Origin of the sequence: Filimonas lacunae (genome assembly GCF_002355595.1) — a bacterium.
In the GTDB taxonomy this organism is placed as follows: Bacteria; Bacteroidota; Bacteroidia; order Chitinophagales; family Chitinophagaceae; genus Filimonas; species Filimonas lacunae.
This window is the reverse complement of record NZ_AP017422.1, coordinates 3,863,986-3,979,328: the sequence shown is the minus strand read 5'-3', so window position 1 is coordinate 3,979,328 and position 115,343 is coordinate 3,863,986. Positions and strand designations below refer to the sequence as shown.

The following is a 115,343-nucleotide window of genomic DNA, read 5'->3' as shown; positions in this document are numbered from 1 at the left end:
GCTAGACTCATCGCCATAGTAGTGGGGATGAGCCCCACAGTAGCCAGACTCATCGCCATAGTAGTGGGGATGAGCCCCACAGTAGCCAGACTCATCGCCATAGTAGTGGGGGTGATCCCCACAGTAGCCAGATTCATCGCCATAGTAGTGGGGATGATCCCCACAGTAGCCAGACTCATCACCATAGTAGTGGGGATGAGACACACGGTAGCCAGGCTCATCCCCATAGCAGTGGGGATGAATCCCACGGTAGCTAAACTCATCGCCATAGTAGTAGGTAAGCGTTTTGCGGCTGTAAAACTTACCCCTATAGTAGTAGGAAACTCCTCACTACAGTAAAGTTCCTCACCATAGTAGTAGGGATGAGTTTTACTGCTGTAAAACTTGCTGCTATAGTAGTGGGGACGCTTCTTACTACTGTAAAACTCTTCACTATAGTAGCAGGGGTGAGTTTAGCTACTGCCAGTGCATCGCTATAGCTGTGGTGACAACTTCCATAGCTGTAAAACTGTTCACTATAGCTTTAAGGATGATGTCTAGAGCTGTAAAAGTTGCCGCTACAGTTAGTGAATGGCTCTGTTTAGTAAACTGTGTCAGAAAAATTATACATATGATTGTTCAATGGTAATACTTGCTGAATGCCGCGTGTGCTATATTGTAGATAAGATAATGTTTATATAACGCTATTGGTAGAAGCTGTGTGAAAGGATGATTTTAATTGGGTGTATAGGAACGGGATATTATTTTCGTAGTCATTGATAAGGGTTTTTGGATAGATGAAATATCGGCAGAGACATATTGGGTTCTTACATCGATAATCATTTTTATCCATGAAACAAACAAAACAAAATGTAGAGAAGCAGGCAGCAGAAAATACTGCCAACGGAGTGCAATGTGTGCCAGTTTATAACTGGTATGGATCGTTTAAGTGTTTTGACACAGTGTATCCCTGTTTGTGTGAGTTAGATTTAGTGCACCAGCATCTAAGAAGTTTGAACAAGATAACCGCGGTTTGGTGCCGGAAGCATACCATAGACCTGGCTATATTGCATGCCAAATGGGAATATGCCTGCCTGCTGTACTGGCATCAGCAAACGCGCAGACGTACAAGATTTTTAAGGGAAAAGTAGCTACTGCTAAATAGCTTTTTTACAGCGCATGTTGTTGCGCGAACGTTGCCTGAATAGAAGCTTATTTATTCTCATTTTAACCAGTTATACTTATATATTATCCGGGCGTATATTTCCTCTGAATACACTCTTACATTGCGGTGTATTGACTAGTGTACACTTTCATTCATCCCAAAACAGTATTCATGTATCGGTTTATTTCAGTAGCGCGTTTATCGTTGTTTCTGATTCCTTTGATCTCCTTTCAGGCTGTTGCACAAACTGAGGTGGCTGCATTTAACAGTCATTCTTACGTTGGTAAAAAGCTGGTATATATACCCGCTACGGTATGGCTAGTACCAGATAGTAATGACTATGCCAATAACGAAAGCGCATTCAGTTATACCAGAATGGCTGAGTCGGATAATATAGTACTATTCTGGGCAAAGGAGTTTGGTAATGATCCGATGCAAAACCCAGACACTGTTAAACGTTTTAACCCAGCAGATGCATTAAAAGAGTGTGAACGATTTTATCGCTTTTATGTAAATAATTTACATTTTTTGGTAAAGGGTAAATCGGTGAGCGACAAATACAAAATACTGATTTATATTATCGATAGCAAAGATGCTACCGCATTTGGCGGCGGGGCAGAGGATAAGGTGGGTATATTGTGGACACCTCCTGCCAGAATTAATAAAGCCCCTTATGGTGCACTGGCGCATGAGATGGGACATTGTTTTCAATATTTAACGCATGCAGATGGCGCATGGGGCTTTACCAGTTCGCCGGAAGGTAGCAGGGGACAGTCTATTTTTGAAATGACTTCTCAATACATGTTGTGGCAGGTATATCCTGGATGGATGACTTTTGAAAACTATCACCTGAAAAGTTTTCTCAAACAAACACACTATGCCTTTTTGCATGAGGAAAATCAATATCATTCTCCTTATGTGTTAGAATACTGGTCGCAGAAGCATGGGGTTGATTTTATGGGAAAGCTGTGGCGGGAAGCAAAAGCAGGAGAAGATGCGGTGATGGCTTACAAAAGAATAACAGGAATTAGTCAGCAGGCTTTTAATGAGGAAATATTTGATGCGGCACGGCGGTTTATTACCTGGGATATGAAGCGTATTAAAAAAGTAGCAGCTCGCTATGCCAATGAACATGTGAGCAAACTGGATTCCATAGGAAACGGCTGGTACCGGATAGCTGACAATAATTGTCCGCAAAACTATGGGTACAATGGTATTGCTTTACAAGTGCCTGCGGCAGGAACTAACGTGACACTTCAATTTAAAGGCATTGCGGGAGGGGAAGGGTTCAGGGCCATACATGTTGATAAAGCTGGCTGGCGGTATGGTTTTTTAGCCGTGCAGGAAAGTGGTAACTGTGTATATGGTAAAGTGTATTCAGATGCTGATAGCACTGTTACGTTTACATTACCAGCGCATACACGCCATTTGTGGTTAGTGGTAAGTGGTGCGCCAACAGAGCATTGGGAGCATATTGCAGATGGGAAGAAAGAGAATGATGAACAATGGCCTTATCAGATTAAGTTGTCTGGAACAACTTTACTCCGTTAGCGTTTAGACAAAGCTGTCATTCCTCTCCAATTCGTGACCGTTGTTACCTGGATTTAGGCCTGTTACATGTGGCGATGAAATTTTTTTTTTACGGCTTGTGTTGTTGTGTGAACGTTGCATAAATAAAGGGTTATATAAAATAATTTATACATGATATCGCCTTACGTGTTGCGTAAGGCGTTAATTTTAATTGGAAGGAGATAGGCTGTTTGCTATTTTCGTAAGGATTGGTTTCAAGTGACTATTTTAATTGTAAAGGGCATATTGGGTTCTTATAACGATTTAAAATATTTACTATGAAACAAGCAAGCCAAAAAGAAAACAAGCGATTTGCTAAAATGACTGTTGTAGAAGAGCCGCCAGTGCCCAAACACAAATGGGCTGTTGACGATTACGCCCCCACGCCTACCAGACTTTTTTTAATTCCCTGGCCGTTTTTGTATGTATGCAAGCTGGCGGGTGTAACACCTCATAGCGTACTGCACCGGTTTATGATAGATGTAAGCGGCGATACCATCGACAGAAGCATTAACCCGGCTGTTAGAGAAAAGGCAATCGCCTACTTTATGGAACGTGGCTATGGCCAGCAATTTTACAAAGAAGAAGATATGCGCCAGATATTGGCAGAGCTGGACACGCTGGGTGGCTTATGGCCACAAACCAACAGCGATAAACTGATTGATATGCACGCCACCTGGCGCACCAAATACCTAAAGCACTGGTTTAAAAAGTGGTACAACAAAGTGCGGCGAAAAGACCTCTAACTGCATAAAAGGCCGTTTCGTTGCCCTAAAAACGGCCTTTTATCCTCAAAACTCACCGGTTTTTTCCATTTTGAACCATTTAATCTAGCAAACAAATGATAGATTTACCTACTAAACAGGCATTGATGAACACCTCTTTAGCCCATTTACCGGCCTATAAACAGGAACAGTTACAAAAGATTGCGAGCATAATTGTTGAAACCGTACAACCCGAAATGGTAATACTGTTTGGCAGCCACGCCACCGGCCGCTGGGTAGAACATAAATATGTAGAAGACGGTATCATTTACGAATACATCAGCGATTACGACATACTGGTAATAACCAAAAGCGGCGAAAACCGTAAAGACTACGAAATACAAGACGTAATAGAAAACCGCTGCCGCTACCATACACCGGTAACCACCATTGTACATGATATAGATTTTGTGAACAGGATGCTAAGCGAAGGGCAATACTTTTTTGCGGATATAGAGAAGGAGGGTATTCTGCTGTATGATAGCGGGAATGTAGCGCTTGCCGAACGGAAGCCGTTAAGCCCGGCGGAAGCGAAGGAGATTGCGCAGGATTATTATGATCAGTGGTTTTTGAGTGGGGTGGAATTTTTAGCGTTTGCACGGTTTGGTTTGCAAAGAGGTGCTTTGAAAGAAGGTGTGTTTAGTTTGCATCAAGCTGTAGAAAGGACTTATAATGCTGTTGTGCTGGTGTTTACTGGTTACAAGCCTAAAACGCATAATCTGGATAAGTTGAAACGATACACTAAGGCATATTCTGAGGAGTTGGCTGGTGTTTTTCCTGAGAATACAAAGGCGGAGGAGCATTTGTTTGATTTATTGAAGCGGGCTTACATAGATGCGAGGTATAAGAAGGATTATCGTATTAGTGCAGAGGAGCTTGGTGTGTTGATTGAGCGGGTGCAGAAGTTGCAGGATATTGCGGGGCCTTTGTGTGTGGAAAAGATTGCTTCTATTTTAATTTTATAGGTGTGTTTTCGTGTTGTTATGTTTGGGACAGGTGATAAGGAAACTTAACCTAATAAGATGGATTGATTTTTTATTTTATTGCTTTCATGGGATTAGACATTATAAACGTATGCTATTGCCATAGATGATACAAGTATTTTAGCTGTATATGTGGTTGGCGGGATAGTAAGTTTACTTCACAATATTAAAAAAAGAGCGGGAGGACTTATGGAGCTGAAATCTACTATGAGTGATTCTTTTTTAGAACTTTTCTACAAAGAGATTGAATGTGGTATTTCTGAAACGTATTCAAAACTAAATCTTCATATTTTAAAGATCGAAAACAATCAGTTTTGTTATCCAGAGTTAATTCGACATCTACAAAATCATTTCATATCATTTGCTTTATCACGAAAAGAAAAACAAGAGTTCTTGAAAGATGAAAGATATGGTGAAATGTTCGCAGCAGCAGCGAGTAAATTTCGTGATTATAATGTAAATGAAGGTGAAGCGGGGGAATTGCTACTGTTCTGTTTTCTAGAGGCTCATTTGAAAGCTCCTAAAATTCTAACAAAGTTAGAAATAAAACTGTCTTCAAATGATTATGCGAAAGGTTCTGATGGAATCCATTTACTAAAGGTTGCGGAAAAAGAGTATCAGCTAGTTTTTGGAGAATCAAAACTTGATCAAAAGCTTACGACTTCAATTACAAATGCTTTTAAATCAATTCATGAGTTTATAAGCAGAGACAGAAATAGTATTAGTGATGAAATAGGTCTTCTGAATTCACAACTTTGCAAAGAGGTGTTTGATGAAGACTCATATCAGTTTGTAAAGTCTATAGTAATGCCTAAAGCAAATGTAGATAACCCCATTGTAAAAAATAACGCATTTGCGATTTTTGCAGGTTTTGAAGTCGCTCCAACTATTGATGAGAAAAAAATGACTAATTCTGATTTTTTAAAAGAGATAAAGACGAAGATTAAAAAAGAAGTTGAAGCTAAGATGAGCCATATTAAAAGTAAAATAGAGGAATATGATTTGCATGGTTATACTTTTTATGTGTATACCTTCCCTTTTATGAAATTAGATGAAACTAGAAAGAATATTATAAAGAAATTAATTCGAGCTGAATGATTGAAAGATTAGCGGCAGATGTTTTACAGGATACATATTTTAATGATTTGTATAATAAGGCGGCGAAAATGTTTGCCAAAAAAATGTTTATATCTGTTAATAATGAGTTTTTTTGGGTTGAGAAAGAAGTAAGAGATCTTCTTCGTTTTGCTGATATTTTATCAAACTCTTCAAAAGTAGAATCTAGAAATAAGGCTTATCAAATAATAACTTTGTTAAATAAAGATTTTAATAAAGATCCTTATTATCGAACCTTTGCTCATTCTGTTTTAGCCAAATTGGGGAATTTTCCTGGAATTGAATATCTGCGAAATGAAGATGGCAACAACTCAGAGTTGCCGCTTGAAAGAGATATCGAGAAAAAAACAAAGGAGTTTAGGCAGGCTGTTCCTGGAAGCAGAGATCTGATTTTTACAGATTCTCAATTTGAGCTTTACACAAAAATTACTAGTTCAAAGCACTTTAGTTTTTCTGGCCCAACTTCAATGGGGAAGTCTTTTATCATTAAGTCTTTTATCAGGCGAGTTGTTGCAAATGTACCGGCAGAAAATATTGTAATAATGGTTCCTACAAGGGCTTTAATTAATCAGTTTTCAATTGACTTAAATAGAGAATTGAAAGAAGTTTTAGACTCTTATAATTATTCGGTTGTAACTAATAGTAATGTGTCTGAAATGGACATTGAAAGTATACAACGTTATGTTTTTGTGTTGACGCCAGAACGTCTATTGAGTTATTTGTCTCAAAAAGGTAATCCATCCTTTGGGTATTTATTTATTGATGAAGCACATAAGTTAGCCGCAGAAAATGATGCCAGGTCGATTACTGCTTATTCTGCAATATCAAAGTCATTAAAACAGAATAGAAACGTAAGCCTTTATTTTGCATCACCCAATGTTTCAAATCCTGAGGTTTTTTTAAGACTATTTAAAAAGGATGAAAAATTAAATTATAAAACTCAAGAAGCTCCCGTATCTCAAAATCTTTTTTTTATAGATCTTACTAGTAGAAAAGTCGTTCATTATTTGGAGTCTGAGAGTTATGAATTTGAGCCTGATATTTTGAACGGTGAAAGTTCTACTTATGATGTTTTGTCTGTTTTGGGTAAGAATACTAGTAATCTAGTGTATTGTAGTTCGAAGAATGAAGCTATTGATAAGGCTGAGAAAATGGCTGGTTGCTTAAAAGATATAAAAGTTTCAAACAATGTGAGAAAAGTTATTCGTCAAATTAAGGGGTATATTCATAATGATTATTATTTGGCGGAATTTCTTAATAAGAGTGTTGCTTATCATTTCGGGAATTTGCCACAGATTATAAGAAATAAGATTGAAGCTTTGTTTAAAGAGAGAGAGATTAGCTATATCTTTTGTACTTCAACTCTTTTAGAAGGGGTTAATATGCCAGCCAAAAATGTGTTCATACTTAATAATATGAATGGGAGAACTCCTTTTCAGCCAATAGATTTTTGGAATCTTGCTGGTAGAGCAGGCAGGCTGAGGTATGAATTATCTGGTAATATAATTTGTTTAAAGGAAAGTGATAGGGTTTGGAAGAAGTCTGAAGAGTTATTAATGAAAAAAGCCGATATACTATTAAATCCATCTATCGACAGCCATATTGATAGTAAACTTAAATTAATCGAACAGATATTGAATGAAGATCCTAAAGTGAAGTACAAGAATGAGACTTTGAAGGAGATTCTTAAATATATATCTAATATAATTAGTATTGATACCTTAGAAATTGAAAGGTCAAATTATAGAAGTGAGATAATTACAAAGCTGATTCAAGATAATAAAGAGCTCATTATTGAATTGGCTAAGAAGAAAAATGGGAAAATAGAAGTGCCTTCTTCGGTTCTTAGTACAAATAATTCGATAAAGCTAAAAATTCAAAATGAAATTTATATTTGGTTGCAAAATCGAAAAGATAATCCTGCATCTATTAGACTTCCTAGTAGAGTTGATTATGAAACGTGTAAGGAGTGGCTTAATAGGCTTTTTGTTTTGTTTAAATGGCAAAATGAGGAAAAGAGTTTTAAATCGAAGAGTCAGCTTGATTATTATGCTCTATTAATGAATCAATGGATAAATGGTCTTCCTTTAAATCAAATTATAAATCAGTCTATAGCATACTATAGTAATACCAATAGACAGATATCTACTGGGTATGATAAAAGCGGATTGAAATTTGAATATTTTGATGGGAGTAAACAGCATGTTAATATTCTAATCGGAAATATTATTGAAGATGTTGAACATGTTCTTCGTTTTCTCTTAGAAAAGTATTTCAATAGTTATTATGTAATGCTAGTTGAAATTTTGGGGGAGGATAACGCAGGTGCCAATTGGGCTACTTTTCTTGAGTATGGCACTCAAAAGCCTATCGTTATAGCTTTACAGAATTATGGTCTATCAAGACACTCTGCTGATTTTATTTTTAAAAACTTTAAGAGTTGTTTGAAAATAGAAGGGGATAAGTTGGTTGAAATCGATAGGACGCGGCTTCGAATTTTATTAGATAAAGATGCTATTGAGTATGATGAAATTAATTCGATTTTATTTTAAATTGAATATGTTGGAGAAGTAGTAGATTCATTGTTTCTTTTCGTAAATGTCCTGTAGTGTTTAAAATGACATATGCATTAAAAAACTGTTTCTTGCTTTTAATATAAGGAATGTCTGTTATGTACCGAAAGATTTTAACTTCTTACTATAATTGAGTATAATTTTTAGACTTTGTTTTATGTCAAATGGAAGAAATAGACGCAGGCCTGTACCTCATGCTGGTGATGATATCCAAATTGAAATCCAAAGAAGGTTGGAAGACGATTACTTTATTGACGACAATTTGACACTTACATCAGTAACTGGTGTAATTCCTTTGGGAGATAATCCCTTTTTTGTATGGGAAGGACGGCATAATAATGAATTGATTAGGGTTAGTCTTCGTAGGGGAGATTCTACTTTTCAGGCTGAGATTACAGGGACGTTGCCTGGAGGTTATCATCCTGATTGGGGAGGAGTAAGGGAGCAGTTGGATAAAGAGTTAATTAGAATTCTTCGTCCACTTAACTAATATTAGAGTTACTCTTTGATAATTTACCCATGCAATAAAAACCTCCCCATCATAAACAAACCCATACATAACACAAACCATCCAAAGGACTGCTTCAACGCCTTATCCTGTATAAACTTACTGGCATAAGCCCCAGCTAATATCCCAGTAATAGTGCAAGCCGAAAAGCTCACCAGGAAGCTCATATTCATATCCACATGTCTGCTTACATCTCCCAGTACACCCAGTAGAGAGCTCATGGTCATAATCAACAAGGATGTGCCTATTGCCTTTTTTACAGGTATGCGGGCGAACATGACTAGTGAGGGGATGATTAAAAAACCACCGCCTACGCCTATGAAGCCGGTAACGCCGCCTACCAGAATGCTCTGGCCTACCAGTAAGGGCTTGTTAGGGGCAATATTTTCATTGATGGGGTCTTCTGTTTTCTTTTTGCGTATCATGGCCAGGGCGGTAAATATCATTAAACAGGCAAAGGTGGCCATCAGCATGTCGGGTTTAATGAGTTCGTGGTGGCCGATGTTGCAAATGTGGCGGGGGATGGAGGGCATTATCCATTTGCGCATTACGAATACGGTAATAAGGGAGGGGATGCCGAACAGCAGGGCTATGGGAAGGATAACGTTGCCGTTGCGGTAGTGGCGAAAGGCGCCTACAGCACTGGTAAGACCCACGATGCAGAGGGAGTAGGTGGTGGCCAATACAGGATCGATACGAAAGCAGAACACGAGGATGGGTACCGTTAAAATAGAACCTCCGCCGCCAATTAATCCTAAAGACAACCCTACAAGAATAGCCGACAGGTATCCTGCAATAATAGTGAGCATGCTGTTGTTTATTTCCTTTCCGCCCAAAAATAGGCCGTTCGGGGTAGCTGGTTAGTGACTTTTGTTACATAGCGCCGGTGAGTATTACCCGGTTGCGACCCAGCAATATTTTGCCCCTTTTTTCCAGTTGCTTCAGCAGGCGGCTTATTACCTCGCGGGTAGTGCCCAGCTCTTCGGCAATTTGCTGGTGGGTGATGGTGAAGTCGTTGCTCTGGTACACCTCCTTTTTCTTGTTCAGCAGGGCCATAATGCGGTCGTCCAGTTGCTCAAAGGCAATGGCGTTGATTACCGTAAGCAGTTCTTCAAAACGTATGTGGTATAGATGGAATATGAAATTGGCCCATTCGGGGTACTTGGTAATCCACTCCTTGGCTTTGTTAATGGGGATGAAGAGTATTTCGGCGTCTTCTTCCACCATGGCGCGCACCTTACAGGTGTCCTCGTGCAGGCCGCTGAGGAAGGAGGTAATGCAGCTTTGACCTGGTTTCAGGTAGTATAATAGAATTTCCCGGCCCTCTTCTTCGGTACGCATAATGCGCACGCTGCCGTTTACCAGTATGAAAATAGACTGTATGTAACTGTTTTCTCTGAGTACCAGCGATCCTGCCGTCATCGTTTTACGGATGCCCACTTCTTCCATTTCCTGTTGCAACGCAGGAGAAAAATTATTCATGGTAACAAATGTAACAATTTCAGAATTACACCCTATCCCTTGAGTAACCGGAAGTAGAAGTTGCTGCCGGCGCCAATTTCGGTTTCTACCCCTATGGTGCCACCCTGGGCTTCAATGAATTCCTTGCAAATAGCCAGTCCCAGCCCGGTTCCGGCGCGGTTGCTGCCGGGTACCTGGAAGTAGCGGTCGAAGATTTTGTCCCTATATTTAGGGTCTATGCCGCGGCCGCTGTCTTTTACCGAAAATTGCACTTTCGTGTCCTGGTTTTTGATTTCAATCACTACCTGGGTGTTTTCGGGGGCGTAGCGGATGGCGTTGGTGAGAAAATTGATGAGTACCCAGGCCGTTTTTTCTTCATCGGCTTTTACGGGGTGTATCGCAGGCTCGTCTTTAACCTGCAGGGTAATTTGTTTCAGTTCGGCCTGCACTTTTACGGCGTCGAGGGCGTATTTGAGAATTTTATGCGGATCGCTTTGCTGTATGCTCAGTTGTATGTTGCCGGTTTCTACCTGGCTCAGGTTCAGCAGCTCGCCGGTGATGGTGAGCAGGCGGTTGCTATCGTCTTTTATCCCTTCCAGTAATTGTTTCTGTGCTTCGTTAATACTGCCGGTTTCTATTTTTTCCAGTAGCTGCACGCCCAGCTTAATGGAAGAGATGGGCGTTTTTAGCTCGTGCGATACGGTGGCGATGAAATTGGTTTTGGCAAAATCCAGCTCTTTAAATGGTGTAATGTTGCGCAGCACTATCACATGGCCCAGGTGTTTTTTCTGGGTTTCGCCGGTGGGGGTAATGCTGATGGTGATAATGTCTTTTTCAAAATAGCTTTCCTTGCCATCGGCATATATTTTAATAGGCGCGGCTTTTGGGCTGTTGGCTTCGGGTTGCATCATATCGCGTATCAGCAGGCGTATGAGATCGTTATGCACGGCTACGTCCTGGCTCAGGTGGCCTATCAGTTTATTGGCGGGCAGGCCGCTGATGCGAATGGCTTCTTCGTTGGCAAACAGCACGCGTTTGTTTTCGTCCAGCCCTATTACGGGGTCGTGCATGTTGTTGATGAGGGTTTCAATGCGTTTCTTTTCTACCAGTAGCTTGCTCAGGTTGCTGTTGTCGTATTCCTGCAGCTTTTCGGCCATGGTGTTAAAGCTGGATGCCAGCTCGCCAAATTCATCGCTTTGGGTGTAGTGTATGCGTTGTGCGTAGTTTTTGTTGGCGATTTGTTTTATGCTGCTGGTGAGTTCTTTTACGGGGTTGGCTATGTTGCCTGGCAGGTTTACCCACATGGTAAAGGCAATAATAAAGCAAAGGGTGCCGGCTACGGCTATCCACATATTGGCGTTGTGGGAGGTGTTTACGGCTTTATTGCTTTTGCGCTGGATGGCCTGCATGTTCAGCATCATAATGGTGGAAAGATCCTGACGCATGAGGGCGGCTACCGTTTTGTTGGTAGTGTCTTTACAATACTGGGTAAAATGGCCTTCCAGTTGCAGGGTGGCTTCTTTTTCGCCCGGCTCGGTAACGTTGGCCTTTTGCTGTTGCAGGTTGGTGGTAAACTGTTGCAGGGCCTGTGGTTGCTGGTTCACCTGGTCCAGCGCCAGTATCATTTTGCGCGCATATTCCAGGGTGTTGTAGTTAGAAACCAGTATGTTTTCGGTATCGTTTTTTAACGCGTTCACGTACACGCTGCTTACGATGGTTAACACCAACAGTAAGGTAAACAGCAATCCTATACCCAGCGTTAATTTGGTTTTGATGCGCATTATGAAAGTATTACAAGATCAATATCGTTTGAAGATAGCTTTTTCAGTATTTGGTTGAATACATTGGTGGATAATATTACTTTCAGCAGGCTGAGATGGGGCTTGCCCATGCAAATGGTGGTGATCTCTTTTTTCTCTGCTATTTCAATAATACCCTTGCCTATTTTGCTGTGCTGAATACGTATGACCTCGGCCCCCAGCTCGGTAGCCAGTTTAAAGTTGTTGATGAGATGGCGTTGCGAGGCCAGGCCTATTTTATCCATTTCTTCGCCGGGTGTTTGCACATACAGCACAAACCATTTGCTGCGGTAGTAAGCGGCCAGCCGCGCGGTTTTGCGGATGACCTTTTTGGCTACTTCGTGGTTGCTGCTGATGCAGGCCATAAAGCGCTCGTTGCGCATTTGCACGGCGCGGGGCAGTTCGGTTTCTATTTTACGTTCTACCTGCGTTACTACTTCTTTCAAAGCCAGCTCGCGCAGTTGCAGTATTTTTTCGGGCTGGAAAAAGTTTTGCAGCGATACGGCTACTTTATCCAGCGAGTATATTTTTCCTTCTTTTAAACGGGTTACCAGTTCATCGGCGGTGAGGTCGATGTTCACTACTTCATCGGCCTGTTGCAGCACGCTGTCGGGCACGCGTTCGTTAATGGCAATGCCGGTGATGTTTTTAATTTCTTCCTGCAGGCTTTCGAGGTGCTGGATGTTTACGGCGCTGATCACGTTAATGCCTTCGTTGAGTATTTGCATTACATCCTGCCAGCGTTTTTCGTTGCGGCTGCCTTCAATGTTGGTGTGGGCCAGTTCATCTATCACCACTACTTCGGGGTGCAGGTTAATAACGGCGTTCACATCCAGCTCGTCCAGTTCTTTGCCTTTGTAAAACAGTTTGCGGCGGGGGATGATGGGCAGGCCTTCGAGCAGGGCATGTGTTTCGGCGCGGTTATGGGTTTCGATATAGCCTATTTTTATGTCCACACCATTGCGCAGCAGGGCTTTGGCTTCCTGCAGCATGCGGTAGGTTTTGCCTACGCCGGGGCTCATGCCTATATATATCTTAAACTTACCGCGACGGCTTTGGCGGATGAGTTTTAAAAAGTGTTCTGCGTTTTTATCTTTTTCCATCTGAATAGCTTTATAGGTGGCGGGTTTGCGGGAGTGGGGCGTTTATCCGCGGCTATAATATCAGCTGTTTCACGTGTATAGTGAAGTTAGTGGATATCTCTGGCTTTTGCGAGGTATCAGCTATGTGTGCAGGGGTATACAGCAACGCGGTGCACAAACAGTTTTTAAAGCCTTTGCTGGTAAGGGTGTTGTAGTTAACGCAGCTTTTGCAGCCTTGCCAGAAAGCGGGATCGGTGGTGATTTCGTTAAAGGTAACGGGCTCGAAGCCGAAACGCATATTCATTTTCATGACAGATAAACCGGTGGTGATGCTGAAAATGCGGGCGTGGGGATATAGTTTGCGCGACAGGCGGAATATTTTGGTTTTGATGGCCCGGGCTACGCCGTTGCCACGGAAGGCGGGTGATACAATAAGGCCGGAGTTAGATACGAACTCGCCATTGCTCCATACATCTATATACGCAAAGCCTACCCATTGGTGGTTGCTGGTGAGGGCTATTACAGCTTTGCCTTCGGTCATTTTCTGGATAATAGATTCGGGACTGCGTTTGGCTATGCCGGTGCCGCGTGCTATGGCGGAGCTTTCCATTTCGGCAGTTATTTCCGGTGCGTAGGGGGCGTCGTTTGCGGTGGCTATGCGTACTATTATCGGGTCTTCTGTGTTCATTCTTGCTTTTTTAAAATCGTGCCAGTGTATTGGTTGTTAGCCGGGATAGGTTGTGCAAAGGCTGGCGTTGAGTTTTTTGAGTTCCAGTAATATATCTTTCAAATCATTATTAAAGTCCTGCATATACCTGTTCATGATCATGCCACCGGAATGGGTGTGTTGCTGGTGATGGCTGCTTAATGCCGCGTGCAGGCTGCCGTTAGCTACCGGTGGCGGAGTAGTAGTGGGTAATGCAGGTGTGGTGGTGGTTTCGGCAGGTTGGCGAAATACGAGGGAGGTATCGTTGCTATCGCTGAATATCCAGTTAAGGTCAATGCCTTTTTCGTACAGGAAATGGATGTATTCCGTAGGGATGAATTTTTTCTCGCCCCGTTCCATTACACTTATCGCTGCTGCATTGATGCCAGCTTGTTCTGCGGCTTCTTTCTGACTGAGGGAGAGAAAGGTGCGTGCTATAAAAAGTCTGTCAAAAGCATTCATACAAAGTGTTTTAAAGGATGTGTGTAAAAAAAAGGTGGTGGGGCCAGCTGAAGGCCCCACCGGGTTGCATTTACAACCGGAATAATATGGCTAATACAAACCGGGATTCCTGTTTCACCAGGTCGGGTCGCCAGTTAGGATCTAACACGGAGGTGGAGTAACCTGTTTGGGAGGTAACGCCGCCCTGTCCGGCAAAGTAGGGCACATCAGCATGTCTGTTCACAAACTCAGCACGGAAGGTGATACTTTGGTTGGGCATATAGTCGAAATTGGTTGACCAATCCCAGCCAAAGAACTGATCGCCAGGGTTGGCACTGAAAGGAAAAGCGCCTTCGGTTTTTGTGGGATCAAGTGGGTTGGGCAGCGGGCTGGCCTGGCCGGTAGGGTACAGTACCAGGTAGCGGCCGGGGTTTTTCATTACGCCGCCGCCTACTGTCCATGCAAACCTGTTTTTGTTAAACCATATTCTGTTGTAGAACATAGAGCTTAAAAAGTATTGTGCGGGGCCTTTTACTGCATCGTCTTTAAAACCGTTTACGCCACCGCCTTTTTCAAAGCCGATATCTCCTGTCCACGAGAAAGCCATACGACTGATGCCTTTTGATTTAGGTTTGTTCAGATAGCGCACCAGGATGCTGTTATCGGAATGGAAACGTTTTCTGTCCGGTATGCAAGCAGCATCGCTACCGTAGTAGTTGTTGGTTAACATTTTAAGGTTGCTGGTGGGCATCCAGGTAAGGTTAAATCCGAAGCCGGGCATGCTGTTGAACTTGCCATAGCTTTGCCAGCCGTTAATTAACCAGGGTTCAAATTTCAGATGTTTGGTAGGGAATATCTGTATACGCACCCCATTAAAAAACCAGGGGGTATTGTCGGAGGTAAAGGATGCCTGATATTCCCAGTTTTCGGGTTGGTAGTAAGAGTTAAGCCCGATATAACTCATAAACATACCTGCATCGATGTTGATGCCATACCATTTATCGATATGATAGCCTGCATAAGCCTCACTTAAGTAACGGTAAACGTTGGCCAGCTGATATTGTCCGCGGTAAGGGCTATAGTCGTTGCGGGGCACTACAATAGAGCGGGTGCCAAATTGAGTCATCACACGTGCCCTTGCATTCTTATATACAAAGTCGCCACCGAAATGTAAGGCAGATAACTGTATTTCATTATTGCGGGCCAGAGCGGTAGAACCTACTACTGTGTTATCGTTCGGGTTGTTGAACGAGTGGGTGTAGTTAATGTCCATCAAAATGCTGGGCGTAAAGTAGGGTACGTTTTTAAATACAGAAGAGTCTCTTCTGTCGTTACCGTTTTGCCATGTCTGGTCAATGTCTTCAAAGGGGATTTTGGTGACGGTGGTTGTGTCTGTCTGAGCTTTTACGTTCAGGGCCACAGCGCCCAGCGCCACGCCCAATAAAACCTGTTTCATCTTTTGTTTTTTTAGTTAATCACCGGTTTTGTTTCGGTTTATTTGATTTGGTCCAATGCAATGTTGAGTTGCAGTACGTTTATTTTTTGTGGTCCGAATAATGGTTTTACGGTATGCTCTGCGATTAGTGTGTTCAGCTTTTGCTGCGGAATATGACGCAATATGCTGATGCGGTTTACCTGTATAGCAGCGCTGGCAGGTGAAATATCCGGGTCAAGGCCGCTACCGCTGGCGGTAACCAGTTCGGCAGGTATCTGTCGTTTGTAAATGCCGGGGTTGTGTACCAGGAAGGTGTCAATTCTATCCTGTACTGTTTTCAGGTAATCGGGGTTAGACGGGCCTTTGTTGCTGCCGGCGCTGCCTGCGGCGTTATAACCTACAGCAGAGGGGCGGCCCTGGAAATATTCATCTTTGGTAAAGCTTTGTCCTATTTTGGCATAGCCCACTACCTTACCATTTACTTCTACGGTTTCGCCCTTGCCCTGGCCGGGTGCCAGGCGGCCTACTGCGGCAATGAACAGCGGGTAGAGTACAGCACATAGTACAATCATCACTATGGTGAGTTTAACGGAAGACATCATATACTTCAACATAAAAAATGCGTTTATTGATTACATAAAAAAGGCCAGTAGCATGTCAATGAGCTTAATACCTATAAAGGGTATCAGCACACCACCCAGGCCATATATCAACAGGTTTCTTCTTAATAAGGCACTGGCACCAATGGGTTTGTAAGCCACACCTTTTAATGCCAGCGGAATCAATGCAGGTATGATGATGGCGTTGAAAATAACCGCGGAAAGTATAGCGCTTTCAGGGCTTTTCAGGTGCATGATGTTTAACCCCTGCAGGGCTGGTAAAGAAGAGATGAACAGGGCCGGAACAATAGCAAAGTATTTGGCTACGTCGTTGGCTATGGAGAAGGTGGTAAGGGTACCGCGTGTCATTAACAGTTGTTTGCCTATTTCCACTATCTCAATCAGCTTGGTAGGGTCGTTGTCTAAGTCCACCATGTTACCGGCTTCTTTAGCGGCCTGTGTTCCGCTGTTCATAGCTACACCTACATCGGCCTGTGCCAGTGCGGGCGCATCGTTGGTGCCATCGCCCATCATTGCTACCAGTTTACCGCTTTCCTGTTCCTGGCGGATATAGCGCATTTTGTCTTCGGGTTTCGCTTCGGCAATGAAGTCGTCCACACCGGCTTTTTCGGCAATGAACTTAGCGGTAAGCGGGTTGTCGCCGGTAACCATTACGGTTTTTACACCCATGCGGCGCAGGCGCTCGAAACGTTCACGAATGCCGGGTTTGATAATGTCCTGTAATTCTATTACACCGTGTACCTTGTCGTTATAGCTTACTACCAGCGGGGTTCCGCCGTTAGAAGAGATGGCTTTTACTCTTTCCTCAGTTTCGGTAGGGAAAGGATTACCGGCGCGGGTTACCAGGTTTCTGATGGCATCGAATGCGCCTTTGCGTATTTTATTGCCATCAATATCAATGCCACTGCTGCGGGTTTCGGCGGTGAAGGCAATAAAGCGGGCCTGTTCTTTTTTTACATAACGGCTGTTAATGCCCAGCGTATGTGCCAGTTCTATAATAGACTTGCCTTCCGGTGTTTCATCGGCCAGGGAAGCCATTACACAGGCGCTGATAAAGTCTTTATCTTCTACACCATTGCTGGGCCAGAAATGGGTGGCTTTACGGTTACCGATGGTGATGGTGCCAGTTTTATCCAGCAGCAGGGTATCCAGGTCGCCAGCTGTTTCTACGGCTTTACCACTTTTAGTGATCACATTGGCACGTAAGGCACGGTCCATACCGGCAATACCGATGGCGCTTAACAAACCGCCGATGGTGGTAGGTATCAGGCACACAAACAGCGATACAAAAGCAGCAATGGTAATAGGGGTGCTGGCATAGTCGCCAAAAGGTTTTAAGGTAACACACACGATCACAAACACCAGGGTAAAGCTGGCCAGCAGAATGGTTAAGGCTATTTCGTTCGGTGTTTTCTGACGGCTGGCGCCTTCTACCAGTGCAATCATCTTATCGAGGAAGCTTTCGCCGGGCTCGGTAGTAACACGTACTTTAATGCGATCGCTTAACACTTTGGTACCACCCGTTACGGATGATTTATCGCCACCGGATTCGCGGATAACAGGGGCGCTTTCGCCGGTGATAGCACTTTCATCTATCGTGGCCAGGCCTTCTATAATTTCACCGTCCATAGGGATGGTATCGCCTGCTTCGCAAACGAACACATCGCCTTTTACCAGTTGGGAAGAAGGAACTACTCTTATTTCGTCGGTAACAATTTCGCCAACAGGGAATACTTTTTTAGCCGGTGTGTCTTCCCGTGTTTTGCGCAGGCTTTGTGCCTGTGCCTTACCTCTTGCTTCGGCTATGGCTTCGGCAAAGTTGGCAAACAGCAGGGTTAAGAATAATACAATGAACACCGCCAGGTTATAGCCAAATGAACCTTGTGTTGTATCGCCGGTAACAACGGTAAGCACTGTTACTGCCAGCATAATGGCGGTGCCTATTTCTACGGTAAACATTACCGGGTTGCGAAACAGGATGCGCGGGTTTAATTTAATAAAGGATTGTTGCAGTGCTTCTTTTACCAAAGCGCCTTCGAACAACCTTGTTTTATTTCTGGTAGACATAATACGTTATTAATGATGTGTGAAAACGATTAAAACAGGTGGAAATGTTCGGCAATGGGTCCCAGTGTTAATGCGGGGAAGAAGGCCAGTGCCGCCAGTATCATAATAACAGCATAGGTCATAATGCCAAAGGTGGCGGTATCGGTTTGTAAAGTACCGGCGGTTTGCGGCGTGTACTTTTTCTGTGCCAGTAAACCTGCTATGGCTATAGGGCCAATGATGGGTATAAACCTGCCCAGTATCATTACAAAGCCTGTGGTTACGTTCCAGAAGATGTTGTTATCACCTAAGCCTTCAAAGCCCGAACCGTTGTTGGCAGAAGCCGAAGTGTATTCATACAACATTTCGGAGAAGCCGTGGCTGCCAGGGTTGTTTAGCCAGGCAGATGGTTTAACGGCCCAGTTGATTTCGGGGTGATGCACCGCGAAGAAGGCCGACAGGGCTGTACCTGCTAATACTAATAAGGGGTGTAATAAGGCGATGATAGCGGCTATTTTCATTTCACGCGCTTCTACTTTACGGCCCATGAATTCGGGTGTGCGGCCTACCATTAAGCCGGAGATAAACACGGCAATGATGAGGAAGATAAAGTAGTTGAGTAAGCCTACGCCTTTACCTCCATAGAAACAGTTGGTCATCATACCCAGCATTTGCATAGCACCTGATAATGGCATGGAGCTGTCGTGCATGGAGTTGACAGAACCGGTGGAAATAACAGTGGTCATAATTTGCCAGTAGGCAGAGGCAGCTACGCCAAAGCGAACTTCTTTGCCTTCCATTGCGGTGGCATCGGCTAAGCCCAGTTTATGAAAAGCAGGGTTGCCGTTTAACTCTGATACCATGTTAGGTATCATGAAGGTGAGCATACCCAGTGTCATTACACCGAATATGACATAACCCAGCCTGCGGCGCATGATAAAGAAACCGAAGGCAAACACCAGGGCCATAGGCAGTATCACCTGTGCGATAATTTCTACCATGTTGGTAATGTAGTTGGGGTTTTCCAGCGGGTGAGCACTGTTGGCGCCAAACCAGCCACCACCGTTGGTGCCCAGGTGTTTAATGGCTATCATACCGGCTGCGGGGCCGCGTGATACCTGTACGCTATCGCCTTGCAGGGTTACAATACTGTCTTTACCGTCAAAGCTGGTAGGGGTGCCGTTGAAGGCCAGTATTACGGCCATAATAATTGCTAAAGGCAGCAGTATGCGGGTGATAGACTGGGTGAAGAACACGAAAAAGTTGCCCAGTTTGGTAGTGGTTTTTTCGGCAAAGGCCCTAAACAGTACGGCTACAGCGGCTACGCCGGTGGCTGCTGACACAAACTGTAAAAATGTAACCACTATTAACTGGGTTAAGTAGGTTAACCCGGTTTCGCCGGAGTAGTGCTGCAGGTTACAGTTGACCAAAAAGCTGATGGCAGTGTTAAACGACAAGTCAGGTGTCATGCCGGGGTTGCCATCGGGATTTAAAGGAAGCTTGTTTTGGTACAGTAACACAAAAAAAGCATACAACAGCCAAACCAGGTTAATACAGAGCAAAGCAGCCATATGCTGCTTCCAATTCATTTCTTTTGCGGGATCGATACCGCATATTTTATAGATAAACCTTTCAAAAGGTTTCAGGAAGTCGGTAATTGTTTTTTCTCCCTTAAATACTTTGGCTATGTATTTTCCTAACGGAAAGGCTATCAGTACGGTGAGGAGGAACGACACTACAACGCCTGTTATTTCTGTATTCATCAGATAATAGATTTACGGGGGTTAAAATTTTTCCGGTTTCAGCAGTACATATACCAGGTACACAAAAACCAGGAGAGACAGTATAAAAATGACATTCATCATATTGGTATGTTTTTGTTGTGTAACGGATATTTATATGTTTTCGAAAAAGCCGATGCACTTGTAAAAAATGTAGAAGCAAAACAGACAGGCGGCAACGAGTGTGATAGTGAGCATATATAGTAATTTATATGTGAGAATTTCTATTGATTAAATGCCTGATTTCAATACCTGCTGCACGTAAGCGGAATAGAGGTTTATGGGCATTTTAGCCTGTAATAAGCGCCATTCTACTTTGTTGCAGGTTAAACGGAAGGCGGAGAAGGAGTACACAAACACGTTGACCACCGCGTTTTGTACGGCTGCATTACCACGGGTGTAAATGCGATCGGCCAGCTTCATACATTTCTGAATAGATAACAGGTCGTGGGCGTTACACATTTTTTGTGTGTAGTTGGCCAGAATGTGTACAGCGTTGTTTACGTTGCAGGGTTGAGGTTGTTCAATAATCTCGTCTCTCAGCTCTGGTATTCTTTCAGCTATTAAGGCTGGTACTTCATATTGATTCATACTGTGTGATTATATACCACAGTAGAAGCGAAAGATGTGCCCGTGCCGGTTTTTAGTGGGGAGTTGCTAGTTGGAAGTGTTTGCTGGTAATGGTTTGGGTTATTTTTTGATTTTGTGCCAGATTTTCAGGGAAATAAAAAACCTTCTCATTTTGAGAAGGTTTTATCAATATGATAGGGTGATTTGAGAAACGGCTACTGGGTTTGGTGCGTGGTTGGAGGAGGGATGTTTACCTGTAAAACCTCTCTTTTGCCCAATGTAGAACGTTTTGTTTACAGACCGTATTCATCAATTTTTCGGTATAAAGTGGCGGTGCCAATGTTGAGCAGGCGGGCAGCTTCGGCTTTATTATTACGGGTGTGGTTGAGCACGCGTTGTATGTGCAGCTTTTCTACGCTGGCCAGGTCGAAAGCGGAGAGGGACTGTTGTTTAGACGGGGCTGCGTTTACATCGGCTGGCAGCTGGTCGGTAGTCAATTCGCTGCCACTGCTTAATATAACGGCGCGCTCAATAATGTTTTTGAGTTCGCGGATATTGCCGGGCCAGTGGTAAGCTTGTAATCGCTCTAAAAACGCTTCACTCATGTGTGGCGGCTGTTTGTTGGTTTTGTCGGCGAATTGCTGGATGAATAATTCTGCCAGCACACGTATGTCTTTTACCCTTTCGCGCAGGGCGGGCAGGTATATTTCAAATATGTTCAGCCGAAAATACAAATCGCTGCGGAAGCGGTGTTCTTCGCTTTCTTTTTTTAAATCGCGGTTGGTGGCGGCAATAAGGCGGAAATTGCTTTTACTGGCCTTGGTGTCGCCCACTTTAATAAATTCGCTGGTTTCCAGCACGCGCAACAGTTTGGCCTGTAATTCTAAGGGCATTTCGCCTATTTCATCCAGGAACAGGGTACCGCCGTTGGCTTCTTCAATTAATCCTTTCTGGTCTTTAGTGGCGCCGGTGAACGAACCTTGTTTGTGGCCGAACAATTCGCTTTCCATCATTTCTTTGCTAAAAGTGCTACAGTTGAGGGCTACAAAGCTTTTACCGCAGCGGCTGCTGGCCTGGTGTATGGCCTGGGCAAATACCTCTTTACCCGTGCCGGTTTCGCCGGTGAGCAATACTGATGTGTCTACCGGGGCTACTTTCTGGGCCAGCTCAATGGCATCCTGTATGGCTTTAGACTTGCTGCTGATGGTTTTGAAGGAGTATTTTTCGCCTACCCGTTTTTCCAGTTCCTGCACCCGCTTTTGCAACTGGGCTTTTTCGAGGGCACGGTGGAGGAGGGGGACTATTTTATCGTTATCATCGCCTTTGGTAATATAATCGAACGCCCCGTTTTTAATAGCCTGCACGCCGTCGGCAATGTTACCATAGGCGGTGAGGAGTATAATTTCTACCTGTGGGTAAGTGGTTTTTATTTGCTGCACCAGTTGCACGCCGTTGGCGTCGGGCAGTTTAACATCGCACAATACCACATCAATGTTTTCGAGCGCCAGTTTCTTTAATCCTGATTTGCCGTCGCCAGCTTCTGTAACCTCAAATCCTTCGCTGCGTAATATCCGGGAGAGTAATCCTCTGAGTTTTTCTTCGTCGTCAATAACCAATATGCTTTTCAATGCATCAGTATTTATGGTGTAAAAGTAGTTATTGCCGGGAAGCGACGTTGCTTTTCTATTGGCAAATACATGGTTATGTATTGTTTTTATGGATTGACTGGTTATTAAAATGGCCGCAGGCTGTTTATTGCCAATGTATGCTGAACAAAATGAACAGCTATAAGCCAGTTGGCTGTTTTATTTTAGAGCATATGAGTGTTAACCAATTGCTGCCTGCTACAGAACCCACCCAGCAAAGAAGGGATATATTATGGAAAGGAATAATGGAGGATTTGTTTGCTGATTTTTTGCGTTTCTTTTTTATAGATGCGGATGAGCATTTTGATATAGACCGTGGTTTTGAATTTCTGGAAAAGGAATTGCATGAGATAAGTCCGGGTGAATCTGTTACACATCCCAGGTATGTAGATAAGCTGGTAAAGGCCTGGTACAAAGATGGAACAGAAAAGTGGTTGTTGATACATGTAGAGATACAAGGATATCCTGATACCTTATTTGCTGCGCGCATGTACACTTATTTTTACCGGATATGTGATAAGTTTCAGCGGGAAGTAACCACTTTAGCTATTTATACAGATAATGATGAACATTATCATCCCGATAGGTATGTATACGAATGTCATGGAACCAGTTTTGTGTTTCGGTTCAATACTTATAAGGTGAAAGGGCAGGATATAGAGCTACTGGAGCAGTGTAATAACCCTTTTGCTACGGTGATTTTGGCGGTGTTGACATCATTACAGCAAAAGGAATATTCACAGGGGAGATTGTTTGAATTGTATGTTGTGCTGGTACGCAAGTTGTTTCAGAAGAGTTATTCAAAGGAAAAAATTGATAAACTGGTACAGTTTATTAAGCGACATGCCAATTTTGGAGATTCGGAACTAATTCATAAATTTGAAGAGGAGATTGAAGTTTTTAATCAAAAACTTGAGCATATGGGTATCTACGAGGAAATATTGCAATACGAGACGGGAATCGCTGAGGCACGTGGAGAACTGAACAGCAAAAAGAAGGTTGTTAAGAATTTACTGTCTGGAACAGATTTTTCGATTCAAACCATTGCAGAGTTGGCAGACGTTTCGATAGATTTTGTAATTGAAATCAAAAACACCCTTCAAGGGTAAACTTTATAAAAAACTTTTAGCATGGCTTTTACCACCCGGTAAGAGCCATTTTTATTGTATGCCTGTGGGGATGTGTTGTATTTATTACCGTTGTAGGCGCTGCTTTACTACATTACTGAACTTCTTACGGCTAAATAGTGTTATATTAGTGTACCGTTTTGAAAATGAATGCGATGAAAACACGTCTGTTACCCTTTATGATCGGGTGCCTGTTAATGGCATTGCCTGGTGCGCGCATTATTGCCCAGGATAGTGGGAAGACGAGTAAAAAAACGGCTTCACAAACGGAATTAGCTGCAAACATCCATTCCCGCACTTACCTTTTTCAGGCACAGAGCGCCACACCCATGAGTGGCAGGGTAATACAACTGACCGGTGGTTATGAAGTAAAAGTGAAAAATGACACGGTGGTGGTATACTTACCTTATTATGGTCGTGCCTTTCAGGCTCCGCTGGACCCTACCAAAGGGCCGCTTGATTTTACCTCTACACAATTTAAGTACACCCTTACCGAACGCAAAAAGGGGGGATGGAATATTCTGATCACTCCCTCTGACGGGGGAGATGTAAGACAATTATCATTTACCGTGTCGGAAAATGGATATACCTCTTTGCAGGTAACCAGTAATAACCGGCAACCTATTTCTTTTTATGGTACCCTTGGTGCTATAAAAAAGAGAAAATAGCGGGAGAAACCACGTTTTTTCGGTGAGGGGACAAAAAAATTAATCAAACGTTTAATTTGATTTAGGCAATCCTTATATCTTTGCAACAATTTTTAGTATAACCCAACCAACTGCAGGAGTACACGCTAACCCTGAGAATGAATGATTTGTGTGTAAGGACGACGACATTTTAGTAAACAGGATTTATTTATAGACATAGAAGTATGAAACGACTCATTTTTACATTGAGCTGGCTGATAACAGGTGGCATTAGTATGCCCATGTTAGCCCAGCAGCGGACGGGAGATTCTCTGTTACAGGAGGCTACCCTGCAAAGCGTTATTCAGTACGCCATTGTGCATCAACCACTGGTGCAGCAGGCGATCATTGATGAAAACATCACCAACGAAACCATCAAAACCAAACTGGCCGACTGGTATCCTCAGTTGAATTTCAACTACTCTTACCAGAACAACTTCCAGTTAACAAGAAGTTTGTTTCCAGGCAACCCTCAACCGGTGGCCATTGGTGCTTACAACACCTCGGCAGGTCAGTTTGTGGCTTCACAAACCTTGTTTAACAGGGATGTGTTGCTGGCTGCCAAAACAAAAGGAGAGGTAAGAACACAGTCGAAACAAAACACCGTTAAAAACAAGATTGATGTAACCGTAAGTGTTAGCAAGGCGTTTTATGATGTGTTGGCGACTATTGAGCAAATTAAGGTGAGCCAGCAGGATATTGTAAGGCTGGAAAGCAGCCTGAAAAATGCAGAAGCGCAATATAAAGCGGGTGTAACTGATAAAACGGATTACAAGCGTGCTACTATTTCGCTGAACAATGCCAAAGCGGCTTTATCTACCAATATTGCGGTACTGAAATCGAAGAAAGAATATTTGAAGTACGTGATGGGGTATCCTTCCGGTAACGATTTAAATATCGTATACGACAGCCTTCAAATGGAGAAGGAAGTGGATATGGATACTTTACAGGCTCCTAACTTCAACAACCGTATAGAATACCAACAGTTGTTAACGCAACGCAAATTAATGGAAGCGAATGTGCGGTATGAAAAAACAAGTTTTATACCAACTGCTTCTCTGAGCTCTGCCTACAACCTGAACTATCTGAATGATAAGTTAAGCAAGTTGTATAATAATAACTATCCCAACTCTTATATCAACCTGACTATTGGTGTACCTATTTTCCAGGGTGGTAAAAGAACTTCAAAGATCCGTTCAGCTGAATGGTCGCTCAAGAGAACTGACTGGGATATCAAAAACCTGCAAAGTTCAGTTAACAGCGAATACAGCCAGGCGCAGGCTAACTATAAAAGCTACTTAGCCAACTACATTGCTTTAAAAGAAAATATGGAACTGGCGCAGGAGGTGTATGATGTTATTCAGCTGCAGTATAAGAATGGTATTAAAACCTACTTAGAAGTTATTACTTCTGAATCTGACTTACGTACTGCACGTATTAATTACTATAATGCTTTGTATACGGTGCTGGCAAGCAAGGTAGATGTTCAAAAATCTTTAGGACAGATTACTTATTAAGAAGCACACTTTTAAATTCATAAGACTAATGCAAAATCAATATACAATGTTGTTCAGAACGATCAGAAATTATGCAGGTGTGGCTTGCTTGTTAACAATGGCCTCCTGTGGTAATAAACAACAACAGCAGCAAATGCCAAACCCCAATGCTCCGGTTTGGGTTACTGTAGCAGACGTAGCAACTTCGGATGTACCTTATTATGATGAGTTTCCAGGTACTGTTACTGCCTTAAATCAAACGGAATTAAGAGCACAGGTTACCGGTTATGTTACAGGCATCTATTTTAAAGATGGCGATAAAGTAAAGCAAGGACAACAATTATATAGCATAGACCAGCAGGTGTATAACGCAAACTATCAGCAATCTTTGGCAAATGTTGCCGTTCAGGAAGCTGCTTTGGTAAAAGCACAAAAAGATGCGGATCGTTATCACGAGCTGGACAAGCAGGATGCAATTGCCAAACAACAGGTAGATTATGCGGATGCGGCGCTGGAAACTGCTAAAAAGCAACTGGCGGCAGCTAAAGCAACTGCTGAAAGCGTAAAGGCAAACGTTCGTTTTGCTGGCATAGTAGCCCCTTTCAGCGGTACCATTGGTATTTCGCAGGTGAAAATGGGTACCTCTGTAGTTGCGGGTCAAACTGTAATGAACACTATCTCTTCTGATAACCCTATGGCAGTTGACTTTACTATCGACCAAAGCAATATCTATCGTTTTACTCAATTACAGCAAAAGGCCAGCGCGAAGGATTCAACCTTCACCATTGCTTTTGGTGATGACGTATATCCTGGTGTGGGCAGAATCAGCGTGATTGACCGTGCTGTAGATCCACAAACTTCTACTATTAAAGTGCGTCTGGTGTTTGATAATGATAAAGGTGCGCTGAAAGCGGGTATGACCACAAACGTGCGTGTGAAAGGTAATACGGGTGGAGCTTCTCCTATTGTGCCGTTTAAAGCGGTTACCGAGCAGCTGGGTGAGTTTTTTGTATATGTAGTAGGTGATAGCAGCAAAGTAAGTCAGCGTAAAGTAAAACTGGGTCGCCAGCTTGGAACACAAGTGCTTGTAAAAGATGGTGTGAAGGCAGGGGAGAAGATTGTAGTTCAGGGTACACAAAACCTGCATGAAGGTTCTGTTATTACCCTGGAGCCGCCTACACAACCTGGCGCACCAGCAGGCAAGAAATAAGAAGGTTGAAGAGATGATTTAGGTTTCACGACAAAGTAAACGAACATGATAGCAGATACTTTTATAAAGCGCCCGGTAACGGCAATTGTAATATCCATCGTAATTGTACTGGTGGGTTTGATTGCAATTACTACTTTACCGGTTGCGCAATATCCAGATATTACACCACCTACGGTATCTATTACCGGTAACTATACGGGTGCGGATGCCGAAACGGTAGAACAAACGACTTCTACGGCTATTGAAACGCAGGTGAACGGTACACCGGGCATGACTTACATGAGCAGTAACAGTACTGCTTCGGGTCAGAGCAGCATTACCGTAAACTTTGAAATTGGTACGGACATTAACATTGCTACCCTGGACGTACAGAACAGGGTGAGTGTGGCTGAACCAACTTTGCCGGATGCGGTAAAACGTTTGGGGTTGACTACCAAAAAGCGTAACCCATCTATTATGATGGCGATTGCGTTTTACTCGCCTAACGGTACACACGATGCCACTTTCCTGGGTAACTATACTAACATTTACCTGAAAGATGCCTTATTGCGTGTAAAGGGGGTGGGTGATATTGTAACCAGGGCAGATGACTTTGGTATGCGTGTATGGTTAAACCCTGCTAAACTGGCTGCCCTTGGAATGACGAGCAGTGATGTAACAGCGGCCCTGAATGAGCAGAACCTGCAGGTGGCTGCTGGTTCGGTGGGTGGTAACCCTCAGCCTGGTACACAAAGTTTTGAATACAACATTTTAACCAACAGCCGTTTAAAAACACAGCAGGACTTTGAAGAGATCATTGTGCGTACAAACCCTGCTGACGGAAGCCTGGTGCGTTTAAAAGATGTAGCCCGTGTAGAACTGGGAAAATTTGATTACAGCATTAACGCCTTTGTAAACAGTAAGCCAGCAGCGTTTTTGCTGATTTACCAGGCTCCCGGTGCTAATGCGCTGGATACCTATAAAGGAGTGTTGAAGGCTTTGGATGAAATGAAGGCGCGTTTTCCTAAAGACATGGATTATGCTATTCCTTTAGAAACTGCCACCGTGGTATCTACTTCTATTGAAGAAGTATTGCACACTTTTGTGGAAGCGTTGATTCTGGTAATTATTGTGGTGTTCCTGTTCTTACAGAGCTGGCGCGCTACACTGATTCCTGTGCTGGCTATCCCGGTTTCGTTGATTGGTACGTTTATCCTGTTTATACCTTTTGGCTTTACCATTAACACGCTTACGTTGTTTGCGTTTGTGCTGGCTATTGGTATTGTGGTGGATGACGCCATTGTGGTGGTGGAAGCGGTACAGCATTATATTGATCATGAAAAGCTGTCGCCAAAAGAAGCTACTGAAAAGGCGATGAAAGATATCTCAGGTCCGGTAATTGCCATTGCGTTGATTCTTGCTGCGGTGTTTGTGCCGGTAAGCTTTGCGCCAGGTATTGTAGGCCGCCTGTATCAGCAGTTTGCTATTACCATTGCGGTGTCTGTAATTATCTCGGCTTTTGTGGCGTTATCACTTACTCCGGCTTTATGTAGCCTGATGCTGAAACCTTCCAAAACAGCCAACGATAAGAAAAACTTCCTGGATAAATTCTTTGACCGCTTTAACGTATGGTTTGATAAAGTGAGTCACTCTTATACCAGAGGTGTAGCCAAATGGATTAAGGGTGCCAAGTATGTAGTGATAATGATGATTGTGTTGTTTGTGGGTTTAGGCTTATTGCTGAAATCGAAACCAACCGGCTTTATCCCTACAGAAGATGAAGGTCGTTTTTATGTGACCTATGAAATGCCGGAAGGTACTTCTACTACCCGCAACATTGCCATGGCTAAGGATATCATGAACCGTGTGAAGAGCATTCCTGCGGTAAACGTGGTAGGTGCGCTGGCTGGTTTGAACATTATCAGTTTCTCTAACAAGAGTAACGTGGGCACCATGTTCGTGAGTTTGAAAAAGTGGGATGACAGGAAAAGCAAGGAAGAGCAGTTACAAGGTGTATTAACAGAGGTGTACAAGCGTACCGGTGATATCAAGGAAGCCCGGATTCTGGCTATTGCGCCACCGGCGATTCCTGGTTTGGGACAAACATCGGGTTTCACTATTGAATTGCAGCAAACTACCAGCAGTGATAGTATCCAGGTATTTGAAGGCATTGCCAAGAAATTCCTGGGTGCCCTGTATCAAAGACCTGAAATAGGAATGGCATATACCTTCTTCAACACCAAAACTCCCACCTACCGTATAGATGTAGACAGGGAGAAAGCGAAGAAGCTGGGTATTGCTATCAGTGATGTATACAGCACGATGGGTACTATGATGGGTAGTACTTATATCAACGATTTTAACCTGTATGGCCGTAACTTCCGCGTAATGGCGATGGCCGACAGTGCTTACCGTTCTTCGCTTTCTGCGTTGAACCAGATATATGTACGTAACAGCCAGGGCAACATGACGCCGCTGAGTGCATTGGTAAGCATTAAGCTGGTTGAATCTCCGGCGTTGGTATCGCACTACAACGTGTACAGATCTATTGAGATAAACGGTTCGCCTAAGCCAGGCTTCAGCTCTGGTCAGGCTATTGAAGCGTTGAAAGAAGTGGCAGCACAAACTTTGCCTGCTGGTTACAGCTACGAATTTTCGGGTATGACCCGTGAGGAGATAGCAGCGGGTAACAGTACGCTGATGTTGTTTGCGGTGTCTATCATATTCGTGTTCCTGTTCCTGGCAGCACTGTATGAGAGCTGGTCGGTTCCGTTTGCGGTAATCTTTGCCGTACCTATCGGTTTATTCGGCTCTATCTTAACGCTGGTGCTGATACCAAGACTGAACAACAACATTTATGCGCAGATTGGTATGATTACCCTGATTGGTCTGGCGGCTAAGAACGCCATCCTGATTGTGGAGTTTGCCAAAGAAAGGGTAGACCGCGGGGTGGATATTACACACGCTACCTTACAAGCGGTACAATTGCGTTTACGTCCGATTATCATGACCTCCCTGGCGTTTATCCTGGGTGTGTTACCGCTGGCAGTGGCTACGGGTGCTGCATCACAGGCTCGTAACACCATTGGTTGGACGGTGTTTGGCGGTATGATTGCGGCAACAACACTGGCTATCTTTGTGGTGCCAGTACTGTTTGTAATTATCATGAATATCTCGTACAGACGAAAAATGCGCAAGCTGGAAGAGCAGCGTAGAAATGAAGAAGCTATTGATCAAAACATTATACAGAACAGGACAAGTTAACTGACAGGATTTGTTTCATTAGTACGGCCTTAGAAAACAGAGCGGCGCCATCCGGCGCCGCTTTTTGTTTTTATAATGTGATTGTTAAACAGGCAATTTAAAGTCTGAACAAAATGAACAGATTTATATCAGCCTGCTTTTTTATTTTGAGCTTATATGAAAATAAACCAATTGCTTGCTGCTACCGAACCGACTTTACAAAAAAGAGATATACTTTGGAAAGGGATTATAGAAGATTTGTTTGTTGACTTTCTGCGATTTTTCTTTGCTAATGCAGACAGTGTATTTGATATGGAAAGGGGCTTTGAGTTTTTGGATAAAGAACTGCATGAAATAACTCCTGATAGTCACATACGTCATCCACGCTTTGTTGACAAACTAGTAAAAACCTGGTATAAGGATGGTACTGAAAAATGGTTGTTGGTACACATAGAAGTGCAGGGATATATTGATACCAGCTTTCCGGCACGAATGTTCACTTATTTTTACCGCATATGTGACAAGTTTCACCACGAGATCACTTCTCTGGCCATCTTTACAGACAACGATGATAAGTATCAACCCGATAGATATGAGTATGATTGCTTTGGTACCAGCCTGATTTTCCGGTTCAATACCTATAAGGTGAAAGCGCAGGATGTTACTTTGCTTGAGCAAAGCGAGAATCCGTTTGCCATTGTGATTCTTACTGTATTGACTCTTTTACAACAGAAAGGAGGGAGACGTGAGCAGTTGTTTGATTCGGCTATTTCGCTTGTGCGTAGGTTGCTTGAAAAAAAGTTTTCTAAAGATAAAATAGGCAGGTTGCTTCAATTTATTAAACGATATGCTGATTTTGGGGATTCCGCGGATTTTCATAAATTTGAGAAAGAGGTGGAGAGCCTTACCATAAAACGTGAAAGAATGGGTATTTACGAAGAAATATTGCAGTATGAAACTTCTATTGCAGAAACGCGGGGGAAAATTAAAGGGATTGAGATTTTGCTTCGGGAAACTGATTTTGATATACCCAAAATAGCCCGCCTAATGGAGGTAGATATTGATTTTGTAGTTGAGATTAAAAACAATTTATCTGCCGATAGCAATGCTTCGTTGTAGGATATAAATATATTACTCCAGGCCTCTTACCCAATGCGTAAGAGGCTTTTTTTATGCTTTCTATTGAAATACAGTTAACAATTTCCCCCCTAACTTTGCATGGATGCATGATATAGAACCATTTTTTAACTGGAGACACCTGTATACTGCGGAAGAAGACAGCCGTTCGCCTTTCTTTGGGCGTACGTATAGTGAGTTTGAATTTTCGCAAACAGTATACAACTATTATATTCATCCTCAGTGGGATGAATTTGGCAGCCGCACATTATACCTGAAGATTTTATATGTGGATTATGATCTGCATTTTGCTATCATTGAATTACTGGGGGAGTGGAATGATGCCATTGAAAATGATATCATGACGCTAAAACGGGATGTGATTGATAAACTTTTTGAGCAGGGTATTACCAAGTATATTCTGATAGGCGAGAATGTGTTGAATTTTCACAGCGGCGATAAGGATTATTACCAGGAGTGGTTTGAGGAAGTTACCGATGAAAATGGCTGGATGGTACTATTAAATTTATCGGAAGCTGCGCAGTATGATTTCAAAAAACGCAAGCTGAATTACTACATAGAATTGATGGAAATTCTTAACTGGCGCACCTATAAGCCAGAACATTTATTCAAGCGAATTGACGACGAAATAAGCAAACGGCTGGATTAAATGAGGTTGTATTAGTTTTTTTGGCAATGTTTTTGGAAGAATGGAGCGACGATTTTTTATTCATTGTTCCATTCTAACCTACCGTATGCCTGGAAAAACTTTACACTTAGCCTCTCTTGTTTTGGCATGTTTGTTATTAACTGCTACCGCCAAAGCCCAGCAAACGTCTAAAACCATCATCGGCAAACTGCTGGCATTAGATGGTTCTCCGCAGAAAGAATATGTATTACAGTCTAAAGCACTGAAAGGTAAAGCTGTAACCGCTGAAGACGGGCGGTTTACCCTGCAGGTAAATGCTGATGACTCTGTGTGGGTACTGTATCAGGATGCACAACTGGGTGCATTTAAAGTGCCGGAAGCCACCAGCTTTCAGGTACAGTTTGCTGAAAAAAATACATTTAAAATAACGCCAATGGCAGCGCCGGCAGCCGATAGCACGGCAAAGCCCGCTACTACGGTGCCGCCGGTGGACAGTGCTGCTAAAGCGCCCCCGAAAGATACGTTGCCATTAAAGAAAAATGATCCTGTGGCGGCTGCAAAGCCTGATTCGGCCAGTGCTACAGATACGGTATATGTTACCGGTACGGTGCAGGACATCAATGGCAAAGCCATCTCGTTCGCTACCATCACATTTGAAAGTGGTAAAACCTATAGCGGTAAGGAAAACGGTAGTTTTTCTATTCCTTTTAAAGCAGGCACTTCCGTCGTGTTTTCGGCGGTGGGTTATTCTAATAAAGATGTGGTGTTACTGAGCAGTACGGCCCCGTTAACCGTGCAGCTGAGCAGCAAAAGCGGACAGCAATTGCAGGAAGTGAAAGTAACTGCCATGGGCATTTCCAAAAAAGGAAAGGCAGTGGGGTATTCTATACAGGAGATAAAAGGCGATGCCGTGCAGGTGGCTAAGGAACCCAATTTTGTTACTGCTTTACAGGGCAAGCTGGCCGGTGTGCAAATCAACGGCAACACCGGTTCTATGAGTGGGTCATCTAAAGTTACTATCCGTGGTAACAAGTCTATTACCGGCGATAACAATGCCTTGTTTGTGGTAGATGGTATATTTATGGGGAATAATAACCCGGCTGCAAATGTAAGCCAGGCGGCGGGTGGTGGAGGCTATGATTACGGTAGCCCCATACAGGATATTAACCCCGATGATATTGAGCAGATATCTGTGCTGAAAGGTGCTGCGGCATCTGCTTTATATGGTAGCCGTGGTTCCAATGGGGTTGTATTGATTACCACCAAACGTGGTTCGTCCAGTAAAAAGCTGGGTATCACTTATAGCCTTAACGCACAGATGGATAAGGTGTATATGCGCACTAAATACCAGAACAGGTATGGTGCAGGTGGAGCATCGGATGATCCTTCTTTTGTGGCCTCTGGCTTTGATACCCTTTGGTATAGCCAGCACCCTGATCAGTTTTTGAGCGGTACCTCAGCTACTTATAATGATCCTATTAAAGGCGGGTACGATCTGATGCCGCAGTATTCTATTGATGAATCATGGGGGCCTGAATTAAAAGGGCAGGTGGTGCGTCCTTACTACTCCTTTGATAAGGATAAGAATAACCCCTACTTTGGTAAAACCACGCAATGGTTGCCACAGCCTGATAACGTAAAAGATTTCTACCGTACAGGCCACACTCTCACTAATAGCATTAGTGTAAGCGGTGGTTCAGATAAAGGTACTTTCCGTTTGTCGTACAGCAACTTAACGCAGCAATTCATATTGCCTAACTCCGATTTAAACCGCAACAATATCGGCTTTAATGGTACTTATAAATTAAATGATGCCATTACCGCTGTGGCCAGCGCCAACTATTCTAACAACCGCGCCAAGGGCAGGTCGGGAACCGGTTTTGCCGGAACCAATCCTACGCAGTTATTCACCATGTTTGGCCAGCGTCAGCTGGAAAATGATATGTTGAAATATTACGCGTTTCCGGATGGCTCGCAGGTGAGCTGGAACCGTAAATCGTTCTCCGATCCAACACCAACTTCGGCTACCAGTCCGTACTGGACTGCTTACAACGGTTATGAGAGTGATAGCAGGGATCGTTTGTTTGGTCTGGCGGGATTGGAAATAAAACCTACCAGTTGGTTAAACCTGTCGGGCAAAGTGTTTATGGATCAGTTTACTACGTTAATTGAAGAGCGTTCGCCTAAAGATTACCAGGCGGGTGGTTATACACGTACGGACAGAACGTTCCGTGAAATGAACTACCTGTTCCTGGCAACGGTGAAAAAGGATCTTACCAAAAAGCTGGATATCAATGCTACAGTAGGTGGCAATATCATGACGCGTGAGGATGATATTAATAGTGGTGTGGTAACGGGCCTGATTGTTCCTGGATTATACACGTTTACGAATACTACCAGCCGGGTAGCTTTTACAGAGTATCGTTTGAACAAACGTATTAACTCGTTATTCGGGGATGTTACGTTTGGCTATAATAACAGCCTGTTCCTGAATATTACCGGGCGTAACGATTGGTCCAGCACACTGGCAAAAGGCCATAACTCTTATTTCTATCCTTCAGCTTCACTGTCGGCCATGTTCTCTGACTGGTTGAAATGGAACTGGCTTTCGTTTGGTAAAGCCAGGGTGAGTGTGGCTGAAATAGGCAGCGATACTGACCCTTACCGCACGGGTAATGCGTATGCGCAGCCCGGATTGTTTGGAACGAATCCTATCATTTCTAAAGATGCCAACCTGGGCAACAGCAACCTGCTGCCGGAGAAAAGTACGGAGGTGGAAGCAGGTCTGGAGCTGAAGTTTTTAAATAACAGGGTAGGTGTAGATGCGACTGTATATACGCGCACCACCCGTAACCTGATTGTGCCTCTAACGGTTTCTGCTGCCAGCGGATATAATAGCTTTTATGCCAACATTGGTAAATCAAGAACACGTGGTTTTGAACTGGAATTAACGGGCCGGCCTATTGAACTGAAAAACAGTTTTGCCTGGGATATTGCTTTCAACTTCTCTTTCAACCGCAGCAAGCTGTTGAAGCTGGATGTGCCTAATAACCCCGATGTTACCACGTATACGCTGGCTACGGAAAGGCGCTTAGGTTCTGTTTCGGTAACCGCTATTGAAGGGCAGCCGTTGTTTGCTATTACCGGTACGGATTATACTTATGATAGCAGGGGTAATAAGATGGTGGATTCATCAGGCCATTATATTAAATCGGCTCCGGGACAAATTATCGGTACTACACAGCCAGACTTTATAGGAGGCATCAGCAACACTTTCAGTTATAAAAACATTTCGCTAAGTGCGTTGATCGATTTTCAGAAAGGTGGTAACTTCTTCTCTTATACCAACCTGTATGGTTTATACTCCGGTACCTTACAGGAAACGGTGGAGAATAATATCCGCGAAACAGGTATCATAGTACCAGGTGTGGGGCCGGATGGTAATGCGAATACGGTAAAGATCAATGCTGCCAATCACTTCAAAACCAATTACGGCCGATCTATTAATAAAGCCAACCTGTATGATGCGGGTTTTGTGTACCTGCGCGAAGTGCGTTTAGGGTATAGTCTGCCTGAGAAATGGGTATCGAAAATAAAAGCTGCCAATGCACGCCTGAGTTTGTATGGCCGCAACCTGTGGCTGATACATGCCAATGCGCCCAACGTAGATCCTTCCAATATTCTTAACTCCGATTTAAACATACAGGGGCTGGAAGGTGGGGCCTTGCCTTCGGTGCGTAGTTATGGCATTAACCTGAGCATTGGATTTTAACCTGAAAAACTATTGAAATGAAATCACTTCTGAAAATACAATGGATAGCTGTTATTGCTGCAATGGGAATAATGGCCTGTAAAAAGGGGCTGGATATTAATAATGATCCTACCAAACCTACTACTGCCACACTGGAATCGTTAATTACCGGGGCGGAGAAAAAGTCGCTGGACATTATCTATGGCAATGCGGTGAATGGGAAGATAGGGATGTTGTATGCGCAATACTGGTCGCAGGGACAAAAAGAAACCGATAGCCGATATCAACTGGACGAGACCTCTAACAGCACCATATGGAGTTTATATCAAAGCGCTTTAGGTAACCTGAATGAAATATTACGCATCAATGCGGAGAATCCCGAATCTGGTTCGCCCAACCAGGTGGCTATTGCCAATATATTAAGTGTATGGATTTACCAGGTGCTGGCTGATTGTTATGGCAACGTACCTTATAGCCAGGCGCTGGCGGGGCTGGATGATTTTACACCGGTGTATGATGATGCGGCTACCATTTATGATAGCCTGGTGAAAAAACTGGATGCACAGGTGGCATTGCTGGATACGGCAGCAGGGGGCTTTAGAAGTGGGGAGTTGATTTATAATAGCGATGTGGCTCAGTGGAAAAAGCTGGCCAACAGCCTGAAACTGCGTATAGGGCTGCGCATGCTGGGTGGTACGGAAGTAAATGCCGCCAAGGCAAAAACTATTATTGAAGCAGCGGCTACTGCCGGGGTGCTGAATGGAACGGATGATGATGCTTTGTTTCCTTACCTGGCATCTGTTGGCGACCAGTTTCCTTTTAACGAACAGTCCGGCACAGGAATCTCTAACGAGTTTGTGGCCAGTGAAACACTGGTAAAATATATGCAATCGGTAAACGACCCGCGTTTGCCTGTTTATGTGCGACCTTCTTCAGATGATAAGGCTTATGTGGGCAAGCCTTATGGCATTAATGCTTCTGATAACCAGTATAATTTGAGCAAGCTATCATTTCCGGGCGCACGTGCTTACGACCCTACTTTGCCGGGCATTATTATGACCAGTGCTGAGGTGGAGTTTGCACTGGCGGAAGCGGCTGCCCGCAACTATGCGGTGAGTGGCACGGCGGCAGAGCATTACGAAAAGGGGATCCGCTACAGTTTTGCATTTTGGGGGTTGTCTGATGACAGTGCCACCAGCTACCTGGCAAGAATGCCTTATGTTGCTAACGACTGGCGTAATGTGATTGGTGTGCAAAAATGGCTGGCTTTATACATGCAAGGGCTGCAGGCCTGGTTTGAAAGAAACCGGCTGGATTTTTCAATGCCAGGCGGGGAGGATTTGTTTGTAGCACCCGTAGCGGGCTCACTGGATGCTACTGCTCCTTTTTTACCCACCCGGCTTACCTATCCGGTATCTGAGGCTAACATTAACCGGGTAAACTATACCGATGCGGGTAAGGCCATTGGGGGAGATACTAAGGGTACCAAGTTGTGGTGGATGCAGTAAAATGTTACCTTTGCGGCCTTCATTATGAAATACGAAAAGGAAATTAACCGTCGCAAAACGTTTGCTATTATATCTCACCCGGATGCAGGTAAGACAACATTAACAGAAAAATTCCTGTTATTTGGTGGTGCTATTCAAACCGCCGGTGCCGTTAAAAGCAATAAAATAAAGAAACACGCTACCAGTGACTTCATGGAAATTGAAAGACAAAGAGGTATCTCGGTAGCGACTTCGGTAATGACCTTTGAGTATAACGATACGTTGATAAACCTGCTGGATACCCCGGGTCACAAAGACTTTGCGGAGGATACTTACCGTACCCTTACCGCTGTGGACAGTGTGGTACTGGTAGTGGATAGTGTAAATGGTGTGGAAGACCAGACCCGCCGCCTGATGGAAGTGTGTCGCATGCGTGATACTCCGGTGATTGTGTTTATCAATAAAATGGACCGTGACGGTAAAAACCGTTTTGATTTGCTGGAAGAAATTGAAAACGAACTACATATCTCTTTACACCCGATGACCTGGCCTATTAACAGCGGTAAGGATTTTAAAGGGGTGTATAACCTGTACGATAAAACCCTGCAGTTGTTTACTGCTAACACCAAGGCGGAAGACGACGAGGACAAAGTGGTGATAGAAGATTTGAGTACGTCTATACTGGATGAAAAGATAGGCGATAAAGATGCTGCCCAGCTAAGGGAAGATGTGGAGTTGGTAGAAGGCGTGTACGGCGATTTAAAAGTGCAGGATTACCTGGATGGTAAAATTGCCCCGGTGTTTTTTGGTAGCGCCATCAATAACTTTGGTGTGAAAGAAATGCTCGACACGTTTATCCAGATTGCCCCAGTGCCCCGCAGTCGCGAAACCACCAAGCGTACGGTGGATGTAGGGGAGGAAAAGTTCAGTGGGTTTATTTTTAAAATTCACGCCAACCTCGATCCTAAACACCGCGACCGTATTGCGTTTTTACGGGTGTGTACCGGCAGGTTTGAGCGCAACAAGTATTACCACCATGTAAGGTTGGATAAAGATATCCGTTTCAGCAACCCTTATTCATTTCTGGCGCGTAGCAAAGATGTAATTGAAGATGCTTATCCAGGGGATGTGGTAGGTTTGTTTGACACCGGAAACTTTAAAATAGGGGATACTTTAACGGAAGGAGAAGACTATTACTTTACAGGTATTCCATCTTTCTCACCTGAAATATTTAAAGAGCTGGTGAATAAAGACCCAATGAAAACCAAACAGTTAGAAAAGGGTATTAGTCAGCTTACGGATGAAGGTGTTGCGCAGCTGTTTACGCAGTTTGGTGGTAACAAAAAGATTATTGGTTGTGTGGGTGAACTACAATTTGAGGTAATTCAGTACCGTTTGTTGCAGGAATATGGCGCTGCGTGTGAGTTTAGACCATTACCTTTTTACAAAGCGTGTTGGTTAACCAGTAATGATACCAAAAAGCTGGAAGAATTTTTACGCTTTAAGCAGGCCAACTCGGCAGAAGACAAAGACGGTAATCCCGTTTATCTGGCGCAGAGTGAATGGTTCTTAAACACTGAAATTCAGAACAATCCGGAGATTACTTTCCATTTTACCAGTGAAATACATAAATAAGCTTCGGTAACATTACCATACAAAGCCGTTAGAAATAGTATTCTAACGGCTTTTTTATGCTCAATCCGGGGATTATTGTTAAAATTTATTCGTATGTTATAATTATAAATGTATTAGGTATTTTTGATTTACAACCACTCTAAAACCTTATGCCTGATCAAATGAATGCACGGGGCATTCGTAAATGGATATGCTGCTTAGTTATTTATGGTACCTGTGCATTGTTATTCTTTCCCCGTTTATCTGCCCAATCCATCGACCTTAATAATGGGTTAGTGGGTTATTATCCTTTTAATGGTAATGCCAATGACGCTTCCGGAAATGGTAATAACGGAACGGTAAGCGGCGCTGTGCTTACTACCGACCGTTTTGGCGTTGCCAATGGTGCTTATAGCTTTAACGGTTACAGTTCGTACATTGCCTTACCCTTTACACAGCTTTTTCAGTTTAAACCAACAGATGCTTATAGTTTATCGGTATGGGTGCAGGTGGCCTCCAGCAGTGGCGTTCGCTCTGTGTTGGTGAAAAGTGACAATACAACACCTTATCAAAACTCGCGTTGGAATTATGGTATTTGTATTACGGATAATTACCAGGTTTCTGTAGGATATCACGATAACCTGGTATTAAGGAGTGATGGCTCTTTAACTACAAATGCTGCGTGTTGGGATTTAATTACGTATACCTACGATAATGGAAAGTGGCAGCTGTATGTTAACGGTACGCTGGTAAAGCAGGATAACTCGCAAACCAAATTTTCTTTAATAGATAACAACTCTGTCATTGTATTTGGGAAAAAAGGCTTGTCGAATGGTGATTATTTTTCGGGTAAAATAGATGAAGCGCGTATTTATAACCGGGTATTAACGGCAGATGAAGCGAAGTATTTATACACGCAAGGCACGCCATGTGCGGTTCAAAACACCGCAGCTAGCTTCACGTTAACCGATACGGTGTGTAAAAACACAGCGGTAACTGCGGTAAACACCTCGCAAAATGCATCTTCTTACTATTGGAATTTCAATACAGCTTCTATTCAAACACAACCATTAGCCAACAACCTTGGTAATATTGATAATACGTTTCGTATGCCTGTTTTTTCAGATCTGGCAGAAGACAATGGAAACTATTATGTATTTGTAAACGGCCATGTACCGGGCGAACTGGTAAGACTGGATTTTGGCAATAGTTTGCTGAATACGCCTACTGCTACTTTGCTGGGTACATTGAATAATGTGCTTAAAAAGGAAATGGAGGGCATACAAATTATCAAAAATGAAGGGAAGTGGTATGGCTTTATTGTAGGGGGCAATACTGACAGTGGGCCTTCTTATTTGATTAAGATAGAGTTTGGGGCTAATCTGAATAATCCTAGCCCGGTAGCTACCAATTTAGGCAATGGTGGTGGACTTAATTTCCCTATTGACCTGCATATTTTTAAAGAGGGCAATGTATGGTATGGCTTAACGGTGAATGCTAAGGATAACTCTGTAACCCGTTTTAACTTTACCAATAGCTTTGATAACCTTCCTGGCGCTACCAACCTGGGAGTTTTCAATGGCAACCTGAATGTGCCCACCGGTATTTTTTGTATTAAACAGAATAACCAGTGGTATGCCTTTGTAACCAACGATGCCACCAGCAACGGTGTAACCCGGTTAAGCTTTGGCAACTCCATTACAAATACGCCTACTGCTACCACTTTTACTAACCAGCCTTTATTCACCCATATGCGTGACATTACCATGATGGTATATTGCGATGGGATAGTGGGTTTTGCGCTGAATGGTGATAAAGATGAACTGTTACGGTTGGATTTTGGCAATGATATTACCAGCACGCCACAGGTAACCAGTTACGGGAATACCGGCAATCTGAATTTTCCACATTCCTTATCACGAATATTTCGGGTAGGGGGCGATTTGTATTCTTTTATCACCAATGTAGATAACAATACTATCACACGGGTACGATTCGCCGCTTCCAATACGGTAAGCGGCGCTACTTCTACACTGGCCAGCCCGGCGGCGGTTTCTTATACAAGTGCGGGCAACTATAATGTAAACCTGGTAATAGACGAAGGGCTGCCTACACAAAGTTCTTATTGTAAAAACATTACTGTGTTGGATGTACCGGATAAAGTACCATTGCTGGATACCGCAGTTTGTTTGGATAGTGTGGTGCTACGGTCGCGTTTTGTCAGCAATAACACCTGGAGTGATGGCAGTAAACTGGATAGCCTGGTGATAAAAGCTTCGGGCACTTACTGGGTAAATATGAATGTATATGGTTGTGCCGCCCGGGACAGCTTTGTGTACAGGATGGAAAATGCAGCAGATATAGATATGGGGAGCGATACTGCTTTTTGCCGGGGCGGTCAGCTGGAATATCATTTTCAATTACCCAATACTACCTATCAATGGCAGGATGGCAGCACTTCGGGAGATTATATAATTAACCAGCCGGGTGTATATAAACTGGTGGTCACCAATGATGGGGGATGCACTAAAAGCGACTCGGTTACTGTTTCGGTGATTGAATTACCAGTGGTGCAGTTAATGGCCGATACCACCATTTGTAATAAAGATCAGGTGCAGCTAAGGGCAGATGTGTTGCAATATACGGATAGTGTACGGTGGCGGATGGATGCTGGTTTGGTGCAGATATCGTCGGTCAATCCTATCGTTACTCCTTCCGGTACCACACGATATAAACTAACTGCTTATAATCGTTTTTGTGCGGCAGCAGATTCGTTGTTAATTACCGTGCTGGATATTCCGGTGTTGACCGTTAGCAAGGACACTGAAATTTGTAAAGGAATGGTTGTGCCTTTGCAGGCGTCGGGTGCTGTATCTTATAATTGGTGGCCCGATGAGGCTTTGACCAATGCCACAGCTGCCAGCCAGCAGATACAACCGGATACTACTATTACCATGTATGTAAAAGGAAAAGGCCCTAATGGATGTGCGGCATTGGACTCAATACGGGTGGAAGTGGTGAATTTGCCAATAGTGAAACTGATGGCTGATACTGCGATATGTGAAGATGCTGGCTTTTACATTTGGGCGCTGCAGCTACAGTTTACAGATAGCATACGCTGGAGCCCAGCTACCAATTTATCCAGTACCGTGGTGAAGATGCCGGCAGCGAAGCCCGCTAGCGATATGGTATATACGGCTGTGGTATATAATCGTTTCTGCGCTGCTTCTGATGAGGTTACCGTCAACGTCAATAGAAAACCCTTATTGCAGGTAACCAATGATACGGCTATTTGCATAGGAGATGTATTGCCACTGTCGGCTTCCGGGGCAGCGGTGTATAACTGGTGGCCGAAAACTTATCTCTCTGATGCAACCATCAGCAATCCTGTAGCGTCGCCTTCTAATACGATACGTTATTATGTAACAGGTACAGGGGGCAATGGCTGTTCCCGTATGGATTCAGTACAGGTGGTAGTGCAGGAGCCGGCTGTTTTTTCCATCACCCCAACATCTGCCATCATTTGTGAAGGAGATAGTATTACGCTGAGCGTTTCGGGTGGAGATGCTTATCAGTGGTTGTTTACTCAAAGTGGAGTGGATGCAACGCAGGCCAGTATATATTTTGCACCTGCCTTATCCGGCACTTATGCTGTTATTGGATATGATAATGTTTGCCACAGGGAGGATACATTGACTGTACCCGTTACCATATATGCTTTACCTGTGCTAGCCATTTCCAAATCGAACGATATAGATTGTGTGAAGGGGGATGCCCGCTTGCAGGTAACCGGTGCTTCTTATTACCACTGGTATCCTGCAGCAACGTTAAGTGATTCTACCAGCTACCAGCCATTAGCACGTACAGATAGCAGCATCATGTATCATGTGCAGGCAACCAGTAACCAGGGGTGTATGGCAGAGGATAGCATTATGGTATATGTGCTGAAAAATAATTTTAATGCTTATCCTATTGCCACTGGTTTTACGCCCAACGGCGATGGTTTAAATGATTGTTTTCGCGTAAACCAGTGGGGCTTTATTCATAAGTTGGAGCTGGTTATTTATAACAGGCTGGGAGAACGTGTATTTGCCTCTAACGATCCTTATGCCTGTTGGGATGGTACCTATAAGGGGGAGAAACAATTACCCGGCACTTATATATATACTATTAAGGCAGAAACTTTGTGTGGGCCAGTGGTAAGAAACGGAACGGTGGTGCTGTTACGATAACAGATCCAGCATATTAGGGCTGATCAATTATTTTTTTGCGTGTATCAGTTATAGAGCAATGATGCATAAAAAAGCCGTCACTACCTGGTAATGACGGCTTTGTATGAATTGATTGCTATTGTTTCTAGTAAGCTGCAACCACACCGGTGTAGTTATGCGGCGTAATGGCTTTCAGCTCTTTTTTCACATCGGCGCTTACTTTCAAAGTGCCGATGAAAGCGTGAATATCTGCTTTGGTAATAGCTGATTTACCGCGGGTTAACTCTTTCAGCGCTTCGTAAGGCTTCGGAAAGTTTTCGCGACGCAGCACGGTTTGAATGGCTTCTGCTACTACTGCCCAGTTATTTTCCAGGTCAGCTTTCAGCTTCGCTTCGTTCAGTACCAGTTTGCCAAGGCCCTTGGTTAAGGAGGTAAGCGCAATAATAGTGTGTGCTACCGGTGTGCCAAGGTTCCTTAACACGGTAGAATCGGTTAAGTCTCTTTGCAGGCGGCTGATAGGCAGTTTGGCCGATAAATGCTCTAACAGTGCGTTAGCCATACCAAGGTTGCCTTCTGCGTTTTCAAAATCGATAGGGTTTACCTTGTGGGGCATGGCAGATGAACCTACTTCGCCTTTCTTTACTTTTTGTTTAAAGTAATCCATGCTGATGTATGTCCAGATGTCGCGGCAAAGGTCAATTAAGATATTGTTGATCCTTTTAATAGCGTCCAGGTGGGCAGCCAGGTTATCGTAATGCTCAATCTGGGTGGTAAACTGCATGCGTTGCAGGCCCAGTATTTCCTCTACAAATTCGTTACCCAATGCAATCCAGTCCTTTTTAGGGAAAGCGATGTGGTGGGCGTTGAAGTTGCCGGTTGCGCCGCCAAACTTGGCAGCGTAAGGGATGTAAGAGAACAGCTCTACCTGGTTGGTCAGGCGCTCCACAAACACCATAAATTCTTTACCCAGGCGGGTAGGAGAAGCAGGTTGTCCGTGTGTGCGGGCCAGCATCGGAATTTCTTTCCAATCGGTAGCCAGCTGTTGCAGGCTCTGACGCAGGTTAATGATGGCTGGCAGGTATTCCTGCTCCATGCAATGTTTCCAGCTCAGCGGGATAGAAGTATTGTTGATATCCTGTGAGGTAAGGCCAAAGTGTATCCACTCGGTAGCTTCTGCTGCACCTACTTTTTCCAGTTGCTCCTTCAAAAAGTATTCTACTGCTTTTACGTCGTGGTTGGTTACAGATTCAATTTCCTTAATCTGTTGCGCGTTTTCCAGGCTAAAATTCTCTGCAACTTCGCGTAATTGTTGTTTAGCTTTGGCAGTAAGCTTGAAAAAGCGTTTGTCGGACAGAAACAGAAAATATTCAATTTCAGTAATTACCCTGTATTTGATTAAAGCAAATTCAGAAAAGTAGTTGTCTAAAAAGGCAACTTGCCTGCGATAGCGTCCGTCCACAGGGGAAATAGCTGTAAGATTGTTTAACTCCATGTTAATGTTTTGAGTTTTCTTATTCTGTCCGGTTAATTTTGCACGCAAAAGTAAAAGATTTGGAGAAGATTAAAGTGGGGAGTGTAAGCTATTTGAATGCGAGGCCCCTTTTGTACGGATTACAACGGTCGGAAGAGCTGATGCTGCAGATGGAGCTGATAGAGGAATTTCCATCGAAAATAGGCGGAATGCTGATAGATGGCAGTATTGATGTGGGTTTGGTGCCGGTGGCCGTCATTCCTAAAATGAAGGAATGGCACATTATTACCGATTTCTGCATTGGTGCAACGGGGGATGTGGCTTCTGTTTGCCTGTTCAGCGAGGTGCCTATAGAGCAGATTGACACTGTTTTGCTCGATTACCAGAGCCGCACTTCAGTAAACCTGTGCAAGGTGTTACTGAAACATCACTGGAAAATACAGCCACGTATTGTAGAAACCACGGGGGAAGACTACCGCAGCCAGATCACCGGCACAACAGCAGGGGTGGTTATTGGCGACAGAGCCCTGGAGCAACGACTGGTAAGCTCTTATATATATGATCTGGCTACGGAATGGCGCATAATGACCGGCCTGCCATTTATGTTTGCTGCCTGGATTGCCAATAAACCATTGCCGCCGGCTTTTGTAGACGCTTTTAACCAGGCCAATTCCATCGGATTTGAACATTTACAGGAAATAATAGCTGCTAACCCCTTCAAAGCGTACGACTTACATACATATTATACCGAGAATATCAGTTACGATTTAACGGAGGAAAAACGTAAAGGGTTGCTTTTATTTGTGGAATACCTGCAAAAAATGGAAGTGCTGAAGCCGGTTATGTAATATTGTTTTTATTCTATATATTAATTAGAAAATATTTGATTTTTTATTATTTACTTTAGGCCGCGGTAGCATTCACCGCGGCTATTTTATGTTTAAGACAACCCTAACCTTTTGTGTAATCTTATTATGCATTACCTGTGCGAAAGCCCAGTATGCCGATTTAGGCACCGGCGGGCAAAAAGATAAGATATGGTGGTTTGACTGGGCAGGTTTTACGATGATGGAAAACGCTACCAGGAATTTTGTAACCACCGACGGGCTTAACGTGTCTATTACTTTTACTAATGTCTCTTCTGAAAGATTATATCCTTCCATAATGAATACCTGGCGGGGGGCCGTGTTTTATAATCTGTACAATTTTTCCAACACGGCTATCAGGCCGGCTTTGTACGGCATAGAAAACAGTAATACCGTTGCTTTTAAAATGCAGGTTAGGGTTACCCGCAACGGTACAGCGGTGCCTTTTACGTTGGTAACTGCCGATGCAGAGGCCAGTGCTCCCAGTGAGATAACTAACTTTACTACCGATGGCAGTAACTGGGGGGTGATTGATTTTTACCGGAATACTTCTTTCTCTACCAATCCCATTACAGGATGCGGCACCAACACAGTTACCATGACCAACACTTATGGCGGTTCTATAGGCCTGGGGCAAATTCCTTTACTGGCAACTGCGGCTACATCCGGAACGTTGAACCTGAATATAGCATTGAATAAAAGCGGGTTGCCAGGTGCGATGGGATTGACGTTTGGTATTTTTTCACCTGTAGACCGGGGGGATTTACCGGCTGCGTATGGCTATGCACAGCATCGTTTAAGTTATGACCAGCTGAACAGCTGTAATTACACAGCACCTATGCCTACACTGCAGCAAAATAGCAATCTGTACCTGGGGCGCGTGGTGGGAGATGCGGATGGCCTGCAAACCACCAATGATAATACGGTGGGGGGAGATGAAGAGGCTATCAGTTCTTTTCCTGTTTATGACAGAAGCGGCTCTTATAGCATAACTGTGCCTGTACATAATACTACCGGCGCGGCAGCCTGTTTAATGGGTTGGTTTGATAGTAATAACGACCAGGTGTTTAGCGGCATCAATGAATCAGTAACCGTGAGCGTGCCTGTAAACGCTACTTCTGTAACACTTACCTGGACCGGGCTACCTGCTGCTTTTACCGCAGGCGTGAATTATGCCTTCCGGTTACGTTTATCTTCTGACAAAACAGCTGTTGCCAGTTCCACAGGGTTTGCGCCGGATGGGGAAGTGGAAGATTATGTAACTACGTTGACCAATGGGCTTGCAGCTTCCGCTGCTTTTTCGGCACCGGATACTGTTTGTGTAAACACGCCGGTTGCAGTAACCAACATGTCGCAAAACGCCACCAGCTACTACTGGAATTTCAATAGCGCCAACCTGGATACTCAGCCTGCTACTGTAAACCTGGGTAATATCGGGGGCGTGCTGGACATGCCTGTGTATTCGGATATAGCAGAAGAGAATGGTAATTATTATGTTTTTGTGCTGGATCACTGGGTAGGTAAAATGATTCGTCTGGATTTTGGTAACAGTTTACTCAATACACCAACTGCGCGCGACCTGGGAACGTTAAATGGCGTGTTGAAGCAGCAGCTGGAGGGAATACAGGTGGTAAAAAATGAAGGAAAGTGGTATGCCATTATTGTGGGAGGGCATCCTACCAGCGTAGGGTCGTATATAATTAAGGTGGAGTTTGGGGCAGCTATTACTAATAATACCCCGGTGGCCACAAATTGGGGAAATATAGGCAACCTGAATTATCCTATCGATCTGCATTTGTTTAAGGAAGGTAACGACTGGTATGGTTTGTCGCTGAACCAGATCAATAACACGCTTACCCGCTTTGATTTTACCAGCAGTTTTGATAACACGCCCACCGGTACTAACCTGGGTGGCTTTGGAGGTGTATTTAATAATCCGGCTGGTATCTGTTGTGTTAAATTTAATGGAGAATGGTATGCCTTTATGACCAATGATGCTGCCAGCAATGGATTAGTACGGCTTTACTTCGGCTCATCCTTATTGAATACGCCAAGTGCTACTGTATTAGTGGACCAGCCATCGCTAAACCATCTCAGGGATATATATGTAATGCCTTATTGCGATGGGCTGTATGGTTTTGCTGTTAATGGCACTACTAATGAGCTGTTGCAGTTGAACTTTGGCAATGACATTACTAATAATACGCCAGCACTTATCAATTATGGGAATGTGGGCAATTTCAGTTTCCCACACTCCATCTCTAAAATGTTTCGTGTAGGAGGCGATCTGTATTCTTTTATTCCCAATGTAAATAATAATACCATTAGCCGCGTAAGGTATTCCTCGTCTGTGGTAGTGAATGGTGCTATTTCAACCGTGGCTAATCCTGCCCCGGTAACTTATACTACCCCTGGTAATTATAATATCAACCTGGTGGTGGACGAAGGTTTAGGCACACAGGTTACCTATTGCAAAACAGTTACCGTGGTGGATGTACCGGCTAAGGTGCCTATTGCAGATTCGATGTTTTGTGCAGATAGTATAGTGCTGAAATCGCGTTTTACAAACAGCAACATCTGGAGTGATGGCAGCAGTCTGGATACATTGGTTATTAAAAGCAATGGCACTTACTGGGTTGAAACATCCAGATATGGATGTGTTGTAAGAGATACTTTTGTGTTAAAGCTGGATACGTTGTTGGGTGTGTTTATTGGGAACGATACCACATTTTGCCGTGGAGGAGTAAGGAGCTATCAACTGACCTACCCGGGGGCTGTTTATCAATGGCAGGATGGCAGTAGCGCTAATGCTTACACTGCTGCTAATTCCGGCACTTATCATGTGCGGGTAACTAATACACAGGGATGTACAGGGCGCGACACGGCAATGGTAAGCGTGATTGAATATCCATTGGTAACATTGATGAAGGATACGGCTATTTGTGAAAACGATCTGCTGCGCCTGGGAACAGATGTGTTGCAATATACTGACAGTATCCGGTGGTCGCCCGGTACCGGCATGTCTGATACAAAAGTAGCCAATCCATCTGTACAACCAACAGCTACCATCACCTACACCTTAACGGCTTATAATGCTTTTTGTGCCAGTTCTGACTATATAGTAGTGCAGGTAAATGCCCGGCCGCAGCTTACCATTACCGGCGATGAGATTATTTGCAGGGGCGATGCCCTGGGGGTGCAGGCTTCTGGTGCTGCCAGTTATAGCTGGTTGCCCAATACTGCTATTTCTAATGCGACTGTAAGTAACCCGGTGGTTACCCCCATTGTTACCACCCGGTATGTGGTAACAGGGGCAGCCGCTAATGGTTGCACGCAAACTGCTTCTGTGCTGATAACAGTAAACGAGCCGGCTGTTTTTGGATTGAGTCCCGAACAGGCTACTATTTGTGAGGGAGACACAGTTACATTGGTGGCCAGCGGGGGAGATGCTTACCAGTGGCTATTTGCCGGCACTACCTCCGGTAACAATAATTCTGTTGCCCGGTTTGTACCTGTTATTCCTGGATCGTATCGTGTAATCGCATTTGACAATATCTGTAACAAAGCCGATACCTTAACTGCGCTGGTTACCATTCATCCATTGCCACAGCTTACTGTTGCCAAATCCAATGATATAGATTGTGTGAAAGGCGAGGCCCGGTTAACGGCTTCTGGCGCCTCCTATTACCAATGGTATCCCGCAGGTACTTTAACGGGTGCTAATACGTATAATCCGCTGGCACGCAACGATACAGCTACCGTGTATCATGTAAGGGCCAGCAGCATACAAGGATGTGTAAAGGAAGACAGCATTACTGTGCTGGTGCTGAAAAATAACTTCAATGCTTATCCTATTGCCAGTGCTTTTACACCCAATGGAGATGGACTGAATGATTGCTTTGGTATTAATAAATGGGGTATGATCAAACAAATGGAGCTGGCCGTATTTAACCGCTGGGGCGAGCGCGTGTTTGTTACTAATAACCCTAATGACTGCTGGGATGGTAAGTATAAGGGGCAGTTTCAACCTCCGGGAACCTTTGTGTTTACGGTAAAAGCAGAAACGCTTTGTGGCACCGTAATCAGGAATGGAAGCCTGGTGCTGATACGTTAGCGAGACAGGAAATACGTTTAAATACTTCTAAAATAGACGCAGGAAACCTGAAAACGTCTATTTTAGCTTTTTTATCAGATCCCAATAATATTTCTGTGAGCAAATTACTGTCCGTATTTAAAAGCAAATACAGTAAAGTAGGTTATAGTAAGTTCAGAGTGAAGCGATTACGTAGCCTGCCCAACAATAAAATTCATGCAGTTCCTTTCCTGGACGGTACTTTTTACCTAAAAAATTCCATTGAATTTCTGCATGGGGTAAGAGAGATTTTCATCAATGATATTTACAAACAGAAATTGCCCGATAATGCCGTGGTGTTAGATTGCGGTTCGCATATTGGATTGAGCGTGTTGTATATTAAAAAGCTTTGTCCCGGTGCCCGTGTAACGGCGTTTGAACCTGATAGTGTGAATTTTAGCCTGTTGCAGAAGAATGTAGAGTCATATGGTTTAAGCCATGTGAACCTACAGAACAAAGCCGTATGGATAGAGAATACCACGCTGCAATTTACCGCCAGTAATGATATGGGAAGCCATATTGAGGCCAATGCTACAGCGGGCAATACGGTTGCAGTAGAAGCTGTTCGCCTGCGCGATATGATCACTGACCGGGTACATTTTCTGAAAATTGATATTGAAGGGGCGGAGTATGCTGTAATAAAAGATATTGCCGATAAGCTGCCGCTGGTAGATAACCTGTTTTTAGAGTTTCATGGTAGTTTTGCTGATGCCGGAAAACTGGCAGAGATGCTTACGCTGCTGGCGCAATACCAGTTTACGTTTTATATAGAAGAAGCTACCAAAACCATTGCTACACCGTTTTTTCGCGAAGCCAAACACAAACGTCACTACGATATACAATTAGATATCCACTGTTTTAAATTGTAAGCTCACAGGCTTTTACATACGCATTCAGGTAAGTAGCATGCGCTGCTTACCTGTTTCTTCCCAATAATCTTTTCACATTGCCCCATTGCTTGTTGGCCATTTGGTTTATTTCGCCGGACAGGCGGGTGGTGAGTATGAATGGAAAGAATACCAGGCTAAAGGATGCTGTACGTATAATGCCATCCACGATAAAGGAAGAGTGGCGAGGTAAGTAAAAGTGGATGACAGCAGTAATACCAGCCGTTACCAACACTACCCACAGGTGCTTCCAGGTGTAAGGCTGTAGTTTATATTTATACCACAGGAAGAAATAGCGCATAAGATTGAAGAAACACAGGGATATGGTAGCCGCGTAGGCTGCGCCCATTAAACCGTAGTGGGTAATCAATATATAGCCCAGCGGAATAGCCAGGAAAGTATAAATAACATTTGTAATGAATTCTGCCCGCCAGAAACTGGAAGTGCTTATGATCTGTGCATTGGCTCCTGTGCATAAATCGGCCAATTTACCCAATCCCAATACTAAAATCACAAACTCAATACCAGAATAATCTTTACCCAGGTAAGCCATAATGTTATGCGAGTTCAGCAATAACAGCGCAAACATAGCCAGGCCTATTGCCATAAGGTTAGACACGCTTTTGTGATATACATGCTTGATGTTATCCATGTCTTTATTGCGCCACGATTCAGCCAGCACCGGCATACTGATAGCCGTAATGCTGCGCTGGGGCACTTCCATTAAAGTAATGATATAGGTTGCAATGGCAAACACGGCCGTATCGGTAAGCCCGCGTGGTGCATTGGCGGTAATGATAATATCATCACTGTTTTTAGACAGCATATTTAAAAACTGTGCACCAAACAGGAATAAGCCATAAGTGGCCATTTTGCCTTTTAAGCGGAAGGTAACCTTGCTAAGACTACCGTTAAAGTAGAACTCGCGTGTTTTGCGCAGTGTATAAAATAATATTATTACAGCCGGCAGGTAAGAGAAGGCATACATGCCAATAAATACAGGCAGGGAAAGCCAGTGCATACCCATCAATATTAACAGCACGGTAAACGCAAGCCTGGGTAATAGTTCCTTCATTGCATTGGAAATCACCGTCTTTTTAAATGTCCAGCTGAAGGCTTCCAGCCAAAGCAGCAGCAGCATAAAAAAGGTAAAGGGAAATATCCAGTTACTGTATTTTACAAACAAAGGTGAGCGGGCGCTGTATTTTCTTACAATCAATTCCTGGCCCAGGTAGCCGCCTATACATAATATTACAAAACCCAGCAGGCAAAGCATTAGCGTTACAAAAGGCAGGTCGCTTTTTTCCGGCGTCAGGTGCTTACGGTAAATGGGGGAGAATTTATAAATAACCGGTAAAGAGCCTAATGTACAAAAGGTGGAAAGGGTAACAGCCAGGTTGAGAAAAATACGGGTAAGGCCCAATTCCTGGGTAGTGAGCATTTTAGGAGCAATGAACAGGATGTTGATGCCGCCGATGGCGAATCCCACCATGATAAGAATACTAGATCTGATACTTTGCTTTTGTATAATGCCCATATACCTGTAAAACGTGTAATTGAAGGGGGCAATTTAGGCATTAAACTTAGAATAGCGGGTGTTTTCGTGTCCGAAAAGCAGCCACTGGTAAATTTGGTAGTCCTTGCTCATTCCTTATCTTTGGAACCTTTAAAAAATACGAACTAAAAGGTAGCATGCGCACACTCATCAGGTCCTTTTTACAAAAATTTGGTTACGATATTACTAAATATGTACCTCCCTATGTTCCCGGCGTTTTAGACCAAAAGGCCCTGGAAGGTGAATTTAAATGGCTGCAGGATCAGCAATTTAAATCCATTGTTGATATCGGTTCTAACGAAGGACAGTTTTTGGAAAAAGCGCGTATCCTGTTTCCCGAGGCTACTATCCATGCTTTTGAACCATTGCCGGGTGCATTCCAGAAATTACAGTCCAATTTCTCCACTGATAAAAACATCCGGTTCTATAACCTGGGTTTAGGAGATACCAAAGGACAACTGGAATTTCACCAGAATGAGTACACGCCGTCTTCTTCCTTTTTAAGCATGGAAGCTACGCACCATGCCAATTTTGACTATGCGGTAGATACCCAAAAGATAACGGTTGATATTGATTTGCTGGATAACGTATTGGGTAATGGCCAGTTGTCACAGCCTTTGCTGGTGAAGATAGATGTGCAGGGTTTTGAAGATAAAGTGATCAATGGTGCTACGCGTGTGCTTGCACAGGCGTCCATGGTGATATGTGAACTGTCGTTTACCCGTTTGTATCAGAATCAGCCTTTGTTTGATGATGTATATAAGAAGCTGACGTCGATGGGGTTTTTGTATGCCGGTAACATGGAACAATTGCACAGCACTCAAAACAATGGAGTGTTACAGGCAGATGGCATTTTTATTAAAAAGTAAACTATGGCTGCTGCTCCTCTCATTTCTGTAATTACCGTAGTATATAATGGAGCACGCCATATAAAAAACTGCATTGATAACGTACAGCAACAGGGATTCCGCAATTTTGAACATCTGATTGTGGATGGCTGTTCCACCGATGCTACTGTTGCTATTGCAAAAGAGCAGGAGGGGCTGTATTCCAACCTTCGTGTAATAAGTGAGCCTGATAAAGGTGTGTACGATGCCATGAACAAGGGCATTGCTTACAGCAAAGGACAATGGCTCTTTTTTCTGGGGTGCGATGATTATTTCTATTCCAATAATGCACTGGAAGGCATAGCGGGCCAGCTATTGGTTCAACCTGTGCTGCAGCCTGTGATTGTATATGGTAATGTATGGCACGAAAAACTGGCCCGGATATACAACGGGGAAACATCTGTAGAAACCTTGCTGAAATCGAATATATGCCACCAGGCTATGTTTTTTAACAGGGCTGTATACGATACTATGGGACTGCATCAACTGCGCTTTAAGCAACAGGCGGATTATGATTTTAATTTGCGTTGCTGGCTAAGCGGTAAAGTGAAAACTGTATTTGTGCCGGTAACGGTAGCTTTTTTTGCGGATGGTGGTATTAGTGCTGCCGGGGAAGACCCCGCATTGTATAATGAAATGCCGGAGCTGTGTATTCAATACCTGTTAAGTGGTGAGCATACTGCTGGTGATAAAATGAATATCCTGGCTAAAATATACCGCAAAACCATGCTGCGATATGGCGCAGGCAGGGTAATTAAAAATTTGCTGGTGTTTCGTTATTCAGGATACCGGTTACTGGCGTTGGCTGTCTTTGTGCTGTCCATCCCTTATTACTGGATTCTCAAACAAAGTCAAAAGAAGTAACGGTGAACAGGAAATACAGCATCATTATACCAACTTATAACAGTTTGCGTTTTATTAAACCTTGTGTGGAAAGTGTGCTTGCACAAGAGCTGGATTCCTTTGATTTACATATTGTGGATAGTGGTAGTACGGATGCTACCCTGCAATGGATTGAAGGGCTGAACGATAGCAGAATTCATATTTACACCACCGCTTCCCGCCTGGGTATTGAAGCCAACTGGGGCAGGATAAAAGATATACAACGCAATGAATTCATGACCATACTGGGGCATGATGATGTGCTGGATGCTAATTATTTGTCGGTAATGGATGCACTGATTCAAAAACATCCCCAGGCCAGTTTGTACCAGGCGCATTTTCGCTTTATTAATGAAAATAGTGAGGTTACAGGTTCTTGTAAGCCTATGGATGAAGTGCAATATGCGCCGGAATATATGGGCGTTAACATGGCCGGCACCTTTGATTCTATGGCTACCGGCTATATGATGCGCTCAGCCGATTATGATAGACTGGGGGGGATTCCTTTTTTCCCCGATCTTATTTTCTCCGATCTCGTACTCTGGTATCAGTTAACCGCAATCAGTTATAAAGCCACAGCATTAGCAGAATGTTTCTCGTACCGGAACCATCAAAGTGTATCCCGGGTTTCTATTAAGAGTATAGACGCACTGGAACAGTTTGTACAATATATAGCCACTGCTATACAGCAGGATGCAGCTTTGCGGGCAGAAGTAAACAGGCATGGCCTGCGTTACCTTCACTGGCTTTGTAAAGGTTTGTCTCACCGGTTACTAAGGGTGCCTTATGCGGAAAGAAACCGGTTGAATGTAAAAACGTTTGTGGAAAAGTGCCGGAATTATGCCCGTTTGTGGCAGCCGGATATTGATTACAATCCTTATAAAGACAAAAGTGTTCGCCTGGCTGCCATTATAGATAGTAATGTAGTACTGCGGAAATTGTTTTACAACATCAGAAAGATGTATAATAAACCATTTAATTAAATGAAAATTTTATTCGATAGCCAGGCTTTTGATATGCAGCGTTACGGCGGAGTTTCGCGCTTGTATGCTTCTCTTTTTGAGGGATTGAACAATACGAAAGAAAATCTTGAATATACTATACCTATTGGCCAAACAAATAATGCTTATTTATTAAGCATGCCGCAGTTTGCGGATGAAAAGTACCGGGTAACCGGGCTGGCGGCCGTAAAAGATTTCAAGGGTAAGAAGGCTTTGGTAAAATTACTGGGCAAGGTAGATCCTAACAGTAGTTATAGCAAAGTAGTACGTGAGCTGAAAAAGCAGGAGTTTGATATTTTTCATCCCACTTACTATAACCCCTACTTCTTAAAATACCTGGGCAAAAAGCCGTATGTGTTAACCGTATACGATATGATACATGAACTGTATCCGCAGTACTTTAAGGTAGACAGGGCGGCTGCTTTTAAGAAAAAGGTAATCCCTCCGGCTACACGCATTATTGCCATATCAGAACATACCAAGCAGGATCTGATGCGGTTGTATCATATTCCGGAAGACAGGGTGGATGTAGTACATCTGGGTAACTCGCTGCAGCCGGTAACGGAAATGCCTTCGGGCATGCCTGCTTTGCCCGAACGATATGTGTTATATGTTGGCTCCCGGGCTAAATATAAAAACTTTGAAGGCTTTATGAAGGCGGTTATTCCATTGCTGAAAGCTGATAAAAGCCTGCATGTGATTGCTGCCGGTGGTTATTCTGTCAACAATAATTTTTCGGGTGATGAGCTGGCCTGGTTTGCCAAAGAAGGCATCAGCGAGCAGCTGACGCAGATGAGCATTAACGATCAGAAGCTGGCTTACCTGTACCAGAATGCTTTGTGCTTTGTATTCCCCTCTTTATATGAAGGTTTTGGCATTCCGGCACTGGAATCATTTGCCTGTTGTTGCCCGGCTGTATTGTCTACCGCTTCTTCCTTACCCGAAGTGGGAGGGGAGGCGGCTTTATATGCTGATCCGCATAATGAAGAAGAGTTGCGCCACCAGATAGCATCGCTTATTAATGACCAGGCACTTAGGGAAACCATGGTTGCCAAAGGTAAAGAGCGTTTAAAGCTATTCTCGTGGGAGCAGGCAGCGGCTAAAACCATTGAAATTTATAAACGCATACAATAGCGGGAATGAGCAAGCCAATAATATCAGTGATCACAGTAGTGTATAATGGCGCAGCAACGCTGGAGCAAACTATTGCCAGCGTAAAAGCACAAACTTACAGTGCTATAGAATATATAGTGGTGGATGGTGGTTCAAAAGACAATACTGTTGCTATTATCGAAAGCCATACAGATATAGTAAGCCACTGGATCAGTGAAAAAGATAAGGGACTGTACGATGCTATGAACAAAGGCATGGCAATGGCCACAGGGGAGTATGTTTTCTTTTTAAACGCTGATGATGCTTTTTTCGCACCCGATGTATTGGAGAAGATGATGCAGGCAGGTGGTAATGCAGATGTGATATATGGTGATGTAATGGTGATGGATGGCGAAGGGAAAGACATTGGATTGCGTTCAGAAGTAACCCCGCATCAATTACCGGCTGTGCTTACCTGGAAGAGTTTACAATATGGAATGGTGGTGTCGCACCAGGCATTCCTGGTGAAGCGTGCCGTTGCAGCTACTTACGATTTACAATATAAAATAGCTTCTGATATTGACTGGATGATTACTACTTTAAAGCAGGCTGCTACAACGGTGAATGCTGGTGTGATTGTAGCTAAATTCAGAACAGGCGGTACTTCCAAAGAGCGGCAGCAACAAGCCTGGAAAGAGCGGTATGCTATCCTAAGCAAACATTATGGCGCTGTGGCTAACTTTATCAGGCACCTGTTTATAGCGATACGTTATATCATTAAAAAACCCTTTTCAAAGCCTATTTAACAACAGGTATTGAAAAGGGTTTTTGTTATATAGAAGCTACTGCCTTATGCAGTAGCTTTTCTTTTTTTAACGATAGCGCTTCCTACTATTCCCAGGAACACCAATACAATGATGATGTTAGAGAATTTAGCAACAGCGTAAGAGTATTTGTGCGACAGTGGCTCAAACTTAAACTCTACTGTATGCTTGCCTTGTGGCACCACCATACCGCGTAACACGTAGTTGGTTTTGAAATAGTCTGTTTTCTTACCATCAATATACATGTTCCAGCCTGCTTCGTAGTAGATTTCACTTAACACAGCCACCTGTGGTGTTGTTGCATTGGTTTCGTAGCTTAACGAGTCGTTATCAAACTTCACCAGTTTAATGGTAGCGGTTGAATCGTAAGTGAGATTTTGAGGAATCAGCGATTTGTAAGTATCCTGTACAATTGCTGTGTCTTTGGCATCAAAATGATCTAACGCCCTCATTTCATTGGCTGGTCCATCTACAAATTTCACTGCCTTTACAATCCAGGCATTGCCTAAACGGCCCGGGTTTAATTGAGCTACCGGCTTGTTGGTTTGTGGATTGTTCTGAATAACGTATTTAGTATTCAGCATGTTAATTACCTGTACATTGGGTTGACCTGCCAGCTGGTAAGTGATCAGGTCATCATAAGCACCAATTTTAGCAGGGCTATAACCGCCAATAGAGTTGTGGTAGTAAGATGTAAGTGATTCCTGGTAAGGATCTTTACCAGAAGCCAGGTTTAACACCCGGAAGTCTGGTTCTTTATCTTCCAGGATGGTAGCATCTGCTTCTGATTTACTGAAGTTTTGATTCGACAGCTGGTCGGCATCTACATAGCTGTCCTCACCCAGGTAACGCTGGTCTATAGAAAACAGGTCGGTGATGATACAGATACCTATAGCAGCCAGTAAGATATTGGCAGATATTCTTTGCTGGATAAACAGGCCCATTAGTAAAGCCACAGGCAGGATAAACAGAAGTGAACGCATGATGTCTTTTCCAAAAGTGGCGGCCCTGTCCTGGTGTAAAGCCTTTACAATAGCCTGCGCCATTTCCGTATTACCTTTGCTTTGATATACCAGGTTTTCATACATCCTGTTGTCTGTTTGCGCAGGATATTTTTCGTTCAGCGCCTGTAATTGCTGTTGAGCAGTAGGGCTGTTAGAGGAAATGATCTTGTTAAACTCAGCTGTTCTTTGTGTGTTCTCGTTTTTAAAGTCGAGCGACATATACATGAACAACGCCAGTGCAAACACGGCACCGGTAGCTATACAGGTAACTTTCCATTGCTTGAATAATTCCGCTTTACTTTCCGTAGAGTCCAGTAGTTGCTGCACAGCCATTACACCCAGAACCGGGAATAGTAACTGCGGAATTACCAATATCATGGTAGGTGCCCTGAACTTATTATAGAATGGGAAGTAGTCAAACGCAAAATTGTTGAAGGCCGGGAAGTTGTGTCCCCACGATAAGATGATGGCTAGTATAGAAGCGCCCAGTATCCACCATTTGTGAATGCTTTTTACGTATACCAATCCAAATATGAACAGGAAACATACTACTGCACCCAGGTAAACGGTGCCATCGGTAAAAGGCTGATCGCCCCAGTATAAAGCACCGGAGAAAGACTTCGCAAAGTCCCCCGCCTGGTCTGAAGGGTAATTGGCTTTTTCTTCTAAAACTTTAGCTATATGTGAATTTTCATTCAGTTCGCCGCCTCGTGCGCCGTAGCCCATTACGCCGGGAAACATTAAGGTAAAGGTTTCCAGTTTGCCGTAGCTCCACTGGTAAGCGTACTCGCGCGATAAACCTTTGGTAAAACCTTCTTTGGTAGTTTTTGAATCAGCAGTTTCTTTATTCCTTTCCGGTAAAATCAGCTGACCACCACGTTTAGAATGTTTGGCATAATCGTAAGTAGTGAACAGGTTTACTGCGTTGGTTAATACACCCAGTGTACCGGCTATTGCTACTAATGCTATTGCTTTAAAAGCATGTTTCAGGTCTTTTTCTTTTACCCACTTCACTATATAAGCAATTGTAGCAATGCCCATTATCAGGAAGGTATAGTAGCTTATCTGCTGGTGGTTACGGCCAATTTCCTGCATGGTAAACAGGGCAGTTAATAAAAAGCCCCACAGGTATTTTTTGTTATACACCATCAGTGCGCCACCGAGCAGGGCAGGGCTGTAAGCTAATGCCCATACTTTGGTGATGTGACCTGCAGAAATGATAATAGGCACATAGGATGCAAAGGCAAATGCCAGTGCGCCGCCAATGGCCAGGTAAGGCCTTACGCCTATGCACATACAAAATATATAGAAACAGATACAGCAAAGAAAAAAGTACTGGAAGGGCTCAGGCAGGTTCAATGTCATTATTTTATGTACCCACTCTGTAAGATGCGTAGGAGCAGGAACGCCTAACACAAAAGCCGGCATGCCACCAAACATGCTGCTCAACCACAGGGGAGATGTGCCGTCTTTTTCTACGTGATTGGTTAAGTTTTGCTGCATCCCCTTCACCAGCTGCATATCATACATGTTCAGGGTTTTGCCTGGCTCTAATGCCGGCCTGCAAAAAATAAAGGTAACCAGCAGGAAAACGCCTATAGCAATGAGGTGAGGCACCACCCGCTTCCATGGAAAATTCTTCATATAAATTTTAATGAGATGGGCAAACCTAGCTAAAATACTTGATTCACCTGTTGAAATAATGGTGCTAAAAATAAGGCAGGCGAGCAAATTAATTGGTATTTTGGGCCCTTATTATGCGTATTTTAGTTTTTTTGTCGCGGGTAGCGCTTTTATGTAACCTGTTTTTTGTTTTGTGTGTTCTTATCAGGTTTAAAGACCTGTTGCCGGGTAATGACACAAAAGGGTTTGTGATTATTATGGGCTGGGTGCTGGCGCCCTTTATGAACCTGGTGGTGAATGTATGGACGGGCGGGCTACTCATCGGTAAAAAAGCAGTTCCCATACCTAAATGGTTACGGCTGGTTAACTTCATTTTTCTTTTATTACAAATCATATTCCTCCCATTGAAATGATCCATCAGATTTTAAAAGATAAGCCCACCAAATTGTTTTTAGGCTTTACAGCCTTCTTTGTGGCCAATGCGTTAATAGCGGAGTGTATAGGCGGTAAAATTTTTTCGCTGGAAAAGCTGTTACATATTGCCCCTGCTAATTTCACCTTGTTTGGTCAAAGTAACCTGTCGTTCAATCTTACCTGTGGCGTGTTATTATGGCCGCTGGAGTTTATTATGACGGATATTGTTAATGAATACTACGGCCCCAGGGCGGTGAAGCGTATTTCGTGGACAGCCGTTCTGTTAATTTCCTATGCGTTTTTGATGTTCTTTACTGCTATTCATGTTCCACCGGCCGATTTTTGGCTGGGCGCCAATGTGAAAAATGGCATACCCAATATGCAGGATGCTTTTGGAGGTATTTACGGGCAGGGTATGCGTATTATTATAGGCAGCCTGGTTGCCTTTCTGATAAGCCAGTTGGTAGATGTGGCCGTGTTTCATAAGATAAAGAAAGCCACCGGCGAAAAACACATGTGGCTGCGTGCTACAGGTTCTACATTGGTGTCTCAACTCATAGACAGCTATATCGTATTGTTTATTGCGTTTTCCGGAGTCTTCACCTGGCAGCAGATACTGGCCATAGGTATGGTAAATTATACTTACAAGTTTATCATGGCTATTGTGTTAACACCTGTTATTTACCTGGCAGAAAAGCGGATAGAGAAGTACCTGGGCCATGGTACTGCCAAACAAATGAAGCTGGCCGCAATGGGCCAACAAGAGAATGCAGGGGATATTCCCGCAGCAGGATAGTTGTGAGCTTTTAGTTGGGAGTGCTGAATTCAATTTATATGAGAACTGATCACTCCCAGCTCTAACTTACATTAACGTGGTGGTAATTGCTTCAAAATATCCGCTACCACTTTATCTATAGGAAGTGTTACTGTTTCGTTTTGTAAATCGGCCCAGTTAATCCAGCGGAAGACTTCGCACTCGGTGGTTTTATCGGCTGTTTGTTCCGGGGTGAAAGCAAACGGAGTGGTATGGGTAACTATATTAATAGGCTCGTTCGATTTCACGAAGTAGTAAATACAGATGATCTGATCTACATTATTAAAGGCAGATATCTGGTAAAAGTCGGTGGTATAAATGTGATCACCAATGGTAACATCTAAGCCGGTTTCTTCCTGAAATTCGCGTTTCAGACAGTCGCGGGTGCCTTCTCCAAACTCCAGTCCACCACCGGGAAATTTAGTGATATAAGCACCTCTTATAAATTCATCAGCCAGTAATATGCGGTGGTTGTCGTCTGTTAAAATGCCGTAAACTCTAATGTTGAACTTCATCTGTTAAAACCATTTTTTCTTCATAAAATACCCGCTGATAATTACCGACAAGGCTATGGATATAATTACCGGTGTGTAAAAGGCATGGGGCGAGTGTTGGTAGGGGATGTCTACGTTCATACCGTAGATACTGGTTACCAGCGCGGGTAATGACAATATAATGGTAATGCTCGTGAGCCTTTTCATGATATTGTTGAGGTTGTTGTTGATAATGCTGGCAAAGGCATCCATAGTGCTGCTAAGGATGTTGGTGTAAGTGTTTGCCATCTCAAGCGCCTGGCTGGTATCCACTATCAGATCCTGCAAAAACTCTCTTTCTTCCTCGTTCAGCCCCAGAAAATTGGTTCTTTCCATTTTCATCATCAACAGCTCATTACTACGCAGAGCTGTTACAAAGTACACAAGGCTTTTTTGAATACGCATCAGGTTCAGCAACTCCTCGTTACGGTTGCTTACATATAAGCGTTGTTCAAACTGATTGCGCTTCTGGTTCATCTCTTTCAGATACTCCATGAAGTTTTGCACAATCTTCTCAAATATCTTCAGCACCATCATATTGCGCTTGTCGGGGTGGCGCTTTTGAAAAGTGTTCAGGAACTTTTTAATGGCTCCGTTATCAAAAGAGTTTACTGTAACAATATGGTTGTGGGTAAGGATAATACAAATAGGGATAGTAATGTAATAAGCATCACTATCATTAAAGGAATTATTCTCGGTTGGCGTTTTGATAACAATGAAGCGTACATTGTCTGCCACCTCATACCGCGACTTTTCATCTATATCCAGCGAATCCCGCAAAAACTCAATCGGAATATCCATAGACTCACCTAAACCAATAAACTCCTCTTCTTTGAAAGGAGGTACCAGGTTTACCCAGGAGCCGTCTTCTGGTTTGTCTATCTCAACCGTTTGGCTGTTAATATTCTTAAAGTATTGAATCATGGGAAGGTGAAGGGGATATAATAAGCCGGATAAATTTTATATGTTGATAGTACCTTTAAATACAAATTCAGCAGGGCCGCATAACCAGATGTTACGGAATGTATCCTCGCCGGTTTTGTCAAACTCAACAGCCAGGTGACCGCCCAGTGTTTTCACTTCTACACGGTTAAAGCCATTGTCGTTATGCGCAAATACCAGTGCCGAAGCAGTGACACCAGTGCCGCAGCTTAAGGTTTCATCTTCTACGCCCCGTTCGTAGGTGCGCACGAAAATTCCTTTAGGCAGTTCTTCTACAAAGTTTACGTTAATGCCTTCTTTGGCGTAAGTGTCGTTGTAGCGAATGGCTTTACCTTCTGCAAATACATTAAAGTGATCCAGTTTATGACCTCCTACAGGTTTTACATAATGGGGCGAACCGGTATTTAATATAGAATCGGAAAAATGCTGTTTAATGCCGTCCACATCTTTCATTTTCAGATGTACCCATTGGTTGTCTTCAATAGTGGCATCGTGAGGGCCATCTGTAGCAATAAAATGGTATTTACCCTTGTGAATGCCCATATGGTAAGCAAATTTTACCAGGCAGCGGCCACCATTGCCACACATGCTGCTTTCGCGGCCATCAGCATTATAATATACCATTTCAAAATCATACCCTTCTTTGCTGCCCAGCAGCATCAGGCCATCCGCTCCAATACCAAAACGGCGGTCGCACAGTTTATGCACCTGCTCGGTGGTAAGGCTGATAGCGTTATCGCGGTTATCTATAATTACAAAATCGTTTCCGGTACCCTGGTATTTGTAAAATTGAAGTTCCATTCTAATCCTTTTCCTGTTCTTATTCAGTTATTGAGCAATGATTTCCAGTGTATTGGTTATCAGGTTTTGTACTGCAAGAGCACCGTCTTTGGTGAACTTTTTGGTAACCCTGTTGGCTACAATCACGTTTAAACTTAAACACTGGTGTCCCAGCAATTTACCCAGTCCGTAAATAGCGCTGGTTTCCATCTCAAAGTTACTGATTCGGTGGTTGCCATACTCAAATTCCGTCAGGCGGTTAATCAGCTCCGGATTAGCCAGTCCTAAACGCAAAATACGTCCCTGAGGACCATAGAATCCGGGACAGGTAACCGTAATTCCATTGTGGTAGCCTGTTACAAATTTTTTCAGTAAGCTGGTAGCTGCGCTGGCAATATAGGGCGACAGGCGGCCTTCCAGCTGGGTATGTGCGTTAAATTCTCTTAATAAGAGCTTTTCTTCATCATTATTCTCGTGGCGGTAGTAGTGCAACAGGTTGTCAATACCTATGCCATGTGTCCCCGCTACAAAACTGTCTACTTCAATATGCGCCTGCAGCGAGCCGCTGGTGCCTATGCGAAATATTTGCAGGGAGGTAAGCTCGGGTTTGATGGTACGGCTGGCAAAATCAATATTGGCCAGGGCGTCCAGCTCGTTCAGTACAATATCAATGTTATCCGGGCCAATGCCGGTTGATACTACCGAAATACGTTTTTTACCTATAAAACCGGTATGTGTAATAAACTCACGGTGTTGTCTTTTCACTTCTACGGAATCAAAGTGCTTGCTAATTTGCTCCACCCTGTCCGGATCACCTACTGTAATAACGGTAGGAGCCAGTTCCTCCGGCTTTACATCCAGGTGGTAAACAGCTCCGCGACTATTGATAATCAGTTCACTTTCAGGTATTACACTCATAAAACTGGTTTTGAGGATACAAAAGTCGGGGTTTACGTGTTAAAAAGAACAGGTATTTACCGTTCAGGTAGGATTAATAGAGTGGGATACAGGAATATAAGGCAGGCCTGGTAACATTTTATTAATGTCCACCATGCTTCCGGGCAATTAGATATGTGTTACTTATATATATCTAAACACTAATTTAGCGGCTGTAAAACAACTGTTAACCGACAAATAAACCCTTAATGAAGCAATTATTCGTGGCATTTTTACTGGTAGCTGGTTTGGGAGCTACTGCCCAGGTAAAAGTTAAAAAAACAGCTAAAGCTGCTAAGAGTGATACTGCCAGCCAAAAGCAGGTGCTGCAGGAAGAAGAAGCGCCTGCAGTTGTTGAAATGTTGGAAACCGCCGTTGTAGAAGCGCCCGCGCAGGCCAATAGAGTGTACGGTGGTGGAAGTGGTTCGCGGTACTATAACGATGAAGATGGCGCTTATTACCTTTCTGAAAATTATGCCGATAAAGGAATCAGTATTGTATACAAGGGAGAAAGTTACAATAATAAGCGATATGCTATTATAGAAACAGCTAGCCGCAAAAAATTGACGCCTTTTATTTTTGAAAGCTTTAGCGCTGCCTTTTACGGCGCAGGTAATACGGCTACAGTTACCATCAATGGTAAATATGGAATTGTAAATGCCAGGGGCGAAATGGTATTACCTTGTAAATATGATCTCTTAAGTAGTTTTACTATTGACGAGCAAACCTATTATATCGCTACTATTAAAAACAAGGCAGGCATTATTTCTGAGAACGGGGAAGCGATACTGCCGTTTGACTATTCCTACCTGGAAAGCACTTCCAGTGGCAAGCATTTATTTGTGGCTCAGCAGGGCGATATGTACGGGCTTATTAATGTGGTAAGCAAAGAAGTGGTGTTGCCTTTTGAATATTCTAAAATCGCTGTCAGCAGGGAGTATATCAAGGTAACCAAAGATGATAAGTATACGTTTGTGGGGCTTAATGGTAAACCTGTAACTAAAGATTGGTATAGCTATTTATATGTTTATGACGATTTTGCTGTTGCAGAGACGAATGGTCGCTTTGGTGTAATAGACCTGACGGGTAAAATCCTGTTCCCGTTTGAATATGATAAACTGGAAAGGATAAGCAACAACACAGACAATAGCAGCTATTTTATTGCTCGTAAAAATGGAAAATATGGAGTGCTAAACCGGGAAGGAAACGTTGTTGCTCCATTTGAATATGACGATTTAACCAGGATATATTATCATCCATTACTTGTTGCCACACAAAAAGGCAGGAAAGGGTTAATTAACATGAATGGTAAAGTGGTATTGCCTTTGGAATACAATGCCATTACTGTTACTGAAAAATCTTTTTTATTGAAAAAAGAAGATAAGTACGGTCTGTTGGGGCGCGAATTGAATGTGATACTGCCGGTTAACTTCGATTATATTAAATCCATATCTATTGATAATTCTTACCGGAATAACTACTTCCTGGTAAAGCAACATGGTAAAGTGGGTGTTTGCACCAACACAGGTGAAAGGATACTGGATATAATATATGACGACCTGGTGCCTTCTGTAACCAGTCGTTATAGCGAGTCTAATACTTATAAAACTCCGTTCATTGCTGTTAAAAAAGGAAAATATGGTATGGTGGAACAGAAGGCAGATGCCAGTTCTGAAAGTAAAGCGCTGATTCCTTTTGAATATGAAGATCTGGACTATCTGAGCACTTTTCTGGTAATAGCTAAAAAGAGCGGAAAGTATGGCGTGCTTACTACTTACGAAAACAAAGTAGTGCTTCCGTTTGAATACCAGATGCTTTCCAATAAAGATGGAAATGTAATTGGATATAAAGATGGGTTTGTACAATTTAAGTCTTATGGCAGAGGTATTACTCCTGTTACAGGCACGCGGTAAAAAGTACATTGCAACCTCATTTATAATAACAAAAAGCGGCTGTTCATTTAAATGAACAGCCGCTTTTTGTTATGCGTTAACCTGCTTTATTATCTTATCACGGTAATAGTGCCATTTCTTAAAAACACGCCACCATCGGGGCATTGCATTTCAATAAAGTATACATAGGCGCCGGGAGGTTGTAATTCACCATTGTATTTACCGTCCCAGCAATTACTTTGGTCGCTGGCAATAAAGTTACTGCGATCAAACACTTTCAGGCCCCATCGGTTAAATATGGTCATGTGTTTGATAAAGGAAATGCCTTTTATAGTAAAGTAATCGTTTCTGCCATCCCCGTTTGGAGAAAAGCCCGTAGGTATTTGCACCAGTTGTTGCTGGCACTGCATTTTAATAGTTACGGTGTCAGTGGCTTTACAATTATATTGGTTAGTGCCTGTTACTACATAGCTAATTTGCGACATAGGGGTACTTACCGGTGAAGCACAGCTGGTACAGTTTAAGTAAGTAGCAGGCTGCCAGTTCCATTGTGTAATAACATCCGGTGAGGTGGCAGTTAAGGGAACGGGAACACCTACCAGTACTTCTGCATCTTTACCTGCATCTACAACAGGCAAAGGGTTTACCGTAACGGTGATTGTGGCGGTATCGGTAAAGCATTGATGTGTATCATAACCTACCAGTGTATACTGTATAGTGCTTTGCGGATTGGCCACGGGGGTGGCAGACTGGGTATTGCTTAAATTGCTGGTATTGTTTATCCATTTATAGGTATCTGCCCCGGAAGCCTGTAACTGAATGCTCTCTCCTTTACAAATACTGGCTGTTGCAGGCAGCACCAGGCTAAAAGGCTGGTATACTTCCACTGTATAGGTGGTGCTTCCTTTGCATCCCCATTGGCTGGTGCCATTAATAGTGTATTCAGTTGTTTGGGGGGGAGATGCCATGGGATTAGCTACCTGATTATTGTTTAAACCTGTGGCTGGCGTCCATTCATAATTGGTTGCACCGGTAGCGGTGAGCGCCACAGCGCTACCCCGGCAGGTGGCTCCATTAGCTGGGTTTATTTGTATGGTAGGGATCGGGTGAATAATGGCTTGCTCCCCGGCATCGGTATAATAAGTGCAGCCCTGTGCGTCTTTTTCAACTACTGCGGGGCTATAATTACCGGCCTTCGTGTAGGTATGTGTAACCTGGGCACTGCTTGCCTGCACATTACCATCTCCAAAATCCCATATCAGCGAGCTGGTATTAGAGCCGGTTGCCTGTAAAGTGACTGTTTGGCCAGGGCATCCTTCGTTATTGGTAAGGGTTACTGCTGTTTGCGATTGGTAAATAACAACAGAGTCTTTGTAAGTGCCAATCAATGTAGTGTTGTTGTATACATCCAGCGTAATAAAATATTTGCCTGGTCTGGTGTATACATGCGAGGTGTAACCAGTGCCTTCGACAATAGTGCCATCACCAAAATTCCATACCCGCCTGGTGTAAGAAACGTTGATGCTGGCAGATAGTTGAACAAGCACAGGCGGACATTTGCTGCTGCTTAACAATGTTTTGCTCACTGTTGCCGAAACTGCGGGTTGTGTGGGTGTTACCGGTGGATCGGGAATAACAGGTGGTGTACACTCTTTAAATGTCAGGGTAATATAGTTAGTGGTATCTATGCACCCATTGTATTGTAAAATGGCTCTTATTTTTTGTTTAGTGCTATCTACTTTTTCAAGAATGCCTGTGGCAGATGGAGCTAATTGCAAATAAGAATAATAATAACGGTTGTAATTGGTGCCATCTTCATATTGCCAGTTGAATAAGTAATAGTAATTATACGGCAGATAGCCTGGGTCGGAAGGATTTACCTGCAAGGTAAAGGGCAAATCTCCTCCTTTACATATTTCTGTTGCTGTAGTGCTTAATGTAGGCACCAGTTTTAATTGCACGTTTACGTATACCTGCCGGCTTACAGAGCAACTGCCAGTGGTGGCTTTTATGTTGACTGTATAGCTGCCTGATTTAGTGTAAGTGTGCGTGGTATCGGATAAGATGGTGTAAGTGGCTTTCTGCCCATCGCCATAATCCCATTCCCATTTATCTACCTGTTCTGCTTTCAGTTTAAAATTTATTTTGCCCCGGTTGTCTTCACAATTGCTGGTGTAGGACGTGGCATTAGTCTCCAGTATCGGAGGTAATACTTCCAGGTAGTTTACTTTGATAACAGAATCTGTGCAGGCGCCACTATTCACAATCAGTTTTATAGTATGCTTGCCCATGCTGCTTAAAGAAATCTGGTTGGAATTGTAGTAGCTACCCCAATTGTTGTAGGCGTTATCTACATACCATGTTCGGTATATATAATCTCCGCTAACCGAATAATATCCCAGGTTATCTGTTAATGTAGCATAGCCCGAACCACATAGGCTGGTGGTACTAGCCGTGAAGTCGGGTTTTATAAGTGTGTCTATATAAATAGTGGTATAATAATAAGTGTAAGCTGTGCCTGTGCAACCCTTGCTGGTAGTAAAGGTTACATTTACAGGGTACGAGCCGGCCTTTGTATAGGTATGTTCGGGAATAGCCTGGGTAGAAGTGCCGCCATCGCCAAAGGTCCAGTTCCAGGTACTAACAGCATCCCCACTTTCCAGATAAGGATCGGACATGGTGAAACGAAAATCGCCTTTACCACAATGATGATTGGATTGATTGGAACTGGGGTCTAGGTTAGTAGGGGTAATGTATGCTGTTGGTGTACTAAAGTCAATGTTCTTTCCTACAGAGGTACTGCAACCTGCTGCATTGCTTACCCGTAGGGAAATAGAGTAGTTATTGTGTGAAGGATAGCTGAATGTAAATTCCTGTGTGGTGTTGGGGAAGTTAGTATAATTATAGTTGTTGTACCATTCCCATTTTACAGCACCTGCAGTAGTGTCTTTTACATGTAAAGTCATGGTGGGATCACATCTCTGGTAATCGGTAATAAATCCAGTTGTGTTAGGACTGGCTTGCACGGTTACTGTTTTAGTAATTGTTTGAATGCAGGTGCCAAAGGTATTGGTTAAAGAAATGGTATGGTTGCCTGGCGTGTAAATATTGGTATATAATGAAGAATAGCTCCAGTAAGTGAGATTGCCATCTATACTCCATTGCGCATTATAGTTGATGGGGTTTGATTGATTATTAAAAACCAGGCTGGCGTTCTGACATAGCAGGTCCGGAACGGTAAAGTCTGTACTGTAATTGGCAATATTTAAATAGCTGCTTTTGGTTGCACTGGCCGAACAGCCATCGGCATCGGTGGCTGTAAGCGTTACCGAATAAGTGCCTTTTTGCGTGTAGTTATGAGCAGGTTCTTTTTCTGTAGCGGTGCCACCATCTCCAAAGGTCCAGGAATAGGTAAGCGGGGTGCCGCCGGTGCTGGTATTGGTAAAATGCAAAGGATCGCCTAATGCACACAAGAAGGTTTTATCCGCTTCAAATGTGGCGGTTACGGGTGCAGCAATATGAATATAGTTGTTTTTTAAAGCAAATCCTGTACATCCCTTGCTGTTGGTAACAGTGAGACTAATGCTTACATCAGTGGCTACAGGGTAGTAATGCTGAGTTGGATATGCATTGGTTTGCGTGGTAGTGCCATCTCCAAAATCCCAGGTGCAGGAGGTAATGGTGCTGTTAGTTACAGCAGGAGTAAATGTAACATTACCTGGCGAACATACTTTTTGGGAAGACACCGTAAAGTCAACTACCGGGTTTTCGTTTACCGTAATGGTTTTAGAGGAAGTGGCTGTTTTATTGCCATCAGTAACCGTGAGAGTAACCGTATAGCTTTTGGCTTCTGTATAAATAGCAGCGGCATTTTTATCACTGCTGCTGCTGCTATTACCCAGGCTCCATGAATAGATAGTGCTGGCAGAGGTGCCGGTGCTGGTATTGGAAAAATTTACTGTCAGGGGCGAGCAGCCACTGATGTTATCGGCAGTAAAGCTCGCTGTCAGCTGTGCATGCAGCGTGTTAAAATGAATAAAGATAAGACAGCTTAAAAGAGCAAAATGTTTTTTAAACAGGTTGAGCCGTAAAGCCAGGCGCATAAAAAGCAGGTTTAGTTGTTATAGCCTGTAAATTACAAATTAAGATAACGATGAAATGATAAAATTTATATATTAATAACTTGTTTACATAGCTGACAGGTAAAAACCAAAAAGCTATGTTTTATTACAAAACATAGCTTTTTCTGGCGCCGTATGGTAATATTATGCAGCAATACCATCCAGCCTAAGGTTAAATAGTGGGTCCGGGGGGAGACCGTTTTGCCGTCAGGCACAACGGTCAATTTCAGGGATAGCTATGATATGATAATGAATGACAGTAGGCTGCCATGTTTGATAAATGATTCGGTTTAGAGTGTATAAATCAACCCGCGCATAACCTTGCCATTCCATATAGAAATAATGGTGGTGGTATTTGGTTATAATGTAGGTTGGGAATTTGCTTTTGTGCTGTAACGGTGTAAAAGTAATAAATAGCAGATTCTCAACCGTGTATATGAGGGAGAAGTTTGTCCTGTTTATAATACAGGACTGGAAGGTGCCAGAGATTGGGCATATTGCAGCGGACTCATACCTACCAGTTTTTTAAAAGCATTGTAAAAGGCGCTGCGCGACGAAAAGCCTACCTGGGTTGCCAGCGCTTCAATGGTAATGTTTTGCAGACTACCGGGTTGAGACATTTGTTCTTTAATGCTGTTAACACGTTGATTATTAATGAAGTCGGTAAAGTTGAGATGGTAGTGATTGTTTAATAACAGGGATAGGGCGTGTGGCGTCATTTCCAGTTCAGCTGCCAGGCCGGCAAGGGTAATATTGCGGTTTGTATAGGGCTTGTTTGCCTGAATATATGTATCAATGTGTTGGCAGGCTTCGCTGGTTTCTTTTGCTTGTGCAGGAGCGGCGATATATTGTTTTTTGATCCTGGACAGGGTGGCAGGCTTAATATCCAGGAAGGATGAAATATGTTCTACCGACAGGCGTTCCAAATAGCCAGGTTTCGTTCTCATAAAATAAGCAAACCGTTCACTGGCATTGCCAATCCGTATAACCAGGGCCCTTTCCTGCGCATCCTGGTAATAGCGCTCCATCATTATCCGTACAATGTAGTTGAAATCGAAATAATGCTCTAGCAAACCACGTACTTTTTCAAGGGAAATGGCTAGTAGAACGGAAGGCTCTACCGTCATCATATTTTCAACGGAAGGAGCGGTACCGTACAAACCCGAAATAGAGCTAACAAATTCGTTTTCAATGGATATGTAAGTGGTTATTTGTTTCCGGTTGTGAAGCGTATATCCCATAATCGCCCCTGTTTTAATAAAATAGAGATAGTTGCAAACTTCTCCCTGGCGGGCTAGTATTTCATTTTTGCTGCCGTGTATTACTACTACGTGTTGATGAAATTCAGCTTTTAACGCATCACTTACCGGGTAAATGGTACTTAATAACTGTATTACATAATCAATATCTTCCTTGGCAGCATAAGGGAAAGGGATGTTACAGCTCACAAATTGGGATTATGGATCTTAAAAGAGATCAAAAATATTGAATTAAAAGTTACATCCTTATTCTTTTCAATGATAAACGATTGTTTTTGAAGCTAAAAAATGTATTTTATTTAAAAAATAAATACGGCCATGCTTTGGATAAGCATAGCCGTAACAATCAGGTACTTATAAATTATTCTTTGTTGTTGCAACAGCGAATAGTTCCCTGTCCACACAATGCAAATCATTTTTCTGGTAATAGCTTCTGGCCCATTTGCCATCTGTACTAAGACTAAAGGTTGGGGGTAAAGTATTCGTCTTTTTTTCCGGAGCGGGAAAAGCGTTTCTAAACTGGAAATGGTCTACCAGTGCCAAGGCTTCTAACGCAAACACGGTAGCAATATCTTTATCGCGTATCTCTATCAGGTTATCGCCATTTGCCATTTCGCCACCCAGCGCCAGGTTACTTGATCCCAGCCACACAACAGCATTGGGTGTGTTAAATCCACAAACAATGAATTTATGATGTACCTGGTGCCCGATGCCTACGCTCTTTTCCTGGTTAAAAGGTGGCGGGAGTAAGGTTTTACCAGGTTTACCTGTAACGCGGATGCCGGTAGTCGCAGAAGGTTTATAAAAAGTAAGACCATTATCGGAGTCGGTAATGCCACAGGAAAATATATTCGTTCTTTTATTTAATTCAATCAGGGCAGGTGCTACGGGCCCGGTGGTCTTAGGATCGGTACCCATTACCGCAAACAATATGCTGTTGGTTTCAGCATTCATGCGATCCACTATCTTATTCAAATTAGTAAGCGCCTGTTCCGAAGTGTGCGGTGCAAAGGTAATAGCGGTATATGGCTGTGCTTTACCTTTAAAAACAAACTCCTGGGTGGGTAGTACCGACTTTAAAAATTCTGCGGTTTTGGTTTGTGTGTTCCAGGCTTCGTTAAACAATTGCTGATAGAGGGCAGTAATATTAGCATCGTTGAATACAATGATGTGATTGGAGTTTACATACATGCCGGTAGTGGAAAAATTGGTAGACCCGCTTACCACTTTTACTGGTGTGCGTTGTTTGCCTTTGGATACAAGCATCACCTTATTATGCTGAAAGCGGCTGAAATTGCCCCGGATAATAGATGATACTTTCTTGCCACCTTCTAATTGCTTTTTGTCAGCTTTACGAAAAGCTTTTTCAAATTCATCTTCTGGCTTGGGATCTTTAGTATCGTGATGTAAAGGAGCGTCGTCCAGTATAATCCTAATGCGGCCCTGGCCTGCCAGCGTTATAAAATGTTTGAGAATATCGGTTTCGTTTAAATCGTAAGCGAACACATCCAGCTGCAAGTTTTTATTCTTCAGCACTTCTTCTAATACGCCAAATATCTTTTGCCGTGCAGTAAAGCCGCTCCAGTTATATTCATCCAGGAAGCTATATGGTTGTCCTTCATTGTTAATGCCTGCCTGTTGGGTGGTGTCAAACAACAGCGGGTTGTCTTTGGGTTTAAATAATGCCTGTAAGCCAAAATGGTTTACAAACGCCTGCGATTGCACGAAGCCCCTGGTAAAGCCTAATTGAATATTATTTTTTTCAAAGGGTGCAACCACAGTTTTTACTGTTACGCTTAACTGCTTATCAATAGGCAGTAGTTTGCCTTTATCAAAGTAACGTGGAGTAACGGTATAAGTGTATTTGCCATATATCACTCCGTTCAACTGGTGCACGCCCCCTGGAACATGCAGCCAGCGAAACTTTTGGATGGGAGCGTTTACACTGGATTGTGCGGGTTCTTTGGCTACACGGGCATGACCGTTTACATCGGGAAACTGTAGTTTGTTAAACAAGTAATAAGCTGTCATACCCTCGGGCTGGCATTGAATGGTAAAACCTGCCAGGTTGGTAATGTCTTTCTTGTCCAGGTTACAGGCAATTAATACCTTGGCGTCGCCCCGTAAAATGTTTACGGTAAGTGAAGTTTTTGTTTTTGTCATAAGTTGGGGTATTGTTTGTTTAATAGAAGAAGGAGTGAAGACAAGCAGCACACTATCCATACAGCACGCATAAAATACAACCTATTTTTCAGATTGTTTCTTTTCTTTTGAGCATATGTATAATTAGTTATAGGTGCGTGTGAATAATATTACATATTCTATTATATATGTGAATTGTGTATGAAAGAACGCATGGTTACTGAACAAAATGAACAGATTTGTTCAGTAGGTAACCAAAAGATTTGCGTTACCAGGGGGGAGCAGCGAGGATTGCTGAAAGGGGGCAGCTTTTTTTTGTGCTAACATTTGCCCGAATCGTGGTTTATTGTACTTTTAGGGCCGATTGAACAACGATTGCCTTGGTATATGCAAACTGATTGCTTTTTATATGAGCGGCTTCGTGCTGATGTGGCACGGGGTGATGCAGAAGCCTTCACAGCTTTATTTGAGCATTATAAGCACAAGATTTATTCTTACGCCTATCATTTTTCCCGTTCTGTTACTATTGCCGAGGAAGTTACCCAGGATGTATTTTTAAAGGTGTGGCTTAATCGTGAGGTATTGGTGGATGTAGATAATATAGATGCCTGGTTAAGTGTAATTACCCGTAACATCTGCTTTAATCAATTGAAAAAGATAGCCGGAGAGCGCAAAATGAAGGCGGCGGTAGCTACCACACATGTTGTTGCGGATGAGCCGGTGAACCAGTATATCGGATACAAAGATCAGCTGCACACCCTGCAACTGGCTATGCAGCAATTAACTCCGCAGCAACGCACTATTTTTCGTTTAAACCGCGAAATGGGGTTGAAAAATGAAGAAATTTCCCGGCAGTTGCAATTATCTCCCAATACCGTTAAAGCGCACATGGTCAGTGCATTACGTAAAATTCGCTTGTTTTTTGATACCCATCCGGTATCTGTTCTCCTGTTTTTTTTCTTACTCTTCTAGCCCTGTTTTCCAGCCCGGTTGTCCTTATGGTATAGGGCGGGGATTTATGCCGTAAATCCTTAATACCCTGGCAAAGCTGTATGGAAGAAAATAAACGATTGCGCTACCTGCTCAACAGGTATGTTACCGGTACATGTACCCCCGAAGAAGATACGGAACTGATGCAACTGCTAGCAGATGCAGGGCAGGAGGAATGGGTGAAGGAATACATGGCAGAAGCCTGGAGTCGTTTGCCGGGTAAGGAAACATTGGATGAAGCTGCATCTGAACGGATACGGTTGTTTGTATTAGCCCACCACACAAAAGTAATATCTATGCCGGCATCGTCAGGCCGCAACAGGCGTATTACGTGGGCAGCTGCGGCAGTGATGGTGTTGCTGGCAGGCAGCTTATTGTATGCTTATCGTAATTTGCTTTCACATCGTTCCACGCTGGCGTTAAAGCCGGGTATCACTAACACACAGGATGTTGCGCCCGGTACAGATGGCGCAGTGCTTACGCTGGCGGATGGTTCAACTATTATATTAGATAGCATCAAAGATGGCAGTTTAAGCAGGCAGGGAAATATCAATATCGTTAAAAAAGATGGGAAAATAAGTTATGTATCTGCCGATGGTAAAACCTTGCTACCGGCAGGTTTCAATACCGTTGGTACCGCACGTGGTAAACAGTTTCAACTGGTGTTGGAAGATGGTACACGGGTATGGTTAAACGCAGCTTCCTCTATCCGCTACCCGGTAGCGTTTGCCGATTCGGTGCGGGAAGTGGAGATTACCGGCGAAGCTTACTTTGATGTGGCGAAAAACAAACAAAAACCTTTTCGTGTAAAGGCCAATGGTACCAGTGTAGAGGTGCTTGGCACACAATTCAACATCAATGCCTATAGCGATGAAGCAGCGATTAACACTACTTTGCTGGAAGGAGCGGTGCGTGTTAAAAAAGGCAGCAGCCAGCAACTGTTGGCTCCGGGACAGCAGGCTAAGGTGAGCGATAAAGGGGAAATAGTAGTGCAAAGTGGTGTGAACACCAGCGAGATAACCGCCTGGAAAAACAATTTCTTTTCTTTTAATAATACAGATATACATACACTCATGCGTCAACTATCGCGATGGTACGATGTAGAGGTGGTGTTAGGTAACTACAACAGCACAGTGATGTTCAACGGCGATATATCAAGGGCAGTGAATTTGAGTACGGTGTTGAAGATGCTGGAACTAACCGGAGAAGTACATTTTACTATAGAAGGTAAAACAATTATTGTAAATAAATAATAAAAGGAATTACCCTGGTTGCACGGAAATAAAAAACGGAAGTGCTGGTACCACTTCCGCTGTAATAGTCCGGGCAAATCAAGGTAGTAATCTGGTGTGACTATTTATTCTTTCTTAACCCAAACATTGCAAAAGTATGAAACGGCTTGCTTTTATGAAATCTATTCTGCCCTTGCGGCGGAGCGGGTTTATTAAACTGTTGATGATGACGAAACTGTCGCTTTTCTTAATTCTGGCCGGATGTCTGACTGCTGAGGCAAAAGGCTATTCGCAGCTTATTTCGGTTTCTTTCGAACGAGCCCCGGTGCAAAAGGTGTTTGCCAGCATCCGTTCGCAAAGTGGTTACCAGTTTATTTATACCAACACCGTGCTGGAAAAGGCACGGCAGGTGAGCATTTCGGTAAAGGATGCCACGTTGGAACAGGTATTAAACCTTTGTTTAAAAGATCAGCCGCTCACTTATTCTATTGTAGAAAAAACAGTAATTATAAAACTGAAAGAGCCGCTGGTGCTGAAAGAAGAAGCGGCCCTGCCGCCGCCCATTGCTATTAAAGGCCGGGTGTTGAACGAGAAAGGAGAACCCATGCCTGGCGTAAGTGTGCAGGTGCGTGGCAAAAACTCCGGAACTACCACTGATAACGATGGTGCTTTTCAGTTAACCGTACCGGACGAAAAAGCCGTACTGGATTTTACTTATGTAGGGTACGCTTCACAATCCATTGGCGTGGGCAAAACACGCGAGTTTTCTGTGTTGCTGGTACAGGAAAACAAAAAGCTGGAAAACATAGTGGTAGTGGGCTATGGCACACAACGCCAGAAAGATCTAACCGGCGCTGTATCTGCAGTGAGCAGCAAAGATTTTAACCAGGGGCAAATGTTAAGCCCACAGCAAAGTATACAGGGCAAACTGGCCGGTGTAAACATTTCTCAAAATAGTGGTAAACCTGGTGGTTCCAGCACGGTAAGGGTGCGTGGCGGAACTTCCCTTACGGGGTCTAACGATCCGTTATATGTGATAGATGGGGTGCCTATTTCTACCTCTGCCGGCGTAAGTCAGGCCAATATTCGTGGCAACAGCACCGACTTCTTCGACCAGGAGCCTACTAACCCGCTGATGACTTTAAACCCGAATGATATAGAATCAGTAACTGTGCTGAAAGATGCGTCTTCTACTGCTATCTATGGTTCCCGTGCAGCCAATGGGGTAATAGTGATCACTACTAAAAAAGGTACTGCCGGAAAAGGCAGGGTGGCTTTGAATGTATCTGGTGGGGTATCGAATGTATCTAAAAAACTGAAGATGCTCACCGGCGATGAATACCGCGCTATTAACAACAAACTAGGTTTGTCGTTTGATGATAAAGGTGCCAATACCAACTGGCAGGATGAAATTTACCGTCCGGCCAATAACCAGGATTACTTTCTCAGTTTCTTTGGTGGCAGTGATAAAACCACCTATCGTGCTTCATTAGGCTATGGCAGTCAGGAAGGCGTGATGATTGGTTCTAAACTCAACAGAACCAACGCACGTATCAATGTAAACCATTCGGCGCTGGATGATAAGCTCACTTTTGACCTGCGGGTTAACTACGGGCAAACCTTTTCTAATTCTGCGCCTGTATCAAACACAGTAGGTAGTGAAGCGGGTACCAGCATGAACTACGAAGCATATGTTTTTAACCCTACCTTTCCTGTGTATGCGGCTAATGACAGCTATAATCATGTGCCGCCCTATCGGGTGAACCCGGTATCTTTTTCTACCGATTTAGCCGATCAGCTTACCAATAACCGTTTCCTGGGTAACCTGTCTACTACATATAAAATTGTCAAACCCCTTAGTGTGAATGTAAACCTGGGGTATACCAACCAAACGGTTAACCGTAACACCTATATCAGCAAAAACAATCCGTTAGGAGAAGGGCTGGGTGGTTATGCCAGTGTGCAAAAACTGCAGGATTATAGCAAGCTGCTGGAAATGGTGTTCCGCTTTAACCAACGTTTTGGTAAACATGCAGTGGATGCTATTGGTGGTTATTCATACCAGTACTTTGTAGAAGAAGGATTGCGTAACACAGCCAATGGCTTCCTGAGTGATGAGTTTAAATGGTACAGCTTACAGGCTGCCAGCACTATTAGCAGTGTATCTACTTTTAAGCAAAGCAATACCCTGATCTCCTTTTACAGCAGGGTGAATTATAATTTCGACGATCGTTTTTTAGTAACGGGTACCATCCGTAAAGATGGCTCCAGCCGTTTTGGTTCGGGTAACAAGTGGGGCTATTTCCCCAGTGGTTCTGTGGCCTGGCGTATTTCGCGTGAGAAGTTCTTTAACGTTACACCTGTGTCTGATTTAAAAGTACGTGCCAGTTATGGTATTACCGGTAACCAGGAAATTGGTAACCTTAACTCCATTACCACACTGGGTGCAACTACCACCGGTTATATAGTAGGGGGGAGCAGAATCACCACTGTGTTGCCACAGCAATATGCCAACCCTAACCTGCGTTGGGAGCAAACGGCACAGTTTGACGGAGGGGTGGATTTTGCTTTTCTGCAGGGTAGGATACATGGTAGTATTGATTATTATGTGAAAAAAACAACCGATCTGTTGCTTCGTTTGCCGGTGCCTTCGCCTACTGCGGTAAGCACACAATTGGCTAACGTGGGTAGTGTACAAAACAAGGGCATTGAACTGGAATTAGGCGCTACTGTTATAGAGAAGAATCATTTCAGCTGGGAAAGCAGTCTTAACTTTAGCCGTAACAGGAATAAAGTGTTAAGCCTGAGTAATGACCAGTTTAAAGGTGATAACATTAAAATAGCGCCTTTGCAGGGACAAGGCTTAACCTCTGGTGTATATGCACAGTTGATTACACCCGGACAGCCTTTAGGTACTTTTTATGGCCGTCGTTTTGCAGGTATAAAAGATGGTGTAGAGCAATTCATTGCGGGAGATACAGTAATAGGCTGCGCGCAGCCTGATTTTACCTTTGGTTTCAGCAACACCTTCAACTATAAAAGATGGACTTTAACCCTTAACGCCAGAGGCTCTGTGGGCAACGATATTTATAACCTTACAGCCAACAACCTGGGCTATCTCAGCAACCTGCCTGGCCGCAACGTAATGGAAATTGCCGTAGCCAGCGGGGTAGGGCGTGATCAGCCTAAACAATATTCTTCCCGTTGGATTGAAAATGGTTCTTTCCTGCGGTTAGATAACGTAAGCCTGTCTTATAACATCAATGTAAAAAATACATTCTTATCCAACGCCAGGGTGTACATCTCGGCGCAAAACCTTTTTGTAATAACAGGCTACAGCGGATTGGATCCGGAAGTGAACTCCGAAATATCAGGAACCGGTGTGGCGCCGCTCGGTGTTGATTATCTGGCTTATCCTAAATCCAGAACTATCAGCGCTGGCGTGAATGTTATTTTTTAACTGTTATTGAACACAAAAACATGGACTCGTTATGAAAATGATGATACAAAAAATATCCATCCTGTTGCTGGCAGTAGCCGCATTCAGTGGATGTACCAAGCTGGAAGAAGAACGCTATGGAAGCTTATCGCCCGAAACATATTACAGCACAGAAGCCGAAGCGTTATCTTCTGTGGTGGGCGTGTACCAGTTGTTATCGTATACCGTGCATATTGGCGATCCCTGGAGGATAGCCGAATTTGGAACAGACGAATTTATTGTACCGGGCAGGGCCAGTGGTGGCTGGTACGATGCTTCGAATATTGAGATTATACAGCATAAGGTAACACCGGCCAATGCCACTTCGGGCCGTGCGTGGACTAATATCTTCCAGGAAATAGGTACGGCTAATGCGGTGCTGGAAAGCTTGAACGCTTCGCCCAATGCTGCCAACCTGAAAGCGGTAATTGCCGAAACCAGGGCTTTACGTGCCTACGGTTATTTCTATGCAATGGACTTCTGGGGTAATGTGCCGTTGGTAACAGTAGCACGCATCGATCCTAATAACCTGCCTACCACCACCAGGCGTGCGGATGTTTTCAAGTTTGTAGAAACGGAAATGACAGCAGCGTTAGCCGATCTGCCTTCGGTGAATAATGTAAACAGAACGGCTTATTATCCCCGCTTTACCCGGGAAGCTATTTTCGCGGCACTGGCTACCATGTATCTGAATGCAGAAGTATATACCGGCACGCCGCAATGGGAAAAAGCAGCTGCTATGTGTGACAGTGTTATTAAAACCGGTGCTTATTCCCTGGAAGCCAATGTGGGTGATAATTTCTCTTCTACCAATAAGAAAACATTTAAAGAAGTGATCTCTTCTTTTTCTGTTGATCCGGCTAAAAATGCAGGCGGCAATCAGTTTATCCTGTATACCCAACATGCGTTGGATAAGCTAAAGTATAACCTGCCGTTTACCCCGGCCGATGGTTATAGTACCTACCAGGAAGCGCTGGACAGGTATGAAAATGTCGATAAAAGAAAAGGCTTGATTGAATATGGTCCGCAAACTTACCTGGATGGTACGCCGCTGTTACAATCGAATGGTCAGCAACTGGTGCTGGTGCCTGTAAAAGACCTGGTAAGTGCTGAAGACAATGAAGGTTACAAAGTATTAAAATATACGCCGATCGGTACTACGTGGAGTGGATATAATGGCGATAATGATCTTGTTTTATTAAGATATTCCGATATATTGCTTACCAAGGCGGAAGCGCTTTTCCGGATAAGTTCATCGTCAGGTGTGGCGTTAGACCTGGTAAACCAGGTAAGAGGCAGAAGCAATGCCAGCCAGCTGGGTTCACTTACATTGAAGAACCTGGAAGAAGAAAGGGCGAGAGAGTTTATATGGGAAGGCCATCGCAGAAGAGATATGATACGTTTTGGAAGTTATTTTACCAGTACCTGGGCGTTTAAAACAGGACAAACCGAGACATACCGGGGCATTTACCCGATACCATCGGAACAAATCACTGCCAACCCCAAGCTGGAACAGAATACAGGTTATCCTAAACAATAAAATATGCGTTTTTTACAAAACAGTTTAACGATTTTCTTGCTGGCAGCAACTTCGGTTGCTGCTTTTGCTCAATCTACTGCGGGCATCACCTCACAGCCCGATACCTCTTATACCAACTACAGCGCTTACCTGCATTCTAAAAAAGATAACCCCAATATTACATTGGTGACATCTTTTACAGATGCTTCGGTAGTGGAGAAGAAAGAGGTGATATACAGCACTACGGGAAAGCGTAAGCTAAAACTGGACGTTTTTTATCCAGCTGCAAAGGTTGCCAGTGCACGCACTGCTGTTGTTATCATACATGGTGGTGGGTGGCGTAGCGGCAACCGCACACAACATTATCCGCTGGCGCAAAAGCTGGCCAGTCTGGGCTATGTATGTTTTACGCCCGAATATCGGTTGTCAACCGAAGCATTATATCCGGCAGGTGTGTATGATGTAAAAGCAGCCATACGTTGGGTAAGGTTACATGCAAAGGAATACCAGGTAGATACTTCACGCGTTGTGGCTATGGGCTTTTCGGCCGGTGGCGAGCTGGCTGCTTTTATGGGCACTACCGGCAACCTGGCGACTTTTGAAGGTGCAGGTGGAAACACGGGTGTTTCTTCCCGCGTAAATGCAGTAGTGGATTTAGATGGCACCCTGTCGTTTGTGCATCCCGAAACAGGGGAGGGGGATGATAGTAAAAGAACATCCGCCGGTACCTACTGGTTTGGATATAGTAAAAAAGACAATCCTCAATTATGGGCAGATGCTTCACCGCTTACCCATGTAAGCAAGGAAACCCCGCCCACTTTGTTTATCAACAGTTCGGTAGACAGGATGCATGCCGGCCGCGAAGATTATATAAAAGCATTAAATAATTATCGTGTTTATAGTGAGGTGCGTACGTTTGATGATGCGCCACATAGCTTTCCCTTGTTTAACCCCTGGTTTGGGCCAATGGTCAATTACATTGATGGTTTTTTGAAAAAGGCTTTTACAGTTAAGTTCACGCCCCAACCCCTTACGCGTATTACTGTAGCACAGGATGGCTCCGGCCATTTTCGTACTATACAGGAAGCTATTAATGCAGTGCGTGCTTATTCACCCCTGCATATTGTTATCTCTGTAAAAAAAGGCGTGTATCATGAAAAGATAGAGATTCCATCCTGGGTAACCAATGTAGATATTATTGGTGCAGGTAAAGACAGCACCATTATCACCAATGCAGATTACTCCGGTAAGTTTCTTCATGCCGATACCACGGTAAACAAGGAGAAGTTCAGCACATTCACTTCCTATACCGTGCGTGTCATGGGCAATGATATTAATATTGCCGGTTTAACAATTGAAAATGCATCTGGCAGGGTAGGACAAGCAGTAGCCTTACATGTAGAAGGCAGCCGTTTTACCATGATCGATTGTAAGCTGCTGGGTAACCAGGATACGTTATTCACCGCCAATGATGGTAGCCAGCAATGCTTTATCAGTTGCTGGATAGAAGGTACTACTGATTTCATTTTTGGCAATGCTACCGTGGTGTTTGTGGATTGTACCATCAAAAGCCTTACTAATTCTTATGTTACGGCAGCTTCTACTACTGAGCGTCAGCAATATGGCTATGTGTTTGTAAACTGTAAACTCATTGCCGATGCAACAGCCGATAAAGTATACCTGGGGCGTCCCTGGCGGGCTAATGCCAAAGTGGTGTTTGCCAACTGCGAACTGGGTAAACACATTCGTGCAGAAGGCTGGCATAACTGGGATAACCCTGCCAATGAACAAACTGCTTATTATGCCGAGTTCAGTAACAAAGGCGAGGGTGCAGCAACCGGCGGACGTGTAGCCTGGAGCAAACAGCTTACGACAGAAGAGGGGAGCCGCTATATAGACTACCAGAAAAATATTTTTAAAGATTGGGTACCTGCGCGTTCTTTTTATAACAAATAGCTGATGAAAAAACTGATTTCTTTTTGTCTTGTAGCAGTGCTTGCCGTCAAAGGGTATGCGCAGGAATTTATCCCTTTGTGGCCTGCCGGTAAAATGCCCAACTCCAAACATATGAAGCTAACGGATAGCATTGCCAATGAGCGTGTGTTCCGGGTGGGGGTGCCAGGCATGTATGCTTTTTTTTCTTCCGAATCGGAGAATAAAAGGGCTGCTGTGGTCATATGTCCCGGTGGTGGTTATGAGCGATTGGCTTATATCATCAGCGGCACCCAGCTGGCCAAATGGTTTAATACTCTGGGTGTAAGCGCATTTGTTTTAAACTATCGGTTGCCTAATTCTGCCGACCTGGTGGAGCGTGATAAAGGCCCTTTACAGGATGCAGAGCGTGCTATTAAACTGATACGCGCTAATGCCGCACGCTGGAAAATAGATACTGCCAGGGTTGGTGTGCAAGGTTCTTCTGCCGGGGGGCACCTGGCTGCTATGCTTAGCACTAGTGTCGAAGATGTAGCTGCTATTGGCGATTCGCTGGATCAGGTGCCTTTTCATCCCAACTTTAGCATACTGGTATCGCCTGTGATAGATATGGGAACTTATGCAAATGTGGGCAGCAGAAACAATTTGCTGGGGCTTAAACCTACTGCAGCACAGATAGAAAAGTATTCCATGCAACTACAGGTAACTGAAAACACGTCGCCTGCCTTTATAGTACATGCCTTTAACGATAAAGCGGTAAGCGTGCGCAATAGCCTGCTGTATTACGGTGCATTGGTAGAAAATAATGTATCTTCTTCCATACATGTATTTCCTGCCGGAGGGCATTCTATTGCTTTGCGCAATAACCCCGGTTCTACAGAGTTGTGGACAGAGCTATGTGAAAAATGGCTGGAGGAGATCAAAATAATTGAGCGGAAGTAATGACCAGTCCGTGAGTGTGATAAAAAGAACAGGAGAGGTATATTAAAAAAAATAGGCCTGAGCCTTAGACAAGGCAGGCCGTTGCTAACCTATGAAAAACACCTAGTTTATAATGAGGTGATATAATCTTCTTTTTGTAATCGCTTATCGCGTTTGACAATGTAAACTTACACCATTTTTTTATACTGTTATCGTATTAAGCTATTTATAAGCGGTTTTTAATATTAACAATTGTGAATAATTACACTTATATGAATAAAAGTATCATACGAGGCCATATGTTTACCTGGGAAGGTAGTTGTGGCCCGTATGGAAGTTATATTGTATATCTTACTAATGGTTTTAAAGTCTCCTTCACATTTCCTGCTCTATATTTACGGGATGATACCAGCTTTAAAAATGACCGGTAAACAGGCAAAGGTTGCCATTGTGTTATTATTGATGCTGCCATTGGGGGCATTGGCGCAGGACGGCATGGGCGGTGGCGGTTTTGGACGGGGCAAGCATGGCGGCTATTTAAGGCCTTATTACTCGTCGGGCAGTATTGAAGGCCGGGTAGTGGATAGTGCCGGAAATCCTTTAAAGGGCGTATCTATTATACTGCAGCAGCGTGACAATGATCCCAACCCCGATGGGCAAAGGGATATGACGCCAGTTGCGCCTTATTATAAAGAGATCACTACTAAAAAGAATGGTAAGTTCAGCTTTACCACCTTGCGAACTTTTCACACGTTTGTGCTGGTAATTAGTGCAGAAGGCTATCGCCGCTGGGAACGGAATATTAGTTTTAGTGGTAAAATCAGTGGCCAGTTGCCGGGTGTGTCTAAAGATTCTGCCACGACGCCTTCTGTATTGGAAAGCGGCAGTTCGCCTGCCAAAGAGCTGGGCGATATACAGCTACAATCGTTGCCACGCTAGATTTTATTATATACGTTTTTATACCATTGTTCTTTGGTGCTGAGTAGGTCTTTGCCTGTGTCTTTTATTACAGGTAGTTGCTCATCAGATAATGTATTGTCAGTAGGCAGGCTGTATGTCTGTAATACTTTATACATTAATAAGCGGCTCAGGCGGCCATTGCCATCATCAAATGGATGTATAGCTACTATGTCCTGCTGTAAACCCGTAGCATACCTTTGCACCCTTTCCTGGTATACTTCGGCGGGTATGATATGCTGAATCAGCAGGTATACAGCCTGCTCCAGTCCTGTGCTGGCTGTGTTCAAAAATTTAATCATATCTTTTCTTACACTATCCTGTGCGGGCACACCATGTGTAACACTAAATGTTTGTTGTACCGGGGCATTGGCGATATCACTTTTCAAATAATCCTGCATCATGCCTTGTTCTATAGGAAAACTTTCTATTGGGTCATTACTTTCATCTGTTAAAGGCAGTTCGTTTATTTCCTTAATATACAGATTAACCCGGATGTTCTTACCTGATTGTATAGAGCCACATGTAACTGCCTTTGGTAAAGTGTTCAGCCATTTCACATAATTATCTCTTTCTGTCATAGGAAGTGTTGGATAAGCCAACAGGTTATGACCACGTAAGTTTTGCAATTCTTCAGCAGAAGGATCTTTGAGATCCTGGCCCCATCCTCTTTCTTCCGAACGGTATTCTACCTGGTCGTTAATATTCATTAAGCCTTTATACAGACTTAATACAGTATCTTCTGTTAATAGCTTACGCCTTTCAGGTTTAAGTGTCATCATCTTAGCCCAGTTAGCATGTGTTTCTTCACCGTATACTGTATCAGCACTTTCCGGAATGTTGTTGCCGCTTATTTCTACGCCTGCCTTTTTCAGTTCCTGTTTGTTAGGTTTATAGCCCATTTCAAATAAATGGCGATGTTTCTCATCTACAAGTGTGTTGGTGAGTGTTTCCTGCGAAATGGGATAGTAATCATTATTACCATGAAGCCCTATCTCATCTATCTCTTTTGTTATTTGCCTGATGGGTTTATTTAGTTCGTGAAGTATATAACAAGCAGTTTTTACACCGTCATCAACCAATGTTTTCTTTTCCCGCACCACAAATTGTACATTGGTAGGAAATAAAGCTTCCCGCTGATACCAGTTTTTAGTGCCGCTAACCAGCTGTATAAATTTGGCAGATTGCTGTTTGTCTATAATGAAAACAGTTTTGTCTGCCATGTCATTTCCGCCAAATGCCATAGTGGCAAGGCTGCCGGTAGAGGCAGACCATAAAGCAGCGGGTGTAATGGCGTCACCGTTTTCGTATGGTTGAATGCCTTCTACCCAACGGTATAAAAATTTATTGTCGTTTACATATTGGGGAAGAAGGACTAATGCGTCTTGCGCTCCCTGTAAAGAGTCAATGCGGTTTGCGAGGTCCGATTTTTTGATCTTTTTTTTGTTAGGCGTCAGATTCCAGGGCTCTTCGGTTGTTTTTGCATATTTACTATAAAGGGTATTGGCGTAGTCAGAAAGTGCTACAATAGAATCCTGCTTTTCACTATCGCTTAATAGTTTAGTAAAGGTTTCCTGATCCCGATTCAATATTTCTTCTTCATTCCCATAATCATCCAGCTTCTTTTTGTCAGTAAGCAGTTTCCCGATTTTTTCTACATAGCTTTTTACCAGTGTAATTTTGGGTGAATCTTCTTCTTCCTCGTCCTGTGCTTTTACATCTTTTTTATCCTCTGGTATGACTTCATCATTATTGCCCATTTCTATTTCTTCTACAGGTGCGTTGCTGCCATTGAAAAGTACTTCATATTTTTCACCCAGCTTTTTATCATCACCCTTCAGTAAATCTTTAGCTGCTATTAATACTGCTATATATCCAAATTTGTCTTGATTATCCTGGTACAACTTTAAAAGTTCCCTGGCTTCGTTTGCGTTCTGAATATTGCTTAGCTGATCTTGTTGCATAGGTGACAGCTCTGAATAGATAACATCTGGAATAGTTGTGGCTGTAAAAGGTGTATTTTCAACAGCAATGTTATTATAGTGTTGTCCATTGTGGGCGAATTCTTCTTCAAATGCGCTTACCTTTTCGTGTTGCTTGAAAACATACTCTATTTTTTCATCTTCAATAGGTTCATTCAGGGTTAAGCCCACCCTCAGGTTAATTTTGTTGTTTTTTTGTTTTTTCGTTGTAGTGTTATCATTGGAGTTACGTCGTTTTCGTTTGGTAGCTTTCTTTCTGGCGGGTTGTTTAACAATAGGGCCTGAAGGTGTTATCTTTTTTAGGGGTTTTAGCGGATTGAATACCGCCTGGGCCGATAAGGGTTGAAATGGATTACGCAACTGCTTTTTGGGGGAAGCAAGCAGTTGGAGAGGGTTGTCGGATACTATTCCTTGTGTTGTAGTGGGAGTGGGATCATTGACGGGTCGGTTAACTTTTATATGCAGGTAAAAATCTGTTTATCAGATGCTGTTCACTTTGCAAAGAAACTGATTAGATACTTATGGGTGACTTAAAATTAATTGCCCTTCCTGCCTGTTTTTAAACAGTGTATTTGCGAGAGGTTGATTGCTTGTTTAATGTATTGTAGTTCAATTAGTTTTGAAAAAAAGACGGCCCTATAGAAATAGGGCCGGTATATAAAAATAAACATGAGATGATGTTGTTTGTTTCACAGTGGCAATGTTCAGACAACCGTTGAGGTCTGTCAAAAACAATCCGGCATCCCGTCTTTTACCTGTTCCTGGAAAGAGGAAGGAGAGTAGCCGGTACTGGATTTAAATTTTTTAGAAAAATGCGCGTGATCGTAAAACCCTGTGGCAGTGGCTATTTCCTCTACCGATAAATTACTTTTCATCAATAGCTTTTTAGCATTATGAATGCGTTGGTGAATAACGAAATTATGTATAGATGTTCCGAATGCCGTTTTGAAATCCTTTTTTAAACGATACTCGTTGGTGGTAAACTGTTGAGATAATTGTTTAATGGATATGTTGTCGGAATAGTTATTCTGTAAAAACTCTTTTACCTTATAAATAGTAGTGAATTGCGGGTGTATTGCTTCGGCAGTGATTTCTGTAGCAGGTGTAGCGGGTGTTTGCAATTGCTTTATTACCTGTGCCAGCGATTCTTTCAGGCTGCCCGGTGATTGTGGTTGTTGTATAATGGCCAGCAACTTTTTATAGGCTGCATCGGGCATTACAACAGGCTTATCTAATGGAGGGTTGTTGGTAATTAATGGCTGAATGCTGCAATACACATGGGTGCCCTGGGGGCAAAAGGTTTGCATGTCAGGAGCCAGGTGTACCTCTTGTGTAATGTATTCGCCGGTTTGCAACAGGCATTGTTGCCTGGTGTCGGGAAACAGGGTCATTTGGCCCTGAAGCATACAGTGAAAAGAGGTGTAAGGCAGCCGGTTTATCATACGCAGATACATACCCGAAACCAGGAACAGGTAATGGATAGTAACGCAAAATTGAAGCCCGTTTATTCTTTGCGATAAAATACTGCCTTCTTTAAAAGAGGTGTATAATGGAACGGTGTCCATGATCTTATACCGCATGTATAAGTTGGGGATATGGCGTGCAATAGTGGTGGCATTGAGGAGTATGTTCAATGGCATCAAATGCATTGGATATATGTTTTAGTTTTCTGAATGTGCATTACATGGCCTGGGATAGTGCAAAAAGTGGCCGGTGGCAACTAATAGCAACTGATCCTTGCAGGACTTTCGATACGATAAAATGAATTACTTTAAGTCCGGTGGAGGATATTTCAAGTAATAAACGAGACGTATAGCTACGTGGAAGCTATACCCTTTTTCAAGGTTAGTGTTTAATTTTCTCATATGCTGTATATTAAAAATGTGCAGTTTAGGATATCGGCTATGCCTGGTATTCCGCTTCCTTAAAAATCATGAACATTCCCGGTTTTTCTGTGTAAAATCGGGAATAATATTCATAAGTGCAACATCAGGCATCACTATGCCTGTTTAATGTCCGACAGTTCGTTCAATACCTGGGCGATATCCTTATCTTCCTTAGCCTGCAGTTCTATTTTTTTGCGCAAACGGTATCGGGCTTTACGAATGCTATCTGCTGCAACGCCCTGCATATCAGCCATTTCTTTCGTGCTAAGCCCCAATTTGGTTAAGGCCAGCAGGCGTATTTCGCTTTGCGTAATACCGGGAATGTGCTGGGTGATATTGGAAAAGAAATTCTTATATACCTTTTCAAAAAGCTGTTTAAAACGCAGCCAGTCATCTTCCGATAAAATGGTGTGCGTGCGCAATTCTTTAAAAATGGCTTCTACATTCTGTGTGGCCTGTTCGGGCTGCTTTTTCAGTTGTAGAATCTCTTCCTTCACTTTCTCTATCAGCTGGTTCTTCTCTACCAGTATGTTGGCATATTCCAACAATTTTTCTTCATTGTTCTTATTGTCGCGTTTTAAACGCAAAGCCGTTTGTACTGCCACTACAATGGCCAGCACGCATATAATAATAAGTGCGTTGCGCAAAAGGATGTTCTTTTTTTCTTCACTGCGCAGCAGCTCCAGCTGGTATAGGTTGTTTTCTTTTATCAGCTTTATTTGTACGGTAGCTTTTTCCCTGCTTTCGCGCGAATGAAAAAGACTGTCTTTATACAAAGCCATAGAGTCCAGCGCAGGGATCAGGGCCGTGCTATTGCCTTGCATGCGCAGGGTTTTGCACAGGTTCATGTACATAAAGTAATAGATGGTGTATAGCGACTTTAGCTGCATATTGGGCTTTTGCGCATTCACCAGGTTGCGGCATTCTGCTATATAATAAAGTGATTGTTCCGGTTTTTTACGCAGCAGGGCAATGCTGCTTAGCGACATGCTGCTCAGGCAGGCACTTGTCCAGTTTTGCTTTAACACACTTATCTGGTGGTCTTTCTGCATATACTGTTCGGCTTCATCCAGTCTGCCTGCTCCCATGTAATTATACCCGATATTGCCCGACACATCTCCTATATAAGTGGTATCCTGCGCAGCTTCTGCTTTGTGCAGGGCTACCATAAAGCACGAGTCGGATAAACGGGCTTCGCCGGTTACCCGGTAAATAAGCCCCAGTATATTATAGCACGAAATGTCGGTAATGGCAGAAGGCATGGGGTGTTGCATGGCTTCTTTTACATAGCGCAGTGCTTCGGGCAAATCTTCGTAATAATAAAAGAAGGCATAGGAGAGATCGAACAGGTATTGCGCCATATCCGGAAAATACTCGTAACCCAGGTTTTCCATCAGTGTATGGGCGCGAAGCAGTTTTTCCAGTCCTGTGGCATAGCGGTCCTGCTTATACGCATTGTTGCCTACCAGGTGCAGCATCACAGGCTCCAGATATTTCAGCCGGCGCAAATGAGCCAGTTCCAGGGCTTCTTCGAGGTATTGCTGTGCTTTGGGTAAATTATTGCGGCGGGTGTAATATTCAGCTGCAAAAGCAAGGGAAGCTATATGCACTTCCGGATCAGCTTTATTGTCTGCCGCTTCTGTCCAGGCTTCCTCACGCGCCAGTATCTTTTTCTCATCCGCATTCGCAAACTGGTTATTCAATAACCGGTTTACATAGGGAATCTTCTCATAGTCTTTCAGTAAGAAAATACTATCAGTTGTTTGTTGGCTATGTAACAACGGGTGAAACAATAGAGATCCCAGTAAAGTACAGACTATTCTCAAAAACATGGTAAGGCAGTTGCTCTGGTAAAGATGCAATATATGGTTTTCGCAGTGGATTACCATAACTAAATCCTGTCCATGTTTTATGGACAAATACTTATAAGTGTTTGATTAACAAATAGTAGATTGTCTGATTTTTGTACGTATGCGTTATTAGGGTCTCTGGAGGTTTCTGCCTAGTTTGCAAGTAGAATCTGATGATTATGGAAAATATAACTACTGCTTACAGGCTTATATCACGAAGAGAAAAAGAGATACTGCAACTGGTAGCACAGGGACATACATCCAGTACCATTGCCACTCAACTTTTTTTAAGTAAGCGCACGGTAGAGAATCACCGGGTGAATATTTTAAAAAAGCTGGCGGTAAAAAATACAGTGAGTATGCTATCGCGGGCCAGGGAATACAACCTTCTCTAATAGCCATTACTTACCCAAAAACTAATTGTCCATGAATCCAAAACTAACGGGCAGGCTATGTACCATAGCTTCTGTCGTTCTATTGTCCTTTCTTTTTCCGGGTCGCATGCACGCACAGGTCGATCCGCATTTTACACAATATTATGTACATCCTTCCTGGTTAAACCCGGCTTTAACCGGCGCTTTTGATGGGGCATATCGTGCATCGGCTATTTATCGTAATCAATGGAGCAATGTTTCCAGTCCCTTTTCCACTATAGGCGCATCGTTAGATTTTACCACACCTAAAAACCTGAACCTGGGCGTAAACCTGCTGGGGCAGCGTGCCGGTAATGGCGGGTATGGTTATACTACCGGATATGCCAATGCGGCATATACTGGCGTACGCTGGGGGGCTATGCAACAGCACCGGGTTGTGCTGGCTTTACAGGCGGGTTTGATACAACGTAAGTTTAATCCTTCCAAGTTAACTTTTGGCGATCAGTGGAACCCCGTTACCGGAGGTAATACAAATGTATCGGCTGAGGTGTTTGGCCGTACTTCTTATACTACGTTTGATGCAGGCGCAGGCGCTTTGTATTTTGATGCCACACCAGGAAAGAAAGCTAATGTATTTGGTGGCTTTTCCGTATCGCATTTAACACAGCCGGCAGACAGGTTTGCCAGCAATGATGGCACTGCTAAGGTGCCTGTGCGTTATATTATACATGCAGGGGTGCGTTTATATATGAGTGAAACAGTGGCGCTTACTCCCAATGCTTTATACCTGCGTCAGGGTAATGCTACAGAAACCATGCTGGGCGCTTATGCACAGCTGAAAGCGACTGCATCCACCAGTTTATTACTGGGAGCCAACTATCGGTGGAAGGATGCTGTTGCCATACAGGCAGGGCTTAACTATGATAATATGCTTATCAGTGCCGCGTACGACATCAATACTTCCGGGTTGGGCAAGATGGCACGCGGAGCCAGTAGCTTTGAAATATCGCTGGCATTTACCGCGAAGCAAAAAGTGAAAACGCCTGAGGTGGAATTTGTATGTCCCAGACTTTAAAATACCTGTAACATGAAATGGATCGCTAAATTATATATCGTGTGTGCTATTGGAGCCACACTGGCCAGCCCCGGGTTATATGCGCAACGTAGTGCGGGCTATCTGAAGGCTGCTGATAAATATTTTAACCGTGCTGAGTATGCTTCTGCTGCTACCTATTACGAAAAATACCTGAACGCCGGCAAAGGCGTTACCGCTGCTAACAGCGACCCCTATGCCGTTATGCAGGCAGGTGTAACAGGCAACGTGTCGTCACCGGGTAATCAGCGCTTAACGGCTATATATCACCTGGCAGAAAGTTACCGCCTGTTAACCGATTATACAAAAGCTGCACCTTATTATAAGGAAGTATTGGAAGCTGATGATAAACAGTTTTTGCTGGCGCAGTACCAGTATGCAGTGGTGTTAAGAACCCAGGGGGAATATGCTGCGGCAGAAAGCGTCTGTAGTGCTTTTCTGAAAAATTATACTACAGTTGATGAGTGGCATGCAAAGGCCACTGCAGAGCTGGCTAATCTACAGTTTATTCAACAGCAGCTGGCTAATGCAGACACAGCTAAATATGTGTTTCATAAACCTGTAGACGGTAAAGCCGGCGCCAGTTATGCACCGTTATGGCTCAATGCTTCCACAGTATTGTTTACCGCCACCTGGCAGGAGGGGAATGCTTCGCATATTAACCGCCTGTACCAGGCTACGTATAGTAATGGCAACTTCACCGATGTTGTAAAAACCAATTTACCTGTGGTGGCTGCCCATCAGGGAGCGGCAGCGGTGAGTGAAGATGGCCTTACCTTATATTTCACTGCATGGAATGTGGTGAATGGAGAAAAACATGCGGCTATTTATTCCAGCACGCATGCCACTGTAACAGATGCTGTATGGAGTAAGCCGGTATTGTTGAGTGCAGCTATTAATGCCACCGGCAGCAATACACAACAGCCTCACCTGATGCCAGGCGGCAAACAATTGTTATATGTAAGTGATAAGCCTGGCGGACAAGGAGGGTATGATATATGGTATGCCACGCTGGATAGCAAGGGACAGGTGATAGCTACTGCCAATGCCGGAAAAGTAATCAATACTCCCGGTAACGAGCAGGCACCTTATTATCACGCACCTTCCGGTACACTGGTGTTTACAACAGATGGCCGCACTGGTATGGGTGGCTACGATCTGTTTTACAGTAAAGGTACACCAGGGTATTTTGCAGCGCCTGTTAACTTCGGTTATCCTGTCAACTCCGTAAAAGACGATATGTACTTTGCCAGTTCAGGCAAAGGAGAGGATATACTGGAAAATGTATTATTCTGCAGTGACCGTTCAGCAACCTGTTGCCTCGAGTTACTGGCTTTGCAGGTAAAACCAGCGCCTGTAGCCGTTAAACCTGAACCGGTACAGCAGGTGACTGAGCAGCCGGTAGTAACCGTAACAGAGCCACTGGTGGTGATACCTCGTAATCCGGCACAACCGATGGTATTGAATCATGTGTATTATACCCTTAACAGTGCCGAAATACAGCCGGCCTCCTTCCCGGCCTTGAACCAGCTGGCCGATTCTTTACTGGCCAACCCACACATGGTCGTTGAAATAGGAGGTCATACTGACAGTACCGGTTCCGGGGCATTGAACCAGGCTTTATCGCAAAGCAGGGCAGATCATGTGAAGGCTTACCTGGTTTCGAAAGGAGTGAACAAAAACAGGATCAGTGCCAAAGGATATGGTTCTGATAAACCACTGGCCCCGAATACGTATCCTGATGGAACAGATAATCCGGAAGGACGTGAGAAGAACAGACGTACCGAAATAACAATCATCAGGAAATAACATCCAAAACTAATTGCAATGAATATAAAACTGCCTGCACTTTTTGTATTGCTGTGTATGCTACCATGCATTGCCCTGCGGGCCCAGGTAGATATTACCCTGGGTACTGCCACAACGGCCAATGTGGGTAGCGAAGCCCCTTGCCCCTTACAGGATTATTTAGAAGGAACCCGTGCCCAGTACCTGTTTACCGCGGCAGAACTCAATGCCGCAGGTATGCAGGCGGGTACTATTTCGGGTATTAAGTTTACTGTAAACGCATTGGGATCCTTTTCCGGTAAAATTGAAGAGTATGCTATACGTATGGGAACTACCAATGTAAGCACTTTAAACCAAGATGTGTTTGAAACCATACCGGCTACTAATTTGTATGGTCCTGTGGATTATATACCTGCAGTGGGGGTAAACACCTTTACGTTTGCCACACCTTTTATATGGGATGGAAGAAGCAACCTGATTGTAGAAGTGTGTAACGGGGCGGCCAACAACGCTACCGCCAATACCTATTCCAGCAATCCTTTTGTAACTTACACTACCGGGTTTTCTTTTAATGCTTCGCATACTTACCGGGCCAATAACCTGGGAAACCTGTGTGGTACTACTGGTGTGGCAAGCGGTACTGCTACAACCCGGCCTAATATTATTTTTACCTATACAACAGCGCCTGCCTGTTCAGGCGCTCCGGTTGCGGGTGCTGCGGTTTCCTCTGTTACCACTATTTGCCCAAACACTACCTTTTTGTTAGGTCTTACCGGGGCCTCTGTTGCCACAGGTTTAAGTTACCAGTGGCAAAACTCCGTAAACAATATCAGTTGGGCCAATATTCCCGGCGCTACCAATGCTGTTTTAAATACTCAGCAAAGCACTTCTGCTTATTACCGTTGTGTGGTAAGTTGTAACAATGGGGGCGCCAGCAATAACAGCGCTTCGGTATATGTAACGGTGCCACCTGTAGCTGCCGGTAACTTCACCATTAACAGTGCAGTAGCTACGGGGGGGAATAACTTTCAAAGTTTTGCTGAGGCATACAGCTATATTAAATGCGGTATTAACGGGCCGGTAGTATTTGATGTGGTGGCAGGCAGTGGTCCTTATAACGAGCAATTGATTATGGCCCCTGTTGCCGGTGCATCTGCTATTAACACCATTACTTTCAATGGTAACGGAGCTACCATCAAATACAGTTCTTCTAATTCCAACGAAAGAGCCGTTATAAAACTGAATGGAGCAGATCATGTCCGCTTTAATAACCTCACTATTGATGCTACAGGAACCTCCACTACATATGGGTATGGTGTGCAGCTGATCAACGATGCTGATTCCAACACGGTACGCAACTGTTCTATCCTGTGCAATAAATTAGCAGCTTATTCCAATAGCTATGCAGGCATCGTTATCAACTCTTCGGCCAGCAGCGCTACTACTATGGGGGCTACTTTGTGCGATAGCAATAGTATTGTAAACAATACCATCACCGGCGGTTATGCGGGGGTTACAGTTATAGGTAGCAACACTGATGCTATTATGCGCAACCTGGTGCAGGGCAATACGCTGAAGGATGGTTATAACTACGGTGTATATGTAGCAGGTTCTTTTTCGACTATCATCAGTAGGAATGACATCAGCAGACCTGCCTTAACATCGCCCGGAGATTTTTACGGGGTATGGGTAAGCAGTTTAAATACCAACATGCTGGTAAGTGGTAACCGTATTCACGATCCGTTTACGGCAGCGCCTTCCAGCACGAATACTTTTTATGGCATCTATCACAGTAATTCCGATGCCATATCGGGTCTGGAACATAAGATCTATAATAACCTTATTTACAGGGTAAACGGGGCAGGGGCTCAGTATGGCATTTATAACAATGGTTCTGACTACACACTGTATTATCACAATACAATTTCATTGGACGATATCAACAGCACCTCTGCCAATGTAACCCGTGCTTATTACCAGAACACACAGGCTATTGGCATTCAGCTGTTCAATAATATCATCACCGTAACCCGGGGAGGAACAGGCACCAAGCATGTGTTGTATCGTAGCACAAACATTACCAGTGATTCGCTGAACAAAAATGATTACTACATCAGTGCGCTTAACAGTGCATTGGGTTTTTATAATAATGTAAACTATTACACGCTGGCTACCTGGAAAGCAGGCGCTTTGCAGGATGCGGCTTCTTTTGCTTATAACCCCTTGTATAAAGACACAGTGAATGGCAATTACATGCCCACATCACTGGTGCTGGATAACCGTGGCGAGCCTTTGAGTGTAGCGGCAGATATCACCAGTGCTGTCCGCAGTGCTTCTACCCCCGACCTGGGAGCTTACGAATTTTCCTTACCTCCTTGCAACACCAGCCCCATAGCGGGTACATCTGTAGCCACCCCCAACAGCGGCGTTTGTTTAAGTACCAGTGTGCAACTGAATTTAGCAGGCAATACCACCGGTTCCGGTCAATCAGTGCAGTGGCAGTATGCTACTGCGGCGGCAGGGCCTTATTCCAATGCAGGTGGGGCATTGCCCTATCCCGATACGGCGATATATGCGCCAGCTAACGGTTATTACCAGGCCGTGCTTACCTGTGGGGGCAATACAGCTACTTCTGTGCCGGTGCGGGTAACGGTTAATCCTGGTATTCCTGCCGGATTGTATACTATTAACCCGGGCGCTGCAGTAAGCGCCACCAACTTCCAGACCATTGGAGCTGCTGTTAAGGCGATGGAGTGCGGTATTGGAGGAGCGGTAACTTTTGATATTTATCCCGGTACCTATAACGAGCAGGTGAGAATCAATGCTATTGCCGGCGCAGGAGCCAATAGCCGTATTACTTTCAGAAGCCTTACCGGTAATGCAGGTTCGGTAGTGATTACTTCTGCCGCAGCGGCTACTTTAACCAACTATGTGCTGCAGCTGGATAGCGCCGCTTACATAACGTTTAAAAATGTATCTATCACCAGTACCAATACTACCTTTTCCCGTGCAGTAGATATTGCCAACCTGGCTGCGCACGATAGTATACTCAACTGTATTATCACCGTGCCGGCGGCCACCTCTACCGCTAATACCAGTGCAGGTATTTTCAGCAATGCCGGTATTGGAAGCGGTAATGCTATAGTGGGAAACACTATTACCGGCGGAGCTAATGGCATTTATTTTGCCGGCGTGTCTGCCACTGTACCCACTGCTGATAACACTATTGCAGGCAATACTATCAGCGGTACTTATTACTATGGCATTTATGCCGCTTACAATAAACGCATACTTATTGCCGGAAATACAGTGGCCGTAGCTACGCCTGCCAATTCCGCAACCTATGGTATTTATGCAACTTATTGTGATACTGCCTACCAGGTAACAGGTAATAATATTACTATTAGTAACATTACCGGCAATGCGTACGGTTTATTTGTTAACTATTGCCGCAGTAGCAATGCGTTGAGAGGGATAGTTAATAACAATAAAATCATTGGCGTAAATAATAACACGGGCGGTATCTATGGCTTTTACCAGTCTTTTTCTATCGGGAATAATTCTGTAAACAACGTCGTGAATATAAAAACTGCAGGTGCTATTGCCTACGGTATTTACAGCAACAACGATAATGATATTAATTATTGGAATAATACTGTGCAAAATGCTTCTGCCAGCACGGCTGCTACCAATGTTGCGGCTTACTTTGATCATAACTTCTATTATTATTCTGTGCAGTTGAGAAATAACATTTTTTCGCACACCGGTGGTAATAAGGCAATGACGGTAACCGGTTATAGTTTTGTAAACAGTGATTATAATATGCTGTACAGCAGCGGCAGTACTTTAATTAACAGCACTGTTTTGTCTGCTGCTTATACTTCTTTAAGTGGATGGCAACAAGCCACCGGATGGGATATCAACTCTATCAGCTTTCAGCCGGCTTTTACCAATAGCGAGGCATTACAACCAGATGTAAATAATGAAAATGTGTGGGCAATGCATGGCAGGGGTGTACAGTTGCCCGCTAATACTTCTGATTTCAATAATAACAGCCGTCCGGCTGTTTTACAGGCGGGCGTACCAGATCTTGGAGCTTATGAATTTGTGCCTGTATCAGAACCTGTGGCATTAACGGCTACGCCTGCAACTCCGGCTGCCGGTACCACACAAACCTTTACCCTGGGTACAGATGTAGTGGCCCGTATTACCTGGCCAACTGGTGCTTTGGTACCGCCTTCTTTAACTTTACGCCGCTATTCCGGTGTGTTGCCGGCGGGCATTCCGAGTGCTAATTCGGGTATGTATTTTTATCTGTCTGCTACCAATGTTGCGGCAGGTAATTACCAGGCTGTCGTAGAGCAGCATTATGTGCCTTCCTGGCTAGGATTTATTCCAGATCCGGGTTATATTAAAACCGGAAAAACCATTGCCGGAGGCAACTGGACGGTAACTGCAGAAAGTGTGGTGGATACCATGACTTATACTTTTACGGATACGGCTGTAACGCAACTGGATAAGTTTACAGGTCTGTCTAACGGTAAAGTGGCTGTTACCATACCAGATATTGTATATAACTCTTTGGATTCCACCAACCGTGGCCAGGAATTCTGGTTGCCCTATGGTAATACATTGCCCTTTAAAACAAACAACAACCAGGAATTATTACTGTATCTGAGTGCAGAAAAAGAGGCTCATGTAACAGTAAGTGTAAATGGAACAGCTTATTCTAAAACGTATACAGTAGCTGCCAACTCGGTAACCGTTACGCAAAATATTCCTAAGGCTGGCGCTAACGATGCACGATTACTTACCGAAGGTTTGTATAACAGGGGCATCCATGTTACCAGCGACGCACCTGTTGCTGTATTTGCTGCACAATATATACCCCAGGGTGAGACAGGCAATGCAGCTGCTATGTTATTGCCGGTTGGTACTTATGGATATGATTATACCAGCATCAACCTGAGACAACGCGTTTTTAGCTCATATGATGTAAATCCGGGTTATTCGTGGGTGAATGTAATAGCCTCACATGATAGCACGGTAGTAAAAATCACGCCTGCTAATCCTACCGTAGGAGGGCGTGCAGCAGGAGTTCCATTTACGGTTATGCTTCAGAAAGGTCAGGTGTACCAGGTGTTGGGGGCGGTTATTAATGATGATCCTACATTAAATAGTCATGACGAAAGTTATGACCTTACCGGCACGCGGGTATTATCGGTAGCTAATGAGTCGGGTAACTGTTATCCCATTGCGGTTTTCTCGGGTAGCAGCCACGATTACTTTGGTTGTGGTCCCATACTGCCTTTAACCGGTGATAACTATATTCAGCAAAATTTCCCCACCCAGGCATGGGGAAGAGAATATTTAACGGCGCCTGTTTCGGGTACAGCCGGAGCAAGTGGCCTGTTGTATAACATATACAGGATTGCCGTAAAAGATGTGGCAACAGTGGTAAAAAGAAACGGTACGGTATTAACCGGCCTGGTAGTACCGGGTAATTATTACGAGTATACCAGTAATACGGCTGATCATATTGAAGCCGATCAGCCGGTAACAGTTGCCCAGGTAACTCCTGCTAACTTGTCCTGTGGCAATAGCAGTGGTGATGTAGAGGTGATTTATCTGAGTGCTGTTACGCAGAGTGTAGCCAAAGCGCTTGTGCCTCGCATGATGCATTCTGCTACCACACAACAAAATCTTACCCTCATCGTACCAACGGCAGCATTATCCTCTTTGCAGGTAGATGGCAGCAGCACGTTCGACTATACTTATGCGCATCCCAATATGAGTGGTTATACAGTAGTAGTAAAGCAATGGACTTCTGTTGTAAGCGGTAGCGCAGTAATTACCTGCGATCAGCCATTTACCGGTATTTCTTATGGCTATGGTTTTTTGAATAACTATGTCTACAATGTGGGCATGCGTATTAACAGTCAGGAAGTAGTTACCAGCATTAGCAACACGTTAAATAGCACAGCTACTGCTACCAGTGCCTATACCTGTGCCCGTGCGCCTTTCCGTCCTACTATTTCTGTACCCTTACTGGCAGAGGAAATTACGTGGAAATTCAGTGCTTTGGCCGGAGCAACACCTGGTAATGACGTAGTGCTGGCCAGTCCTGCGCCGGTTGCTTCTTATGTAAAAAGTGGCCTTACTTATTACACTTATACGCTGGCACAGGATTGTTCTATTGCAGCAGCAGGAGAATATGTAATACCGGTAATTGTAAAACACAGCAGTTTGGAAGGATGTAGTAAAACGCTTACCTATCCGCTGAATGTGTTGGTGAAAGATGCTCCGGTGGCCGACTTTACGGCTACGCCTGCTGCTGTTTGCGCAGGTAAAAGCAGAACATTGGATGCAAGTTCTGTAGCAGATTTCACTATCAACCGCTGGAACTGGATTTTTTCTGATAATACTACAGCCAGTGGTGAGCAAACCAGCAAAGCCTTTGTGATTGGCGGCACACAATACGATACGCTGCGCATTATTTCTATAGAAGGCTGTGTGGATGATACGGTAAAAGCAGTAACTATTTACGAAGCACCTGCGGTGGCGCTGGTGGCAGACGAAGTGAATATTTGCCCTAACGAAACAGGTACGTTACAAATAAACAATCCTGAAACAGGGGTGATCTATAACTGGTTTACAGTGGCTACGGATGGTACTGCTGTCGGCTCCGGCACCTCACACAATGTTACTGCTACGGGTGTATATTATGCAGAAGCAACTTCGGCACAAGGTTGTATAAGCCTTACCCGTGCCCAGGCCGAAGTGACTATATATGAAGCACTGGCTGCACCGGTGGTGAAGGTAGACTCGGCAGGTGTAACCTTTGTGCACTTTAGCTGGGAGGCAGTGCCGGGTGCAGTGAGCTATGAAGTATCTACGGATGGCGGTGCTACTTATCATATACCTTCTTCGGGTGCAACAGGTTTAACACATACCGTTAGTCCGCTGGCACCCATGGCCCAGGTTACGCTACTGGTACGGGCCAATGGCGCGGTAAGTTGTGTGCAGGGCGTTTCTGTAGCTGTTTCCGGGCAGGCTTTGCCCGACCAGGTATATGTGCCTAATGCATTTACTCCTAATAATGATGGGTTAAACGATACCTGGCAGGTATATGGCTATTCGTTCAATAACATGCGTGTGCTGGTGTTTAACCAGTGGGGGGGTAAAGTGTTTGAAGGCACCGGAAAACAAACTAACTGGGATGGCAGTAGTGGCGGCAAGCCGCAGCCATCGGGCGTGTATATGTATGTGATTGAATTGACAATGAACGACGGTTCTAAACAAAATAAAAAAGGTTCCATTAACCTGGTGAGGTAATGGGATAACCTTTCAGTAAAAGGGCGCTTACCGGCAATCAACGGTAGGCGTCCTGTTGCTGTTTTAAGAAGGATGTATGTTTTTTGAATGAACTTATATGGTAACTGCTATGAAACTAATATTTACAATCATGTTGGCATGTGTAGCGGGTTTATGTAATCTGGCAGAGGGCCAGCAGCTAACCAATGCAGGGAAAGAATTCTGGGTGGGCTATGGGCATCACCAGTTTTTTGAAACGGGTAATACCAACGGGCAGGAGATGGTGCTGTACCTGAGTGCAGAACAAGCTGCTAAAGTAACGGTGAGCATTAATGGTACCACCTGGTCGCGGGATTATAATGTGGCTGCCAACACGGTAGTGGCTACGGAATATATGCCTAAATCTGGCCTGAGTGATTGCCGGTTATATACCATTCCTCCTTCTTTTGGTGGCACAGGAAGTGAAGGTGTGTTTAACAGGGGTATTCATATTGTCAGTGATGTACCTATTGTAGCCTATGCGCATATATTCGGAGCGAATAGTTCGGGTGCTACCATGTTACTGCCGGTGAATACCTGGGGCTTTACCTATACTTCGCTCAATTTTACGCAATACTTTAATATTGATTGTTTTTCGTGGCTGAATGTGATTGCGAATCACGATAACACAAAAGTGCAGATCACCACTACTACGCCCACGCGCGGCGGGCATAATGCCAATGAAACCTTTGAAATAACCCTCAATAAAGGGCAGGTGTACCAGATGTTGGGCGCAGGCATCAGCAACCCTGCAGGGAATGGTTATGATATTACGGGCACTACGGTTAAGAGCGTGCCTAACGCGGGCGGAGAGTGTTATCCTATAGCGGTTTTCAGCGGCAGTAGCCGTACCCGTATGTTTCTCAACTGTACTACATCTATGGGAGGAGACAACTATATTCAACAGGTATTTCCTTCACAGGCCTGGGGTAAGCAGTATCTTACGGCACCTACCTCTATCAGCACCAGTGCCCGGGTGCTGATGCCCAACTATTACCGGGTGCTGGTGAACGATCCGGCCACGGTAGTAAAATGGAATGGCATTCCATTAACCGGGTTAATCAATAACCAGTATTATGAATTTTCCAGTAGCAGCGCTGATTACATTTCGGCAGATAAGCCTATTATGGTAGCGCAATACATGCCTTCCACAGGTTGTAACGGCAGTGTATTGGGCGATGAGGAAATGTTTTATATCAGCCCTATGGAGCAGGCCATTAAGCATGTGGCTTTTTACCGCAATACTAAAATGAATATAGAGGTAAATTACCTTACTCTTATTATACCTACAGAAGGGGTGAAATCATTAAAAATAGATGGCAGCAGCACTTTCGATTACCAGTATGCCCATACTAACATGCCGGGATACACTGTGATTGTAAAGCGATGGAAAGCTGCGCAGGCCCAGGTTTCGGTAAGCAGTGATTCTGCTTTTACTGCTATTACTTATGGAGAGGGGGGAACCGAGTCGTATGGTTATAATGCCGGGGCGTATTTCGATAACCTGAATGGTATAGGAGAGATTAAAAACCTATATAGTTCCGATACCACTGCCAGTGTGTATACCTGCCGTAAAACGCCTTTTCTGCTTGCTGTTTGGATTGCTTATAAACCAACACAATTATTATGGGCCTTTAGTGAGGCGGGCAATATTGTCCCTGCTACAGATGTAATGGAGGTGAACCCCGTGGCAGTAGATTCACAAAAGATCAACAATGTATGGTATTACCGGTATAAGCTTGCACAGTCTTATTCCTATACCGATACTGGCATGCAGGTGATACCCGTGTATTCTACTCATCCGGCCATTGAAAACTGTAACCACACCGAAATCATCAATATTGTAATAACAGTAAAGAATAATGCAGTAGCCGATTTCAGTTTCTCTAACAGTCGTTCCGGTGCAGGCACTACCAACTGCCGGTTGGATACTTTTTATTTTGCAGCGCAAACCACGGCCACCCGTTTACGGTGGAGTTTTTCAACAGATATAGCAGATACATCGTTGCTGGCAACGCCAGCTAAGTATTATGCTGCTGCCGGCATTTACCCGGTGCATTTGCAGGGGATATACCCGGATGGTTGTGTTGCCGATACGGTAAAAAATGTGCAGGTCTATCAACCGCCCACCGCGGGCTTTACGCTGCCTGCCGGAGTGTGTGCCCAAACGGCTGCGCCATTAACCGGTACAGGTGCTTATAGCGGCCCGGCTGCAATACAGGGCGTGTATTGGCAATGGGGCGATGGGCGAACCAGTACAGATATGAATACTACATCCGTAACCTATGCCAATGCCGGTACCTATACGGTAAAGCAGGTGGTAAAAGTGTCGGGTATGTGTGTAAGTGATACGGCGTCGAAAGTGATCACGGTGTATGGTAAACCCACACCCGCGTTTACTGCATCGCAGGGCTGCCTGGGAGCAGATGGTATGGCACAGTTTACCAACACATCTACTGTTTCCGATAATCAAACAATGACGTATCTGTGGAGTTTTGGCGATCCGGCTTCTGGTGCTGCCAATGCTTCCACTATTACCGACCCTAAACATTATTACAGTGCTTATAATACTTATACTATTTCCTTACAGGCTACCACCAGTAATGGTTGTGTGGCCGATACGCTGGTAAGGGTGGCTTTCTCGCTCAAGCCCGCTTTTACGTACGATGCACTGGATAATGTGTGTGTGAATACAAAAGGAACGGTGTCGGTGGCAAAGGCGGCTGTTACCAATGGAGTAGAAGGTTCGGGTGTTTATTGGGGGCCGGGCACAGATGGGGCTGGTAATTTTACGGCTGCTATAGCTGGTGAAGGTACACACAGCATCTGGTATGTATTTCAGGCTAAGGGTGGTTGCCGGGATTCTGCTGCGCAAACCATTACGGTGTATCCGAAACCTACAGCAGCTTTTACAGCAGGCAACACTTCTTTTTGTGCTAATACCACTACCACGCTTGCCGATGCCAGCACCATTACCAGTGGCACTATTCAAAGCTGGTACTGGAACCTGGGTAATGGTAAAACCGTAATGTATGCCAATGGTAGTGCATTTACAGCAGCGTACGCAGCAGGTAATTATACGGTAAAACATGTGGTAATGTCTGATAAAAACTGTGTCAGCGATACCGCTTCTCAAATACTGGCGGTACATCCATTGCCAGTGGCCGATTTTACTGTACCGGGCTATGTGTGTCTGCCTGCCGGTAAAGCGCAGTTTACCAATAAAACAACTGTGCAGGGTGGAGAAAGCATGGCGTATGTATGGAATTTTGGCGATGGCAGCACTACCACTACTACTGTACATCCTTTGCATACTTATGCCAGTGCAGGCACTTACATTATTCGTCTCCAGGCAACCACGGCCTCGGGTTGTGTACACGACACTACTAAAAATATTGCGCAATTCTACAACCAGCCACAGGCAGGTTTTACAGTAAGTCCCGAAGCGGCCTGTCAGGACGCTACTGTAAAGTTCACCAATACCAGTGTGGCTAATGGTGGGTCTATTACCAAATGGAATTGGTTGTTTGGCGATGGTACTACCAGCTCTACCACCAACCCGGATAAAAAATATGAGAAGGCGGGCGATTATGTAGCCCGGCTGATTGTGAACAGCTCGGAAGGTTGTGCTTCGGATACGGCTTCTAAAAATGTATCTATCTTCCTGCGGCCGGTAGTAGATGCCGGTCCTGATTTCATTGTGGAAGAAGGGGCTTCTGTAACGCTGGCGGCCACTGTTACTGATGCCACAGCCGCCTTGTTATGGACTCCCGCAGCAGGGCTTAGCAATGCTACTGCGCTGCGTCCAACACTGGTAGCTATGGAAGATATAACCTATAAACTTACAGCTACCAATGCACATAACTGTACAGGGTGGGATACTGCTCATGTGAAAATTTTAAGAACAGTGCTGGTGCCTAATATTTTCACGCCTAACGGGGATGGGATCAATGATACCTGGGTGATTAAAAACCTGTCGGATTATACCAACGCAGTGATGCAGGTGTTTGACAGGTATGGTAGCAGGATATGGCAGTTAACCGGTTATGCGCATGCCTGGGATGGTACGGTGAATCAAAAGCCGGTGCCACCCGCTACTTACTATTATATCATTGATTTGAAAAATGGTACTAAACCATTGAGCGGCGCGGTGACTATTATCCGGTAGGTCTCTGCCAGCGGGTAATAGCATCAGGGCCTTACCGGAAGGAGTGATCGTATCTCTATTGTATACTTACTAAGCTTCTGCTATTTGGCAGAAGCTTTTTTTACAGGCTGATGCCATAAAGGCTTAGCCTTGATTATTTTAGCGTAAACCGAACAGTCTGCTGCGTGTGCGCCAGGCAGGAAACCAGTGCTCATTAAAAACTCGTTCACAATTTCACCACCGGTAAACCGAAAGTTTTTCTTAAACAGCTTCACCCATTCTTCTTTTGTTTTGGGGTGATGGCTTTCCAGCCATTTTTCAAACGAGCCGTGTTCTTTTTGCAGGGCCAGTATAGTATTGGCGTTTTCTATAGCGGCGTTTATTTTTAAACGGTTGCGTATAATGCCTGCATCGTTCATCAGCCTTTCGCGGTCAGCTTCGGTATAAGCGGCTACCTTTTTAATACTAAAGTTGTGATAGGCTTTTCTAAACCCGGCTTCCTTCTTTAAGATGGTTTCCCAACTTAAACCGGCCTGGTTTATTTCCATAATCAGCCTGCCAAACAGTTCGTTGTCGTCATGAATAGGATAGCCATAATGGTTATCGTGATAGGTTTTATGCAGCTCTTGTTGAGCGCCTGTCATATTTTGAATAACCCGGCAGTAAGACATGCTGTTTGCTTTTGTGATGAAGGTGCAAAGATGGGGTTAATTTTGTTTGTTTGCTAAAAAAGTTGGGATTTGTAAGGGCGTCAATGTCAGGAAAGGGAGGTGAACGAAGGTATTAAAGCCAGTTAAACCAGTTATCCACAACAAACCGGTAATGGAGTCTTTCCAGTTGTATGCTGCTGATGGTCTTACCGGTGCAAGGCTCTTCGGTAAAAGTGGGGGGTGTTAAACCAGCGCTTACCGCAGCAGCCTGGTAAAACTCTTTTTTGGTGGGGTGATGTGGGGCGCAGGCATTGAATATGTGACCAAATGCCTGTTGCTGCACAATGGCTTTGCAAATGCCAATACAGTCGGTAAGGTGTATCAGGTTTACAGGTAATAAGCCGCCGGGCACGTTCAGCTTTGCTGCCAGAAAACGGCCGGGATGTCTTTCGGGGCCAGCCAGTCCGGCAAAGCGAATAATTGTGGTGGTAAAACTGGTTTCCTGGGCAAACAGCTGCTCTGCTGCTACCAGTATATGGCCCGATTGGGTATCGGGTGAAGCTGGAGTTTCTTCGGTAATCATTCCATTTACATTACCATATACACTGGTAGAGCTTATAAACACTACATGGGCTATGGCCTGCTGCCGGATGAAGGGAAGCATTTCACGCATAGCTGCCAGATAATCATCCCCCTTCCCCGAACGAACTTTGGGAGGAATGGCAATAAACAGTATATCACATTGAAAGATGGCGGTATCAGGTGTAATATTATCAGGCGAGGGCAGCGGTAACAGGTAGGGAATAATGCCTGCTGCTGTTAACTGCGTTAGCTTGTCGGCTGAAGTGGTGGAGCCTTTTACGGTAAAATCCTCCTGTATAAAGGCTTGCGCCAGCGGCAGGCCCAGCCAGCCGCAACCCAGTATACTTATGGTAGTGTTTGGTGTCATACGCTTGCTTTCAATAACCGGCGGAAATCATATTGCAAATCTTCGTGCATGCTGTTAATAGCTTTGTCAATCTTTTTCAGCTGTTGCTCAAACAGGTTGTTTAATACCGTGCTTTTATCCAGTGCTATATGGGCTTGCTTTACTTTGCTGCAGAAGTAGATGAGCAGCTCGGTTTCTACCTGTTTGTCGCCACTGTATTTGATGTATTTGTTTACAGTGCGCAGTATTTTACGCAACACCTTCTTTACCAGGTACAAGGTAGCGGGTAAGGAAATAAACTCTTCATCCATATACGCTTTTACGACGCTGATATAGCTTTCTAAATCGTGGGCTTCAAACAGCAGAAAGGTAAGCAGCTCTTTGTTCTCTTTCTTAAACTTAGCCAGGCGCAGGCATAGCTCCAGCAGCTCGTTGGCCGGAACATTGCTGAGTTCATTTTTTAATTCGTGTATGCTGGCTGTTTTCATCCTGCTAATTTAGTTTTTGCCGTTCAATTCTTTAATTCTCCTGATAACATCTACCGGCGTTCTTCCAAAAAACTTAGCCAGTTCTATAACCGGTTTGCCATCTGCAAACAGGCGCAGCAGGCGTATGTCTTCATTGTTTTTCCAGGGCTTTTGTCCGCTGTTGGTGTTGCGGCTGGCCTGGTAGGTACGGCTTTTGGCTGCGTACTGTACGGTGGTTTTGGGTTTGGCTACCGGGGTAGCGTCATCTTCTTCCGACAACAGCTCTTCCGGTATGTTTATTTTGCCCCTGGTGCGGGTAACCGCCACATACAACAGGTTTACTTCTTCGGCCAGTTTAGGAATGTTGGCGTCATCCTGCCGGGCCAATATACTTTTGATCTTGTCTTCTGTAATAAAATCGCCGGCCAGTGTCACCTCATCATACTCCATGCCCTTACAGCGGTGTACGGTAGAAAAGATCATGTCGGCCTTTTCTTTATCGTTATGCTCCAGGTGATCTTCTTTCAGCTTTTTAATATAGCCGGCTATTTTTTTGCCATATTCCTTTACTACTTCCACCAGCATACGTAGCTGTGCGTCGCCGGTATTATCAATATAGTCTTCCAGTTCATCCAGGTTGGCCATAGAGGCAATCAGCGGATCGCGTATGCGGCCTTTTTCACCGGTGTATAAATTCAGTACATCGTATATAGAAGCTCCGTCCGAAGCATAGGTATAGTTTTCAATCCTGCCTTCAAAGTATACAGAGCTGATCTCCTTTTTTTCAATCAGCAGTTCAATGGCTTTTACCAGCAGGCCGGCATTGGTGCGGGCTACTACGGCGCGGGTTTTTACTTTTTCGGGTGGTTTGCCAGCTCCTTTTACGGTAATGGTGGTGTTTTTCTGAAAACGTTTTTTCCAACCGATCACCTCGGTAGCCAGTTCGGCAATTTCCTGGTTAAAGCGAAAACTGGTGCTTAAATGAAACGTAGGATAAGCTACTTTCTCCAGCGAGTTCACTGCATTGCGCCAGCCATATATCTGCTGGTGACTGTCGCCTACAATTACCTTGATGGCCTTTTGCGATAAAAAGATGTCCAGCATGGCTTCCGAAGCATCCTGGCCTTCATCAAACAATATCACATCATAAGGCAGTTGTGGTTTGGTGAGTTGTAGCTTTTTCAGGTAAAAATCGTGCGTGATGCCTATTTCGGCTTTATTCATTTTATCCAGGAACAACCGTGCCTGGTATAGAATGGCTTCTTTATGCCGGTTTACGAATTCCAATGCTTCTGCATCGGTAACGGTGTCTTCATAATTCACCTCCTGCACCTTTAGCTTGTTGCTGTTGCAAAAGCTGGCTATCAGGGCACTGATATGTGTAGCTAAAATGTATTCGGTGTGTTTGCCCGTATAGTTGTTCAGCTGTAAAATTTCTACTATCTCCGGTATCTTGTAACCTTCTGTTTTTATGGTGTATTTGCTGCCGGCTACAATGCGCGAAAAGGCAAGGGAATGTGCGGTGTCTACTTTTACATGGTGCTGTCTTTTAGCCGAAAACTTCTTTTCTGCTTCCAGCTTCACCGCCTTATTAAAGGCCAGATACAGTATTTTCTGTTGCGGGCGTGCTGCGGCATAAGCCAGCAGGGTAGTGGTTTTACCCGAACCTGCTACCGCATTTATCTTAATATTTCCTGTGCTGTTAACAATGGCCTCCTGTTCCTGCGTAAGCATGGCGCGAAAGTAGGTAAATCGTACCATTTTGTCTTATTTAGCCCTTTTTATGGCGCTTTATACGCTGTGGTAGGGTGGTGTACTATTGTATATTTGAAATACCAGTTAAACACGTTACAACTTATGGCTATGAACACAGTGGATACAACCCCGGGCAGAACAGCCGAGGTGAATGGATTACAGATATACTATGAACTACATGGCTGTGGTACGCCGCTGGTATTGCTGCATGGCGGTGGCTCTACCATTACTTCTACTTTTGGTAGGATATTGCCGTTACTGGCAGCCCTGCATACGGTGGTGGCAGTAGAACTACAGGCACATGGCCGTACACCCGACCGGGGCCGTGCTTTAAGTTTTGAACAGGATGCAGATGATGTGGCGGCACTATTGCAACATTTACAAATAACACAGGCCGCTGTAATGGGGTTTAGCAATGGCGGTACAACAGCCCTGCAACTGGCTATTCGTCATCCGCAACAGGTAAGCAAGCTGGTGCTGGCTTCTGCTACTTATAAAAGAAACGGCATGCAGCCAGGCTTTTTTGAAGGTATGCAGCAGGCTGCTTTGGAGCATATGCCCGCATTATTGCAAAAAGCATTTCTGGAGGTGAATCCCGATGCTGCTGCATTGCAAACGATGTTTAACAGGGATGTGGAACGCATGCTGGCGTTTACTGATATTGCAGAAGATGCTATAAAAAGCATAGCGGCTCCTGCATTGGTGATAAACGGAGATGCGGAAGTGGTGTGTGCCGGGCATGCGCTGGAATTGTCGCGTACGTTGCCGCATGCGCAGCTGGCCATTCTGCCGGGCGGTCATGGCGATTATATAGGGGAGCTATGTTCACTACAACAAACTGCCATTCCCGCCCTGGTAACAGAGATGATAAAAATGTTTCTGAAAGCGTAAGGCTATTGTGCATACACCTGGCGCAGGTAGCTTTCTACACTGGCAGGTTTACGCTGTAAAATGTTTTCGAGCTGGCCGGGAATATCAAACTCGTTCAGCGCGGTGGTTTGTGCAAAGGCTGCCAGCATACTTACAAATACAGGTGGCACACCTGCCTGTGCTAATGTGCTGGTATAAGCATCCATATCCGGCGATACATATTGAATGGTTTTGCCGCTTATTTGCGAAAGGATGCTGGCTATCTTTTCCCAGGAAAGGCCTTCCGATGCCGAAATCTCTACATGCGTATTGGAATAGGGGGCAGCAGAAGCAGTTAATAGTATTGCACCTGCTTCGGCCATATCGGCGCTGGTGGCAAAAGTGGTTTTACCGCTTCCTGCCGGAAAGTATAAAGTTTGAGTGCTCATTACCTGCGGGCCGGCAAAATCAGGAATGATATCTGCATACAGCGCATGGCGTAAAATGGTATAGGTCAGGCCGGATGCCGCAAGTAATTGCTCGGTATACAAATGCGAGTTGGATACCAGGGCCAGCGGTGAGTTAGCCTCCAGGTTCTTTCTTTGAAAGCTGGTGTAAAACACATGTTGTATACCGGCAGCTTTGGCTGCATTCACTACGTTTTCATGTTGTTGCTCCCGCTTGCCCATTTCATTGCCTGAAATCATGTACAATTTTTGCACACCTGCAAAGGCTGTGGCTAATGTAGCAGGTGTGTCGTAGTCGCCTGTAAACACCTGTACGCCTTTTGTTGCCCAGTCAGCTGCTTTAGCTGCGTCTCTCACCAATACACTGATGTTTCCGGGTTGTGTTCTGTTCATCAATTGTTCTACTACCTGCCTGCCCAGGCGACCTGTTGCGCCTGTTACTAAAATCGTGCTCATACTTTGTTATTTTTGAGGAAGTAAAGGTATTGGCCCGCTTTATCTGTTACAAGAAGGTACCGCAATGTGCGCTGCTTACCTGCAGGTGAGTATTGTTTATAATCAGTACATTATGATTAAAGAATTTCTGGAAAAAAACGAAGATTTAACAGCTTGTCCGGTAAGGGATATCATGGATAGAGTGAGTGATAAATGGTCGTTGCTGATTCTGGTGGTACTGGATGAATATGGTACCCTGCGTTTTCACCAGATCAGTAACCTGCTGAGTGCTATTTCGCAAAAGGTGCTCACTTCTACTTTAAAAACGCTGGAAGCGGATGGATTGATTGCGCGGCAAGTGTATCCGGAAGTGCCGCCACGCGTGGAGTATAGTATTACTGCTATAGGCAGCAGTCTAATACCTGCTGTAAAAGCGCTTACCGACTGGGCCGAAGTGCACATGCCGGCTATTAAAGCTTCCCGTGCTGCGTTTAAAAAGAGATAAACGAAACCCGCTGTATAGCAGGACTGGTTTTAGCAGCTTGTTATACAGCGGGTATAAGTGTTTTTGATAGGTGAGAAGTTATTTATTGGCAATAGTTGATTCTCGGATTATCAGATGAATTACAGGAAAACAGGTATTTACTTTGTAAAAACTGTGGGGTAGGGCTATCGGTTACTTCAAGGGGAGTAAGCGCCTGCCCGTTGTAAGAAGGCAGGGTTACCTGCGCTGCCGATCCATTTCCTAAACAGGTGTTCTTAGCTGCCGCATTGCCGTTAAAACTATAATCGATCATGGCGTCCAGTAAACGGTATATCACATAGTAATCATATGCATCATAAGCGCTACGGGTATTGGGCAGGTCGTGCTCTGCGGTATAAGTATAGTTGGGTAATTCAGTTTTCTTCACCAGTATATAATCTTTCTCGGCATTGGCAATGTTAATGCGTTTAAAAATGTCAATGGCCATCCGGTGGTCGTTGGTAACATCATCATTATACACCTCTGTAATCAGTTTGGTATTGGCCGGGAAGGTGTTGAGCATAGAGTCGGTTAACTGGTAAGAATACCACTGCGCCATCGCGAACAAAAAGCGGCCGTTTTGTCCCCAGCCTTCCTGTGTAAAAGCCTTATACGCCAGAGCAAAAGAAGCGCCACCGCCAAAGGAATGGCCCATAAAGCCCACCTTTTTGGTATCGATGATATTAGGGTAATTGGTAACCGCTTGTTTAAAGCTTTGCCAGAGGGTATTGTAGCGCGAATCCACCGTTACTCCAGTGGTTGGGTAAGGTGCAAACACTACCGCATATCCTTTTTTAGCAATGAACTCATACAAGCCAATATTATAAGAAGCTTCTTCACCGCCATAAGGGTGCGAGTAAAAAATAACCGGGCAGGCAGTAGTGGCTTCTTTCGGGTAAAAAACAGTTACCTGCTTACCGCTGTAGGTAGGGCTGGCAAAACTGATGCTGGCAACGGTATAGCTGCCATCTTTACCATAGCCGCTGGTGGGGCGCGATACCGGCCCGGCCAGATCGTCGTCTACATAAGGGGTAGTGGTAGCACTTTCGGTATTGTTCTTTTTAGAACAAGCGAATAACAGCACGGCGCATAATAATGCAACTGGTTTCATAATCTCGTTTTAAATGGGTTACTGTAAAGAAAATATAACTGGGGTGAATAAACGGGAGTTGTTTGGTTAAGGCTGATGGATATAAGGGTGAAGCTGCTGGCGCAGGGGGTAAAAAAACACCCTCTTTATAAAAAGCAGGTGTTTGTATCAACCGGCATTAGTCGGCAATAGCTTCTGTGATATTATTAATATAGTTATGATACAGCAGTTGAATTTGTGAAGCCAGAATTCTGTCCTCACTCAGCTCGGGCAGTTTGTCGATGCTAAAAAATGCCACATCCAGCACGTCAAACGCTTTTTCAAACGTCCAGTCGCCGGTTACCTGGCATAAAAAGGCCATTTTATACACGTAAAAAGGTTGTGGCGGGTGTGGATGCATTTTTTTATCAAATACAGCCAGCAGTCTTACCACGTGGGCGGTTAAACCGGTTTCCTCCTTTACTTCTTTGATCACCGATTCAGATGCGGTGTTACCCACATCGGCCCATCCGCCCGGCAATGTCCATTTACCATCTGCACGCTCCTTTACCATCAGTATTTCATTGGCTTCATTAACAATAAAAGCCCGCACATCTACTTTAGGGGTAGGGTAGTCGGTTACCTGGCTGTAAAAGTTTTGAATGGTTTCCAAGCTGTTGCCGGTTAAGGCGGCCATTGCGGTAGTGGCAGTTTCCTTTAAATCGTGATAACGCTCACGGCCATACTCGTCTTTGCAATAGAGTAAACCAGTATCGGCTATGGATTGTATTTTTTGAAATGCCAGTAGTAACTGTTCGGATAAGGATTTGTCCATAATACGGTAGAGATAAGTGATTCTTCCACAATTTAGGGGAAACGGTTGAGAGACGTATCTATTCTCCCCCATCCTGGAAAATGGCTAATGGATCTTCCGGGTCGTAGATAACATCATCTTCATACCTGTTACTTTTAGAAAGACGAATAGGATAGAGCCAGTCGGAGTATAGAGTGTAAATATGGGGTGCCACGCCGGCAACTGCCGCGGCTTGTTGCAGATCTGCGAAAAAGTACTCTATAAAGCCAAAGTCATAGCCCGTTTTTCCATAATACAAACATTCGGCAGGTTTAATATTGTCCTGTGTTTTTATCCATTTATCCAGGTTGGCAAATTCCAGGAAGCTGCCTTCTACTACCACTGTATACGGGTAGTGTAGTAGTAGTTTTTCTCTTTCCTGTTTGTCATCCGCATCAAATATATAAGCTGCGTATTCGGCCAGCATATCCTCAAATAACCAGTGTCTCATATTAGTTTAGGTTGAATAGCTAAATAAAACAATGTTAGGCAATCTCTGTAACTTCATCACCATTCATTACACGAATTTCCGGTGTTAACAATGAGCAATACAGTAAAAGCAGGTGAGGTGTTTGATGCCGATATGGTGATTCCACGGTATGCTTTTGAAGCAGACGCAACGGTGGGGAATCCTTATTTTCATATCAACAGGGGAGAATGCGTGATGAATTATGAGCAAAAGGAAGACCTGTTGGTGCCGCACCGGAAAGATCATTACTTTATGGTGTTTGTGAAAGCGGGTAATAGCAGGCACTGGATTGATATGACGCCCTATACCGTTCAATCCAACGCCTTTTATTTTTGCATACCGCACCAGGTGTTGCTGAAAGAAGATATTCAACCTTTTACAGGCTTTGTGATCAGTTTTACGAAAGAATTCCTCGCTTTGGATGAGCACGGCTTTTTACAAAACCTGCCGGTGATACAAAATCCGCTGAACGGGCACGAACTGTTACTGAACGAAACAGACCAGGTATATATTGAAAACCTGTTAAACCAGCTGATGGCAGAATACCTGTTAAAGCATGAATGGCAGATGCAGATGTTATTGTCCTACATGAAAACACTGCTTATTTATCTCAGTCGTTTGTATACCGAGCAGTTTAAACATCGCGAACCGGGTAGTAACGCGTTGCTCAAAAGCTTTCTGGCTAAAGTGGATGCCCTGTTTATTCAACAACACGACGTGGCAGCTTATGCCGATATGCTGCATATTTCGGCGGGCCATTTAAGCGAGGTGGTAAAAGAGCAAAGTGGCAAGCCGGCCATTGCGCATATACACGAAAGGCTGATGCTGGAAGCCAAACGTTTGCTGTTCCGCTCTGAAGGTTCGGTGAAAGAAATAGCTTACGAACTGGGCTTTGAAGATGCTTCTTATTTCAATCGCTTCTTTAAACGCCTGGCCGGACAAACACCTGTAGAGTACCGGAAGTTTGTCCGTGAAATGTACCATTAATGCCGGGCAGAGTACAAGATTGCCCGGTATGCCTGCCCATAGCTTTGCTGTAAAATAAAACAGCAATGAAAACAGTACTGATTACAGGCGCTAACAAAAGCATTGGCTATGAAACAGCAAAATACCTGGCTGCACAAGGCTATTATATTTATATAGGTAGCCGCGATATCAACCGGGGGCAGCAGGCGGTAACGCAATTACAAAAAGAGGGATACACTTCGGTAGAAGCCGTGCAATTGGATGTTACCGATGCCAGCTCTGTACAAAAAGCAAAAGCATATATTGAAAGCAAAGGTGGCGTACTGGATGTGCTGATTAATAACGCAGGCATACTGGGGCAAATGCCGCAGCAGGCCGGGAGCGTGGCCACTGAAAATGTGAAAGAGGTGTTTGAAACCAATTTCTTTGGCGTGATCACCGTTACGGTTGCCTTTCTGGATCTGCTAAAGAAAGCAGCACAACCACGTATTGTAAACGTAACTTCCGGACTGGGTTCTCTTACTTTACACAGCGATCCTGCATGGAGTTATTATGCTTATAAAACCGCTGCCTATGGTACTTCTAAAACAGCTTTGAATGCTTATACCGTGGTATTGGCCTATGAGCTGCGCGATACTGCTTTTAAAGTAAATGCAGTAGATCCGGGATATACAGCTACTGACTTTAACGAGCACAGGGGGCCGCGTAATGTGGCTGATTCGGGAGTCTTTATTGCTAAGTACGCATTGCTGGATGCGGATGGCCCTACCGGTAAATTCTTTAGCCCGGAAATAGCCGGAGAAGAAAGCCCCTGGTAACCGGGATGTTTGATTTTTGCTGGTAATGGTTTGAATACTACAATACACCGGCATAACCTATGGCCGAGCTTTGCGTTATTATTACAAATAAACGCAAGCAATATGAGTAAAGTATGGTATGTAACAGGCGCATCGAAAGGGTTGGGGCTGGCACTGGTGAAATTATTGCTGGAAAAAGGCCATAAGGTGGCGGCTACTTCGCGTAAGCAACAGGAGCTGGCGAACGCCCTGCCCGGTGCGGATGCTGCACAGTTTTTACCGCTACAAGTGGATTTAACCAATGAAGAAAGCATAGCAGCTTCGTTGGCTGCTACACACGCACATTTTGGTGGGCTGGATGTGGTGGTGAACAACGCAGGCTATGGTATTGGTGGCGCTATTGAAGAGTTAAGCACGAAGGAAATGATGGACAGCATACAAGTAAACCTGGTAGCTATGGCACAGGTGGTGCGCTATGCGATGCCTTATTTAAGAAAACAACGCTCGGGTAACATTATCAATATTTCGTCCATTGCCGGTGTGGCGGGCGCTATGGGTTGGGCTATGTATGCAGCATCCAAGGCAGCAGTTATTGGCCTTACCGAGGTGCTGGCGCAGGATGTAAAAGAACTGGGCGTTAAAGCCACGGTTATTTGCCCCGGTGGTTTCAGAACAGAATTTTTAACCGCCGAATCGCTGGTGATTGCTAAAAATAGCATTGAAGACTACACCGGTATCCATGC

At 44.0% G+C, this 115,343-nt stretch carries 81 protein-coding genes (2 of these 81 only partly in view); 47 read left to right on the top strand and 34 right to left on the bottom strand.

What is annotated here, in order from left to right; translation table 11 throughout:
• The 8 genes from FLA_RS31200 to FLA_RS15655 all read left to right on the top strand — a co-directional run.
• Positions 1-339: the 3' portion of a hypothetical protein gene (locus FLA_RS31200; RefSeq protein WP_148666372.1), read on the top strand. The gene continues 105 nt to the left of window position 1, outside the view; the window shows 339 of its 444 coding nt (coding positions 106-444); its start codon lies off the left edge, out of view; its stop codon occupies positions 337-339.
• 491 nt (positions 340-830) lie between these two features.
• A complete protein-coding gene (locus FLA_RS15685) occupies positions 831-1,130 on the top strand; it encodes a hypothetical protein (protein ID WP_076377698.1) in 300 nt (99 codons plus the stop codon).
• Positions 1,131-1,315: 185 nt separating this feature from the next.
• Complete coding sequence (locus FLA_RS15680; RefSeq protein ID WP_084206123.1) at positions 1,316-2,695, top strand: DUF6055 domain-containing protein; 1,380 nt, start codon at positions 1,316-1,318, stop codon at positions 2,693-2,695.
• A gap of 296 nt (positions 2,696-2,991) precedes the next feature.
• Entirely contained in the window at positions 2,992-3,459 is a 468-nt protein-coding gene (locus tag FLA_RS15675; RefSeq protein WP_076377700.1) for a hypothetical protein, read from the top strand.
• Positions 3,460-3,554: 95 nt separating this feature from the next.
• Complete coding sequence (locus tag FLA_RS15670) at positions 3,555-4,442, top strand: HEPN domain-containing protein (RefSeq protein WP_084206124.1); 888 nt, start codon at positions 3,555-3,557, stop codon at positions 4,440-4,442.
• A 207-nt stretch (positions 4,443-4,649) separates the two neighbouring features.
• Complete coding sequence (locus FLA_RS15665) at positions 4,650-5,558, top strand: HamA C-terminal domain-containing protein (RefSeq protein WP_076378440.1); 909 nt, start codon at positions 4,650-4,652, stop codon at positions 5,556-5,558.
• Positions 5,555-8,128 (top strand): DEAD/DEAH box helicase, encoded by a 2,574-nt coding sequence (locus FLA_RS15660; RefSeq protein WP_076377702.1) that lies wholly within the window; start codon positions 5,555-5,557, stop codon positions 8,126-8,128. The genes FLA_RS15665 and FLA_RS15660 overlap by 4 nt, the downstream gene beginning before the upstream one ends.
• 178 nt (positions 8,129-8,306) lie before the next feature.
• Positions 8,307-8,639: a hypothetical protein gene (locus FLA_RS15655; protein ID WP_076377704.1), complete on the top strand. Its 333-nt coding sequence runs from the start codon at positions 8,307-8,309 to the stop codon at positions 8,637-8,639.
• A gap of 23 nt (positions 8,640-8,662) precedes the next feature.
• On the opposite strand, the gene FLA_RS15650 is transcribed toward FLA_RS15655, so the two are convergent.
• From FLA_RS15650 to FLA_RS15590, 13 genes are all read right to left on the bottom strand, one after another.
• A complete protein-coding gene (locus tag FLA_RS15650) occupies positions 8,663-9,466 on the bottom strand; it encodes a sulfite exporter TauE/SafE family protein (RefSeq protein WP_076378442.1) in 804 nt (267 codons plus the stop codon).
• A gap of 64 nt (positions 9,467-9,530) precedes the next feature.
• Positions 9,531-10,139: a Crp/Fnr family transcriptional regulator gene (locus tag FLA_RS15645; RefSeq protein ID WP_076377706.1), complete on the bottom strand. Its 609-nt coding sequence runs from the start codon at positions 10,137-10,139 to the stop codon at positions 9,531-9,533.
• Positions 10,140-10,171: 32 nt separating this feature from the next.
• Positions 10,172-11,899, bottom strand: coding sequence for a HAMP domain-containing sensor histidine kinase (locus FLA_RS15640; RefSeq protein ID WP_076377708.1), 1,728 nt, complete (start codon positions 11,897-11,899; stop codon positions 10,172-10,174).
• The gene (locus FLA_RS15635) at positions 11,899-13,020 is read right to left on the bottom strand and encodes a universal stress protein (RefSeq protein ID WP_076377710.1); all 1,122 of its coding nucleotides are present in this window, start codon (positions 13,018-13,020) and stop codon (positions 11,899-11,901) included. Before FLA_RS15635 ends, FLA_RS15640 begins: the two co-directional genes overlap by 1 nt.
• 52 nt (positions 13,021-13,072) lie before the next feature.
• On the bottom strand, positions 13,073-13,687 hold the full coding sequence (locus FLA_RS15630; RefSeq protein ID WP_076377712.1) for a GNAT family N-acetyltransferase: 615 nt from the start codon (positions 13,685-13,687) through the stop codon (positions 13,073-13,075).
• Between the two features lie 36 nt (positions 13,688-13,723).
• On the bottom strand, positions 13,724-14,167 hold the full coding sequence (locus tag FLA_RS15625; RefSeq protein ID WP_076377714.1) for a helix-turn-helix domain-containing protein: 444 nt from the start codon (positions 14,165-14,167) through the stop codon (positions 13,724-13,726).
• Positions 14,168-14,237: 70 nt separating this feature from the next.
• Positions 14,238-15,602 carry an outer membrane beta-barrel protein gene (locus FLA_RS15620; protein WP_076377716.1) on the bottom strand — a complete coding sequence of 455 codons (1,365 nt, stop codon included), beginning with the start codon at positions 15,600-15,602 and terminating at the stop codon, positions 14,238-14,240.
• A 38-nt stretch (positions 15,603-15,640) separates the two neighbouring features.
• Positions 15,641-16,195, bottom strand: a complete 555-nt coding sequence (locus tag FLA_RS15615) for a K(+)-transporting ATPase subunit C (protein ID WP_076377718.1) — start codon at positions 16,193-16,195, stop codon at positions 15,641-15,643.
• An 18-nt stretch (positions 16,196-16,213) separates the two neighbouring features.
• The gene (kdpB, locus tag FLA_RS15610) at positions 16,214-18,268 is read right to left on the bottom strand and encodes a potassium-transporting ATPase subunit KdpB (RefSeq protein ID WP_076377720.1); all 2,055 of its coding nucleotides are present in this window, start codon (positions 18,266-18,268) and stop codon (positions 16,214-16,216) included.
• 29 nt (positions 18,269-18,297) lie between these two features.
• Positions 18,298-20,010, bottom strand: a complete 1,713-nt coding sequence (gene kdpA, locus FLA_RS15605; protein WP_076377722.1) for a potassium-transporting ATPase subunit KdpA — start codon at positions 20,008-20,010, stop codon at positions 18,298-18,300.
• Between the two features lie 21 nt (positions 20,011-20,031).
• Positions 20,032-20,109: a K(+)-transporting ATPase subunit F gene (kdpF, locus tag FLA_RS32070; protein WP_394337498.1), complete on the bottom strand. Its 78-nt coding sequence runs from the start codon at positions 20,107-20,109 to the stop codon at positions 20,032-20,034.
• 150 nt (positions 20,110-20,259) lie between these two features.
• Positions 20,260-20,619, bottom strand: coding sequence for a DUF7674 family protein (locus FLA_RS15595; RefSeq protein WP_076377726.1), 360 nt, complete (start codon positions 20,617-20,619; stop codon positions 20,260-20,262).
• A 272-nt stretch (positions 20,620-20,891) separates the two neighbouring features.
• On the bottom strand, positions 20,892-22,226 hold the full coding sequence (locus FLA_RS15590; protein ID WP_076377728.1) for a sigma-54-dependent transcriptional regulator: 1,335 nt from the start codon (positions 22,224-22,226) through the stop codon (positions 20,892-20,894).
• Between the two features lie 191 nt (positions 22,227-22,417).
• Between FLA_RS15590 and FLA_RS15585 the strand changes: the two genes are divergently transcribed.
• The 11 genes from FLA_RS15585 (at position 22,418) to FLA_RS15535 (ending at position 42,834) form a co-directional block, all read left to right on the top strand.
• The gene (locus FLA_RS15585) at positions 22,418-23,353 is read left to right on the top strand and encodes an RpnC/YadD family protein (RefSeq protein ID WP_076378444.1); all 936 of its coding nucleotides are present in this window, start codon (positions 22,418-22,420) and stop codon (positions 23,351-23,353) included.
• A gap of 173 nt (positions 23,354-23,526) precedes the next feature.
• The gene (locus tag FLA_RS15580; RefSeq protein ID WP_159445075.1) at positions 23,527-24,039 is read left to right on the top strand and encodes a DUF4251 domain-containing protein; all 513 of its coding nucleotides are present in this window, start codon (positions 23,527-23,529) and stop codon (positions 24,037-24,039) included.
• 203 nt (positions 24,040-24,242) lie between these two features.
• Entirely contained in the window at positions 24,243-25,574 is a 1,332-nt protein-coding gene (locus FLA_RS15575; protein WP_076377732.1) for a TolC family protein, read from the top strand.
• 46 nt (positions 25,575-25,620) lie between these two features.
• Positions 25,621-26,763, top strand: coding sequence for an efflux RND transporter periplasmic adaptor subunit (locus tag FLA_RS15570; protein WP_076377734.1), 1,143 nt, complete (start codon positions 25,621-25,623; stop codon positions 26,761-26,763).
• A gap of 45 nt (positions 26,764-26,808) precedes the next feature.
• On the top strand, positions 26,809-30,006 hold the full coding sequence (locus FLA_RS15565; RefSeq protein WP_076377736.1) for an efflux RND transporter permease subunit: 3,198 nt from the start codon (positions 26,809-26,811) through the stop codon (positions 30,004-30,006).
• 156 nt (positions 30,007-30,162) lie between these two features.
• The gene (locus FLA_RS15560) at positions 30,163-31,104 is read left to right on the top strand and encodes an RpnC/YadD family protein (RefSeq protein WP_076377738.1); all 942 of its coding nucleotides are present in this window, start codon (positions 30,163-30,165) and stop codon (positions 31,102-31,104) included.
• A gap of 103 nt (positions 31,105-31,207) precedes the next feature.
• Positions 31,208-31,771 carry a hypothetical protein gene (locus FLA_RS15555; RefSeq protein ID WP_076377740.1) on the top strand — a complete coding sequence of 188 codons (564 nt, stop codon included), beginning with the start codon at positions 31,208-31,210 and terminating at the stop codon, positions 31,769-31,771.
• A 121-nt stretch (positions 31,772-31,892) separates the two neighbouring features.
• Entirely contained in the window at positions 31,893-35,522 is a 3,630-nt protein-coding gene (locus FLA_RS15550) for a SusC/RagA family TonB-linked outer membrane protein (protein WP_159445076.1), read from the top strand.
• A gap of 17 nt (positions 35,523-35,539) precedes the next feature.
• Entirely contained in the window at positions 35,540-37,009 is a 1,470-nt protein-coding gene (locus FLA_RS15545; protein WP_076377744.1) for a SusD/RagB family nutrient-binding outer membrane lipoprotein, read from the top strand.
• Positions 37,010-37,033: 24 nt separating this feature from the next.
• Positions 37,034-38,623, top strand: a complete 1,590-nt coding sequence (locus tag FLA_RS15540) for a peptide chain release factor 3 (protein ID WP_076377746.1) — start codon at positions 37,034-37,036, stop codon at positions 38,621-38,623.
• Between the two features lie 149 nt (positions 38,624-38,772).
• Entirely contained in the window at positions 38,773-42,834 is a 4,062-nt protein-coding gene (locus tag FLA_RS15535) for a LamG-like jellyroll fold domain-containing protein (RefSeq protein ID WP_076377748.1), read from the top strand.
• A gap of 124 nt (positions 42,835-42,958) precedes the next feature.
• Here FLA_RS15535 and purB read toward each other — a convergent pair whose 3' ends face one another.
• Complete coding sequence (purB, locus tag FLA_RS15530; RefSeq protein WP_231940270.1) at positions 42,959-44,353, bottom strand: adenylosuccinate lyase; 1,395 nt, start codon at positions 44,351-44,353, stop codon at positions 42,959-42,961.
• Between the two features lie 11 nt (positions 44,354-44,364).
• Here purB and FLA_RS15525 point away from each other — a divergent pair, with 11 nt between their 5' ends.
• From FLA_RS15525 to FLA_RS15515, 3 genes are all read left to right on the top strand, one after another.
• Positions 44,365-45,132 (top strand): menaquinone biosynthetic enzyme MqnA/MqnD family protein, encoded by a 768-nt coding sequence (locus tag FLA_RS15525; protein WP_076377750.1) that lies wholly within the window; start codon positions 44,365-44,367, stop codon positions 45,130-45,132.
• An 88-nt stretch (positions 45,133-45,220) separates the two neighbouring features.
• Positions 45,221-49,264, top strand: coding sequence for a CshA/CshB family fibrillar adhesin-related protein (locus tag FLA_RS15520; RefSeq protein ID WP_076377752.1), 4,044 nt, complete (start codon positions 45,221-45,223; stop codon positions 49,262-49,264).
• Complete coding sequence (locus FLA_RS15515) at positions 49,219-50,151, top strand: FkbM family methyltransferase (protein ID WP_076377754.1); 933 nt, start codon at positions 49,219-49,221, stop codon at positions 50,149-50,151. The genes FLA_RS15520 and FLA_RS15515 overlap by 46 nt, the downstream gene beginning before the upstream one ends.
• Before the next feature lie 46 nt (positions 50,152-50,197).
• Here the strand turns inward: FLA_RS15515 and FLA_RS15510 are convergent, their stop codons facing one another.
• Entirely contained in the window at positions 50,198-51,661 is a 1,464-nt protein-coding gene (locus tag FLA_RS15510; RefSeq protein ID WP_159445077.1) for a polysaccharide biosynthesis C-terminal domain-containing protein, read from the bottom strand.
• Positions 51,662-51,861: 200 nt separating this feature from the next.
• On the opposite strand from FLA_RS15510, the gene FLA_RS15505 reads away from it, so the two are divergent.
• The 5 genes from FLA_RS15505 to FLA_RS15485 are packed head-to-tail and all read left to right on the top strand — an operon-like array spanning position 51,862 to position 56,392.
• The gene (locus FLA_RS15505) at positions 51,862-52,593 is read left to right on the top strand and encodes an FkbM family methyltransferase (RefSeq protein WP_076377758.1); all 732 of its coding nucleotides are present in this window, start codon (positions 51,862-51,864) and stop codon (positions 52,591-52,593) included.
• A 3-nt stretch (positions 52,594-52,596) separates the two neighbouring features.
• The gene (locus FLA_RS15500) at positions 52,597-53,475 is read left to right on the top strand and encodes a glycosyltransferase family 2 protein (protein ID WP_076377760.1); all 879 of its coding nucleotides are present in this window, start codon (positions 52,597-52,599) and stop codon (positions 53,473-53,475) included.
• Positions 53,476-53,477: 2 nt separating this feature from the next.
• The gene (locus tag FLA_RS15495; RefSeq protein WP_076377762.1) at positions 53,478-54,476 is read left to right on the top strand and encodes a glycosyltransferase family 2 protein; all 999 of its coding nucleotides are present in this window, start codon (positions 53,478-53,480) and stop codon (positions 54,474-54,476) included.
• A complete protein-coding gene (locus FLA_RS15490; RefSeq protein ID WP_076377764.1) occupies positions 54,477-55,628 on the top strand; it encodes a glycosyltransferase family 4 protein in 1,152 nt (383 codons plus the stop codon). It abuts the gene before it with no gap.
• A 5-nt stretch (positions 55,629-55,633) separates the two neighbouring features.
• A complete protein-coding gene (locus FLA_RS15485; protein WP_076377766.1) occupies positions 55,634-56,392 on the top strand; it encodes a glycosyltransferase family 2 protein in 759 nt (252 codons plus the stop codon).
• A gap of 44 nt (positions 56,393-56,436) precedes the next feature.
• Here FLA_RS15485 and FLA_RS15480 read toward each other — a convergent pair whose 3' ends face one another.
• Positions 56,437-59,058 carry a YfhO family protein gene (locus FLA_RS15480; RefSeq protein ID WP_076377768.1) on the bottom strand — a complete coding sequence of 874 codons (2,622 nt, stop codon included), beginning with the start codon at positions 59,056-59,058 and terminating at the stop codon, positions 56,437-56,439.
• A 113-nt stretch (positions 59,059-59,171) separates the two neighbouring features.
• On the opposite strand from FLA_RS15480, the gene FLA_RS31195 reads away from it, so the two are divergent.
• Together FLA_RS31195 and FLA_RS15470 are read left to right on the top strand one after the other, a co-directional pair.
• Positions 59,172-59,450 (top strand): hypothetical protein, encoded by a 279-nt coding sequence (locus tag FLA_RS31195; RefSeq protein ID WP_144263995.1) that lies wholly within the window; start codon positions 59,172-59,174, stop codon positions 59,448-59,450.
• Positions 59,447-60,247, top strand: coding sequence for a queuosine precursor transporter (locus FLA_RS15470; protein WP_076377772.1), 801 nt, complete (start codon positions 59,447-59,449; stop codon positions 60,245-60,247). Before FLA_RS31195 ends, FLA_RS15470 begins: the two co-directional genes overlap by 4 nt.
• Positions 60,248-60,318: 71 nt before the next feature.
• Here the strand turns inward: FLA_RS15470 and FLA_RS15465 are convergent, their stop codons facing one another.
• The 4 genes from FLA_RS15465 to FLA_RS15450 are packed head-to-tail and all read right to left on the bottom strand — an operon-like array spanning position 60,319 to position 63,438.
• Entirely contained in the window at positions 60,319-60,780 is a 462-nt protein-coding gene (locus tag FLA_RS15465; protein WP_076377774.1) for an NUDIX hydrolase, read from the bottom strand.
• Positions 60,781-60,783: 3 nt separating this feature from the next.
• Complete coding sequence (locus tag FLA_RS15460; protein WP_076377776.1) at positions 60,784-61,722, bottom strand: magnesium transporter CorA family protein; 939 nt, start codon at positions 61,720-61,722, stop codon at positions 60,784-60,786.
• A gap of 36 nt (positions 61,723-61,758) precedes the next feature.
• Entirely contained in the window at positions 61,759-62,541 is a 783-nt protein-coding gene (gene dapF, locus FLA_RS15455; RefSeq protein WP_076377778.1) for a diaminopimelate epimerase, read from the bottom strand.
• A 27-nt stretch (positions 62,542-62,568) separates the two neighbouring features.
• Complete coding sequence (locus FLA_RS15450; RefSeq protein WP_076377780.1) at positions 62,569-63,438, bottom strand: nucleoside phosphorylase; 870 nt, start codon at positions 63,436-63,438, stop codon at positions 62,569-62,571.
• Between the two features lie 227 nt (positions 63,439-63,665).
• Between FLA_RS15450 and FLA_RS15445 the strand changes: the two genes are divergently transcribed.
• Positions 63,666-65,369, top strand: coding sequence for a WG repeat-containing protein (locus tag FLA_RS15445; protein WP_076377782.1), 1,704 nt, complete (start codon positions 63,666-63,668; stop codon positions 65,367-65,369).
• 89 nt (positions 65,370-65,458) lie between these two features.
• Here the strand turns inward: FLA_RS15445 and FLA_RS15440 are convergent, their stop codons facing one another.
• The 3 genes from FLA_RS15440 to FLA_RS15430 all read right to left on the bottom strand — a co-directional run bounded on the left by FLA_RS15440 (position 65,459) and on the right by FLA_RS15430 (position 72,891).
• A complete protein-coding gene (locus tag FLA_RS15440) occupies positions 65,459-69,451 on the bottom strand; it encodes a PKD domain-containing protein (RefSeq protein ID WP_076377784.1) in 3,993 nt (1,330 codons plus the stop codon).
• A 476-nt stretch (positions 69,452-69,927) separates the two neighbouring features.
• On the bottom strand, positions 69,928-70,917 hold the full coding sequence (locus FLA_RS15435) for a helix-turn-helix domain-containing protein (protein WP_076377786.1): 990 nt from the start codon (positions 70,915-70,917) through the stop codon (positions 69,928-69,930).
• A 165-nt stretch (positions 70,918-71,082) separates the two neighbouring features.
• Positions 71,083-72,891: a phospholipase D-like domain-containing protein gene (locus FLA_RS15430; RefSeq protein ID WP_076377788.1), complete on the bottom strand. Its 1,809-nt coding sequence runs from the start codon at positions 72,889-72,891 to the stop codon at positions 71,083-71,085.
• 366 nt (positions 72,892-73,257) lie between these two features.
• Between FLA_RS15430 and FLA_RS15425 the strand changes: the two genes are divergently transcribed.
• From FLA_RS15425 to FLA_RS15395, 7 genes are all read left to right on the top strand, one after another.
• Positions 73,258-73,842: an RNA polymerase sigma factor gene (locus FLA_RS15425; protein WP_076377790.1), complete on the top strand. Its 585-nt coding sequence runs from the start codon at positions 73,258-73,260 to the stop codon at positions 73,840-73,842.
• 80 nt (positions 73,843-73,922) lie between these two features.
• Complete coding sequence (locus FLA_RS15420) at positions 73,923-75,113, top strand: FecR family protein (protein ID WP_076377792.1); 1,191 nt, start codon at positions 73,923-73,925, stop codon at positions 75,111-75,113.
• Between the two features lie 154 nt (positions 75,114-75,267).
• The gene (locus FLA_RS15415) at positions 75,268-78,552 is read left to right on the top strand and encodes a TonB-dependent receptor (protein WP_159445079.1); all 3,285 of its coding nucleotides are present in this window, start codon (positions 75,268-75,270) and stop codon (positions 78,550-78,552) included.
• Positions 78,553-78,583: 31 nt separating this feature from the next.
• Positions 78,584-80,110 (top strand): RagB/SusD family nutrient uptake outer membrane protein, encoded by a 1,527-nt coding sequence (locus tag FLA_RS15410; protein ID WP_076377794.1) that lies wholly within the window; start codon positions 78,584-78,586, stop codon positions 80,108-80,110.
• A gap of 3 nt (positions 80,111-80,113) precedes the next feature.
• Positions 80,114-82,045, top strand: a complete 1,932-nt coding sequence (locus tag FLA_RS31725; protein ID WP_076377796.1) for a pectinesterase family protein — start codon at positions 80,114-80,116, stop codon at positions 82,043-82,045.
• A gap of 3 nt (positions 82,046-82,048) precedes the next feature.
• The gene (locus tag FLA_RS15400) at positions 82,049-82,963 is read left to right on the top strand and encodes an alpha/beta hydrolase (RefSeq protein ID WP_076377798.1); all 915 of its coding nucleotides are present in this window, start codon (positions 82,049-82,051) and stop codon (positions 82,961-82,963) included.
• Between the two features lie 381 nt (positions 82,964-83,344).
• A complete protein-coding gene (locus FLA_RS15395; RefSeq protein WP_159445080.1) occupies positions 83,345-83,881 on the top strand; it encodes a carboxypeptidase-like regulatory domain-containing protein in 537 nt (178 codons plus the stop codon).
• Here FLA_RS15395 and FLA_RS31720 read toward each other — a convergent pair.
• The 3 genes from FLA_RS31720 to FLA_RS15380 form a co-directional block, all read right to left on the bottom strand.
• A complete protein-coding gene (locus tag FLA_RS31720; protein ID WP_076377802.1) occupies positions 83,878-86,241 on the bottom strand; it encodes a Fic family protein in 2,364 nt (787 codons plus the stop codon). The genes FLA_RS15395 and FLA_RS31720 overlap by 4 nt on opposite strands.
• Before the next feature lie 365 nt (positions 86,242-86,606).
• Positions 86,607-87,530 (bottom strand): helix-turn-helix transcriptional regulator, encoded by a 924-nt coding sequence (locus tag FLA_RS15385; protein WP_076377804.1) that lies wholly within the window; start codon positions 87,528-87,530, stop codon positions 86,607-86,609.
• A 350-nt stretch (positions 87,531-87,880) separates the two neighbouring features.
• A complete protein-coding gene (locus FLA_RS15380; protein WP_144263996.1) occupies positions 87,881-89,599 on the bottom strand; it encodes a tetratricopeptide repeat protein in 1,719 nt (572 codons plus the stop codon).
• A gap of 197 nt (positions 89,600-89,796) precedes the next feature.
• Between FLA_RS15380 and FLA_RS15375 the strand changes: the two genes are divergently transcribed.
• The 5 genes from FLA_RS15375 (at position 89,797) to FLA_RS15355 (ending at position 104,393) form a co-directional block, all read left to right on the top strand.
• Entirely contained in the window at positions 89,797-90,012 is a 216-nt protein-coding gene (locus FLA_RS15375; RefSeq protein WP_197705907.1) for a helix-turn-helix domain-containing protein, read from the top strand.
• Between the two features lie 31 nt (positions 90,013-90,043).
• On the top strand, positions 90,044-91,066 hold the full coding sequence (locus FLA_RS15370; RefSeq protein WP_076377810.1) for a PorP/SprF family type IX secretion system membrane protein: 1,023 nt from the start codon (positions 90,044-90,046) through the stop codon (positions 91,064-91,066).
• 12 nt (positions 91,067-91,078) lie between these two features.
• The gene (locus FLA_RS15365) at positions 91,079-92,893 is read left to right on the top strand and encodes an OmpA family protein (protein WP_084206129.1); all 1,815 of its coding nucleotides are present in this window, start codon (positions 91,079-91,081) and stop codon (positions 92,891-92,893) included.
• Between the two features lie 18 nt (positions 92,894-92,911).
• Positions 92,912-100,207, top strand: coding sequence for a T9SS type B sorting domain-containing protein (locus FLA_RS15360; RefSeq protein ID WP_076377812.1), 7,296 nt, complete (start codon positions 92,912-92,914; stop codon positions 100,205-100,207).
• A gap of 109 nt (positions 100,208-100,316) precedes the next feature.
• On the top strand, positions 100,317-104,393 hold the full coding sequence (locus FLA_RS15355; RefSeq protein ID WP_076378452.1) for a PKD domain-containing protein: 4,077 nt from the start codon (positions 100,317-100,319) through the stop codon (positions 104,391-104,393).
• Positions 104,394-104,473: 80 nt separating this feature from the next.
• On the opposite strand, the gene FLA_RS15350 is transcribed toward FLA_RS15355, so the two are convergent.
• The 4 genes from FLA_RS15350 to FLA_RS15335 all read right to left on the bottom strand — a co-directional run bounded on the left by FLA_RS15350 (position 104,474) and on the right by FLA_RS15335 (position 108,178).
• A complete protein-coding gene (locus FLA_RS15350) occupies positions 104,474-105,043 on the bottom strand; it encodes a DNA-3-methyladenine glycosylase I (RefSeq protein WP_076377814.1) in 570 nt (189 codons plus the stop codon).
• A gap of 112 nt (positions 105,044-105,155) precedes the next feature.
• Complete coding sequence (locus FLA_RS15345) at positions 105,156-105,971, bottom strand: SDR family oxidoreductase (protein ID WP_076377816.1); 816 nt, start codon at positions 105,969-105,971, stop codon at positions 105,156-105,158.
• Positions 105,968-106,438 carry a hypothetical protein gene (locus FLA_RS15340; protein ID WP_076377818.1) on the bottom strand — a complete coding sequence of 157 codons (471 nt, stop codon included), beginning with the start codon at positions 106,436-106,438 and terminating at the stop codon, positions 105,968-105,970. Before FLA_RS15340 ends, FLA_RS15345 begins: the two co-directional genes overlap by 4 nt.
• 9 nt (positions 106,439-106,447) lie before the next feature.
• Positions 106,448-108,178: a UvrD-helicase domain-containing protein gene (locus FLA_RS15335; RefSeq protein ID WP_231940451.1), complete on the bottom strand. Its 1,731-nt coding sequence runs from the start codon at positions 108,176-108,178 to the stop codon at positions 106,448-106,450.
• Positions 108,179-108,274: 96 nt separating this feature from the next.
• Here FLA_RS15335 and FLA_RS15330 point away from each other — a divergent pair, with 96 nt between their 5' ends.
• Entirely contained in the window at positions 108,275-109,063 is a 789-nt protein-coding gene (locus FLA_RS15330; RefSeq protein WP_076377820.1) for an alpha/beta fold hydrolase, read from the top strand.
• 2 nt (positions 109,064-109,065) lie between these two features.
• Here the strand turns inward: FLA_RS15330 and FLA_RS15325 are convergent, their stop codons facing one another.
• Positions 109,066-109,944 (bottom strand): SDR family oxidoreductase, encoded by an 879-nt coding sequence (locus FLA_RS15325; RefSeq protein ID WP_076377822.1) that lies wholly within the window; start codon positions 109,942-109,944, stop codon positions 109,066-109,068.
• A 112-nt stretch (positions 109,945-110,056) separates the two neighbouring features.
• On the opposite strand from FLA_RS15325, the gene FLA_RS15320 reads away from it, so the two are divergent.
• A complete protein-coding gene (locus FLA_RS15320; RefSeq protein WP_076378456.1) occupies positions 110,057-110,428 on the top strand; it encodes a winged helix-turn-helix transcriptional regulator in 372 nt (123 codons plus the stop codon).
• Between the two features lie 82 nt (positions 110,429-110,510).
• On the opposite strand, the gene FLA_RS15315 is transcribed toward FLA_RS15320, so the two are convergent.
• From FLA_RS15315 to FLA_RS15305, 3 genes are all read right to left on the bottom strand, one after another.
• Complete coding sequence (locus FLA_RS15315; protein ID WP_076377824.1) at positions 110,511-111,557, bottom strand: poly(ethylene terephthalate) hydrolase family protein; 1,047 nt, start codon at positions 111,555-111,557, stop codon at positions 110,511-110,513.
• 157 nt (positions 111,558-111,714) lie between these two features.
• Positions 111,715-112,350: an NUDIX hydrolase N-terminal domain-containing protein gene (locus FLA_RS15310; RefSeq protein WP_076377827.1), complete on the bottom strand. Its 636-nt coding sequence runs from the start codon at positions 112,348-112,350 to the stop codon at positions 111,715-111,717.
• 58 nt (positions 112,351-112,408) lie between these two features.
• Positions 112,409-112,819, bottom strand: a complete 411-nt coding sequence (locus FLA_RS15305; protein WP_076377829.1) for a hypothetical protein — start codon at positions 112,817-112,819, stop codon at positions 112,409-112,411.
• A 90-nt stretch (positions 112,820-112,909) separates the two neighbouring features.
• Here FLA_RS15305 and FLA_RS15300 point away from each other — a divergent pair, with 90 nt between their 5' ends.
• The 3 genes from FLA_RS15300 to FLA_RS15290 all read left to right on the top strand — a co-directional run.
• Positions 112,910-113,824, top strand: a complete 915-nt coding sequence (locus tag FLA_RS15300) for an AraC family transcriptional regulator (RefSeq protein ID WP_231940450.1) — start codon at positions 112,910-112,912, stop codon at positions 113,822-113,824.
• Between the two features lie 65 nt (positions 113,825-113,889).
• On the top strand, positions 113,890-114,621 hold the full coding sequence (locus FLA_RS15295) for an SDR family oxidoreductase (RefSeq protein WP_076377831.1): 732 nt from the start codon (positions 113,890-113,892) through the stop codon (positions 114,619-114,621).
• Between the two features lie 102 nt (positions 114,622-114,723).
• Positions 114,724-115,343 carry the 5' portion of an SDR family oxidoreductase gene (locus FLA_RS15290; RefSeq protein ID WP_076377833.1) on the top strand. 217 nt of this gene lie beyond the right edge of the window, so only the first 620 of its 837 coding nucleotides appear in the window; it begins with the start codon at positions 114,724-114,726; its stop codon lies beyond the right edge, outside the window.

Bases quoted from the DNA above. Each gene is read 5' to 3' on its own strand.
- FLA_RS15685 (WP_076377698.1), top strand. From the start codon at position 831: ATGAAACAAACAAAACAAAATGTAGAGAAGCAGGCAGCAGAAAATACT.
- FLA_RS15680 (WP_084206123.1), top strand. From the start codon at position 1,316: ATGTATCGGTTTATTTCAGTAGCGCGTTTATCGTTGTTTCTGATTCCT.
- FLA_RS15675 (WP_076377700.1), top strand. From the start codon at position 2,992: ATGAAACAAGCAAGCCAAAAAGAAAACAAGCGATTTGCTAAAATGACT.
- FLA_RS15670 (WP_084206124.1), top strand. From the start codon at position 3,555: ATGATAGATTTACCTACTAAACAGGCATTGATGAACACCTCTTTAGCC.
- FLA_RS15665 (WP_076378440.1), top strand. From the start codon at position 4,650: ATGGAGCTGAAATCTACTATGAGTGATTCTTTTTTAGAACTTTTCTAC.
- FLA_RS15660 (WP_076377702.1), top strand. From the start codon at position 5,555: ATGATTGAAAGATTAGCGGCAGATGTTTTACAGGATACATATTTTAAT.
- FLA_RS15655 (WP_076377704.1), top strand. From the start codon at position 8,307: ATGTCAAATGGAAGAAATAGACGCAGGCCTGTACCTCATGCTGGTGAT.
- FLA_RS15650 (WP_076378442.1), bottom strand. From the start codon at position 9,466: ATGCTCACTATTATTGCAGGATACCTGTCGGCTATTCTTGTAGGGTTG.
- FLA_RS15645 (WP_076377706.1), bottom strand. From the start codon at position 10,139: ATGAATAATTTTTCTCCTGCGTTGCAACAGGAAATGGAAGAAGTGGGC.
- FLA_RS15640 (WP_076377708.1), bottom strand. From the start codon at position 11,899: ATGCGCATCAAAACCAAATTAACGCTGGGTATAGGATTGCTGTTTACC.
- FLA_RS15635 (WP_076377710.1), bottom strand. From the start codon at position 13,020: ATGGAAAAAGATAAAAACGCAGAACACTTTTTAAAACTCATCCGCCAA.
- FLA_RS15630 (WP_076377712.1), bottom strand. From the start codon at position 13,687: ATGAACACAGAAGACCCGATAATAGTACGCATAGCCACCGCAAACGAC.
- FLA_RS15625 (WP_076377714.1), bottom strand. From the start codon at position 14,167: ATGAATGCTTTTGACAGACTTTTTATAGCACGCACCTTTCTCTCCCTC.
- FLA_RS15620 (WP_076377716.1), bottom strand. From the start codon at position 15,602: ATGAAACAGGTTTTATTGGGCGTGGCGCTGGGCGCTGTGGCCCTGAAC.
- FLA_RS15615 (WP_076377718.1), bottom strand. From the start codon at position 16,195: ATGTTGAAGTATATGATGTCTTCCGTTAAACTCACCATAGTGATGATT.
- kdpB (WP_076377720.1), bottom strand. From the start codon at position 18,268: ATGTCTACCAGAAATAAAACAAGGTTGTTCGAAGGCGCTTTGGTAAAA.
- kdpA (WP_076377722.1), bottom strand. From the start codon at position 20,010: ATGAATACAGAAATAACAGGCGTTGTAGTGTCGTTCCTCCTCACCGTA.
- kdpF (WP_394337498.1), bottom strand. From the start codon at position 20,109: ATGAATGTCATTTTTATACTGTCTCTCCTGGTTTTTGTGTACCTGGTA.
- FLA_RS15595 (WP_076377726.1), bottom strand. From the start codon at position 20,619: ATGAATCAATATGAAGTACCAGCCTTAATAGCTGAAAGAATACCAGAG.
- FLA_RS15585 (WP_076378444.1), top strand. From the start codon at position 22,418: ATGAGTGTTAACCAATTGCTGCCTGCTACAGAACCCACCCAGCAAAGA.
- FLA_RS15580 (WP_159445075.1), top strand. From the start codon at position 23,527: ATGAAAACACGTCTGTTACCCTTTATGATCGGGTGCCTGTTAATGGCA.
- FLA_RS15575 (WP_076377732.1), top strand. From the start codon at position 24,243: ATGAAACGACTCATTTTTACATTGAGCTGGCTGATAACAGGTGGCATT.
- FLA_RS15570 (WP_076377734.1), top strand. From the start codon at position 25,621: ATGTTGTTCAGAACGATCAGAAATTATGCAGGTGTGGCTTGCTTGTTA.
- FLA_RS15565 (WP_076377736.1), top strand. From the start codon at position 26,809: ATGATAGCAGATACTTTTATAAAGCGCCCGGTAACGGCAATTGTAATA.
- FLA_RS15560 (WP_076377738.1), top strand. From the start codon at position 30,163: ATGAAAATAAACCAATTGCTTGCTGCTACCGAACCGACTTTACAAAAA.
- FLA_RS15555 (WP_076377740.1), top strand. From the start codon at position 31,208: ATGCATGATATAGAACCATTTTTTAACTGGAGACACCTGTATACTGCG.
- FLA_RS15545 (WP_076377744.1), top strand. From the start codon at position 35,540: ATGAAATCACTTCTGAAAATACAATGGATAGCTGTTATTGCTGCAATG.
- FLA_RS15540 (WP_076377746.1), top strand. From the start codon at position 37,034: ATGAAATACGAAAAGGAAATTAACCGTCGCAAAACGTTTGCTATTATA.
- FLA_RS15535 (WP_076377748.1), top strand. From the start codon at position 38,773: ATGCCTGATCAAATGAATGCACGGGGCATTCGTAAATGGATATGCTGC.
- FLA_RS15520 (WP_076377752.1), top strand. From the start codon at position 45,221: ATGTTTAAGACAACCCTAACCTTTTGTGTAATCTTATTATGCATTACC.
- FLA_RS15510 (WP_159445077.1), bottom strand. From the start codon at position 51,661: ATGGTGGGATTCGCCATCGGCGGCATCAACATCCTGTTCATTGCTCCT.
- FLA_RS15505 (WP_076377758.1), top strand. From the start codon at position 51,862: ATGCGCACACTCATCAGGTCCTTTTTACAAAAATTTGGTTACGATATT.
- FLA_RS15500 (WP_076377760.1), top strand. From the start codon at position 52,597: ATGGCTGCTGCTCCTCTCATTTCTGTAATTACCGTAGTATATAATGGA.
- FLA_RS15490 (WP_076377764.1), top strand. From the start codon at position 54,477: ATGAAAATTTTATTCGATAGCCAGGCTTTTGATATGCAGCGTTACGGC.
- FLA_RS15485 (WP_076377766.1), top strand. From the start codon at position 55,634: ATGAGCAAGCCAATAATATCAGTGATCACAGTAGTGTATAATGGCGCA.
- FLA_RS15480 (WP_076377768.1), bottom strand. From the start codon at position 59,058: ATGAAGAATTTTCCATGGAAGCGGGTGGTGCCTCACCTCATTGCTATA.
- FLA_RS31195 (WP_144263995.1), top strand. From the start codon at position 59,172: ATGCGTATTTTAGTTTTTTTGTCGCGGGTAGCGCTTTTATGTAACCTG.
- FLA_RS15470 (WP_076377772.1), top strand. From the start codon at position 59,447: ATGATCCATCAGATTTTAAAAGATAAGCCCACCAAATTGTTTTTAGGC.
- FLA_RS15465 (WP_076377774.1), bottom strand. From the start codon at position 60,780: ATGAAGTTCAACATTAGAGTTTACGGCATTTTAACAGACGACAACCAC.
- FLA_RS15460 (WP_076377776.1), bottom strand. From the start codon at position 61,722: ATGATTCAATACTTTAAGAATATTAACAGCCAAACGGTTGAGATAGAC.
- dapF (WP_076377778.1), bottom strand. From the start codon at position 62,541: ATGGAACTTCAATTTTACAAATACCAGGGTACCGGAAACGATTTTGTA.
- FLA_RS15450 (WP_076377780.1), bottom strand. From the start codon at position 63,438: ATGAGTGTAATACCTGAAAGTGAACTGATTATCAATAGTCGCGGAGCT.
- FLA_RS15445 (WP_076377782.1), top strand. From the start codon at position 63,666: ATGAAGCAATTATTCGTGGCATTTTTACTGGTAGCTGGTTTGGGAGCT.
- FLA_RS15440 (WP_076377784.1), bottom strand. From the start codon at position 69,451: ATGCGCCTGGCTTTACGGCTCAACCTGTTTAAAAAACATTTTGCTCTT.
- FLA_RS15430 (WP_076377788.1), bottom strand. From the start codon at position 72,891: ATGACAAAAACAAAAACTTCACTTACCGTAAACATTTTACGGGGCGAC.
- FLA_RS15425 (WP_076377790.1), top strand. From the start codon at position 73,258: ATGCAAACTGATTGCTTTTTATATGAGCGGCTTCGTGCTGATGTGGCA.
- FLA_RS15420 (WP_076377792.1), top strand. From the start codon at position 73,923: ATGGAAGAAAATAAACGATTGCGCTACCTGCTCAACAGGTATGTTACC.
- FLA_RS15415 (WP_159445079.1), top strand. From the start codon at position 75,268: ATGAAATCTATTCTGCCCTTGCGGCGGAGCGGGTTTATTAAACTGTTG.
- FLA_RS15410 (WP_076377794.1), top strand. From the start codon at position 78,584: ATGAAAATGATGATACAAAAAATATCCATCCTGTTGCTGGCAGTAGCC.
- FLA_RS31725 (WP_076377796.1), top strand. From the start codon at position 80,114: ATGCGTTTTTTACAAAACAGTTTAACGATTTTCTTGCTGGCAGCAACT.
- FLA_RS15400 (WP_076377798.1), top strand. From the start codon at position 82,049: ATGAAAAAACTGATTTCTTTTTGTCTTGTAGCAGTGCTTGCCGTCAAA.
- FLA_RS15395 (WP_159445080.1), top strand. From the start codon at position 83,345: ATGATACCAGCTTTAAAAATGACCGGTAAACAGGCAAAGGTTGCCATT.
- FLA_RS15385 (WP_076377804.1), bottom strand. From the start codon at position 87,530: ATGCATTTGATGCCATTGAACATACTCCTCAATGCCACCACTATTGCA.
- FLA_RS15380 (WP_144263996.1), bottom strand. From the start codon at position 89,599: ATGTTTTTGAGAATAGTCTGTACTTTACTGGGATCTCTATTGTTTCAC.
- FLA_RS15375 (WP_197705907.1), top strand. From the start codon at position 89,797: ATGGAAAATATAACTACTGCTTACAGGCTTATATCACGAAGAGAAAAA.
- FLA_RS15370 (WP_076377810.1), top strand. From the start codon at position 90,044: ATGAATCCAAAACTAACGGGCAGGCTATGTACCATAGCTTCTGTCGTT.
- FLA_RS15365 (WP_084206129.1), top strand. From the start codon at position 91,079: ATGAAATGGATCGCTAAATTATATATCGTGTGTGCTATTGGAGCCACA.
- FLA_RS15360 (WP_076377812.1), top strand. From the start codon at position 92,912: ATGAATATAAAACTGCCTGCACTTTTTGTATTGCTGTGTATGCTACCA.
- FLA_RS15355 (WP_076378452.1), top strand. From the start codon at position 100,317: ATGAAACTAATATTTACAATCATGTTGGCATGTGTAGCGGGTTTATGT.
- FLA_RS15350 (WP_076377814.1), bottom strand. From the start codon at position 105,043: ATGTCTTACTGCCGGGTTATTCAAAATATGACAGGCGCTCAACAAGAG.
- FLA_RS15345 (WP_076377816.1), bottom strand. From the start codon at position 105,971: ATGACACCAAACACTACCATAAGTATACTGGGTTGCGGCTGGCTGGGC.
- FLA_RS15340 (WP_076377818.1), bottom strand. From the start codon at position 106,438: ATGAAAACAGCCAGCATACACGAATTAAAAAATGAACTCAGCAATGTT.
- FLA_RS15335 (WP_231940451.1), bottom strand. From the start codon at position 108,178: ATGGTACGATTTACCTACTTTCGCGCCATGCTTACGCAGGAACAGGAG.
- FLA_RS15330 (WP_076377820.1), top strand. From the start codon at position 108,275: ATGGCTATGAACACAGTGGATACAACCCCGGGCAGAACAGCCGAGGTG.
- FLA_RS15325 (WP_076377822.1), bottom strand. From the start codon at position 109,944: ATGAGCACGATTTTAGTAACAGGCGCAACAGGTCGCCTGGGCAGGCAG.
- FLA_RS15320 (WP_076378456.1), top strand. From the start codon at position 110,057: ATGATTAAAGAATTTCTGGAAAAAAACGAAGATTTAACAGCTTGTCCG.
- FLA_RS15315 (WP_076377824.1), bottom strand. From the start codon at position 111,557: ATGAAACCAGTTGCATTATTATGCGCCGTGCTGTTATTCGCTTGTTCT.
- FLA_RS15310 (WP_076377827.1), bottom strand. From the start codon at position 112,350: ATGGACAAATCCTTATCCGAACAGTTACTACTGGCATTTCAAAAAATA.
- FLA_RS15305 (WP_076377829.1), bottom strand. From the start codon at position 112,819: ATGAGACACTGGTTATTTGAGGATATGCTGGCCGAATACGCAGCTTAT.
- FLA_RS15300 (WP_231940450.1), top strand. From the start codon at position 112,910: ATGAGCAATACAGTAAAAGCAGGTGAGGTGTTTGATGCCGATATGGTG.
- FLA_RS15295 (WP_076377831.1), top strand. From the start codon at position 113,890: ATGAAAACAGTACTGATTACAGGCGCTAACAAAAGCATTGGCTATGAA.